Source organism: Peribacillus sp. NPDC097264 (genome assembly GCF_050277925.1).
GTDB lineage: Bacteria > Bacillota > Bacilli > Bacillales > DSM-1321 > Peribacillus.
Genome location: NZ_JBNNSR010000003.1, coordinates 173,014 through 288,356 on the forward strand (window position 1 = coordinate 173,014; position 115,343 = coordinate 288,356).

The window sequence follows — 115,343 nt, forward strand, 5'->3', positions numbered from 1 at the left end:
GATATTCGAATCGAACGGGTACCGATATAAGCTCACATGGGGGATACCTAATTGAAATTCCAATACTTCAATCAACTGTTGCTCCGTGATATACCCTTTTTGCAGCAATACATCACCAAGCTTTTGTGACTTACTTTTTTCTTCCAAGGCAATTTGCAGCTGGTCCTCAGAGATCAAACCAGCTTCCACCAATAAGTCTCCAAGCCTTTTTCGGGTTTGAGCCATATTTATCCCTGCTTTACCTTATTTTTGGGGAACGTTGGGATCTTCCACATATTTGGGGTATCCACCCGCTTCCTGGATACTATCACCCTTAACTTGATCACCATCTTGTTTACCTTTTTCGATGTCCTTATTGTTTTCTTTCCTATCGCTATTCCCACTGGCATCTTCGGGCGATTCATTCTCTGTTTCCCCCTGATCCTGCTCAGTGTCTTCGTCAATCCCTTGATTGTCTTTTTCCGTGCTCTCATCCTCCGCATCAGAGGCATCTTCATTATTAGAATCAGAAGGAGGTGGAATGACTTTGAGTTCCAATCCATATACTTCAATTCGATGAATCGGTGCATAGAAATCTTCAGATACGGTTTCCGTCTCCAGAAGATCTCCCGCAGAGGACTCGATGCGACGAAGAACCTTGACTGTTATACCGTCTTTGCCATCCTTTTTCACCTGCATGGCAGCAGGGGCCAACTCATCACTATATTGTTTAATCGTTTTCGGCGTGTACCTTTTTTCATCGGTCGTCTTTACCTCATAGGAATTCAGGAAGGATTGCCCCTTTAATGTCGCCTTTAATTTCTTTCCTTCTACCTGAAGTTCAACCCGGTATGCATGATTATTCGTATTGGCAAAAACCAGATCATGGCCCATTTCAGAATCGATGTGTGCCTCAAATCCCAATTTGGCATAACCAGGAAGTTGATCACTGATATTCCGCTCAAGAATCGTAAAGTTAGTCGGCAGGACCACACCATAAATCGCTGTCGCCAACCGGCTCAATGTGTCTGAGTTATATTTCTTTCCTTCAAGCTCCGACATTTTCTGCAAAAGAGAAAATTGAGTTTCCCCTTTCACTTCCAACGGCTGTATCAAGGGAATCAATTCCTTAATGGCAGTTGCAGCGTCTCCTACATTCACCGTAGCCTCAGCAATTACCTCGTCCTCGCCCACATCTCCATCGATGTAGTTTTCCAGCTCAAGGGTTTTGGTCCCTTCCGTTAAGAACTCCGCACTTACCGCCAGGTCATTGGCAAGCCTATCTATGTCCAACGTAGTAGATGCAAGTGATAAGGACATGTCATATAAATCTTCTAGCAAAGAATCTTTGTCAACCGAGACGACTGCTTTATTTTTCTTGCCTGAAAGCAAAGAAACAATCGTCTTTTCCCTTTGAAAATTGAAAATCCCATTATCTACGGTCATTTGACCTTCCTTATAAGTGATGCCCAAGACCGTATTCTGCGTCCACTTTTCAGTTGCCTCGCTCAGTAGCGTACTTACTTCCCGCTTACTTTGACCCTCTATATCCAGGCTCCCAATCGTCGTGTTCTCACCAAATTGTGCTGAATCTTTGAAAATCTGATTGTAAGCCGACGCTCCAAAATGCGAAAAACTAAAAATATATGCGGTTGATAAAATAAAGACCAGAAAAATTTTCAGCATTTGTGGATTCTTCACATAAAGGCAACTCCTTTTTATGCTTCAACATTCATGGAAAGCCCGACCAATACACTCGGACCCGCCGATTGTGCGTTAATAATATCCTCTTTCGAAAGAACGCGACCTTCCGAGAAAAGGACTTTTCCGTCTAGGCCCGTAACATTATTCACCAATCGCTTTCCTTGAAGCAATTCAATTTGCTTATTCCTTAAATCAGCTTCCCCATTGGGGTTTTCTTCGCCAGCAGCTACTTCTGCCTCAGGGACTTGTTCACCCATCAACTGTTCCGCCTGCTCGAGGAAGCGGGATGAAGCATCTTCCGTCACGATCAAAATGTCCTTGCCAAACGTCAAAACAGTTTCAGATGGGAGAATTACTTCATGATCCCCGACTTTCACCTGCATCCCGATGACTTGACCGTTATCTTCATCCGTAAAATACTCGCGGACGCTTCCTAATAATTCACCTTTTCGGGTCATCACTTTGGCATCGGTAATCTTGATTTTTTTATTCACGAGCTGATTCGCAATCGGGATTTCATTTAAATCGATGACAGAGTTTTCGGTTTGGATCGTTAAAGCGTATTCCCCAATCCCTATTACTTTTTTGAAGGGAATGGCCCTTACACTAACCTGCCAATCTTCATGTTCGATTGTGATAAAGTCTAGTGAGCCTTTTTCAGGATTGATCACTAATGATTTCACCTTTCCAATTTCCATACCTTCTGAAATGCTGATAATGGGCAAGCCTAAAATTTCTGTACTTTTTTTCATATTTTCACCATACCTATCTTCTGATTTTTCATCTTAACAAAAACGGTTTTCCATGAATGCTAACTCTTCTAGAAGAATTGGGTGCGCGCTGAACTTTTCCTTTAACTGCACGATCAATTCACGAAGCTTTTCCGTCTTTTTCGCTGTGATATACGTTTGAATTAAAAATGATCCAAATATGTAATACTGTTGATCCGGTATTTCCGGATGCAAATGGCTCATAACCAGTTGCTCGAACTCGCTATCATTCAACTGATGCTGTGCGATTTGAATATGGGAAACCATCGTTTGAAACATCTGTTGTTGCAATTCGCTGACATGTTCTGTTGGACTCTCAAGAGTTGTTTCTTCAGGCTTAGCAATGACTGACGACGACTCTTGCTCTTCTTTTGCTTTATCTATTTCTAGGACAAGCGCTTCAGGAATCTCTAGAAGGCTTTCCGGTTCTAAAGAATCTTCTAACTGAATATCTGGTTCTTCCACATTCATTTCCTGACTATCTTCACTACCTGTTTCATCGGACGTATTTTCAAGAGTTCCAGGCTCTTCGGGATTTTCCCCTAAACCATTTGATTCTAAGTAACCATGGAAATCCAGTTTCTCTTCCGCAGTATTCACTTCGATAGTTTCTGTGTCATTTTCCGGCTCTATTACTTCCGTTACCCACTCGCGTTCTTCAGGTAATACAGCCAGTTCTTCCATCTCTTCTAGATGAATAGGGTCACTCTCTTCGTCAATCTCCAGCTCCACATACTCATCATCAAGTAGCTTTTCAATCTCGCTTAAATCGTTTTTCATCGGCATTTCTATTTCTGGGATACTTTCTGTTTCTTCAGTTACCGGCTCCATCAAGTCTTCTTCTAGTAATCTTTCAATATCACTTATTTCACCTTTTACCGGCATTTCAATTTCTGGGATACTTTGTGTTTCTTCGGTCACCGGCTCCATCAAGTCTTCTTCTAATAATTTTTCAATATCACTTATTTCCCTTTTTGCCGGTACTTCTATTTCTGGAATACTTTCTGTTTCTTCGGTCACCGGCTCCATCAAGTCTTCTTCTAGTAATCTTTCAATATCATTTATTTCACTTTTTACCGGGACTTCTATTTCTGGGATACTTTCTGTTTCTTCAGTCACCGGCTCCATGAAGTCTTCTTCTAGTAATTTTTCAATATCACTTATTTCACTTTTTACCGGGACTTCTATTTCTGAAATACTTTCAACTTCTTCTAAATCATCCGTTCTCGTATCCAAAAACTCTGCCTCAAAAACAACGATCTCATCATCAGCGAATTCTTGCTCTTCCTCCGTTTCCTGAACGCGTTCCTCAGATACCGCAACATGATGCTCGCTGCTCTCAAATCCCATTTTTTCTTTCTGTTCCGCCTCTGACTCTTCTATTTTGGATAACGAAGCACGATCTCTCGACGTTTCAATCAAAACGGCAGAATCGTTATACCGTTCATAGAAGTCCGACGCTTCTTCTTGATTCGAGAGCATTAATGGCTCGATTTTTTTACCGATAAGGAATAAAGCCAAAAATAACAGCAAAGTCAAAAGTAATAAAGCCTGCCAAAGAGGATAGTTATTTGCCACAACTAGACCCGCCAGTGAAACGGCAACAGCACCCCCGATTATGACCAGCTTTCCCTTGAAAGTAAGGGACAATGGTAAAACATAAACAATCGGAATCAATAAAACGAGGGATATTCCAGCAAATACGATTGTCTCCAATAAATCACTCCTATACTATTTTATTATATATTTTCCGTTTTTCGAAAATAGCTCCTTAATTTGGGTAATAAATCCTAAAAATATTGTATAATACTTATAGATATTTTGAAAGAAGGGAAAAGTATGGAAGAAAATATTTTTTCGAAAAATCAAAAGGGATTCACCCTCGTTGAAGTACTTGCTTCTATCGCTATATTAGGAATTATTACCATAACGGTAATGACCTTCTTTACACAATCCTATGATTATACAAAAAGGAACCAGAGTAAGACAGTCGGAATAAATGTTGCGAGAAATGTGATCAATTACTTTGACCAACTTGAGTTTAATGAACTTTATAAACAATATGGAATCGCCTCACTAGACTCAGAAGGCATCAAAATATCTCTACCAGACTGCAACACTCGCCCTTCCCTCTATACAACAAGCTGTTCCGAAATCTTGCAACCTACCATAAATAATTACAAATATGATACAGAAATTACCCTTAAAAAATATGAAAATGTAGCAGTGAAGGATACAGGCTATGATCTTAATAAGAATTTGATTAGAATCGAGGTGAAGGTGGTTTGGGAAGACAAAGAAACAGCTGTCACCGGCCTTTTGAAAAAGTAAAAAAATCTCTCTCGAACGAGAATGGCCTGAGCCTGATTGAGATATTACTTGCTGTAACCATTACAACCTTCATTACAGGCGTTATTTATTCACTATTCATCACCGGCCTTAGCCTCTATCAAAAAATCCAAATTGAAGGCCAGCTTAGAGAAGATGCGGATTATATCGCCACCATGATTATGAATGAACTGACAACCAACCAGCCTAAATATGTTACCCCTCTTAATGAAGATGGAAAAAACGGCGTTACGTTGAACGTACAAGAAGAGAAAACGGTAGATGGATTCATCATAGAAGATAGCAAGGGAACGGAACCAGTGGATATTTATTTTAAAGATAGCCAGTTCATCATTGATAATAAGGGCGTATTGAACACTCTTAATCTTTCCACTTCTTCTTTTATTGATATAAACGAAGGTACACAAACGGAAAAGAAAACGGGCATTAGACTCGATACGGATAGTTCTGACTGCACGAGGGACCCCTCAGGGACCTTATGTACGCATAGTACGATTCATGTCACGATGGTCATTGAAAATAATATTCATGCCAAAGGGTTCTTTGTTACGACTGAACCACTTGTATTAGAAAGCTCGTTTGGATTTTAAGGAGTGAAATTCATGAAATGGAATAACGAAGAAGGATATACCCTTTTATCCGTGTTGCTTTCTTTTTTGATTCTGACCACGCTTGGCATGGTACTTCTTGCTGCGAGCATTAATGGAGCAAAGAGAACGGAAATAAGGGAAACAGAAATCGTGGAGGATATCGATGATATAAGTGCCGTAAAAGAGGGGGTTTCGATTATTGAGGAACATGTGAATACAATGGAAACACCTCTCCTTTCTGGTAGTAAGTCTGAATACAATAATGATTTAGCAACATTCATAAACGAGGAAAACTTGAAAGGTATTTTCACAATAGAAGATTTAACGAAAAATTATCCAACGATTGATAACCAACATGATAACACGAGAGTATTTGAAGTAAGCAGCGGCAAATATCATCAAAAGGTCTACATTACGGCGATGCCAAGCTTTCTAAAGTATGCTCTTGGTGCCGGCAAAGATTTGACCATTAATGGTTCTCCCTATATTGATGGAAATATCTACGCAAAAGAGCAATTTAATATCAGTAATCAAGCTTTGTATATGTTTAAATCCTCCCTGCTTTCAAGGAAGACCGACTTGCCGGCCGTTGAAGATTATAGTGAACTACATGCGAATCGGCAAGGGATGAACATTTGTATATCGGCCCCCTCGTGCTATGGTGGAGCAGGACATGACAAAGAAGAGTTGAGATGGCAGCGATTGAATGTTCCCACATTGAAAGACGCTTTTCTTTCTGGAAACATCCTTTTCAATGATGTAGATGACACTTTCAATGAGATTGATATAAAAGAAACGTTTATTGATAAACTATCATCTAGTAGTATTGGTATTTCGGGTCTAGATATTGATATGTCGATTGAAGATTTGAATCAATCCATTAATCAAAAAGATTACCCTAAAAATGAAAAAGTCAGATTCGATGATTTAACGGAGTATGGTACAATATCGCCGATTATTCACTCCGGCGACGCCTATATAGACAGCTTCGATATCGAGCTTGGGGACAAGCAATGGCTAGTCATTTCCGGTAATGCAACGATTGAAAACTCCTTATTGGAATCTATGGATGTTAAAGGCAATATTTTAATTACAGGTGACTTGACGATTAAAGGGAAGGTAAGTTTTGATTCCGTCATCTATGTACTTGGTTCTACTACCCTAAATAATGCAGATATTCCTTGTTACAAAAACAAATGTGGAGATCAACCAGATGATTCGTCTTTGATCTTAATGACACAAGGTAAACTTAGCATTGCGCGGATAAATAAATTTCAAAATGAAACCAATACGATCAATGGTTATTTTTATACAGAAAGTAAGTCTTCCTGTGAATACCGCTTTGCTTCTGGATGTGATTCCAAAGAGGTTTCGAATATAGAAGACCCGACGTCTTCTGAGATTTTTGCAGTGGGATCCATTCTGAATATTAATGGTGGGGTCTTTTCTAAGAGTTATTTAACTGTCAATAGTTATCGTGGAGACGTAGAAGATGATAAGGGTGATGGCGATTTAAGCTTTCCTGCAGTAAAAGAAGACGCCGAGTCAAGGTTGACCATAAAAAACAACAAAAGGCTTTTTCTAAATAAGACGCATGCCCTTCCAAAGGTGGAAGGATTGGATGTCATACCCGATAAGTTGAATAAAGATAAATAATACAGGGAGCTCTTGGGCTCCCTGGTTTGTTATTTCAATAGTTTCATAACCCCTTTATGGTTCCATTCTTTAGCGTAATCATTTGCGGTCTTTCCATCATTGCTTTTTAATGCTTTATTAGCCTTGGCGTCGAGTAATAACTGGACTTGTTCTATCTCTCCGAACTCGCTGGCATACATAAGGGCTGTCTTACCCAGATTATTTTTGCTATTTACCGGAATCGCCCCCATACGAGTAAGCAGCTTCACTATATCCGTTCTACCACCAATCACCGCTAGAGTTAGTAGAGTATTCTTTCCCTGATCCCGTATCTTTGTTAGTTCTTTATCGCTTTCTATCAATACTTGACTAGCCTTTACATTCCCTTCCTGAACGGCAAGCATGAGCGGCGTTTCTCCTGTTTTATTTTTGGTTCCAGGGTTAGCCCCATACTTTATAAAAAGTCGTGCTAGTTCATCATCCCCTTTTAGGGACACGATATGGAGGGCCGTGTTTCCTTGTTCATCCTTCTCTTTTAGCTTCGCTTCCGCTTTTTTTAGCGCCATTTTAAACATCTCATTTTTGGCTTTCTGCTTTTCTTCGACTTGCATCTGCTGGTAATGATCTAAAGAATGAGCAAGCTGGATGAATAGAGGGTTATCCGCTTTCGTGCTCACATCTGCCCCTTGTTCTAAAAGTGTCCTAGCCAAAGAATAAAGTTGCATGTGTAAGGCGTATTCCAGTGGAGTGTATCCCTCTTCCGATTCTTTATTGATGAATGCCTTTGATTTATTATTCTTCAACACCTTTTCCGCATTCTCTTCTTCCCCTGCCTTTATGTAAGTAAGCAGCGATTCAAACTGTTCTTTCTTTTCCGCTTTGGCTGTGTTGTATTGATATACCCCACCAGCCACAATCAAGATACATAAAACTATTGAACTAATGATTAAGATTCTTTTTTTCATAGGATGTCCTTTCCTGTTTAGAAGATAAACGAAAGCCGGGTTGCCCCGGCCCTTAAAATATTAATATTTATCTTGCTTGTCATTTGAATCTTTTTCGGCCATTGGCGTAACAGTGACCTTCACGACAGCTTTGTATTCTTTACCTTTATCATCTTTTACTGTAACGATCATTTCAGTTTTTCCTACCCTCACTCCATGAACAGCTCCATTAGTTACCGTTATATAATCATTCTTTAGAGGAGAGAAATCAGTTGTATCGACGTTTGTTGCATCTGCTGGACTATGATGTACGACAATGGGTTGTGAAGTACCTTTTTGTAGCGTGATATCCGGTACGATGATTCCTTCAAGAGGTTGACCTACTTGGACCTTGACTATGGCCTTCACAACAGGGTTTGATTTAGATGTAATCTCTATATTCGTCGTCCCAGTACTGACGCCCTTGATTTTACCATTCTCCACCACTTCCACAATGTTGCTATCGGAAGATGTCCAAACTACTGTTTTATCCGTTGCGTTACTTGGTAAAATTTTAACAGTGAAATCTTTAAATTCATCGAACTTATTCATGGTAATGACGTTTGGGTACACTTCTATACCTGTTACGGGTACCTCTGTCACCGTAATCATGGAAGTGTGTTTGACTGTCTCACCATTAGAATCAATTCCCGTAACAGTCATAAGGGTTTCACCAGTCGTTAACCCTGTAATGGTGAATTCTTCTTTATTAACACGAGCTATGTCATTGTTACCCAATACAATCTCTAAGCTAGACTTGCCATCCTTTGGTGATATATTACTAACGGGTAATGGTAGTGTCTCGCCAACATGTAATGTTAGGTCAGTTAAAGTAAACGAATTGACCGGAATTCTTACTGTCACAGGAACTCTCTTTTCAAAAACATTCCCGAAATTGTCCGTAACTTTCACTTTTAAGAATGTATTTCCTTCTTTTATTACTTTAGCCGTTCCTGAAGCAGGATTTAAATCCAAAATATTTCCTCTGCTTTCTTCACTCCATGAAATACTCTTGACTCCTGCATCTGCGGGCAACTTTTTCAAGTCAATCGAAAAGTTTTTTTCTGTACCCTTACTGAGTACGTAAGAATCAGGAAAATCAATACCAGTTAAGGCGAAATCCGCATTGAACGTTAATGTATTAAACGTTAACTCCTTTTGGATATTAGTTAAATCCTTATATCTCAATATAGAATTAGCCAATATATACTGTTTTTTTGCAGTTGGCGTGACATGGACACTGAACGTCAAAGGACTAGCAACGAAGTCATTGCCCACTTTTTTGTAGACAATACTCAATGTCTTTTCTAGGGATATACCAGTTGATGCTGTCCCACTTTTCGTACCGTCACTAGTGACCTCCAAATCTGCCGGAAAACTTTCTCTCAATGCCATGGCTTCTAGAGTGACGGAATTGCCAGAAAGGGCTTGAGCTTCTATTCCAGTGATTTTTTTCGGTGTTACCGTATATTCGATTTCTACAGGTTGTCCGACTTCCACTAAGTTATTTGATTTCAAAATCCTGCTTACTTCAAGATTGGCATTTATTTTTTGTACGTTTACTTTCACTTCTTTTTCACTGACTGCGCCAGATTGGTCTGTTGCTTGGACCTTGATCGTCACAACTTTACTATCCTGTAAATTATGAGGTAGAGACATATTAATTGTCGATCCATTAATCACATCTTTTTCTTCCGATACTTCTTTCTCGTCCATAAACACTTTAGTGGATAGATTTTTATCTTTTAAATCATAATCTTGTAGTGTGTAAGATAATTCGATGTTCTGGTTTAAAGGGATGACCTGATTTTCTGTTGGAGTATGAATGGTAATTTCAGGTGCATGATTCGACCCTAGGAACGCTCTGTACATCGTGTTAACGAATAACTTTTGCTCATCATCAGGGAAGCTATCACTTCCCCCCTTATGACCTGTTCCAGAGTACGTAATGTTCCCTTTCGAGTAGGTATAATAATGATTCCAGCTATCATTTTCATCCCGACTGTTTCCAGTGATATTATACCAAGGAATTATTTCTGGATCCTCCAAGTCAAGCGTGTAATACTGATTATGGGTTAATGCCACTGATAATTCATTTTTCAAAGCATATGGATAGGTTGTCATTAAACCATCATTGATTCTTTTCGTCGTTCTCGAAGTATTGGGTGCACCATATCCAAGATTCGTCTGAGGACTGATTTGTCCTGTATCATTCATGAAATTTTTTACCCAATTGTTATTATTTTCAAAAATGGTATCGTGGGTAAACATGATGCTTTGTTTAGAAGCAATAAACCTTTTCAATGAAGCCACTGCATTTGTATTTATATTCGCCGATCTATTATAAGAATCGGCAAATCCAAAGATGACCATGTCATATTTTCCATTGATGACCTCATGCGAATAACTCGTTTCTTCTTTTTTTGACTTATTAAAAGTGTCCATGCTCGTTGCGTCAATTGAGATACTATATTCGTTACTATTTAAATAGGATTGATTCATATTATTCGGGTTGCTATTCCTTTTTAACGAACTTTTTTCATTGGTGTAGACTTGGAGCACTTTTACTTCCACTTTTTTGTCAACGAACTTAATCATCCCTTTTTCATAACTCTTTAAGTTATTACCGGAATCCACAAGCTCCATTTTCCAATAACGTACCCCTGAATAACCATTTGGTAGTTTAAAAGAAAGGTTTGTTGATTTCGAAGTAATGTTCTCTTCCAATACAATTTCGTCTGTCGTATATTTGTCGTCAAAATTGGAATCGATATATAGCTTGGCTTTTAGGCTCCTCGAGTTGATATCCGAAGGAACGACTACATTCATCGTGAATTCCATGTCCTCTTTTGGCTGATATGTCTTCTCCTTATCAGGGGCTTTAGTTAATGTAAAGCGTGGGGATTGCTTGTACTTATCTCCTTTAAGAAAATCATTAAAAGCCTTTTTCATATTATCTTTATCTGTTTGTGTACTTTCATTATTATTTTTTCCACTTCCATACCAGAATTCGTTCCAGCGATCCCAAAAGCTTCCGCTTGAATTGGTACTAGTACTATCATAGTTGATGACATTATTTTTACTTAATAGATTTTGATTGCTAAACTTCGCTTTTATTTTAGAACCAGTCGTTAGACTTTTGGTATGTAGGATGACAGGTTGTCCTTTATTAATGAAATCATTAATGATTTCATTTGCTTTTAAATTCGTTATGTCATTCATTACACCTTTTGTATTATGATTATCCCCACTTACAGGGTCAGAAGTATAATTCCCCTCCATAATCGCAATAACATCATATTTGCCATCCAGCTCTTCCCGCTGTGCGACAAACTTCTTCATCGTCATTAAGGTATACTCATAGTCATTACCCAGGATACTCTTTAATTGTGAAGATTCCCCCGTTGCAATTATCTCAAGGATTCTCAGTTTAGGACCAGACGTTTGAACAGCTGCTTCTAAAGGTTTAGGTAGAAATAAAAACGAAAATAGTAACACCAATGACAAGAAGAACCCCACTGATTTTTTCATAATTTACACATCACTCTCATTTATAATTTATCTCTCCTCTGCCTTATACGAAGCAGTTTTAGTTCCTGGTAATGTAAGTCTATATGTTTCTCTCTATCGATTGCTTATACCATTATTAGTTATATAGTCTTATTACTTAAGCATATTTTATCAAAAAATGCACAGGAATGGGCAATAAATCCATTAATTTTTAATATTGGTAAAATCACCCTTATAAAAAAAGACAAGACTCCAAGGAATCCTGCCTTTTTACCCTCCATATACTGCCACTTTATTTCTCCCAGCTTGTTTTGCGCCTGTATACATGGCACGGTCAGCGTGCCTGATTATCGATTGGGCATCTTCGGCATCGACCGGTGCTGTTGCGACCCCTATGCTTGCTGTAATGGAAATGGACTCTTCCCGTCTATTTTCATTTAAATCCGAATGGACGGTGAAGGGCTTGTTGGCTATCGAGAGTCTGATAAATTCAGCGAATTGATAGACTTCTTCTTTTCCAACATTGGGTAAGAGGATAACGAATTCCTCTCCACCGTACCTTGCTGTTACCCCTAAATGACCAACAATGCCCTCTAGACGCTCTGCCAATTCACAAAGGATTTCATTACCGCTTTGATGCCCATTTGTATCGTTTACCGATTTAAAATGGTCAATATCAAGAAGGATCAGCGACAACTGATTGATTGATTGGTTTTGTAAACGTTCGAACTCCTTATGTAACACACATTCAAAATACCGAAAGTTATATAAATGGGTTAATGCGCATCGTTCACTGCTGTATTTAGTTTCCTGATAATGGCGAGCATTTTCAAGAGCCACCCATAAGTAGGATGAGAGAATGTCCATGATCTTCGTTTGATGCGTACCATACGCCCTCTTCTTGGAAGAGGTAACGATGATTTCTCCAACTACAACAGAGTTCCGAAGAATCGGAATGGCCATGATGCTTTCCACGTCTTCGGGGAAATTCCCATAATTGGACAGATGCTTCCATTCCTTTTTAGCATGAAAGACCTTGGCCTTTTTCAATTGAAAAAGGGTTGCATAAATTCCTTCTTTTATGGAAACAGGTTGAATCCTTTTTTCTATTTGTACGCCATTTTCTGCATATCGTAATATCTGGGCGTTTTCTTTTTCATCGAATATCTCGAAGACCAGCGTGTACTTGGAAGGGATGATCGCTGAACTGCCATCAATAAATAGATCCAGTACCTCGTTCGCCTGTAGCCTTTGAGTCAACTGATGACCAAATTCACTCACCTTTTTTAAATGCCTGTTTATTTCCTTAGTAAAATAGTATTGTTTCATGATATAAGCCAAACTGATCAAAGCCGCCCCTACGAGCAAAATGGCCAAGGTCCCCATTTCGATATATAAAATAAATAAAATAATCCCGATTGGCATGGTCATGAGGCTTAAGAAACCGTCCCATAAAGCATCCTTTGTTTTCATCTCCATCTTTTTCCCATATAACAATGAATGGGAGACGGTGACAGCTAAATGATTGAATAAAAAATAAGAACACAGATAAACGAGAATCAACAGAATGTCGAAAATATCAATACCGGAAGTGAAATCATGATCTCCACCTAAGCCATAATAGACCAGTCCACTCAATAGGCAAAATATAAATGACGTGATGGAATTAAGCGGAAACCGATACCAATCCTTTTTGGCTAATCGAAGCCTGACTATAATGAACATGAAGGTAACCTGTGTGACCAGGATTTCGATAGCTAGTCCGAACACTAGAAAGACCGCGAGCGAAACTCCCTGTACGACTGTGATCGGGATATTGTTAATCATAATCGGCATCAAGGTCAATACACTTATGAGTGCGAGAAAAGCAACAATGTCTCCCGTATTCCCACTCGTGATTGGCGGAAATACATGAAAAGTCCCGACTAAACCAGCGGGTATAATAAGAAACCACATCACATAGACAGCCATTCTTTTTTTTCTAGAAATAATCATTTATTCTCCCCATCCCCATGAGTATCTTGACACATTAATCATACCAGTAATCAGTTACTTTAGCACTATACCCAAATTAAAAAACTTTAAAACTAATAGGTTAAAAGTCTTTGTTTCTTTGTTTTTGGAACCCAAAAAAACCCTTCTGTCTCAAAAGACAAAAGGGTATAAAGCTAAATAGGGTAGAAAAAATGACTGCTATAAGTGGACATGCCGATGATCATTCAGCACTGTATACAAATTTCCGGACAAGAGAAAGGAAATAAAGAGAACCCGTGATGACCAGTACTTCTCGTGCGTTTGTCCTTTGTTTGCCGGTTATGATCGCTTTCTGCCAATCCTTCTCCAATTCCCGTTTCTCCTTAGAACAATGTTCATAAAGCGCTTCCGCGTTCGCTGCCCGTTCATGCTTGAATTCAGTAACGGTTATTTGGCTTGCTTCCGTGTCGAGTAGATGAAGCATTGTAGCATAATCCTTATCACGAAACGAACTGAATATAAACCGATAACTATGATCCGGATAGCGTGTCTTTAACGTGTCAAGTAGCACCTCAATACCGGCTGGATTATGCGCCCCATCAATGATGATCAACGGTTCATCGGAAATTATCTCAAAACGGCCATTCCACTGTGCTTCCCCTATCCCCTTCCGAATACTTTGTTCATGGATGTCCTCTCTTACAATTGTAGCAGCTGCGATGGCCAGTGCCGCATTATTGATTTGATGGCGCCCTAGCATCTTTACCGCTATATTTTCGATGGTGGTATCCTTGAATGAAAAAGAGAAGCTTTGACCGAGTTCATCCTGCTTAATGGCATGTACATGAACGTCTTTATCGATTTGATAATAGGGAACGTCCATGGAACGTGCTTTATCTTCTATCACCTTTGCTGGCTCTTCGGTTGTCACTCCACTGATGATCGGTGCCCCTCTTTTAATGATCCCTGCCTTCTCAAAAGCAATTTCCCCTAGCGTATTACCGAGGATATTCGTATGCTCCAAAGAAATGGAGGTGATGATGGAAAGAAGTGGCTTGACGACATTGGTGGTATCGAGCCTTCCCCCAAGTCCCGTTTCCAGTAAAACCAAATCCGTGCCTTTTTTGCTAAAATAAGAAAAAGCCATCGCTGTCAGGATTTCAAATTGAGTGGGTCCATTTCCTTCACCATCCATCTCTTGTACGATTGGCCACAGTTCTTGAAATCCAGAGACAAAGTCCTCATTGCTGATTTCCTCCCGGTTTATCTTTACCTGCTCATTCAGTCGAATTAAGTATGGGGATGTGAAAGAAGCCACCCGTAGCCCTTCAGCCAACAGGATTTCCTTTATGAATTGGAGCGTAGAACCTTTGCCATTGGACCCTGCAATATGTATATATTTAAGCCCTACATGGGGGTTTCCTAATTTAGCTAATAATGTTTCCATTCGTGACAAGCCAAAGTTCATACCTAATTGGACCTGTCTTTCTTCAAAAAATCGGTTGATTTCATTCATGTCCGTTACCATTTATCGATAAGCCTCCTCTTTCTTTATACCGCTCTTATGCGTTAAAATTATTTTATCAATATATTAACGATTTACCTAGATGAAAGGTAGTGATTGACCATGAAATCTTCTTCACTCCATTGTTGGATTGTCGTCAACGGCTATTTGCAGCATGAAAAGTTTTCTAGCTTGGCTTTATTCATACAAGAGTCCGCTGAAAGAAAAGGGATATCGGCAACACTTGTCCGAAATTCCGACCTGGTTCCCGTTATTGAAAAGGGAACCCCATATCTAAAAGGAACTGATGGAAAATTACCAGATTTCGTCCTGTTTATGGATAAGGATATTCATTTGGCACGCCATCTGGAACTGCTCGGCCTACCCGTATATAACAGCAGCTCGGCCATCGATATGTGCGATAGCAAGGCCAAAACGCATCAAGCTTTAGCGGGTCACGGCATCCCGATGCCAAAAACCCTGTTTCCCCCGTTTACTTATGAAGGAATAGAAAGAAAGAACCTGGATGCATTCAAAAAAATCGGCAATGAGCTTGGCTACCCCCTCGTTGTAAAAGAAGCATACGGTTCATTCGGGGAACAGGTGTATTTAATTCCTACGGAGGATGAATTTATGGAAACGGTGAAAAAGCTTGGGCACCGGCCTTTTATTATGCAGGAATTCATTGAGCATAGTAAAGGCCGGGATATCCGTGTCAATGTCGTCGGTAATCAAGTCATCGCTTCCATGCAACGGAAGTCCGAGCATGATTTCCGAGCAAACATGACAGCTGGTGGAACAGCCTTCCCCTACACACCCACCAAGGCAGAAAGTGATCTTGCCATCCGTTGCGCTACTCTATTGGGTGCGGATTTTGCCGGGGTAGATTTGCTGTTCGGAGAAGATGGCCCGCTATTATGTGAAGTGAACTCGAACTCGCACTTGCTCAACATTTACGAATGTACGGGCATTAATATTGCTGACAGCATGTTTGATTATGTGGTGGATGCATTCGAAAGAAAGGGATTCCAATGAAAAAGCATACAGGCTGGCTGATTTATAACCAAGAAGATGCCGTAAAAAACAGGGGATACATAGATTGGATGCTGGAAGAGGCCAAAAATCTCGACCTAGATTTGCGTTTATATTATCGCAACCACATACAAATCGGCCACCGGTCGAATCAATTGTATGTCGAACACAAGCACGAACCGATAGATTTGCCTGATTTTGCAATAGTCCGGACTATCGATCCTTTCTTCACCAAACAATTGGAAAGGCTACATATCACATGCTTCAACTCTTCTTTCATCTCGGAAATCGTGAATGACAAAGCAAAGACGCATCAATATGTGACTTCTATCGGCATTCCAATGTCAGATACAGTTTATTGCTATGGTAATCCCTCAACAAACGATATGGAATTACCATTCATTGCGAAAGACGTTCATGGACGTGGTGGAAAACAGGTTTACTTGATTGAACATGAAAAAGACTTGAGAGAACTGCCTAACGCAAAATGGATCGTTCAAAAACCGGGTGTATTCGGAAAGGATATCCGTGTCTTTGTCATTGGGAACAGAATCATTGCAGCTGTCCTTAGAGAGTCCTCTTCTAACTTCAAGGCCAATTACACGTTAGGCGGATCTGCTTCGTTATATGAGCTGTCAGCTGCCGAACGGACACTTGTAGAACGGGTAATCGCTGCCTTTGACTTTGGCATGGTCGGGATCGATTTCATTTTCGCCGAAGATGGCAGCCTCATGCTCAATGAAATTGAAGATGTAGTGGGAAGCAGAACGTTAAGTGCGCTCAGTAATCTTAATATTGTAAAAGAGTATCTATTGTTTATAAAAGAGAAACTATCGGTTAAGTAACAAATAAAAGGATGAACCAGCTTCTTACATAGCCGGTTCATCCTTTTTTGTTTTTTTAAAGCTGTTTCAGTTCATTGATTCTATGAATGACAGAATCACGTTTCTCACTATAGTCTTTTTCTTTGGCACGTTCTTCTTCAATGACGCTTGCTGGTGCTTTTTTGACGAAGCCTTCGTTGCCTAGTTTTTTCTGTACGCGTTCTACTTCTTTATTAAGTTTGTCGAGTTCCTTTTCAAGACGTTTCACTTCTTCGTCGATATTGATCAGCCCTGTTAGTGGAAGGATCAGTTCAACACCCGTAACCACAGCTGTCATGGCTTGTGCTGGTTCTTCGACATCGATGCCGATTGTCAATTGTTCAGGATTACAGAAGCGCTCGATATAGCTGCTGTTTTTTTCTAATGTTTCTAAAATGGACTCATCTTTTGCTTTTAGAATCAAGTTGATTTTTTTGCTTAAAGGCGTGTTGACTTCAGAACGGATATTCCGGACTGAACGGATGATTTCAACAAGCAGTTTCATTTCCTCCGCTGCAGCTGTATCCGTTAACTCTTCCTTCACTTCAGGCCATGCAGCAACCGTGATTGATTCGCCTTGGTGCGGAAGGTTTTGCCAAATTTCTTCCGTTATGAACGGCATGAATGGGTGAAGCAATCTCATCGTGTTATCTAGCACGTATGCAAGAATCGAACGAGTCGTTTTCTTCGCCGCTTCGTCTTCCCCATATAGCGGAAGTTTAGCCATTTCAATATACCAGTCACAGAAATCATCCCAAATGAAATTATAAAGCACGCGACCCACTTCACCGAATTCATAACGGTCCGCAAGTCTTGTCACGTTTGAAATCGTTTCATTCAATCGAGTAAGGATCCATTTATCAGCAACGGACTTTTCACCGCTTAAATCGATTTCATCATACGTCATGCCATTCATGTTCATTAAGGCAAAACGGGAGGCATTCCAGATCTTATTGGAGAAATTCCATACCGCTTCCACTTTTTCCGTGCTGTAACGAAGATCTTGCCCTGGTGAGCTTCCTGTTGAAAGGAAGTAACGTAGCGAATCTGCACCATATTGGTCGATGACATCCATTGGATCGACACCATTGCCAAGCGATTTACTCATCTTGCGTCCCTGTTCATCACGAACAAGACCATGGATCAGAACGTCTTCGAATGGGCGCTCTCCCGTAAATTCAAGCGCTTGGAAAATCATCCGTGATACCCAGAAGAAAATGATATCATATCCTGTTACAAGTGCTCCGGTCGGATAGTAACGTTTGAAATCGATGCTTTCCTTGTCCGGCCAGTCCATAGTCGAGAACGGCCATAGTGCGGAGCTGAACCAAGTGTCCAGGACGTCTGTATCTTGTTCCCAGTTCTGTGCATCAGCAGGTGCTTCCTGTCCCACGTATACCTCGCCTGTTTCTTTGTGGTACCAGGCCGGGATGCGGTGACCCCACCAAAGTTGACGGGAAATACACCAATCGCGGATATTTTCCATCCAGTGCAGATACGTTTTCTCGAAACGATCCGGAACGAAGTTGACCTTTTCATCCTCGGATTTCTTTTGAAGGTCAACCGATGCATCAGCAAGAGGCTGCATTTTAACGAACCATTGAGTAGAAAGATATGGTTCTACAACTGCTCCGCTACGCTCTGAATGGCCGACAGAGTGAAGGTGGTCTTCAATTTTGAAGAGTACTCCAGCTTCTTGCAAGTCTTTGACGATTTGCTTACGGCATTCGAAACGGTCCATTCCTTCATATTTACCGGCCTTCTCATTCATCGAACCATCTTCATGCATGACAAGGATGCGTTCTAGATTATGACGGTTTCCGATTTCAAAGTCATTAGGGTCATGAGCCGGTGTAATTTTAACGGCACCCGAACCGAAATCCATATCCACATAATCATCGCCAACGATCGGAATTTCACGACCTGTGATTGGCAGACGAACCATTTTCCCGATTAAATGCTTGTAACGATCATCTTTAGGATGTACCGCAACTGCCGTATCACCAAGCATCGTTTCTGGACGGGTTGTCGCAATTTCAATTTCTCCCGATCCGTCAACTAGCGGGTATTTCATATGATAGAATGCACCTTGAATATCTTTGTAGATTACTTCGATATCAGAAATGGCCGTTTTCGTCGATGGGTCCCAGTTAATGATATATTCGCCACGATAAATCAATCCTTTTTTATAAAGGGTAACGAATACTTCATTGACCGCTTTAGAAAGACCTTCATCTAGCGTGAAGCGTTCGCGGGTATAGTCAAGGCCAAGACCAAGTTTTGCCCATTGTTCACGGATATGGCTTGCATATTCCTCTTTCCATTTCCATGTTTCTTCCACGAATTTCTCACGACCTAGGTCATAGCGGCTAACGCCTTCAGCACGAAGCTTTTGTTCCACTTTCGCCTGTGTTGCGATACCGGCATGGTCCATACCAGGAAGCCATAGCACGTCATATCCTTGCATACGCTTCATACGCGTCAAGATATCTTGTAGTGTTGTATCCCAAGCATGACCAAGATGTAGCTTACCTGTTACGTTTGGTGGAGGGATGACGATTGTATACGGTTCTTTTTTATCATCACCTGTTGTTTCAAAGTACTTCCCATCAAGCCACCATTTATAACGGCCTTTCTCTATCGTTTGCGGATCATATTTTGTTGGCATCGAAATTTGGTTTTCTTCCATGTTGTTTTCCTCCTTTTGGGCATAAAAAAAACTTCCATCATCATAAAAGGACGAAGGAAGTTGTTCGCGGTGCCACCTTTTTTCCGAAAAAGAAAGAAATCTTTTCTCGGCTCTCAAATCGGATAACGGCTCTTCACCGGCCTTCGCTACTAACTATTCACGAAGACTGCTCGCGGACGACTTCTGATGCTGCCTGCTTAGAAACCTCGCACCAATGGTTTCCTCTCTGAAAAGGGCATTTCATCTTACTATTTCCGGTCTTTACATTCATTTATATTCATATGTAAAATCATTAATTGCATATAGTATATAGTACAAAAAAAAGGGGGGTCGAGTCAATCATCTTTTCGTTTACTTTCGTAAGTATGGCCCTATTCACTAAGGGAGGCTCACAAGAACAGAACGATCTTCCTATTATACCATCAACGTTTCATGATGTTCCGCATTTCTCACATGTTTCGCAGCCCTCCCATACAATAAAAGAAGTCCTACAAAGGAAGGTGCAATCTTGAGACGAAAATATTCACCTTATACGTTGCCACCTTGGATGAAAAAGTTCCGCGGTGTTTGTCAGCAATTCATTGTCCCCTTTATTGTTTTTCAAGGAATACGTACGTTAATATTTCCAACTTTCTTCGATATGCTCCTGTTGGTCGCCTTTATTTTCTTAGCCATATCTTTATATTTAGAATGGATATAATTATTCCCCTACAACAAAAAAATATACATGATTGGATATTCATCCATTCATGTATATTTAGCTTGGGGGCGATTGTTCCTCTTTGGCCGCCTCGGCAGCCGCTTTTTTCTGTTTTTCGACTTCCTCGACCTTCATCACCATATATTCCACATTCTTCAAAAGCCAGAATTGTCGTTGCAGCTTCGTGACATTATCCAGTTCCGTCCTTAGACCTTTACCCTCGGAATAGTTCTTCACCACATCCAGTGCTGATCCCGGGAAAGCCAAATAACTTTGCATCAGCAGCATTTCCTCTTCTTTCAAAGGAAAGAAACGAAGATAATTATAAAGCCAATCGACGCAATCATCACATTGGACTGGATAGGTCCTCGCCGTTTTGACGAGAAAAGGTAGTAAGTCAAAATGGGGAGGGGCCGTATTCGAATTCTCGAAATTGATAAAGTAACCATATCCTCGTTCATCATATACAAAGTGCTTCAATGAAACCTTTCCGTGGGTGAGGACGGTCCTTACTTTTTCACTTTCCTTTGTCTTTTCGAACCATGTTTCAAACTTTTTGATAGAGTAGTTCAATGCCTGGGTGATATCCGTAAAAAAGGTGCAGACCGACATCTCAAATGGAGACATATACCACTTTCTTTCACAGGTGACAATGTACTCCTCCATAAAGTCCTTCTGCGTATTCCACTCACTCAGCGTTCTTTCATAATGAGCTTCCCGCTCCTCTGTATCCACCTCTGTTTCTTTCACAGACAGTGTATGCATCCGTGCAAGTTCCCTGAACATTTGCTTATGTTTCTCATCACGTTCGCCATTTTCTTCATTATTCAACCAAGGCATCAGGTAATATAATCGGCCATTATGAAGAACGGCATAGCGCTGGTCCATCGTTTGGTAAATAGGCACGATTCGGTTATATCCCCGGTGATACAATGTTTGGATATTTCGGATAAAGTCCATTCCATTGTGGGGCGTAATCGATTTCAAGGCAAAGGTTCCACGGTCGCTATACACTTTTTTCACTCGTCCAAAGTCCTCGATATATTGTACATAAAGCGCGTATTCTTTTAAGACATAGGCTGAATCACTATCCTGAATATTCTTTTGTTGATTCTCGTTTTCCCTCACGAGACTCACTCACTTTCTTTTAAAAAAAGCTCGCCAATCGTTTGAAATGCAAGATAAAGCAGGAGCAGAGCCAAGGCCCTGCTTACTGCTTGTGATTAGTTTTTGTAAGCAATGGACTTTGGAATGTAAATGACTTGCCCTTCGCTAACGCTCTGGTTGCCTTCTAGTTCATTACTAAGAAGCAAGGATTGTACCGTGACGCCATAACGCTGGGCCAGATCATCTATCGTTTCCCCCTGCTGTACAATACAGACCTTCATCCTGACCAATTCTTCTTCCTGCTTTCTTCCGAAAAGATCCATGATGGTGTGTTGCTTATCCGCATTATCCTGGTTTTCTTTTTCACCTTGTTCGGCATTTTTCTTTTTTCTACCTTTATAATTTTTCATTTCTTTTGCCTGTTTTTCGGGTTTTTCTCTTCTTTTGAATAGATCGGTCAAAGATGAAAGGGATTCCGGATCCTTTTCGAGGCTTGAGGATTCATTCTCATCACTAAGATTGTCATCTTGCCTATTGACGATGACATCCTGTTCTTGATGGGGCGAACCCGGAATTTTAACCACTGGCACATTTTCCACATCGGTCAAATAAACGGAGCCTTCCTTTTCTTCTTCTATTTCAGCGACTTTTCTTTTCACTTCGGTTTCAATACGTTTTCCTTTTTTATCTTCTATCTCAGCCACTCTTCTTTTGACCTGTTCCTCGATGTTCCCTTTGTTCTCTGCATCTTTTTTTGCCTCGATTTCATCCACTCGCCTATTGACCTGTTCCTCGATACTTTCTCCTTTTCCTCCCTCTATCTCATCCACCCTTCTTTTAACCTGCTCTTCAATTCTTCCTCCTTTTTCTGTCTCAAACGATGCTGGCCACTTTTCCTTGGAAACAGGAGTCTCATTTTTCTCTTCCTCAATTTCAATTACTCTTCTTTTCACTTGCGTCTCTATGTCGTTATCCTGTCTGTTGACCTCGGCTTCCCACTGCATCTCCTCAGGAAATGGGGATACAGGAATTTCAAAAACAGGGGCGTTATGTTGATGATTGCTTAGGTATACCGGTTCCTCTTCTTCATCCTCTTTTGCTTCCGCGACTCGTTTTGCTTCTGCGGAAAATGGCGTGTATAGATCACTTTGCTCGTCATTGCGGAAGACATGATGGAAATCAGGGACGGGTGGTTCTGCAGCCGCATATGGAACGTATGATTCATTTTCTTCATCTGATTCCTCAAGAAACTCAGTCTCCTCGGTCTCTTGATCTACTTCCATGCGCTCTTCCACATAGGAATCATTGTAAATACCGGTTATCAACAAATCCGCATGTAATTTTAGGCAGTTATGTTCAGGCAGGGCATAGTCAAAACTCTGAATCGTGATATCGATTTCCTCCAATGAGGAGATACGGTTATTCGGTATCGTTATATCAACCGGAAATCGGTGTGTGAATTCATTGAGACCATCTGGATGCCTCTCAACCTTTTGAACGGCTTTCGGCAAAAAGCTTTGAGGAAATTCCTCATAATCACCGTTTTGCGAGTCTTTGTATTCACCACTTAAATCTAATGAACCCCGGATAAACACATATTGATCGCTTTCCTGGATCGTCACATTTGGATCGAGGGATATGGAATAGAGCTCAGCCACTTCCTGTCCCTTATGAAACCAAACGGACTCTTCCAAAGAAAATCGCAAATACGATTCGTTTTCTTGCGACAAGACAACTCCTCCTTTCAGCTTCAGAAAAACAGTACCTATACCAATAACAATCTATGAGGAAAGGGAAATGATTATTCCTTTAATCAATGGGAAAAATGGATGAATGAATCGAACAAACGGTTGAATGGAGGGGAGAAATCATCACAAATAAAAAAGGGCTTCCCCGGAATGGGGAAGCCCTTACGATTATTTTTTCAATGAAGCGAAAGCTTTTTCAGCTGCTGCGATTGTTTTTTCAATGTCTTCATCGCTATGAGCCGTTGATAGGAATAAGCCTTCGTATTGAGAAGGCGGAAGATAAATCCCTTGGTTCGCCATTTCCCGGTAGTACGATGCAAAAAACTCTAAATCAGATGTTTTGGCTGTATCATAGTTCACTACATCTTCATTTGTAAAGAAAAGTCCGATCATGGAACCGGCACGGTTGAATGTATAGGGAATGCCGTATTGTTTCGCCGCTTCTCCGATTCCTTTTTCAAGCATATCGCCTTTACGGGTAAACTCATCATACGATTCAGGTGTCAATTGACTCAGGGTTTCAAGTCCTGCTGTCATCGCAAGCGGATTACCAGATAATGTACCTGCTTGATAAATATTACCACTTGGCGCTACTTGCTCCATGATTTTACGTTTGCCGCCGAAAGCTCCGACAGGTAAACCGCCGCCGATCACTTTACCTAGGCAAGTCAAGTCCGGATCAACGCCGAAATAACCTTGAGCACAGTTATAACCTACTCGGAAGCCTGTCATGACTTCATCAAAGATCAATAAGGATCCGTATTGGGTCGTCAAGTCACGTAGTCCTTCAAGGAAACCAGGTTGTGGCGGTACGACTCCCATATTCCCTGCAACCGGCTCGACGATTATACAGGCGATATCTTCACCAAACTGTTCGAACGCGTATTTAGTGGCTGCAAGATCATTATATGGTACCGTGATGGTATTCTTTGCAATTCCTTCAGGCACTCCTGGACTATCAGGTAAGCCAAGCGTAGCCACACCAGAGCCGGCCTTAATCAGCAAGGAATCACCATGTCCATGATAAGACCCTTCAAATTTCAGGATTTTATCGCGGCCTGTATAGCCACGCGCCAATCTCAATGCACTCATCGTAGCTTCTGTTCCTGAAGAAACCATTCGGATCATTTCGATTGAAGGGACCCTCTCGATGACTAGCTTAGCCAGTTCATTTTCAATCAGCGTAGAAGTACCGAAGCTTGTACCTGATTCTGCTACCTTTTTCAATGCCTCAACTACACGGTCATTCGTGTGACCAAGAATAAGTGGACCCCATGAAAGAACGTAGTCAATATATTCGTTGCCATCAATATCATAGAGTTTGGATCCTTTACCCCGTTCCATGAAAATAGGATCCATATCCACTGACTTGAAGGCACGGACAGGACTATTTACGCCCCCTGGCATCAGGTCTTTAGCTTCGGCAAACGCCTTTTTTGAGTTTTCGTATGAACGCATGTATCCGTCCCCTTTTCTCTAATAAACTATATTATTTTTTCCTCACTTATTATCTTCATCGATCCAACGGGCTACATCTTTTGAAAAATAAGTAATGATCAAGTCAGAACCTGCTCGTTTGAAGCCTGTCATCATTTCCATTACGATTGATTTTTCATCGATCCAGCCGTTTTGGGCGGCAGCCTTCACCATTGAATATTCCCCACTTACGTTATAAGCCACAATCGGAAGTGTGAAGGTATTTTTCATGTCCCTGATGACATCCATGTAGGAAAGAGCTGGTTTCACGATTAAGAAGTCGGCTCCTTCTTCTACATCGGATTCTGCTTCACGGAAAGCTTCTAGACGGTTAGCCGGGTCCATTTGGTACGTTTTCCGGTCGCCGAACTGAGGAGCTCCATTGGCCGCATCACGGAAAGGACCATAAAAAGCGGACGAATATTTCACAGCATAAGACATGATCGGGATATCTTCGTAACCCGCTTCATCTAGTCCTGCACGGATGGCCGCAACAAATCCATCCATCATATTAGAAGGGGCAATGATATCTGCACCTGCTTCTGCTTGGCTGATGGCCGTTTTGGCAAGAAGGTCAAGTGACGCATCATTTAATATTTTGTCTCCCTCAACTACTCCACAGTGACCATGACTTGTGTATTCACATAAGCATGTGTCGGCAATGACCATGACTTCAGGGTATTGTTTTTTGATGAGTCGGGTTGCTTGTTGGACAAGTCCATTATGATGAAAGGCTCCAGTGCCTTGTTCATCCTTATCATGTTCAAATGGAACACCGAATAAAATGACTGATTTAATGCCAAGACCCACGACCTCATCCATCTCTGCCGCTAGATTATCCATCGAAAGCTGGTAAATTCCTGGCATGGAGGCGATTTCCGTTTTTATGTTTTCACCGTCGATGATGAAAATCGGGTAGATTAAATCCTCTTTATGTACGTATGTTTCACGGACCAAAGCCCTCATGCCGGCACTTGCACGCAGGCGGCGGTGACGATTGAATAAAATATCTTTCATTTTATGGTTCCTCCTTTAGGATTCTTTTTAACAATATATCGTACTACTTCCTCAACCATCGCTTCTGTTGTATAGACATCAGGACATACAGAAACATGTAAACCATTTCTCGATGCCGTCCTGGCACAAATCGGTCCGATACAAGCAATGACAAGGTCTTTTATGTATGTATTCAATTCATATTGTTCAATGATCTGTGTAAAGTGATTCACCGTGGAAGAGCTTGTAAAGGTGATGATATCCACTTTCCCGTTCAAGATTAATTGGACCAGTTGTCTTTCGCTCTCTTGTGGAAGTATGGTGTGATAGATAATCATTTCATCACACGATGCACTCGTTTCATTAATGGCCTCCGCTATGACCGTCCTTGCGAGGTTCCCTTTCGCAAGGAGGACACGTTCACCGGGTTCGAGGTGAGTAATAAACTCCGAAACAAAACGCTCTGCAACATATTCGGATGGAACAAAATCCGCTTCATATCCATACGCGTTCAAAGCCTCTTCCGTTTTGGATCCAATGACGGCTATTTTCGGAAGCACCACATGTTGTTGCTTGCCGAGCAGCCTGAACAAAAAATCCACACCATTCTTGCTCGTTAATATGACCCAGTCATAGCTGTTCAATCGATTCAACCGTTCTTGTACCTCTTCCAGATTTTTTGGAAGGGTAAACTCAAGCAACGGCACCATCAGAGGAGTTCCCCCATTTTTTTTCACTAAAGTTTGCAAACCCTCTGCTTGCCCTTTCCCTCTGGTGATTAAAACCTGATAATCTTTAAGAGGCAAAAACGGCTTCATTACTGATCAAGCTCCTCTTTTACACGATCAATCAACTCTTTGCCACCGAATTCACTAATCAGTCTAGCAGCCTCAAGGCCAACAGCTTCAGGATTTGGGCCCTCAGCCATTTCTTTATAAATCACTTTACCATCCGGGGAAGCGACTAAAGCTGTTAAGGAAACATCTCCATTGTCTTTTGCAACTGCCAATCCTGCAATCGGCACCTGGCAGCCACCTTCCATTTTATCTAAAAAGGCACGTTCAGCTTCTACGGTCTTTTTCGTATTTTCACACGTGAATTTAGCAAGCTCAGACAATAAATCATGATCATCTGCACGGCACTCGATGGAAAGGGCTCCTTGGCCAACAGCCGGTAAACAAATGTCTTCATCTAAAAATTCCGTTACGACGTCTTTCTTCCAACCCATTCTAGCAAGACCTGCAGCAGCTAGAATGATGGCGTCATACTCTTCATTTTTTAGTTTATCCAAACGGGTATCAATATTCCCGCGAATCCATTTAATTTCAAGATCCGGTCTTCTTGACAAGATTTGGGCACTGCGACGCAAACTGCTTGTTCCGACAATAGAGCCCGGTTTCAATTCAGAAAGCTTTTCATGATTCTTTGAAATCAATGCATCACGGTGATCTTCTCTTGGTGGAATGCAGCCAATCGTCAATCCTTCTGGAAGCACCGCCGGCATATCCTTCATGCTATGTACAGCCATATCAATTTCCTTATTCAGCATGGCCTGTTCGATTTCTTTAACAAATAGTCCCTTACCGCCTACTTTCGAAAGCGTCACATCCAGGATTTGGTCACCTTTCGTGACTATTTCCTTCACTTCGAACTCGTAGGGAAGGCCAAGTTCCTTAAGTTGATTAATCACCCAATTCGTTTGGGTAATCGCTAGTTTACTACGTCTAGAACCGACAATGATTTTTCTCATAGTTTCCTCCTATGTATTCCAAACATGGAATGATGAAAGACTTCCAAAAAGGAAAAAGTTAATTAATACAATCATGAAGAATCCAATATTCAAAAAGGCCAAAGCCCTGCCATAAACCTGTTTTCGGATTTTCAAGTATAAATAAACACTATATCCTATCAATATAACAAACGAACCGATAATTTTCATATCCAACCAAGAAACACCTGGTAATTTAAGATTGGCCCACTGAATGCCCAGTATCAAAGATACCCCCAATAACGGAACGCCGATTACAGCGAGAACATACGACAGATTTTCAAGCTTCGTCAAATCACCTAGTCGAAGCAACCGCTTACCCCATTTCTTTCGCTTCAATAAGTCATATTGAATCAAGTAGAGTAAGGAAAACACGAATGAAAGAGTAAAAGCACTATAAGATAGTAAGGCAAACGTGATATGAATAAATAAAAGCTCAGAAACCAGCTGTTGTGCAAGGACTTCCGATTCTATCTGGACAGGGGCAAACGTATGGATGGCCATCACCATGAACCCAAGTAGATTAGTAAAGAATACGATAAAATCGACCCGTAACAACCGGTTAATGATCAATGATAATGAAACGAGGAGCCAAGCATAAAAATATAGCCCTTCGAAAATCGTCAAGATTGGAAATCTTCCCGTTTTCATTACATAAAGAAATAAAAAAATTGTTTGCAGTACCCAAACAATAGAAAGCAACCAGAAGGCGATTTTATTAGCCTTCTGGTTATTATTTAGAAAATCGAAGAAATATAAAAGCATACTGACGGCATATAACAATACAGTACCTTCATGTAACCTTGTCATTAGTAATTCCATATCTACCTCATTAATGGACAGGAACTGGATTTAGTAGAGAAGACTTCGCATGTGCCTTTTCAGTTTCATTGTCCTCTACCATCTTTTCTTCAACCAATTCCTCTAAATGAAAGATTTTCACAAAATTATTCAATTGTTCTTTTGCATTTGGTTCCTCTGCCAGTTCTTTGGCATATAAAATCGGATCCCTCAGCATTTGATTAATGATGCTCTTCGTATGTTTGTTCAATACTTTTATATCACGTTCACTCAAGTGTGGGAGCTTTCTTTCAATACTCTCCATCGTTTCCTTTTGAATCGATAACGATTTTTCCCGTAGGGACGAAATGACTGGAACCACACCAAGCAAATTCATCCACTGATTAAATTCAACAATCTCGAATTCAATCATTAAGCCTATCTTTTCAGCAGCTTTCTTACGTTCTTCGATATTCGCTTGTACGATTCCTTCAAGGTCATCGATGTCGTATAGGAATACGTTTTCCAGTTCAGCCAACGTTGGATCCAAGTCACGTGGAACAGCGATATCCACCATGAAGATAGGACGGCCTTTGCGAAGCTTGTTCACAAATGTCATCATTTCTTTTGTGACGAGAAGGTCTTTCGATCCAGTTGACGTGATTAAGATATCCGCTTCCACCAATGCACATTGCAGTTCCTGAAGCTGTTTTGCATCTCCATTAAATCTCTCAGCTAAATCAACCGCCTTCTGATAAGTACGATTGATGACAGTAATGCTATCCGCACCATTACTGTGAAGATTTTGAATCGCCAATTCACCCATTTTACCTGCTCCGAGAATCAGCACATTCTTGCCACTTAAGCTTCCAAAGATTTTCTTCGCCAATTCAACGGCCGCATAGCTCACGGAAACTGCATTCGTATTGATTTCCGTTTCCGAATGGGCTTTCTTGGCCAGTGTAAGGGCTTGCTTGAAAAGATGATTAGAAACCGTTCCTATTGTATCTTCCTTCTGTCCCAACATATAACTCGAGCGAACTTGTCCCAAAATCTGCGTTTCCCCAAGAATCATGGAGTTCAGGCCACATGTAACTGAAAATAAATGCTCAACAGCAGCGTCCCCTTCATAGAAAAACAGATATTTAGAAAACTCCTCTTTATCGATGTGAAACCACTCAGAAAGGAATTCCTTAATATAATATCGGCTAGTATGAAGTTGATCACCTACCGCATATATTTCCGTTCTATTGCATGTGGAAATAATGACATTCTCCAAAATACTTTTTTTATTTTTAAGAGCTTTCATTGCCTCGGCAAGTTCGGCTTCATTAAACGACAATTTTTCCCGAATTTCTACAGGGGCAGTTTTGTAATTGATACCAACCGCTAGAATATGCATCTTTTCTTTTGCACCCCCAAAATTTTTCATGTACCTTCATTATACCATGTACAAAAACTGAAACAAAAAAATATATGAACAGTTTATGAACGTATGCTACCATAATAAGAAAGCTTGTTCACCCACTAATATAGTGAATATATAAGCCGTATTTTTATATTAAATACATATTTCGACATTGTGTACAAAAGAACCATATCAAAAATACCAATAAACTTCAAGTAATCGAATTGATAGGAGGATAAAATGAAAAAGCAACGAATTTTTCCCGGAATCATTTTAATCGGTTTCGGACTTTATTTTTTTCTTGAACATTCACGAATTGAAATTTTCCCAGGTTTCTTTAGCTGGCCTACACTATTATGTATTGTCGGTATTGCCTTTTTAATCCAGGCCTACAGTGGGAGTGAGTATGAATCCATACTTCCCGGTGTCATCCTGCTCGGATTCGGCGCCCATTTCCATATCGCCAATAACCTCGAGATTTGGCCGGATAGCCTTGGTATCTTTATTTTAATCATTTCTCTAGGTTTTATTCTTAGGACACGTAAAACGAATACAGGCATGATGCACGGGATGATTTTATTCTTCATAGCGATCCTCACTTTGTTTTATGACAAAATCACCTCATCTTTCGGAATACTGGAAACAGGAACCTATAATATAGAAAAATTTTGGCCATTTGTTTTAATCGCAATTGGTGTGTATATCTTACTTCGAAGAAAATGAAAAAGGCCTCCCAGATGGGAGACCTTTTTTCATTAAGAAGAGAAGGGCATTCCACTTAGGGAATGTCCTTTATCTCTTACATGTATTTCTTCAAAACGCCCCAGACTTGTTCTTTACCTTCTCCGGTTTCACCTGAGAAAAGAAGCAATTCATCTTCTTTTTCCAGATTAAGCGTTTGGCGTGTGATTTTAAGATGTTTTTGCCATTTCCCTTTTGGGATTTTGTCCGCTTTCGTCGCTATCACGATTCTTGGCAAATCGTAATGCTTCAGGAACTCATACATGGCTATATCATCTTTAGTCGGCGGATGGCGTAAATCAACGACCAATATCGCTGCACGAAGCTGTTCACGGGAGGTGAAATATGTTTCAATCATTCTCCCCCATGCATCACGTTCGCTTTTAGAAACCTTTGCATACCCGTAACCAGGTACATCCACAAAATGCATGGCTTCATTTATGATATAGAAATTCAGCGTTTGCGTCTTTCCTGGCTTGGAAGAAGTCCGCGCTAAATTTTTTCGATTGATCAATTTATTGATGAAACTTGATTTCCCGACATTGGAACGACCAGCTAAGGCAAATTCCGGAATGGGGGTGTTAGGATATTGTTCAGGCTTAACGGCACTGATGACAATATCTGAACTTGTTACTTTCATTCGTCCACACCTACCAATGCATGTTCTAGGACTTCATCAACATGTGAAACTGGAACAAATATTAATTCTTTACGGACACTTTCCGGGATATCATCAATATCCTTTTCGTTATCTTGCGGGATGATGATTTTCGTAAGTCCTGCCCGATGAGCCGCTAAGGATTTTTCCTTAAGGCCACCAATTGGGAGAACCCGTCCGCGTAATGTAATTTCGCCTGTCATGCCTACCTCTTTTCTGATCGGCCTATTAGTTAGAGCCGATATTAACGCTGTTGCAATCGTGATGCCTGCAGATGGACCATCCTTAGGAACGGCTCCTTCTGGAACATGGATATGGATATCATACTTTTCATGGAAGTTCGTATCGATGTGGAGTTTCTCGGTCTTCGAACGTACATAACTGAAAGCAGCCTGAGCTGATTCTTTCATGACGTCGCCAAGTTTCCCAGTCAAAATGAGCTTTCCTTTTCCTGGTGATAAAGATACCTCGATCTGTAACGTATCCCCACCAACGGAAGTGTATGCCAATCCATTAGCGACACCTATTTGGTTTTCTATCTCCGCTTGTCCATAATGGAACATCGTTTTCCCTAAAAACTCCTCGACATTCTTATCAGAAATCACGACTCGTTTTTTATCACCGGAAACGATGATCTTCGCCGTTTTCCTGCAAATACTGGCAAGCTGCCGTTCTAGACTACGGACACCGGCTTCCCGAGTATAATAACGAATGATCTTAGTAAGGGCTTCTTCACGGATTTGCAGTTGTGTCTTCAATAGACCATGATTCTCCAACTGTCTAGGCAGTAGGTGATCCTTGGCGATATGAAGCTTCTCTATTTCAGTATAACCTGCAATCGAAATGATTTCCATACGATCACGAAGCGGTCCTGGAATTGTTGAAAGATTATTGGCTGTCGCAACGAACATAACTTTAGAAAGATTATACGTCTCTTCAATATAATGGTCACTGAAGTTATGGTTTTGTTCCGGGTCAAGCACTTCTAACATCGCGGCCGATGGGTCTCCCCTAAAGTCATTGGACATCTTATCCACTTCATCCAGTAAAAATACCGGATTAATCGTGCCGGCCTTTTTCATCCCTTGGATGATTCTACCTGGCATGGCCCCTACATATGTGCGGCGGTGTCCCCGGATTTCCGATTCATCACGCACGCCACCTAGGGAAATTCGAACAAACTTCCGGTTCAATGATGAGGCAATCGACTTGGCCAAGCTTGTTTTTCCGACGCCTGGAGGACCTACCAAACAAAGAATCGGTCCCTTTAACGAATTCGTCAGCTGCTGGACAGCCAAGTATTCAAGCACCCGTTCTTTGACCTTTTCCAATCCATAATGGTCACGGTTTAGGATTTTTTCCGCTTTATGAATATTAAGATCATCTTTCGTGGCATTCGACCATGGAAGCGATATTAACCATTCGATGTAATTGCGGATAACGGAGCTTTCAGCTGAACTGGATGGTACTTTTTCATACCGGTCGAGTTCTTTTAAAGCCGTTTCTTTAATATGCGTTGGCATATCGGCTTCTTCTATTTTTTCAGTAAGAACGGCGATTTCTCCTGTCTTACCTTCTTTATCCCCTAGTTCCTTCTGGATGGCCTTCATTTGTTCACGTAGATAATATTCTTTTTGGGTCCGTTCCATGGATCGCTTGACACGCTGACCGATCTTTTTCTCCAGGAAAAGGACTTCCTTTTCGTTATTGATGATTTCAATCACCCGGCTTAAGCGCTCTTTCATATCAATGGTCTCAAGCACTTCTTGCTTCTCTTTCAACTTAAGAGGCAAATGGGAGGCGATGATATCAGCCAATCTACCCGGTTCTTCAATATCTGAAGTGGAAGAGAACGTTTCACCGGTTATTTTTTTGGACATCTTTATGTATTGTTCAAAATAATCCAGCAAGGTGCGCATTAACGCTTGATGTTCCGCATCTTTTTCATCGCTGTCTTCATATATTTTAACCTTCGCACCATAGTGTGTCTCATAATCATAAAATTCACTAACCTCTGCCCGGTTTAAACCTTCCACTAAAACACGGATGGTACCATTTGGAAGTTTCAGCATCTGTTTTACTTTTGTTAATGTACCCATGGTAAATAAATCTTCTTCACCAGGTTCATCCAACGTCACATCTTTCTGTGTCGTCAAAAATATAAGATGGTCTTCCACCATTGCTTTCTCAAGGGCTTGTACCGATTTATCTCGGCCCACATCTAAATGAAGTACCATTGTTGGATATACAAGCAGTCCTCTTAGCGGCAGGAGGGGAACGATGATTTCTTGATCAGTCATTTCCTGACACCTCCAAATTTAGTATCGTCGTTGTAAACTAATTACCCAAGTTATCAACCTTTTAACAATTCTATCCTATTTATATAGAAGTGTCTATTTGTTTACCTTAACAGGTATAATTGCTTTTATTATCTCCAATTTCCGAGGAAAAAGCACGCCTGAATTCATGATTATTTTTTTCGGCCAGAAAACGCCCCGGTCTTTTTCAAACCGGGGTTCTCCTGTTATACGCTTTCTTTTTTCGAAGGGTCCAAGGAGGCTAATATCTGATCGGATATTATCTCTTTCTTCAGCGCCCTATCCAATACTTCTTTTACATTCGTAACAGGAATGATCTCGATATCTTTAATTTCCAACAGCAACGGTTGCATGTTTTCAGCTGGAATAATGACAGTCTTTGCCCCAGCCAGTTTTGCGGCCTTTATCTTCGGAATGACGCCTCCGATTGGTTTAACGCCACCATGAATACTAATTTCTCCCGTCATCGCTACCGTATGATCCACAGGCATTTTATAGATGGCCGAGTATATGCCCGTTGCCATCGCTATACCCGCTGATGGACCGTCCACAGGGCTCCCGCCTGGGAAGTTAACATGGATATCGAATTGGTCGGCTGGAACGCCCATGGAACGCAGGACCGTGATGACATTTTCAATCGACCCCTTGGCCATGCTCTTGCGACGAATGGATTTCCCATTTCCACCACCAATGCTTTCTTCTTCGACTATCCCTGTAATATTGATTGAACCTTTATCATCGTTAGCAGCCATCACAGTCACTTCGATTTCCAACAAAGCCCCACTGTTAGGACCATAAACGGCAAGACCATTAACCAGTCCTATTTTTGGACTTGACTCTATTTTCCGGTCCATCCTCTGTGTAAGTTGGCTGCTATGAGCCATCCAATCAATATCTTCTTCCCTGATGTAGCTTCTATTTTCATTAATGGAGATACCGGCCAATGTTTGAATCATATTGACAGCTTCCCTACCATTTCGGGCGTAATCCGAAATCGACTGAAGTCCCTTTTCACTAATAGTGATACCTACCTTATCGGAAGCATTTTTGGCAACGGATACGATTTCCTCACGGTCCAGTTCACGGAAAAACACTTCAATGCACCTTGAACGAATGGCTGGGGCAATTTCATTAGGCGTTCTTGTTGTAGCCCCAATCAAGCGAAAGTCGGCAGGAAGTCCATTTTTAAATATATCATGGATATGGGTCGGAATATTTTGATTTTCCTCTTGATAATAAGCACTTTCGAGAAACACTTTCCGGTCTTCCAGCACCTTTAACAACTTGTTCATTTGAATGGGATGGAGTTCCCCAATTTCATCTATAAACAGTACGCCGCCATGAGCATTACTGACAGCCCCTTGTTTGGGTTGCGGGATACCCGCCTGGCCCATGGCCCCGGCGCCTTGATATATAGGGTCGTGCACTGAACCTATTAACGGATCGGCTATTCCCCGTTCATCGAATCTAGCAGTCGTTGCATCCAGTTCGATAAAGACTGCCGACTTCTTGAAAGGAGACTTCCCATTTTTCTTGGCTTCTTCTAGAACGATCCTTGCAGCTGCCGTTTTCCCCACTCCTGGAGGGCCATAAATGATCACATGCTGAGGATTCGGACCGCATAAAGCTGCTTTTAGAGATTTGATGCCGTCCTCCTGACCAATGATATCCTTAAATGTAATCGGCCTCACCTTTTCTGACAATGGCTCTGTTAGGGAGATGGACCTCATCCTTTGTAGCTGATCCATTTCCTTTCGTGAATCACGGTTAATCGAAACTTTTTGTGTTCGTTGACCTTTTAATAAATTCAAAAAATACAAACCAATCACAATACCAAAAAACAGCTGAATAAATAACGCTATTCCTGTCCAGTTCATCGTTTTCCCTCCTGCTACTGCCTTGTCATTTCTGATAGTATCTCCTAGGGGAGGGCGAAATAATCCAATAAATATGGGATGTAAATTTTGGTGTTTTGAGATATAAACTTAGAAGCACTGAGGTAATGAAAAAGAACATAAAAAAAACTGCCAGAAGAACTGGCAGTTTTTTCACTAATCGATTAAGCAGATGTTTTCTTCCCTTGTCCCTGAATGGTTGTACCATCTTTCAGGACAAGCTTTGGTGTTTCGTTTTTCGCGATTGTGCTTCCTGTAATTACACATTTGGCAACATCATCACGTGATGGAAGATCGAACATCACTTCAAGGATAATTCCTTCAATGATGGAACGGAGTCCACGCGCACCTGTTTTACGTTCGATCGCTTTTTTAGCGATTTCACTAAGTGCTTCCTGTTCGAATTCCAATTCTACGTCGTCAAGCTCAAGCAATTTTTGATATTGCTTCACAAGAGCATTTTTCGGTTTTGTAAGGATTTCAATCAAAGCGGCTTCGTCCAATTGCTCTAATGTAGCAATGACAGGAAGACGACCGATGAATTCCGGAATTAGACCGAAACGCAGTAAATCTTCTGGAAGAACTTTAGAAAGCAATTCTTTTTCTGCGATATCATCTTTTTTAACATCAGAACCAAAGCCAATGACTTTTTGGCCTAAACGGCGTTTGATGATCGGTTCGATGCCATCAAAAGCACCACCACAGATGAATAAGATATTAGTCGTATCGATTTGAATGAATTCTTGATGAGGATGTTTACGTCCTCCTTGTGGCGGAACGCTTGCCACGGTACCTTCAAGAATTTTCAATAAGGCCTGCTGTACACCTTCACCGGATACATCGCGTGTAATCGATGGGTTTTCGGATTTACGGGCCACTTTATCGATTTCATCGATATAAATGATGCCTTTTTCCGCTTTTTCCACATCGTAATCAGCCGCTTGAATCAGCTTAAGAAGGATGTTTTCTACATCTTCCCCAACATAACCAGCTTCCGTTAATGAAGTTGCGTCAGCAATGGCAAAAGGTACATTCAATAGACGCGCCAATGTTTGGGCAAGTAGCGTTTTCCCACTTCCTGTCGGTCCAATAAGAGCGATATTACTCTTGGATAACTCGACGTCATCAACTTTGCTATTGGAATTGATGCGTTTATAATGATTATAAACAGCGACGGCCAAAGACTTTTTAGCCTGTTCTTGTCCAATTACGTATTCGTCTAGTATCGCACGAATTTCCTTAGGTTTAGGTACATCTCTAAATTCTACTTCTTCATCAGTACCTAGCTCTTCTTCAACGATTTCAGTACAAAGCTCGATACACTCGTCACAAATATATACACCTGGACCAGCTACCAGTTTGCGGACCTGTTCTTGAGTTTTTCCGCAAAAAGAACATTTTAATTGTCCTTTTTCATCATTAAATTTAAACATGAACGTTCACCCCTTTAAATACTCTTCCAACTCTAGTGATGTAAAGGTGTCAAATCCGCTATAGGAAAGACACACAAATACTTTAGCGTTCCAAAATTCCTAGTATGTTTTGCATTCTATCACGTTCTTGGAAATTTTGTAACAAAAACGCTCACCCACAAGTTGTCCAATAAGTACAAATTTTCATTTCATATGTATGTTTCCATTTACCAGTATGTCCAAACTTTGCGGTTTTTAAAATAAGGTTTTTCTGTATAAATATGTATATGCAGCATTAGAATTAATCTACACTGAAATGAAAAAAAAATCAATCAGAAACTATCCGATAGTTAAAATTACCAATAAATTCTTAATATGTATAAAACAAGGCACGATTACTCGCGCCTTGTTTCTTTGAAGAAAATATTAGTAAACACTTACTTAAAATAAATTATTTTGCTTCAACAGTTTTGCTGTTTTCCACTAAGAAGTCAATTGCTTTCTTAATTTTAAGATCGCCTTTGATGCTTTCTAAGTTTCCAAGAGCTTGTTTGATTGCTTCAACTTCCATGTTGTACATTGTAGCCATTTCTGCAAGTTCAGCTTCAACGTCTTCATCAGTTGCTTCAATTTTTTCAGCTTCAGCGATAGCTTCAAGAGTCAAGCTTGTACGAACTTGTCCTTCAGCTTCTTCTTTCATTTGTGCTTTTAATGCTTCTTCGTCTTGACCTGAGAATTGGTAGTAAAGTTCTAAGTTTAGGCCTTGAGATTGAATGCGTTGAGAGAACTCATTCATCATGCGGTCTACTTCGTTAGAAATCATAGCTTCAGGAATGTCCATTTCTGCACCTTCAACAGCTTTACCGATTACAGTGTTTTGTACGAAGTTTTCTTCTTCGTGTTTTTTGTCATGCTCTAATTTATGTTTTGTTTTTTCTTTAAGTTCAGCTAACGTTTCAACTTCTTCGTCAACGTCTTTCGCGAATTCATCATCCAACTCAGGAAGTTGTTTTGTTTTGATTTCGTGAATTTTCACTTTGAATACAGCTGGTTTACCTGCAAGTTCAGCAGCATGGTATTCTTCAGGGAATGTAACTTCGATGTCTTTTTCAGCGCCTGTTTCAAGACCAATAAGTTGCTCTTCGAAACCAGGGATGAATGAGTTAGAACCGATTTCTAGTGAATGGTTTTCTGAAGCTCCGCCTTCGAATGCTTCACCATCAACGAATCCTTCAAAATCAAGAACGACTGTATCGCCTTCTGCAGCTTGTCCTTCTTCTTTAACGACAAGTTCAGCTTGACGTTCTTGCATTGATTTCAATTCGTTATCAACGTCTTCGTCAGTTACTTCAGTATTGAATTTTTCCACTTCAACACCTTTGTAATCTCCTAATTTAACTTCAGGCTTAACTGTTACAGTAGCCGTGAAGATTAGGTTTTCGCCTTTTTCCATTTTCTCGATGTCGATTTCTGGACGATCTACAGGCTGAATTCCAGCTTCTTCGACAGCATTTGCATATGCATCAGGAAGGATGAAATCAAGAGCATCTTGATATAATGATTCTACGCCGAATTTCTTTTCGAACATTTGACGTGGCATTTTACCTTTACGGAAGCCAGGTACGTTTACTTGTTTAACTACTTTTTTGAATGCTGCGTCTAAACCTTCGTTTACTTTTACAGCTTCTACTTCGATTGTTAATACGCCTTGATTACCTTCTTGTTTTTCCCATTTTACAGACATGTGTTTCCCTCCAAAAAGATCTATATACTTCAATAATAAGCATTGGATGAATATGCTTTGCAAGTGTTAACAAGTCATCCTTCAAATATACCCAAGAAAAAAATTGGGAATTCGTCAAAATTAGACGATTATACATTACAACCACTACATTATAACACAGGTTCAAACCGTTACAACAGCAATAGGTTAAATAATGGGATAAGAAATTTCTTCGATTTCTTTTATAGTGGCTAGAATATTCGTAACCGCTTCCCCATCAACGGAATAACTATTCGCTATTTCTTGGATCCTATCTTCCCCTGTCATGTACTCTTCGGCTAACGCATGATAGGCAGCCGCCCATGCCGGTATCATATCTGATTCTGGTTCGAATGGATACAATAAAAAGGAATGCCGCTCAATTAGGCTGTGCACCATTTCAAATAAACTCGGATTTTTATGACTGATTTCCTCTTCTGTCAGGTTCATGATCGTTTTATGGAAGCTTGTTTCCTTCAAGGTCACCAGCTCTTTTGGATTGACAATCTTGGACTGCGTGAACTTCCAAACGGTTACTTCTTCATTATACTCCTGGTCTATAAGGATGTTTAATAGCATCGTTTTAAAAAATGGATGTCCATCACGGTCTTGAAGAAACTGCTCGATTTGGGGGACAAAAGGTCGAATATTAAGATTCGTAAGTTTAGAAATCACAAGTAGCATTTCTTTATCCGATTTCCCTGCGAATAACTCTTCCTTCTGTAATTCTTCTTCCCGCAGCTGTAATTCCCTTTCGGTTTCCTCTTTTTTATCTTCAAGGGCCCGCTTGCTGAAGTGAAGCATCTTTTCAAAATGCTCCTCTTTGTCGAAGGGGATCTGGTTTTCATCAAATAAAAGTTCAATTGTCGTAATCATTTCCTGATGTTCATTCAATTGGAGTAGCACCATTAAATAGATGTTAATCAATTGGAAATAGTCACCGATTCCTTTATTGAGCATCTCTTGGCACAATTCTTTGGACTCTTCATAATACTCGAGCTCAACCAGGGAAACGACAAGGCCCATACACACTTCATCATTATCCGGCTCAAATTCCCGTGCTTGACTGAAGAGCCGGGCTGCGTCTTTAAAGTTCCTTTTTCCAAGCTCGTCGAGGCCCTTTATGATTAACCGTTCCCCTAGATTAGGAAATGGGACGACCTTCGAATCCTCTGTGCTCTTGCCATGTTTCCCAACCATCATTATTCACCTCGCCGTTCGCTTTTGGAAAATAGTTTAGCATGTAATAGAATGAAATTCAAAAAACAGTCACCTTCCAAGGTATCCATTCCACTTATATGTAATTTAAAACTCCACAAAAAAGAGCTTCCTATTTTATTGGATAGGAAGCCTTTTTTTGAATTCATTACGCATTAGAAACTGCATCTTTTTGCTTTTCATAAGCTGCTATTTTCTCATCATATTGAAGAGTGATCGATATTTCGTCCCAGCCTTTGACGAGCATTTCCTTCCAATATGGATGAATATCGAAGCTTGCTTCAAACCCTTGGCCATCTTTCACCGTTTGATTCGGTAAATCGACAGTCAGTTCATAATCAGGGGAAGCAGCCCTCTCCATCAGGTACTGGACTTGCTCATGGTTTAATGCGATGGGAACCATTCCGTTCTTCATGCAGTTGCTTTTGAATATGTCGGCATAAGATGGTGCGATGACAATATCGAAACCATAATCTTTCAACGACCATGGTGCATGCTCCCTTGATGATCCACAGCCAAAGTTTTCACCCGCAATCAAAATCGAGGTATCACGATTTTGAGGCTGATTCAATTCAAAATCAGGGCGTTCATTTCCTTCTTCGTCAAAGCGCCAGTTATAGAACAGGAATTCGCCAAAGCCGCTTCGTTCAATCCGTTTTAAAAATTGCTTTGGAATGATTTGGTCGGTATCCACATTTTTCCGATTTAGTGCCGCCGCTCTTCCTTTATATATAGTAATGGGTTCCATTTCCATTGTGCACCTCCTATTATTTTGTATTTATTGGACTTTCTCAGCTTTTTTCAAGTTTCTTATATCAACAAACTTCCCGTATATGGCCGCAGCCGCTGCCATGGCTGGACTTACTAAATGGGTCCTGGCCCCTGCCCCTTGTCGTCCCTCGAAGTTCCGGTTACTCGTGGAGGCACAGTGTTCACCAGGAGGCACCGCATCCGGGTTCATGCTCAAGCACATGCTACAACCTGATTCCCGCCATTCAAAGCCTGACGATTTAAAAATTTCATCCAATCCTTCATCTTCCGCTTGCTTCTTGACACTTTGTGAGCCTGGTACCACCATTGCTCGAACACCTTTATGAACCGTCCTGCCTTCAATCATTTCAGCAGCCTGACGTAAATCTTCAATTCTGGAATTCGTACAAGAACCGATAAATACATGTTGAACCGGAATATCCGTAATCGCCATTCCTTCTTGAAGTCCCATATATTCAAGCGCGCGGCCGAGTTCCTTCGAATTAGTGATATCCTCTGCAAAAGTCGGTACCCGTTCATCCACTCCACTAGCCATGCCCGGATTTGTTCCCCAGCTGACCATTGGCGAAATCAAACTGCCATCAAGGACGATTTCCCGGTCATAAACCGCATCTGCGTCACTAACAAGTGCCTTCCAGTCCTGAACGCAACGCTCAAACTCTTCACCTTTTGATACATATTTACGACCTTTCAAATAGGAGAAGGTCGTTTCATCTGGTGCCACTAGCCCAGCACGAGCACCGCCTTCGATTGACATATTACATACGGTCATTCTTTCTTCCATTGACATGGCATCGAAAACTTCCCCACAATATTCAATGATATGTCCTGTCCCAAAGTCGACACCGAATTTGGATATAACATATAAAATGACATCTTTCGCCATGACTCCATGACCGAGTTTCCCATTAACCTCAAGCTTTAGCGTTTTTGGTTTAGTCTGCCATAGGGATTGAGTGGCCAAAACATGCTCCACTTCACTTGTTCCGATCCCGAAAGCAATCGATCCGAACGCCCCATGCGTAGATGTATGGCTGTCCCCGCAAACAATCGTCATACCAGGTTGTGTAAGACCTAATTCCGGACCGATGACATGAACGATTCCTTGTTCTGGGCTGTCTAGGTCAGCAAGACGGATACCGAATTCCTTACAGTTTTTATCGAGTGCCTCCAACTGTTTTCTTGCAATATCATCCGAAATGAAATGGCGATTTATAGTAGGCACATTATGGTCCATTGTTGCGAAAGTCCGGTCGGGCCTTCTTACTTTACGCCCTTTCAATCTCAAACCTTCGAATGCTTGAGGGGATGTTACTTCATGAATATATTGAAGATCTATATACAATAAATCCGGTTTATTTTCCTCTTCATATATAATATGGCGATCCCATATTTTTTCAATTATAGATTTACCCACTTATATCCACCTCGATCAATTTTATATTTTTTAAAAAACACGGCCTAGATTTAGGCCGTGAAAGAAGGTTATGCATAAGCTCCCATGATGTTGGAGATGGCTTCCTGGTCTAATAGAGTTGCTTTTATTTGGGCAATCATTTCTGTCGTCGTCGTGATTGATGATTGACCATTAGCAATATCACCGGTTCTTAATCCATAGTTCAGTACCGTTTCCACCGCTTGCTCGACCGCGTCGGCCTCATTTTCCAATCCGAATGATAGGCGTAACAACGATGCTGCCGATAAAATCGTCCCAATAGGATTTGCTAGGTTTTTCCCTGCAATATCAGGGGCAGATCCGTGGATCGGTTCATATAAATTGGGACCTTCCGTAGAGATCGAAGCGGAAGGCAACATGCCAAGTGAACCAGTCAAGACGGATGCTTCATCGCTTAAAATGTCACCAAACATATTTTCCGTCACGATAACGTCAAATTGTTTCGGATTCTTTATGAGCTGCATCGCAGCATTATCAACAAGCATGTGTTCAAGTTCCACTTCTGGATAATCTTTGGCGATTTCTTCAGCTGTTTCACGCCACATCCGACTGGATTCCAGGACATTGGCTTTGTCGACCGATGTCACTTTTTTCTTGCGGTCAGAGGCTAATTTAAATGCAAGTTCAATGATGCGCTTCATTTCATCTTTCTGATAAAAAAGAGTATCGACGACCGCATCCTTCCCCTCTCGTTCCACCCGCTCACTCGGCTTCCCGAAATAAAGACCACCCGTCAGCTCGCGTACAATAACGAAATCGACATCTTCAATGAATTCCTTTTTAAGAGGTGAAGACTCCGACAAGCTGGAATAATAGCTAATTGGCCGGATGTTAGCATAGAGATTCAGGTCTTTGCGGATTTTCAATAAACCACGCTCTGGCCTTAGGTGCGCAGGTTGAGTGTCCCACTTCGGTCCCCCGACCGCCCCCAATAATACCGCGTCGCTATTCTTGCAAATCTCTACTGTCCCGTCCGGTAGTGGCGATCCCGTGTTATCGATAGCGCTACCACCAATTTCGCCATATTGAAATTCAAAATCATGCCCGTACCGTTGAGCAACGGCTTCAAGAATTTCTACAGCGCCTCTAGTCACTTCTTTACCGATGCCATCTCCTTGAAGCACCGCAATATTCCTTTTCATCGAAATCTCCCCTTCCTACTGCATGACTGCTTTTTCTTCTAATTCCTTCATGATGACTACACGGTTCACCGCGTTTAAATAAGCTTTTGCCGAGGCTTCCAATACGTCCTGGTCCAGTCCACGTCCACTCGTTTCCACACCGTTGTAATCGATTTTTACGAAAACTTGTGCTAAGGCATCCATCCCAGCTCCCACAGATTGGATTCTGTAATCCTGGAGGTTGATTTGACTACCCAAACATCTTTCAAGCGTGTTATAGAGGGCCTCAACACTACCAGCACCCGTTGCCGCTTCCTGTATTTCTTCACTATCGCCTTTTTTCAACGTAACCGTTGCCGTGGCAACTTGATGCGTACCATGAGAGATTTGGAAGGAAATCAGGTCATAAAAACTGATATCCGTCGCTTTTTCTTCAAGGACAAGGGCTACGATATCTTCGTCCGTCATTGTTTTCTTGTTATCCGCCAATTCTTTGAACTGGACAAATAAAGAATTCATTTCTTCATCCGTTACAGAGAAATTCAATTCTTGTAATCTCTCTTTGAAAGCATGCCGTCCAGAATGCTTACCTAGAACAAGCGAATTGGCAGACACACCGACCAGTTCCGGTGAGATAATTTCATACGTCGTTTTTTCTTTCAACATGCCATCTTGGTGAATCCCGGATTCATGCGCATAGGCATTGGCCCCGATAATGGCTTTATTTGCAGGTACCTGCATTCCCGTTAAACGACTAACCAGATCACTAGCTCTTTTGATTTCATTCAAGACAAGACCCGTCTCCGCCTGATAGAAATCTTTTCGGATATAAAGAGCCATCGCCACTTCTTCAAGGGCCACATTGCCGGCACGTTCGCCAATTCCGTTTATCGTTCCCTCGACTTGGGTAGCCCCACCTTCAATGGCAGCCAATGAGTTAGCTGTTGCCATTCCAAGATCATCATGGCAGTGAGCCGATAGGCTTACCTTATCGATGGAAGGAACATTTTCACGTAGGTAACGGAAGATGTTTCCGTATTCAATCGGGGCAGCATATCCCACTGTATCCGGAATGTTGATAACCTTCGCACCCGCCTGAATGACCGCTTCGACTATTTCAGCCAGATAGTCAAGTTCAGTTCGACTGGCATCTTCAGCAGACCATTGTACGATTGGGAAACGCTCTGCCCCGTACTTGACCATGGCAACTGATTTTTCAATCACTTGTTCTTTTGACATTTTCAACTTGTATTGACGGTGGATCGGAGACGTGGCGATGAATGTATGCAACCTTGGTTCTGCTCCGACTTTCAATGAGTCCCACGCAGCGTCAATATCTCCCTTTACAGCGCGCGCCAGCCCTGTAACAGAGCTGTTTCTGATTTTGCGCGCGATTTCCTGTACGGAATTGAAGTCCCCTTTGGATGCTGCCGGAAAACCGGCTTCGATGATATCCACACCAAGCCTTTCAAGCTGATAAGCAATTTCCAGCTTTTCGGTAAAATTCAAGTTCACACCGGCCGATTGCTCCCCATCACGAAGTGTTGTTTCAAAAATATTAATTTTTCGCAACGGCTACCACTTCTTTCTCTGTTTGTTGAGGTTTGACGAATGGCATCATTTTTCTTAATTCACGACCTACCACTTCGATTTGGTGTTTGTTTTCACGGTTATTGATAGCATTGAAGACTGGACGATTCGCTTGGTTTTCTAGGATCCATCCTTTTGCGAATTCCCCGTCTTGGATGTCTTTTAAAATGGCTTTCATCGCTTCTTTTGTCGTCTCTGTCACAACGCGTGGTCCTGAAACGAAATCTCCCCATTGAGCCGTATCAGAGATGGAATAACGCATATTTTCCATACCGCCTTCATACATAAGGTCGATGATTAATTTCAATTCATGTAAACACTCGAAGTATGCAACTTCCGGTTGGTATCCAGCTTCCGTCAATGTTTCAAACCCAGCTTTTACAAGGGAAGTCAATCCGCCACAAAGCACTGCCTGTTCTCCAAAAAGATCTGTTTCTGTTTCTTCTTGGAATGTCGTTTCCAATCCACCCGCTCTTAGTGCTCCGATTCCTCTAGCGTAAGCAAGTGCCAATTCTCTTGCTTCACCCGTCACATCTTGGTAGATTGCGAATAATGCCGGTACCCCTGCACCTTGTTCATATGTACGGCGAACAAGATGTCCTGGACCTTTTGGAGCCACTAATAATACATCCACGTCGGCTGGTGGGACAATTTGGTTAAAGTGAACGTTGAATCCGTGTGCGAACATTAATGCTTGACCTGCATGCAACACAGGTTTGATTTCTTCTTGGTATACTTTTGGTTGCGTTTCATCTGGTAAAAGGTTCATGATTACATCTGCTTGTTCTGCCGCTTCTTTAACTGTATATACATTGAATCCATCTTCTACAGCTTTATCGAATGATTTACCTTTTCTGATTCCGATGATTACATCCACACCGCTATCACGTAAGTTTTGAGCATGTGCGTGTCCTTGTGAACCGTATCCGATTACCGCTACCTTTTTATTGTTGAAAAAATTCTCGTTTGCTTCTGCGTTATAATATACTTTTGCCATTATTAATACATCTCCCTTTTCATATCCATAGTTTTTTTTGGTTGTTTTTATACGATTGTTGCGCTTTTTGCATGTGACAACTGCATTCCGCGAGGGAAGGCCGCCGTCCCGGTTCTTGCCAACTCTTTGATGCCATACGGTTTGATCAGTTCAATGAAGGCTTCGATTTTGTCTGATTCCCCAGTGATTTGAACCGTCAGGCTATCTTTACTTACATCTATAACAGAGGCCCGGAAAGGCTCAATTACCGAATAGATTTCAGGTCGGGTCTGGCTTGTCACCAATATCTTGATGAGCGCCAGTTCCCTGGCTACAATTGATTGATTCGTGATATCAATCACTTTAAGCACTTCTATCTGCTTATTTAATTGCTTTGTGATTTGCTCAATGACCGTTTCGTCATCAACATCGACCACGAAGGTCATCCTTGAAATGCCCTCCTGCTCGGATTGCCCGACTGTCATGCTTTCGATGTTATAATTCCTTTTCGTGAACAGGTTCGTGATCCGGTTAAGGACGCCTGGTCTATTGTTCACGGTAAGGCTAAGAATTCCCCTCATTGCTTAAACTCCTTCCATTTCATCCAGCCCTTTTCCTGATGCTACCATCGGAAAGACATTTTCCATTTGTTTGACACGGAAATCGATCAAAACCGGTCCATCTATCGTGAATGCTTCATCGAGGCATGCATTGGCTTCTTCCTCGGTAGTCGCTTTAAACCCTGGAATTCCATATGCTTCAGCCAATTTAACGAAATTGGGTTGAGACTGGAAAACACTGTGTGAAAAGCGATTGTCATGGAAGAGTTCCTGCCATTGCCTTACCATTCCAAGCGCACCATTATTAATGATGATGATCTTAATCGGCAGATTCATTTCCGCAATGACTGAAAGTTCTTGAAGGCACATCTGAAAACCACCATCGCCAGATATCGAAAGAACTGTCGCTTTTGGATTGGCCATTTGTGCTCCAAGTGCGGACGGTAAGCCAAAGCCCATCGTACCCAGGCCACCGGATGTGACCCATGAATTAGGCTTGTTAAATGGATAGTACTGGGCCGCCCACATTTGATGCTGACCAACATCCGTCGTGACAATGGCTTCCCCCTTCGTTTTTTCATGGAGCATTTGAATGACACGTTGAGGTTTCAGCACCCCTTCTTCTTGGGTATAACGTAATGGGAATTCTGCATTCCACTCATTCAACTGTTCAGTCCATTCCGTAATGTCAGGCTTTTTACCACTTTGGGCAATCAACTCCGTTAAAGCTTCTTTTGCGCTGCCGACTACAGGAATCTTGGTTGGTACATTCTTTCCGATTTCCGCTGGATCAATATCGATATGGGCAACAGTTGCATATTGTGCAAATTTGGCTAAGTTTCCGGTCAAGCGATCATCGAACCTTGCCCCCACATTAATCAACAGATCACATTTCGATAACGCCATGTTTGCCGCAAAACTACCATGCATGCCACCCATTCCAATAAATTGCGGATGCTCGGCTGGGAAACCGCCAAGGCCAAGGAGGGTGTGAACTACTGGTATGCCTTGTTGTTCGGCATATTCCTTCAAGAGATGAGATGCCTTTGCATGAAGGACACCTGCTCCAGCAAGGATGACAGGCCTTTTCGCACCACTTACCGCTTCAACAAGCTTTCTTATTTGCAAGTAATTCGGCTTTGTCGTTGGCTGATAGCCTGGCAGGTCCATCACTGGATCCTCTTCCGTCGCTACCCCTTCCAAGATTGCCATGTCTTTAGGAATATCTATTAAAACAGGTCCCGGTCGTCCGCTTGAAGCGATATAAAATGCTTCTTTGATGATACGTGGGAGGTCTTCCGGCTTTCTCACTTGATAGTTATGTTTTGTAATTGGGGTTGTAATCCCGAGTACATCTGCCTCCTGAAAGGCATCCGAACCAATTACGCTAGTAGCTACCTGACCCGAAATAACAACAAGTGGAAGAGAATCAATCATTGCGTCCGCTAGGCCGGTTACAATGTTCGTTGCTCCAGGACCGGACGTGACGATGACCACTCCCGGTTTGCCAGTAATCCTGGCGTACCCTTCTGCTGCGTGGATTGCACCCTGCTCATGTCGTGTCAAGATATGAAAAAGCTTTGAACTATAAAGCTTGTCATATATCGGCAATACAGAACCACCAGGGTACCCAAAGATGACTTCAACATTTTCCTTTTTCAATGCTTCCATCAAAAATTCGGCACCACTATAATGTGTCTTTCCACTTTTTCGATCAGCCACTACTGCTTTTTGTGTCATTCGTAAAGACCTCCTCCGCTTTCTCACTTGATTAAATTCATAATATTCGGATTTTTAGGCATACAAAAAAGCCTTTTCACCCCAAATGTACTTGCACTTAGCAAGTTAAAGGGGTGAAAAGACTTAATCAGCCGCTCCACGGTACCACCCTTTTTCGCATGAACTTCCATGCGCACTTTGAATAGTATACAACTATTCTCTGTTTTGGTAACGGGTACTGGTACGCACCCGTTCAGCCCTACTAGTATAACGTTCAAGCTGAAACTCCAAGGTGAGTTCATCTTTTGGGACAATACCGGTTCTCAGCAACCCGGCTCTCTGTGAATGTCTTGAAAAAAAGACTACTTATCCTTTTCAATGTTTTCTCATTATTCATATTTTTTTGAAACGCTAATGTTTGATGTCTTGTATTTGAGATTATCTTACTCGCATTTTGGAGTGTAGTCAACAGGCATTTAATGAATTTTTAGATAATTCTAAATTATAAGTTTTATTGTATGCGCTTTCATCCCTACTATTATCCTATTTTCACATTAAAAAAAATATATTTTTTTAGTTTAAAAATAATGAAAAAAGATACAAACTAAAGCATATTGCATTCCATATTCTTACCCAACATCCAATCTGCCTGCAACCGATGTTTATTTTGAAAGGCTGTTTCTGCATTTTATTGGTAATTACAAGAAGTGGTGTCCCCTTGGCCCCCTCCCCCAGACACTTTATAAAAAACAAAGGGAAAAGGCTGAATACACAGGAAAAGGAATGGTAATCCATTCCTTTTCCTAGAGTCCAGCCCTATATCGTTACTTAGCCAATACATCTTCATATGCTTCATTTTTTTCAAATTGCTTTTGAACGAATGTACATTCCGGAACGATTTTAAGATTTTCATTACGCGCTAGTTCAATCACTTTTTCAACAAGCGCATTCCCAACCTTCTGTCCGCGTAGTTTGTCGGATACAACCGTATGATCCACCGTGATTTCGTGATCACCTGATTTAAAGAACGTAATTTCAGCCAGCTTTTCACCAGAGTCCTTGACAAAAAATGACCCTTCACCTTTTTGGATATCTACCATCTTGATGACCTCCTTTTATATCCCTTATCATATATCATAATCTGGTTACTAAACAAATAATTGGAATTCACATAGACTTTATAAATCTGAGTGAGCCCTCCCCTTACTTCTAACCTATACTAGAGGATTGTAAACAGAAAAAGTTTTCGTAAAGAAAATAACCCGCAACACCCCATAAAAAAAAGCCCTAACAAATAGGGACAAATGGTTATAGTTTGATAAAAAGAAAATATAAAATGACCATCAATAGTAAGATGAGCATAAAGACTGCAATGAGAATGACTTGGGCCAAGGAAGGCTTGAAGGTCTCCTCATTAATTTGCTTCTTCTTCTGAAGATAACTAACCGTTGCCAATATGGTGATCACTAGACCTAAAAAGCAGGTGAACATCCCAAGCACGATACTGATCAAATCGATTCGGGCATCTCGGTACACACCTATCGTAAAATGCAAACTTGTTGTTAGAAAGCCCACCCCCACAATTGCAATCACGGTTCGGATCCACGCCAAAAAGGTTCGTTCATTGGCCAAATGCTGCTGTGCATATTTCAATTGGTTCTTGTCCATTTTTCATCACCTTATTTTTTTAAAAAATCTCCCCTAAAAAAAGGCTGATATTTAGGATACTCCCCAATTGTACATAGAGACACCCCACTATATCAACCCAACCGGTCATTATTCGCTTCTCTTAAGAAGGGAAAAGGCCCTAAACATAGATCCAACGAACATAAGACCCGATCCTCCGAGCAGTAAATATATGCAAACTGTTTTACTGATAACATTCAGGGGATAAAGCAGGGCAAACAATGCGATCAAAACCCCGATTCCCGTTACAAACCAACCAAACTGTTTCATGAGCAACTCCTATAAAATGATATTTATTAAGCTCTTAGCCTCCATTTTACTATATTCAAAAGACAAATGGTCCAAAATCTTGATAAAGTCAAAGTTTCAACTTTTATTATCGAGCCAAATTAAATAAAGAAGCCAATATAGCCTCCTTAGTTACAAGTATTTATTAAAGGTCCTTATTATCTTTTTTCATATATTCTTTAATTTTTCTTTCTTCCCATTGCGACCCGAAGTTCCCGCTCGCAAACGTTGTTAAACCATGTATAAGGATTCCGATTCCCCAGCCGCCAAGGGGATAGAGAAACCACAAATAACTAGCATCGGTCAATAAGTTTATCATTATAAGCAAAAGATTCACCAAGATGTAAACGATTAAATGGATATAAAAACCCTTTAATTTCTCCACCCTTTTTTTTTGCTTTCAAATAGCTTTCATCCTTTTCCATCGCTACGCCTCCTTCATCAAAACTCAAACTCACTTTTTCATTATACTTTTAATTTACTTTATTTACCATTATCGAAATCAGATCTATATAACCGACGCCTTCCCGTTACTCACTCAAGAAAGGATTTCATCCCTTTCACACCCTCTTGATGAAATTAGCAGCTGGCCTAATAATATCCTCCTATAATATTTTATTCTGCATGAAATCCAAATTGAGTTTAATTCCCCATGAAAAAAACATGTCTTCCATGTATAATTACCATATCTCAATAATAAGCTATGTATATTCACATCAAGCTTTAGAGGAGGATATATTATTGAACTCTGATTCCGGAAAGGTTGTTTCTTCTATCCAGAACCCTGAAATACATAAAGCCCTACAAGGCGTTTCGGAAAAATTCAATATATCAATGCTTCAGTTACGCGATACCATTGATATATTATTGAAAGATCAATCTAATCTCACACCATTTGAAAATGAACAAGATGTCATCCGAACACCGCTTGAAGAAATAAATACCGCCATAATCAAAAACCGTGAAATCATCAATAAAAACCGCGAAACGTTAAATAAGAATTGAATGAATCAGACACAGAAAAAAGCATCCAACTCGTTGGATGCTTTTTTCCTCTTCCTAACTGAACCGATGGTATTAACTAGGAATGAATTTAAGAATGCCTTCAAGGTAAACGCCTTGATTTTGCGACTTACACTCTCTTAGTTTGATTCTGCCTTCTTGTTCTAACTCCTTGGCCATTTGAACTACTTTGGTTCCATCTTGGGCTATCTCTACTGAAAAGAAATTCCCCCGCGTGGAAGTTTGAATGAATTTAAATAAGCTATCTTTATTCATCTAAACATCTCCCTTATTCTTATACAGTTCGACATAAAAGAGAATCCACCTTCTCTAAAAATAGAAATATAAACAAGTTAGAAAAGAAACTAAAAGGCAATAGATCTATGGCCTCAAATCATTGTCTCCATGATCAACAGTATTCTTCATCCATATCCTCTAGTGAAATGTTCCCCTCTTGAATCCTATGGGAATAATGATAGGGGAAACAAACATATCATTATAAAATGCCATGACAAACCTTTATATAACGAAAAAACAGCCAAACCCTTCAAAAGGTCTTGGCTGTTTTTGATAGTGTCCCAGGAGAGATTCGAACTCCCGACCGACGCCTTAGAAGGGCGTTGCTCTATCCAGCTGAGCTACTGAGACATTGTACACGTATGTAAGAAAATATTAGTCGTTTAAGACAACTCTTATTATAGTGAAATATAATAAGAAAGTCAACATTTTTTTATTTTCACCAGAAGATTTATATTCAATAAAAAAACAGCCAAACCCTAAATGGATTTGACTGTTTGGTAGTGTCCCAGGAGAGATTCGAACTCCCGACCGACGCCTTAGAAGGGCGTTGCTCTATCCAGCTGAGCTACTGAGACATTTTATGATATAAGTTGCGGTAACACTTATGTATTAACCTTACTTAAGATCCCTTAGGACAATTCTTATTATATTAGCATATTAAAAGAAAGTCAATGGTTTTAATAATTTTTTTTGCAGACAGGAAGCACAGAATGCTTCCTGTTCATTATACCTTAAGTCAGTTGGTTTTATAAGCTTTATTTAGTTCCTCGACCGTGTTTCCTTCAAGATCGTAATACGTGATTTCAAGTACGTTTTCTTCTATAGACAAAATTACATATGTTTTTTCTTTTCGCCCCCGAGGCTGGCGAATACTGCCAGGATTGATGAATAACCTTCCATCGATACGTTCAGATCCCGCTGCGTGAGAATGCCCAAAACAAACGATATCAGCACCGGATTCTTCACTTTTATATGATAAGTTCATCAGTGTCATCTTAATATTATACAGATGTCCATGGGTAATGAAGAAGCGTTTGCCAGCAATGTCTTGAATGAGATCGTTAGGAAAGGCATGATCATGGTCACAGTTCCCACGTACCGCTAAATACCCTCCCAAAAGTGGATCCTTGCTTTCAAGTTCCGAATCTCCACAATGTATCATCGCTGTGACTTCTTGTTTATGACGAGCGGTGATCATGCTTATTTCATGAGTAAGCCCGTGGCTATCACTCATTATCAGGACCTTCATGATCACATTCCTTCTTCCCGTTTAAGGAATTCTTCCAATTTCTCATCCAACGCTTTCAATGCGTTTGCACGGTGACTGATATTATTTTTTTCTTCTTTTGTCAATTCAGCATTTGTTTTGCCCTGTTCTTTCACAAAAAAGATTGGGTCATAGCCAAATCCATTGGTTCCTATCGGTTGCTTCGTAATGAAACCTTCCATCGTACCTGAAACCGTTATCGTTTCTTGATTGGGAGAGGCCAATGCCAATGCGCAATAGAACCTAGCCGTTCTTTCCTCCTCTGGTACACCCTCTAGTTCCCTCAATACTTTTTCCGTGTTCGCTTCATCAACCTTATCTTCACCGGCATAACGGGCAGAATATACGCCAGGTCGGCCGTCTAACGCATCTACGATCAGCCCCGAGTCGTCTGCGAGGACAAAGAGGCCTACCTTATGGGCAATCGCTTCCGCTTTAAGAATTGCATTCTCTTCGAACGTCGTTCCAGTTTCCTCGACATCCGGTGAATCCGGCAGGTCGAGGAGAGTCTTGACTTCATAACCTTTTGCCGCAAACATGTTCTTGAATTCGTTGGCCTTTCCTTTATTCTTCGTCGCAATAATCACGGTTTTCATCAATTCATCTCATCCTTTTCGTTTATCTTCACTGAGTTCCCTCTTGCCCCTTTGACTTCCGAATACGATATGGACCTATTCATCGTTCGAACAAGTAAATTGGGTGCTTGTCCTATGTAAATATTAAGTATGTTCCTCACTCGTAGTTCACTTCGTTCTCCGCTTCCTGTCGGGACAGCTTGATGACCACAAGGAAGATCGAACTTTATTTGATAAGTTAATTTTATCACAAATTTAGCTTCTTCAATAATCCGGAAACTTATGAGGTTGCTTTTTAGAAATAAATCCTCTCTATTTTGAAAAATAGAATAAGAGGCAGCTGAAAGCCTGCCTCCATTTTTTATAGGTATCAACTCGTTTCTTTAAAAACTACCTGTGTTCACCTTTTCAGGACGGATTACTGGTTCCGATAATGGCTTACCTTCTTCATTTAGAAGGTCTGCACTCCCCTTAACATGAACTTCCACGCTTTCAATTCCTTTTTGCTCCGTTAGTGATAAAACCAGGGCATCAAGTACATCCTGGGAAACCTTTTTCTCCTTGAAGCTTCCAAGTATATTTTCATTGAAGTTCAGTACAACCTTACCATCCGCAACCTTAGGCTGATCAAGCAACGCTACGTCACTCATGAAGCTTGTTTGCAAGTTAGAACCTGCCGGCCCCTTCGTTAATTCCTGAATGGCCGCTGTCACGTTATCCGACTCCGTTTCACTGACCCTGCGTGTCACTGGTACATAATAAGAATACTCCTCGTCCCCACCGATGTAATAGACCGTGACAGCTTTCGAGTTAGAGATATCGACCACATCACTTGCATCGACATTGATTCCTGAAGCACGGGAGATATTATCATCGATTGGAGTACCATTTACCGGCATTTCCGATATATCTTCCCCATTGATCCTCAATTGAATTTTATCGACCGAATCAAATTGGGTCAGAGTCCAGGTGATGGCTTGCAGGATCTTGAGTTCATCCTCCTTTTGATAGTTTTTAAACTCTGGTGAAAAATCGGCAACAGCCACACCTTCCTTTATATTTACACTTATCGACGTATCTGCCGGAATCACTGCGCGGAACCCATTTGGCAGCTTATCTGTGACAGGTCCATTATTCACTAAATAGTCCAATGCCTGTTTTGCGACCGCTTCGGATTTAGGAAGCTCCATTGTTTGCGGAACTACATATCCACTTTTATCAATTAAATAAAGCTCGGTCTTAACTGTACTTTCAGTTGACGCCTCTTCTCCTTCATCTACAGGCTGTTGCTCCCCTTTCGGCTCTTCCAATGAAGATTCATCCTCCACTAAAGAAACATCCTTAGGGGGATCGATTTCCGTTTTCTCGCCCGCTCCGAACAAGCCACAGCCAGATAGAAAAAGAGAAGAAGCCAGGATTGTCACTGCTGCTGTTACTTTTGATTTATTGGACATAAAATCACTCCTAGGACAGTTTGTACTCCTATTTATACGAGCCCTAGGCAAAAATAGACCAATTATTTTCCTTTCTCTTTAGGCAACTACTGCCACCCGCCCATTCAACCAAACCAAAAAGACCTCCATAGGGAAGTCTTATAGATGGTCGATCTTGATGGTCTCTATCGTATCAATTTCTATGCCGAGCCAACTCGATGCTATTGCACCAAATATATCTTTGGAACCCGTTGTATAGAAACGGTGCACAGGAACCCTTTTGCTTCTATTGCTTAGTCGGTAGTAATCCAAAATGACACTCGCTTCACGGGCCGTCTCTTCCCCAGAGGAAATGACTTGTACCTTATCCCCCATGAACTTCGAAATCACGGGTCCTAAGTGAGGATAGTGGGTACAACCGAGAATGAGCGTATCAATGTTGATTTTCTTTAACGGCTTCAACGTTTGCGCCACGACCCTTTCGACGATTTCCCCCTGAAACTCTCCGCTTTCCACAATTGGGACAAATTTCGGACAGGCTAAACTATCCACTTCCACACCCGAGTTTATGGAAACAAGTGCATCGTCATAGGCTTTGCTCTTCACCGTTCCCTCTGTGCCAATCACGCCAATATGTAGGGAATTAGAAACCTTTAAGGCGGCTCTTGCCCCAGGAAGGATGACCCCGAGTACGGGAATCGGAAGAATCGCCCTGATTTCATCGAGCACTGCTGCAGTGGCTGTATTACAGGCTATGATCAGCATTTTGATATCCTGTTTCATCAGGAACCGGGTCATCTGCCACGTGAAGTTTTTGACATCCCTTTTTGACCTTGGTCCATACGGGCATCTGGCCGTATCGCCTAGGTATATTATATTTTCATTCGGTAACTGGCGCATGACCTCTTTAGCCACAGTCAAACCACCGACACCCGAATCAATAATTCCAATTGGTTGTTTCAAAAATCTCGCCTCATTTTTCTTTCATTTCATGATGATATTCTCTATGAAGGAAACTATTCCAAAGCTTCTCGCTTACTTCATGAAACTTATCATACTACCATTTTGGGAGAAAGTGAAATAAATTTCAAGACAGAAGTTTTACAAGCCCAGGAAAACCCTCTCATAAAAAATAAGCAGCATTCAAGGAAGTGAAAACATGGAAATGTTTCACCCTTCCTTGAATGCTGCAAATGAACGGGAGAGTAAAGATATATAAGGCTTACGTATTAATAATACAACACATTAAAGCTTAAGTTCTCCCATACGAAGGAGCTCTATAACTGCCTGTGAACGTCCTTTGACTCCAAGCTTCTGCATCGCATTCGAAATGTGGTTTCGAACTGTTTTTTCGCTAATAAACAATTCACCTGCGATATCTTTTGTTGTTTTGTCTTGTACTAGTAACTCAAATACTTCTTTTTCTCTTTTGGTGAGTAGTGGCTTATGAGTGAATTCGTTCTCCTTCAAGTAATGTTACCCTCCTTGCCTTCACCAGCATAAAACCCGGAGTGGGTGTCTATTTAGTCAAGATATAGTATGTCGGCTAGGGCAAGGGAGTGACTCATTTACTTGTCTAATTGAAATTTTACTTTTAAAGTTGTTTGACACTTGTTTTTGACATCCACTTTTTCATTTCTTCAGCCAGTGGCACCGGCTTCCCGGTCGTTTTCGATACTTGGACGACCGTTCCTCTGCCAGTGAGGCAAATCGTCCCATCCTCTTTCGTTCCCATATAATGAATATCCACCGATGAGTTGCCCACGTGGGCCGCTTTCACATGGATCGTCAGTTGTTCGTTAAAAAACACCTGCTGAATATAATCACATTGTAAATCGGCAACAACCGGAATTTCATCACTTTCTGCCGAAGACCAGTCCACCATGAACCCCATACTATTGAAATACTCGATCCGTGCCTCTTCAAAGTAAGTGAATGGAACCGTATTATTGAGGTGTCCGAACATGTCAGTTTCTGAAAAACGGACTTTAATCTCATGTTTAAAAGAAAATCCATTGCGCCACTCTTTTATATTATCGATATATGATATTCTACTCACTGTGAGAACTCCTCCTTAATGAATGACTATTCATTCATTTTATAAGAAAAAAGAAAAAATGGGAAGATATTTCTATCCATAATTAATTTACTTCAGAAAATTAATTAAAAAGGAAGAAATAACTCCTTCCTTTTTTGACTTACTTATATATAGAGTAATAAACAATCCCACATTATCTAATACCTTATTTTTCATGAACCCTTTTTTTCTTTTTTATTTCCTTGATTGGCACGCTAAGCTCTTCAAGAAAATACTTGGCCCACTTATCTTCTTTATAAATAAATTCTCCCTTTTCATTTTTATCCGTTATATCAAGGAGTTTTCCGTTCCACATTGTCAATTTCCCCTTATCATCAAACGTAACATCCAACTGGCCAAGAAATCTCCCATACCTACCCGCTTGTACTATTAGGGTCGGTTTCTTTTTTTGATTAATGACGTCAGGTTCTTTCAGTTTATGATGTGAATGACTACCAACAATAACATCTATTCCGTCAACTGTATTAGCTAACTTTTTATCGTTGCTGTAACCAAGATGTGAAAGGACAATGATTTTATTAACTCCCTTAGCTTCAAGTGCGTTAATTGTTTCTTTCGCTTTCTTGAAAGCATCTTCAAACACGATATCCTTATTAGGATTTGATAAAAGGGTCGTCCTCTGCGTCGTAAGACCAATAATCCCCACTCTCTGCCCTTTGATTTTCTTGACTACTGAAGGATGAATAGTACCCTTCCAGCCTGTTGTATCGATTTCTATTCGAGACAGATCTTTTAATTCTTCATCTTTAGAAAAATCAATATTAGCACCAACAATAGGAAATTCTGCAGCTTTTATAAAGTCCCTTAGTATGACCGATGACTTATCAAATTCATGATTACCGAGTACCATTGCATCATATCCGATTTTATTCATAAACTGTATATCTGCTTGACCAAGATATTGCTTAAAGTAAAGAGAGCCTGTAAAAACATCTCCCGCATCGAGTAAAAGGACATTTTCTTTTACATTCCTTATTTTATTGATTGCTGTAAACCTTCGTGGAATATCTTTTAGGTGAGCGTGAGTATCGTTCGTGTATAAAACTGTCAAGTCGAGTTCCTTATTTTCAGATTTAGAAGAAGCATCTACTCCACTACCTCCTTTTGGATCTTCCACCATTTCCAACAAGACCGTAGCTTTTGCATTGCCTAAAAGGAGAAAAGCACTTATAAACACCAAGCTAAATATAACTAAAAAGAAAGAAATTTTTTGAACAGAGCCGTTTTTCATACTTCTGACCCTCCTATAAAGGTAGAATCTCCTTGAAAACGGAAAAAATACTGCTTATTATTTGAAACTTATAAGACAGAGCTATTATATTGAAATGTAATCTTCAGGTAAGATACCCCAGCGGAAAATTTACTTAACCCCACTTCACCTATATTCATCTTCCGCTTCTAATAAATACAGGCTTATTCTTTAAAATTGATGAGTATTTTTTGTAGAGCTAATATAAAAAAACCCCCTATCCAAAGGATAGGGGGTTACTACTTATTAAACTTCGTCACTTCCGAAGAAGTTACGGAATTGTTGAATCGCAGTATCACGGTTTAACGCTGCAATCGATGTTGTCAATGGAATACCTTTAGGGCAAGACTGCACACAGTTTTGTGAGTTACCGCAGTTTGCAAGGCCGCCATCTGACATGATTGTGTTTAAACGTTCTGCTTTGTTCATTGCACCAGTTGGATGTGCATTGAATAAACGAACTTGTGATAATGGTTGTGGTCCCATGAAGTTGGAGTTGTCATTTACGTTCGGACAAGCTTCCAAACATACGCCACAAGTCATACATTTAGATAATTCATATGCCCATTGACGTTTCTTTTCTGGCATACGTGGTCCTGGTCCAAGATTATACGTACCATCAATTGGAATCCAAGCTTTTACCTTTTTCAATGAATCGAACATACGGCTACGATCGACTTGAAGGTCACGCACAACCGGGAAAGTACGCATTGGAGCTAGACGTACAGGCTGTTCTAACTGGTCAATAAGGGCTGTACAAGATTGTCTTGGCTTACCATTGATGACCATTGAACAAGCACCACAAACTTCTTCAAGACAGTTCATGTCCCATGCGATTGCAGTTGTATGTTTACCTTCTACCGTTACCGGATTACGACGAATTTCCATCAAAGCGGAAATGACGTTCATATTCGGACGGTATGCTAATTCAAATTCCTCATCATAAGGAGCTGAATCCGGTGTATCTTGGCGAGTAATAATAAAACGAACTGTTTTAGTCTCAGATTTAGTTTCAACCATTTTTATGCTCCCCCTCTTTAATGTGTAGTCGTGTAATCACGTTTACGTGGTGCAATCAGTGATACATCAACATCTTCATAATGGAATGCAGGAGCTTTGTCTGCTCCTTGGAATGTAGCCATTGTTGTTTTCATGAACTTTTCATCATTACGTTCTGGGAAGTCAGGTTTGTAATGCGCTCCACGGCTTTCATCACGGTTAAGAGCACCGATTGTGATTACACGGGCCAATTGCATCATGTTTTGAAGTTGTCTAGTAAAGGCAGCACCTTGATTGCTCCATTTAGCCGTGTCGTTGATGTTGATTTTTTTGTAACGTTCCATCAACTCAAGAATTTTATTGTCTGTTTCTTTAAGCTTGTCATTGTAACGAACTACAGTTACATTGTTTGTCATCCATTCACCAAGTTCTTTGTGAAGGATATATGCGTTTTCATTACCATTAAGAGACATGATAGAATTCCATTTCTCTTGTTCTTGTTTTTGGTAGCCTTCATATAATGAAGAAGGAAGAGAATCTGATGTTTTATCAAGTCCTTGAATGTATTTAACAGCATTCGGACCAGCCACAGAACCACCATAAATGGCTGAAAGAAGTGAGTTCGCACCTAAACGGTTACCACCATGTTGTGAATAATCACACTCACCAGCAGCGAATAGACCTTTGATGTTTGTCATTTGGTCATAATCTACCCAAAGTCCACCCATAGAATAGTGAACCGCAGGGAAAATTTTCATTGGCACTTTATGAGGATCTTCACCGACGAATTTCTCATAGATTTCAATGATTCCGCCTAATTTAACATCTAGTTCATGTGAATCTTTATGTGAAAGGTCAAGGTAGACCATGTTTTCTCCGTTAATACCCAATTTCATATTAATACATACGTCGAAAATTTCACGTGTTGCAATATCACGAGGTACTAGATTACCATAAGCCGGGTATTTCTCTTCTAGGAAGTACCATGGTTTTCCGTCTTTATATGTCCAGATACGTCCACCTTCACCACGAGCGGATTCACTCATTAAGCGAAGTTTATCATCACCAGGGATTGCTGTCGGGTGAATTTGGATGAACTCACCGTTCGCATAATGTGCACCTTGTTGATAGACGATAGATGCTGCTGAACCTGTATTGATCATAGAGTTAGTAGATTTACCGAAAATGATTCCAGGGCCACCGCTCGCCATGATGACTGCGTCGCCAGGGAATGATTGAATTTCCATTGAAGTCAAGTTCTGAGCTACGATACCACGTGCTGTTTGATCATCATCGATAACAGCTCCAAGGAATTCCCAGCCTTCATATTTCGTTACAAGGCCTTGTACTTCGTAACGACGAACTTGCTCGTCCAATGCATAAAGTAATTGCTGACCAGTTGTTGCACCAGCAAATGCAGTACGGTGAAATTGTGTTCCACCAAAACGGCGGAAATCAAGTAGACCTTCCGGCGTACGGCTAAACATAACACCCATACGGTCAAACATATGGATAATAGATGGTGCTGCATCGCACATTGCTTTAACTGGAGGTTGATTTGCTAAGAAATCCCCACCATATACTGTATCATCAAAGTGAAGCCATGGAGAATCGCCTTCACCTTTCGTATTTACTGCCCCGTTGATTCCGCCTTGCGCACAAACAGAGTGAGATCGTTTTACTGGAACTAATGAGAATAAATCAACATGTTGTCCTAACTCTGCTGCTTTGATCGTAGCCATTAAACCAGCTAGACCTCCACCGACGATAATAATTTTACCTTTACCCAATTGTGTCACTCCCTTATTCCATTAGAAAAGCTATGTTTTTCCTAGTACGTATAATTAATTTCTTCTGCTACTTATACGAAAGCGAAAACTGCACTAATTCCTATATAAGAAAGAAGAACGAAAATGATCAAAGTAACATATGTCATAACTCTTTGCGATTTAGGTGAAACTGTTAGTCCCCAACTTACTGCGAATGACCATAATCCATTGGCAAAATGGAAAATAGCAGAAACAATACCAACAATGTAGAACGCGATCATGAATGGATTAGAGAAAATCTCAGCCATCATATCAAAATCTACTGTTGCCCCAAATGCTGCTTGAACCCTTGTTTCCCAGATGTGCCAAACAAGGAAAATCAAAGTTATGATTCCTGATAAACGTTGTAGCATGAACATCCAGTTACGGAAGAAACTGAATCTTCCTAAGTTGTTCTTTGCCGTAAAGGCGATATAAATCCCATAAATAGCATGGAAAATTAATGGTAGATAGATGATTACACATTCCACCACGATTTTCAATGGAGTAAATTCGATTAAATGAACTGCCCCGTTGAATGTCTCTGCTCCCTTTGTTGCCATAAAGTTAACCGATAAATGGAAAATTAGGAATAGACCGATTGGTAATACCCCTAGAAGTGAATGAAGCCTACGATTCCCAAACTCACGATTCTTTGCCACTAAGTGCCCCCCCTTAATTTGTCAAAACTCATACGAAGATGGTTATCTTTTATCTCCGCGTGAAAATAAAGTATAGAGTTAAACCGCTCTCTATACTTTCTTACAATTATGTGACAAGTCCATTTTACTCCTGACTTCAATGTGCGTCAAGAAAACGGATACAAGATTTCTCTTTTTTAGAATAAATATTATCAATAAATTAATAAGGTTTTGGGTGTTCATTTACAAGTAATATGAAAAAACTAACTATTTTTTTAATATATTGAGATAATTTAACATTTTTTTACATTTTTCTGTTGAAATATTAAAAAAAACTGTATAAATCGCAAAAGGAAAACGTTTATAATAGATTTACAGAAAGAGGCGATAATACATGAAAAAAAATATTGCTGCAGCTATAGAAGAAGAAATCCAAACAGATGAATTCCAAGTTCCAGCTTTCGGGTATGAACTGATCAGGGAAACTTTATTGAACGATATCCTGGGGAAAGATTCTTATCAAATCTTATATTGGGCGGGTAAACAACTAGCAAGGAAATTCCCTTTGAATGGCGATCAGGAATTGGTTGCATTTTTCCATAGTGCAGGCTGGGGCCATCTTGAAATCATAAAGCTTTCCAAATCCGAGATGGAGTTATCCTTGTCAGGAGAAATGGTCGCCCGTCGTCTGGATCTATATCCCGACAGTCATTTTCAACTTGAAGCCGGATTTCTTGCCGAGCAATTCACCTTACAAAAAAGGTTCCTCAGTGAAGCTACGGAAGAAATCAAACGTCGTGCAAAAAAAGTCGAATTCACCATCTGCTGGGACCCGAAAGATCCAATTTAACGGCTTCTTTAAAATGGGTTGAAATGTAGGAAGCCTGCGTCAAGTTTGACTATTTCCAAGTGGTCTTCTTCCAAGAGTGATTCTTTAGCTAGTACTTACACCCATTACACAAAACAGCATATACGATACATAAAATAGAAGTTATAGGTGTGTAATTCCAATTCTTCTTTTCCTAATGGCTATATAATAAGAAGAAAGTAATCTTTTTTTGGATAGATTCTACCCTGATTTAAACAAAAGGAGTCAAATAACCTGAGTCCCCCTCACTCTCGGACTCAGGTTATCGGACTCCTTTTTTTCATAATTGTTAATCATTTAACACCCTTACTTTGAAATTGAAGGAATTCTCGTTCTGAACATAACACGAAGTGTCCTGGTTTCACTTCTCGCATTTTGACTTCTTCATCCGCCGTATAAGCATGTGTAGCGGGATTATACCCCTTCCGTTGCCTAGTCCGTTCCAATTCTGGATCCGGATGCGGAATCGCAGATAACAGGGATTGTGTATACGGATGTATTGGGTTGTTATAAAGCTCTTCACTAGGTGCAAGCTCCACTAACTTACCAAAGTACATGACGCCGATTCTGTCACTGATATACTTGACCATCGATAAATCATGGGCAATGAATAAATAGGTTAAGTTTTTTTCTTTTTGAAGCTTTTTCAACAGATTGACTACCTGTGCCTGAATGGACACGTCCAGTGCTGAAATTGGTTCATCCGCGATGATGAATTCCGGTTCCACGGCAAGTGCCCGTGCAATTCCAATTCGCTGACGCTGTCCCCCCGAGAATTCGTGCGGATACCGATTTGCATGTTCGCGATTTAGCCCGACTGTTTCGAGTAAATGGTAAACCCGTTCCATGCGCTCTTCTTTTGTCTTGGCCAGCCCATGGTTATCGATGCCTTCTGCGATAATATCCGCAATCTTCATTTTAGGATTCAAGGATGCATATGGATCTTGAAAAATCATTTGCATCTTTCTGTTCATATCTTTCAGTTTTTTCCTCGATTTCTTTCCATGGACACTTTCCCCTTTGAAAAGTACCTCGCCATCGGTTGCATCATACAGGCGAATGATTGTACGTCCTGTTGTCGATTTACCGCAACCTGACTCTCCAACAAACCCAAGCGTTTCCCCTTGATAAATATCAAAAGAAATATCATCGATTGCTTTCACCATATTAGGCTTTCCGTTATTGAAGTATTGTTTTAAATGTTTGACTTCCACGAGTTTTTCACGTTGTTCCATTATTTAGCGACCCCCTGAACGAACTGCTTCATGCGTTTTTGTACAGCTAGAGGTGGTGTCACCTCAGGTGCATCTGGATGTAAAAGCCATGTGGCTGCATAATGCGTCTCGGATACTTTGAATACGGGTGGCTGTTGTTCTAAATCAATCTGCATTGCATATTCATTCCTCGGCGCAAACGCGTCACCTTTTGGCGGGTTCAGCAAATTGGGTGGCGTGCCCGGGATCGTGTACAAATCATGTTCCCCCGTATCTTCGAGGCTAGGCATGGAACTGATAAGTCCCCATGTATAAGGGTGCTGCGGATTATAAAAGATTTCATCCGCCGTACCTATTTCAACGATTTTCCCTGCATACATCACAGCTACACGATCCGCTATGTTCGCAACCACTCCCAGATCATGGGTGATGAAGATAATCGATGTTTCTATTTTCTTTTGTAAATCCTTCATCAATTCAAGAATTTGAGCTTGAATGGTCACATCCAATGCAGTCGTAGGCTCATCCGCAATCAATACTTTGGGATTACACGCCAAAGCTATCGCGATGACCACACGTTGTCTCATTCCTCCCGAAAATTGGTGGGGATATTGTTCGAAACGCTGCTTAGCATTAGGAATGCCCACAAGTTCCAATAGTTCGATCGAACGTAACTTCGCCGCCGCCTTACTGACGTTTTGATGTTTTAAAATGGGCTCCATTATCTGTTTGCCCACCTTGATCGTTGGGTTCAACGAAGTCATTGGATCTTGGAAAATCATCGAAATATCTTTACCTCTGACCTTTTGCATATCCTTATTAGAAAGTTTGGCCAGATCCTTTCCTTCAAAAAGGATTTCACCACTTTTAATTTCTGAATTATTTGCTGGCAACAATCTCATGATTGATTTGGATGTCACGGACTTACCCGATCCGGATTCTCCTACAATCGCCAAGGTTTCCCCTTTTTTCAGTTCAAAGTTCACACCACGGATTGCCTGGACTTCACCAGAAAAGGTATGAAACGATACATGTAAATCTTTCACTTCCAATAAGTTTTCCATTTCATTTCCTCCTTCTCTTAATCTCGCATTTTTGGATCCAATGCATCTCGAAGCCCATCGGCGATCATATTGAAGCAAACCATGATCAGACTGATGAAAAATGCTGGGAATAACATCAGATGTGGGTATAGTCTAAGCGTTTTGAATCCATCGTTGATCAACGTCCCAAGGGATGCAAGTGGTGATTGTAGACCCAGTCCAATGAAACTCAAGAAAGCTTCGAAGAATATCGCACTCGGAATGGTGAACATCGTATTGATGATGATGACGCTCGCTAAGTTTGGTAGCAAATGCTTTAAAATGATCTTGAAATTTGAGCTTCCCAATGTCCGCGAAGCCAAGACGAATTCTTGTTCTTTTAATTTCATCACCTGAGCACGAACGACACGGGACATGCTTGTCCAGCTCGTAATGGCTAGGGCAATCGTGATGGACATGATCCCAGGCTCGAAAACAAGGATCATTAAAATGACCACAACTAGGTTAGGGACACCTGAAACGACTTCGACAATACGTTGCATGACATTATCAAGTTTCCCACCGTAATATCCGGAAATGGCTCCATACGCTACACCGATAAGCATATCAAGCAAAGCCGCTAAAAAGGCGATATACAAAGATATTTGAATCCCCTTGGCCACTCGGGTAAGTACATCCCGGCCAAGTCCGTCCGTTCCGAACCAGTAATGCTCTTCAATGTTTTTTTGTTCGTAAACATCCACCACATTACCATTGGCCATTGTCCTTGTACCATCAAAAGGAAGCCAACTTACATTTTCCAATCCTGGAATTTTCGCTGGTAAATTGGTTCTCTTTAAATCTTGTTCATCTAATCCATGTCCACTAATAAGGGGACCCACCCAAGCAAAAATAAAGACCAAAGCAATTAAAACCATACTGACTAGGGCTGCTTTATTTTTACGGATACGCATCCAAGAATCCTGCCAGAAACTTATACTTGGTTTATTGATCGCTTCGCTTATGGTGGCGTCCATAATGGCAGGCGCAAATTGACTTTTTGACATTCTCACTATTTTGTTTGCCATTATTTTTTCCCCCCTGCTAACCTAATACGTGGATCGATAATACCGTAGAGAATGTCAACCAATAGAACGATGACGATAAAGAGGAATGAAAACAGCAATGTCGTTCCCATGATTACCGAGTAATCATTCACCGTTATCGATTTAACGAATTGTTCCCCGATTCCAGGTATACCGAATATTTGTTCAATGACGAGTGAACCCGTCATAAGTGACACTGTTAATGGTCCGAGTACAGTTATGACAGGAATCAGAGCATTTCGCAGTCCATGTTTAAACGCCACTTCAAAATTACTTGCCCCCTTCGCTTTAGCGAGGGTGATATAATCCGAACCGAGTACATCGATCATTTCCGTCCTCATGAAACGTGCCGATGTGGCTATAGGGAACATTGCTAAGGCAAGCGTTGGCATAATGCTATACTCCCAACCCTTCCAGAACATGACGGGCAGCCATCCCATCTTCACTCCAACATAATATTGCAGCAAACCGGCAAACACGAAACTTGGTATCGATTTACCCAAGACCGCTATGAATGTTGTTCCATAATCGACCCATGTATTTTGTTTGAGGGCTCCTATCACACCCAGAATAATCCCAAAAATCGTTCCGAAAAACATTGCTTGAAATCCTAATACCAAGGAAGGCTGAATCCTTTCGCCCAGCAATTGCGTAACTGGTGTATTATTGAATTGAAACGAAACTCCTAAATCTCCCTGTACTAGGTTCAGCATGTATTTCCCATACTGGACAGGCACCGGCTCATTCAATCCATACTTGTTCTCCATGATTTGGAATTGAGCCTCCGATAACTTGCTTGCATTTGCAAATGGAGAGCCCGGGATCAACTTCATGAGGAAGAACGTCAAGCTCGCGATGATAAACAAAGTAATTAACATATATATAATCCGTTGCGTTAGATATCTGGCCATTTGTACACCTCACAAAATAAAATTCTCACTTTTTCGACAATAGTTTTATAGTGAAAAGAGAGTATATACTAGTGATATACTCTCTTTTCTAGTTTGTTTTAGAAGATGCTTATTCTACTACTGTTACGCCTTTGTAGTAATAATGTGGTCCTAAGTCACTCTTAACAATTCCTTTGACTTTAGGATTTACTAGGATGTTCTCTACTCGTTGGTAAATTGGTGCGATTCCGAAGTCTTCAGTCAAGAAAAGCTTTTCAGCATCTTGCATGGCTTTCGCATATGCTGCCGGATCGTCCGTCAATTCGTTTGTGGCTTTATTGATCAGTGCATCGTATTCTGGATTAGAATAGTCCATTTCATTATTTGTTCCACCTGTTAACCAAAGATCGGTAAATGAGATGGCATCTTTATAATCCGGTCCCCAACCTGATACGACCAAGTCATAATCGCCTTTTTTCGTACGGTCCAATCGAATCGAGAATGGAACGCTTTCGACTTTGATTGTTAAACCAGGAAGGTTTTTCTCTAATTGGTTCTTCATATACTCACCGATTTTTTTCGCAGAATCGGTTTCATCCCCCATATATCGAAGGGTAAGTTCCTTCACGCCCAACTCTTTTAATCCTTTTTCCCAAGCAGCTTTTGCTTCTTTTGCGTTAAACGTAATCAAATCTTCATTTGCCGAACGGAAGTCTTTTCCATCATAACTAACGAAATCTTTTGGCACGAAGTAGTTGGCTGCTACTGAACCATCGCCCAACACGCTTGATGCAAGATCTTCTTTATTGAAAGCTTTTGCAAGCGCTTCGCGGATATTGACATTCTTAAGTGCTTCATTTTTCTGGTTCATCTTCATCCAGAATACCGTTGGTGCCAAGTTGGTTTGTAACCGCTCGTCCCCTTCATATTGTGGGACCAGTTCAGATGTCAGTAAATCCGTAATGTCTGCTTCACCAGCTTCAAATGCATTAACTTGCGCATTGTTATCTTTTGAAACATTGACCGTGATTTTCTCTAATTTAACTGAATCTGCATCGCGGTAATTCTTGTTCTTTTGAAGTTCCCATTCTGTCGCAGTTGGGCCATTCCAAGAAGTCATGACAAAGGGACCATTGTATAAGAGCGTTTCTGCACTTGTAGCGTACTTGTCACCTTGTTCTGTAACGAACTTTTCGTTTTGCGGGAAGAATGTCGCAAACGATAAATACTCTTTCCAGTATGCAAGTGGTTTTTCAAATGTAATTTCCAATGTTTTGTCGTCAACCGCTTGCACACCAAGGCTGTCTAAATCGTATTTTTTCTTTTCAGCAGCTGCCTTCGTAATTTCTGTTGCACCTGCGATTTTGCCATTCATCATATATGGACCATATTCAGAAGCTACTTCAGGATCCATCGCCCGTTTAAAAGCAAAAACGAAATCATTTGCCGTAACTGGGTCACCGTTCGACCACTTTGAATCTATTAATTTAAACGTATATGTTTTTCCGTCTTCACTGACTTCAGGTTCTCCGTCAACAAGAGCCGGCACTGTCTCTCCGTCCTTATCAATGGTATATAAGCCTTCGTTCACATTGTTCAAATAGTTGAATCCTACTGTATCTGTTGTTTTAACGGAATCCATGACTGGGATTTCCGATTTACTCATAATACTAATCTCTTGTTTTTCAGCTAATTTCGTTCCATCTGACTTCTTCTCAGAATTATCTGAATTTCCGCCACATGCTGCTAGAATGACGCTAAGAACTAGCATAAGACCAGCAAAGATTGTGATTTTAGACTTTTTCATCTACTTTGACCTTCTTTCTATATTTTAAAATCATATTTTCATTATACTGATTTTTTTGATTTTGTATATAAGTTAGAATAATAAATTATTTCTAAAAAATTAAAAATACTCAAAAACCAAGGAAAACATAGGTTTTTACTACTTTAAGGCTTTAAAGTGCTGCTTGCGCCGTTTTATCGGATTTTTTAGAATACTATTATGTTTTTTACTATCGCTTTTTCATACTATTTCAAAAAATCATTTTTGTTTATTTAGTGTTTTTGATATACTTATAAAAAGAAAATCGAGGTAAAAAGAATGAAAAAAATACTTATAGGTACGGGATTTGGTATCGTGCTATCCATTTTGTTATCCCTTATATTCCATCAAAATCTCTCTCTATTGAATTTTATTAATATGACCTTTTACATCAGTGGAGGACTGATTCTTCTAGCATTGGTTACTTTCGTCGTCCAACGAGGATTTTTCGACGTAGTCTTTTATAGTTTCCGGAGAGTATTCCAAATACAAAATCAGCATGTAGGGGAGGAAAAAGAAGACATCCCTAAACTTTCCGATATCATCTCCCTTTCCTCTTCCTTCACCCTTGTCGTAGGTCTTATCCTATTTTGCATCATGCTACTCTCTCTAGCCGTCTATTATCTTTAATCTTAATCTTTCCATAGAGTCCGGGCACCGAAAAAGGGCAACCTTTTTTTAGGTGCCCTTTTTCTTTATAAAAGCATTAGGTACATCTTTTCATCAGTTTTAATCAATCAGGCAAGGACTTTGGCGTGCTGTCCAAGTTTGAACGCCTCGTGAAGCGCTTCGACCGCTTTGACCATTTCCTTTTCGTTTACGACGGTAGAAACTTTGATTTCCGAAGTGCTGACCATTTTCACTTGGATCCCTGTATTCGCCATGACTTCAAACATCTCTGCGGCCACTCCGGGATTGGAAACCATTCCTGAACCGACGATAGAGACTTTAGCCAACTCGCCTTCCGTTTCTATACCATCAAATTCCAACTGGCTTTTATTGTTTTCAAGAACCATTAAAGCTGCTTTTGTATCTTCGCTTTTAATAGAGAAAGAGAGATTGGTCGTATCTTCTGATGTCATGCTCTGGATGATGATATCTACATTTATGTGATTTTTCGCCAGTGTCGTGAAAATCGTGGATAATACACCAAGTGACCGAGGCAAGCCGTTCACTGTAACTCTTGTGATGCTATCCTCAAAAGCAATACCCCGTACAATTAAATTCTCTTCCATATTCGCTTCCTCCTCAATGATGGTCCCAGATTCTTTTTCTAAGCTTGAACGGACTTCAAGCGAGATTTGATAGTTTTTTGCATATTCAACGGCCCTTGGGTGCAGGACCCCAGCCCCTAAATGGGCCAGCTCCAACATTTCGTCATAAGATACGGATGTTAATTTCCTGGCGTTTTTTATGTAGCGTGGATCTGTTGTGAAAACACCGGTTACATCGGTATAAATATCGCATCGGTTTGCGTGTAGTGCTGCGGCTATGGCAACCGCCGTTGTATCGGAACCGCCCCGACCCAATGTCGTGATTTCCCCATGTTCATCCATTCCTTGAAAACCGGCAACGATGACGATCTTTTTTGCTTGCAACTGAGCTTGAATTCTGGAAGCATCGATATTTAAAATTCGCGCATTTCCGTGAACGGACTCTGTCTGCATCCCAGCCTGCCAGCCCGTAAAGGATACGGCTTCATGCCCCTTTTCCACCAATGCCATCGTTAACAAGGCAATCGTAACTTGTTCCCCGGTCGTCAATAACATATCCATTTCCCTCTTACTTGGGGATGCGGAAATATCTCTCGCCATGGAAACCAATTCATCCGTTGTCTTCCCCATTGCCGAAACAACGACAACGACGTCATTACCTTTTTCAGCTTCCTCGATTACACGATTAGCGACATGTTTGATTTTCTCGACACTCCCTACAGAAGTACCGCCAAATTTTTGTACAATCAGTGCCATTCTCATGCACCCTCTCTATCTTTTTTAGGCAATAAAAAAAGCAATGAGAATATCTCATTGCTGTGGTTACGTATCCGTTCAGTAATCACAGTGAGATAGCTCTCCAAGGTATCAACCCTGACAATCTGCCATCTTTTAAATGGTCAGACCAGAAAAACAAGGTATGAGTCTTGTTTTCCTTCGGCGTCATTCCCTTTCAAAACCCTTCATTGAAGCTCATACTTCTCTAGGTTTTTACTATTGAATTCCGCACCTCTATCAGCACTTTAAATTGTCTTGTTTAAAAATTCCTTTTAAGCATAGCATAGGAAAAAGACACTCGCAAGGTCATTCTTGTAATTTTCTAAAGATTCCATCCGCTACATTTTTAGGCATTCCCGCTTCGATTATCTGTTCGACTGAGGCCTCTTTCATTTTTTTCAATGACCCGAAATGCCGAAACAGCTGCTTTCTTCTTTTCTCACCTACACCTGGAATATCATCCAGAAGTGAATGAATGGCATTTTTCCCACGAAGCTGGCGATGGAAAGTAATCGCGAACCGATGCACTTCATCTTGGATTCTTTGTAGCAAGTAAAATTCCTGACTTCGCGAATCAAGTGGAATCAGTTCGAGCGGGTTTCCAATCATCAATTGGGATGTCCTGTGTTTTTCATCCTTAATAAGGCCAGAAAGCGGAATATCGAGACCGAGTTCATTTTCCAAAATGTCCCGAACGGCCTCCACATGTCCTTTCCCTCCATCGATGATGATCAAGTCAGGAAGTGGAAGGCCATCTTTTAAGACGCGTGAATATCTCCTTCGGACAACTTCACGCATCGATTCGTAATCATCAGGCCCTTTCACCGTTTTAATTTTATACTTTCGATACTCCCGCTTTTCCGGTTTGCCATCAATGAAAACGACCAAAGCAGATACAGGATCACTTCCTTGAATATTCGAGTTATCAAAAGCCTCGATACGATGTGGAGTGTAGATGCCTAACTTATCCCCTAAATTCTCCACTGCCTTGATCGTTCTTTCTTCATCCCGTTCAATTAATGAGAACTTCTCTTGAAGGGCGATGGAGGCGTTTTTATTTGCCAGTTGCAGCATATCCTTTTTCGCGCCCCTTTTCGGATGAAGCGTTTTTACACCAAGCAAGCTCTCCGCCAGCTCGGCATCAACAGACTCCGGCAACAATATCTCTTTTGGCTTAAAGTGATTGGCCTTTTCATAAAACTGTCCAAGATACGTAAGAAGCTCCTGTTCCGGTTCATCGTAGACCGGAAAGAGCGAAACATCTCTTTCAATCAGTTTCCCTTGACGCACAAAAAATACTTGTACGCACATCCACCCTTTATCATAGGCAAAACCGAATACGTCCCTGTCAATGAAATCAGTCGTCATCATTTTCTGTTTTTCCATTGTAATCTCGATGTGGGCAATTTTATCCCGATATTCCTTCGCCCGTTCAAAATCGAGCATTTCAGAGGCTTCAAGCATTTTTTCCGTGAGTTCTTTCTTTATCTCGGTATGACCGCCATTTAAAAATCGGTTAATATCATCGACGATTTGCTTATATTCCCGTTCCTCTACATCATAAACGCAAGGGGCCAAGCACTGGCCAAGGTGGTAATATAGGCAGACACGGTCTGGAAGCGTATTACATTTCCTTAATGGATAGATCCGATCCAGAAGTTTCTTCGTTTCATTGGCCGCAAAAGCATTGGGATAAGGACCAAAGTATTTCCCTTTATCTTTTTTGACTTTTCTCGTGATGATCAAACGCGGGTGTTTTTCAGCCGTCAACTTGATGAATGGGTAGGTCTTGTCATCCTTCAACATGACGTTATATTTTGGATCGTGTTTTTTGATTAAATTCAGTTCTAAAATAAGCGCCTCGATATTGGAGGAGGTGACGATATACTCGAAATCCTCGATTTCATTTACGAGCCTGAATGTTTTCCCATCATGTGAGCCCGTGAAATATGAGCGGACGCGGTTTTTCAATACTTTCGCCTTGCCAACATAAATGATCGTTCCCTGACGATCCTTCATTAAATAACAACCAGGCTGATCAGGGAGAAGGGCAAGTTTATTCTTTATCCGTTGATTCATGCATTCAGCCTCCTGTTCTCCCATTCTACAATCAATTATATATCAAGATACAAAAAAAAGCTTCAAGTCCGTAGACCTGAAGCTCTTCCTTCATTCAAATTAAGCGTGTTTAGCAAGAAGTTCAGCAAGAGCTTCCTTCGGTTGGAATCCAACCACTTTATCCACAACTTCACCGTCTTTAAGAACGATTAAAGTAGGGATGCTCATAACGCCGAATTTTCCAGCTGTTTCTTGGTTTTCATCAACGTCCACTTTTACGATTTTTGCTTTGTCGCCAATTTCTTCATCTAACTCGTGAAGAACAGGAGCGATCATTTTGCATGGTCCACACCATGGAGCCCAAAAGTCTACAAGAACGACACCTTCATTAGTATCTGCTGTGAATGTTTGATCAGTTGAATTTACGATAGCCATATATTTTATCCTCCTAAAATGTACTCAAATAACTATAGACAGTATAACATTGTAACAGGAACAGATGCTATTATTTTGCTTCAATGGTAGCATGTCCATAAACAGAGAAAAAATACTGCCTAGAACCTAATAGATTGTCATAAAAAGAAAAGGCGCTTGCCAGTTCATTCCCTGACAGACGCCTTTTCTTTTATATCAACTTACAAATCAAGCATTCACTTTTAACTTTTTGAATTCTTCCGTTAACAATGGGATAACTTCGAATAAGTCCCCGACGATTCCGTAATCGGCCACATTGAAAATATTGGCTTCAGGATCTTTATTGATGGCTACGATGATTTTGGAGTTGGACATCCCCGCTAAATGCTGGATGGCTCCGGAAATTCCGCAGGCAATATAAAGGTCAGGCGTGACAACTTTACCCGTTTGTCCGATTTGCAAAGAGTAATCGCAATAATCAGCATCACATGCACCACGAGAGGCTCCTACTGCTCCCCCAAGAACTTCAGCAAGCTCTTTCAAAGGTTCGAATCCATCTTCACTTTTCACACCTCGCCCACCGGCGATGACCACTTTCGCTTCTGAAAGGTCGACCCCTTCACTTGCCTTTCTTACTACATCCTTGATAATTGTACGTAAATCTTTAATATCCACATTTAATGTAGATACATCCCCAGAACGGGACTCATCTTTCGATAGAGGTTCAATGTTATTCGGACGGATGGTCGCGAATACAATACCGTCTGTGACGATTTTCTTTTCAAAGGCTTTACCTGAATATATCGGGCGAGTGAAGACGATATTTCCGCCTTCTTCTTCAATGGACGTCACATCTGAAATCAAACCTGATTCCAGCTTGCCAGCTAATTTAGGAGCCAAGTCTTTCCCTAATGCCGTATGACCGAAGAAAATGCCTTCTGGTTTTTCTTGCTCGATAATAGCTAGTAAACTTTGAGCATATCCATCTGATGTATATTGTTTTAATTGATCGTTTTCGACCACTACCACTCGGTCGGCACCATACTGAATCAATTCACTCCCAAAAGACTGAACACTGTCACCAACTAAAACACCTACGATTTCTCCGCCGTCTGCAGCAAGTTTAGCCGCTCCGATAGCTTCGAACGATACATTTCTAAGAGAACCATCGCGTACTTCGCCCAATACAAGAAACTTTCTAGCCATTTTTAAAAACCTCCTGTGCTCTATTTTATCTTTTTGTTGTGTTTTATTTTCAATAGAAATCCTTCTATTAGATTACTTTTGCTTCACTGCGTAATAATTGAACAAGTTCGCTAACTTGGTTCGGAATCTCACCATTCAATACTTTACCAGCTTCTTTTTTGGCTGGAAGGAAGATCTCAATCGTTTTTGTTTTTGCCTCGACATCGTCTTCTTCCAAATCCAAATCATCCAATTCCAACTCTTCAAGCGGTTTCTTCTTCGCTTTCATGATCCCCGGTAAAGATGGATAACGAGGCTCGTTCAAACCTTGCTGCGCCGTTACCAGCAGTGGAAGTGAGGCTTCGATTGTTTCTGAATCCCCTTCTACATCACGGATAACGCTTACATTTCCACCTGAAATGCTTAATTTCGTAATGGTTGTGATATAAGGGATATCCAATATTTCTGCTACACGCGGTCCTACTTGTCCAGATCCACCATCAATGGCCACGTTACCTGCAATGATCAGATCAGCTTCTTTATCTTTTAAGTACTCTCCAATAATTTTGGCAGTCGTGAATTGATCGCCATTTTCTATGTCGTCTTCGATATTTATTAGAACAGCTTTGTCAGCACCCATAGCAAGCGCTGTACGCAATTGTTTTTCAGCCTCTTCAGAACCGACGGAAATAACCGTTACTTCTCCACCTTGAGCATCACGCACTTGGATGGCTTCTTCTACGGCATACTCATCGTATGGATTGATGATGAATTCTGCTCCATCCTCATTAATTTTCCCGTTGGAAAGCGTAATTTTTTCTTCTGTATCAAATGTTCTTTTCAGTAGCACATAAATGTTCACGATAATACCTCCCGAATAATTTGAGTTTTGAAGATTGTGTTTTTTAGGCATACTTATAATGGTATTCTTCAGAATTCCTTAAAATCCTGCATTTTTTTTAAATATAAGTAATAAATTTACTAATCAAAAGGATGGCTTAAGGATCATTCTCCTTTAAATACCGGTTCCCTTTTATTTATAAAAGCATCGATTCCCTCTTTTGCATCAGCGCTGTCAAAGGCTTCTCCGAATAGGACGGTTTCCTTTTCTACACCTTTATAGTAGGAATCACCCTTCGAATAATTCAATAGTTCGATAGCGGACTTCAAGGCTAGCGGGCTTTTCTTGACAATCTTAGCGGCTAATTCCTTAGCTTTAGGCAATAATTCTTCATCAGTGTAAGCGTGGTTTGCCAAACCCCACTGTACAGCTTGTTGACCCGTTATTGGCTCACTCGTAAATAGCATTTCAGCAGCTTTTGCCGTTCCAACATACCGTGGTAGGCGCTGTGAACCAGCATATCCAGGAATCAATCCAAGTTGCAACTCAGGCAAACCTAATTTTGCACGTTCAGTTACTAACCGAATGTGACAGGCCATGGCCAGTTCCAGTCCTCCGCCAAGAGCAGCTCCGTGAATAGCTGCAATTACCGGCTTTGGAAACGATTCGATTCTCTCAAACACAGATTGACCATTTTGGGCTAGTTTCACAAAGGCTTTACCGTTTTTCACACTAGTGAATTCTTTAATATCCGCTCCAGCAGAGAAGAACCTTCCCTCACCATGGAGTAACACCACACGCACTTCTTCATTGCTTTCGATTTGATCGAAAGCCTGTGATAATTCTTCCACAATAGCGGAAGAAAGAGCGTTAGCAGGTGCATGGTTTATCGATATAATAGCAACGCGATCTTCGATTGCGAGTGTAAGGTATTCCATATTGATCTCCCCCATCATAGTCAAACTTTTTTGAAAATTCGTTATGTACTTCGGTAAAAGGCAGGTAGCCAAATGGCTAGAGGATGGTTCTGGCCATCCTCTATTTTATCTTTACCGTTTCGTGCCACAACCACCGAGTAGAAGGCGATGAACATCTGACGCAAGGTCAGCAAGTGAATATTTTTGTTCATTCATCACCCAAGTTGTTGCTGTTTCATCAATCGTTCCAAAAATCATTTGCCTTGCGAGTAAGTTATTTAAATCAGGCAGGAATTCACCATTTTCTTTCCCATCGGTAATGATTTGATCAATTACATTTAAATATCCTTTTAATACTTCATTAATCCTAAGTCGTAATTCTTTGTTTGACTGTCTTAATTCCAATTGAGTGACAATTGCTAAATTCACGTCTTCTGAAAGGATTTGAAAATGTTTTTGAATTAATAGGAACAGTTTTTCTGAAACTGATGTCTTACCCTTTAATTCTTCTTCAATTTGTTCTACAAAGTAGCCCATTTTTTCATGAAATAATGATATTAAAATATCTTCTTTATTCTTAAAATAAAGATATATAGTACCATCTGCCACGCCTGCTTGCTTGGCAATTTTTGATACTTGCGCTTGGTAATAACCATTTTGTGCGATGACGATAACAGCTGCATCAATAATTTGGTTATACTTTGGTTTGTTGCGTTTCACTGGATGTCCCCTTTCAGAAAATGAATGAATCATCATTCATATTTCTATCATAAAATGATGACTCTCTACTGTCAAGCAAAAACTTCCATAGAGTCATAACATCCTTTTTCCATTCTACCCCTCATTACTTAAGGTTGTCCAGTTGTTCCGCAAACGGAGCTCACTATTACAGCTCCGTAAGATGTTTACGCCTCCTTTTTTTCTGGTGGGATTTTTTTCTTTTCCTCATCAATTAGGACTCTCCTCAAGATCTTACCAATGGTCGTTTTAGGAAGTTCCTCTCTAAATTCATAAAGACGTGGTACCTTATAGGAAGCTAAGCTCTTTCTCACAAACTGATTCAATTCCTCTTCCGTTACTCTTGCCCCGTTCTTCAATACAACATAGGCTTTGACGGTTTCCCCACGATATGGATCAGGAATTCCTGCCACTACTACTTCCTGTACGGCCTCATGTTCATACAGAACCTCTTCCACCTCACGTGGATAAATATTAAATCCACCTGCAATTATTGTATCCTTCTTGCGTTCCACTACATAAAAGAACCCTTTTTCATCCATATAACCTAAATCACCCGTAAGAAGCCAGCCGTTTTTAAATGTGTTTTCCGTGTCTTCAGGACGATTCCAATAGCCCTTCATAACCTGGGGCCCCTTAATCGCTATTTCACCGATTTCATTTGGCGGAAGTTCTTCACCCGTTTCCAACGAAAGGATTACTGAGTCTGTATCCGGCCAAGGCAAACCGATGCTTCCTTTGACCCGAGGTTGATCCCAAATGAAATTGGCATGGGTAACTGGAGATGTCTCCGAAAGACCAAAACCTTCAACTAGCTTTCCACCCGTCACTTTCTCAAATTGCTCCTGAACTTCTAATGGTAGGGGTGCCGATCCACTCATGCACGCTTCAATGGAGGACAGGTCATACTTGGAGACGTCAGGATGATTCAATAGACCGATATACATCGTAGGTGCCCCTGGAAACAATGTCGGTCTCTGCTTTTGAATGGTTTTCAATGTAGACTCGACATCAAACTTCGGCATGATGATCATCGTATTTCCTTCCATAACGGAAAGAATCAAAACTGTCGTCAATCCGTACACATGAAAGAATGGTAGGATAGCCAGAATCCGCTCTTCGCCTCGTTTACATCTATAAAGCCAAGCATTGCACATTTTCGTATTCGCAAGTACATTTTTGTGGGTAAGCATGACACCTTTAGGGAAACCGGTTGTCCCCCCGGTATATTGCAAGAGCGCCAAGTCATTCTCCACATCGATTGGCTCTGCTATTTCTTCTGACATTTTCCGCTTCATGATCTCCGTGAATAAATGATGATTTCCTTCATGCTCCACTTTGACCACTATGCCATATTCCTTCTTTTGAATGAACGGATAGATAAGATTCTTCGGGAAAGGCAAGTACTCCTTGATAGCGGTTACAATAATATGTTCGATTTCCGTACTCCGGGCGACTGAGGTGACGCGGGGGAATAATATGTCCATCGCTATGATGATCTTCGCTCCAGAATCCTTCATTTGATGTTCTAATTCACGTTCCGTATAGGTAGGATTCGTTTGGACGACCACTCCACCAGCCATCAAAATTCCAAAAAAGCTGATGACTCCCTGTGGGCAGTTAGGAAGCATGACCGCAACACGCTCTCCCTTTTGGAGACCGATGCTCTTTAAGTAGGATGCAAACTTCGTAGCAGATTCATAAACTTCTTTGAAAGTTAATTCCTTTCCCTGGAAATGTATGGACACCTTATCTGGAAATTCATCTGCAGCCTCCTTCAATAATGAATAAAGAGGTTTATCATCGTAGGTTAAAACAGTTGGTATTTGTTCCGGATACATGGCTTGCCATGGCTTATTGCTCATTTGCCCCCTCCTTCTGAATATTCATAATACTCATACTCATTATAATACAACCGGTATTTTCTTACAATTACTGTATTCAGAAAAAATAAGCATAAAGGAGGATAATCGGTTTTAAAGGAGTAAAAGTCCTTTCATCTTTGGTTGTTTCGTGGGAGTCACTTACTCTTTATATTTTTAAGGTAGATTGTTAGATGACTTTAAAGCGACTGTGCATTGAGCCTTGAATTCTTTTTTAGAAAGCACTACGAAACTTTTAAAACTCTGTATCGTTCGTCCATGTCGACTTCCTATTATTAATCTAAACTACATAACAAAATTGTTGAATGTGTTGATTCTTTTTTTTCTTCCTAAAAGAGATTGCTGCTGATATTGGGATGGTGTAACCCCTTCGTATTTCTTGAATACCCTGGCAAAGTAATTTGGGTCGGAGAACCCACATTTCTCGCTTACTTCCATTACATTTTCCCTACTGTAAAACAAGTATTGTTTTGCTTTTTCAATGCGACGGACTGTGATATATTGTGTGATTGTGTAACCCGTCTCTTGTTTAAAAAGTCTGCTAAGATATTGTCCACTAAGAAAGACCAACTTAGATAAAGCATCTAAATTAATTTCTAAGTGAAAATTATTCTCGATATATTCGAGAATAGTTAAAATGTCGTCATGATCACAGACTGCCCCTAAAGAGTTTGAAACCGGCCGTTTTGCCACAGGTATATATTTTATTAAGGCTTTCTTGATATCATTCGGATGAGCAGGCTTTAATAAATAATCACTTGTACCTGTATCAATAACTTTTCGAGTGAAGTTACAATCATCATACGCCGTCAGAAAGATGATTTGGCAATCTGGCACCTCATCTTTTATCATCTCCGCTGCAACCAAGCCATCCATAATGGGCATTTTAACATCCATAAGAATAACATCCATTTGATTTTGCTTTGCAAGTTCCAAGGCTTCCGCTCCATTTGTGGCCTCGAATAATTGGCTTATGCCCAGATACTCTTTTTTAATTATCATTATAAGGACTTCCCGTTCCAATGGTTCATCATCTACAATCATTACCTTCACGATAGAACACCTCCTGATACTGGAATGATTATTCGAACCATTGTGCCAAATCCAGGTTTACTTTCGATGGTTGTTATACCGTACTCTTCCCCAAAATGAAATTGAAGTCGTTTCTTTACATTATCTATCCCAATTCCTGTTGTATGACCATTCTTTTTTTTACTGGATGGTAAAAATATCGATGATAACTTTTCTTTCGTCATTCCAACTCCCGTATCAGAGACTTCAATTACTATATTCCCTTTATCTAAAAACACGTGGGTTTTTACCGTAACTGTACTATTATCTGGTTCAAATCCATGAATGATAGCGTTTTCAATAATAGGTTGAATTGAAAATATAGGTAACTTTACTAACTCAGCTTCTACGTCCACTATTTCTTCATATTGAATTAAGCTACGAAAACGAGATTGTTGAATATTTATGTAATTTTTCACATAATCTAATTCTTCCTTCAACGTTACAGGCTGATCTATATTACGTAGACTGTACCTCATGATTTTAGCCAATGAATATGTGACTTTTTGTGTTTGTTCTGCATTTTCTAAATAAGCAAGTCGGGAAATGGTATTTAAAGTGTTAAATAAAAAATGAGGATTTATCTGTGATTGAAGGATTTTTAACTGTGCTTCCTCTAATAGTTTTTCTAGTGATGCACGGGCATTCATTTCCTCTACCAACTTTTGATTCATAGTATTTAACTCTTCCTGTGCAAGAAAATTAACTGCCGTTTTTATAATATAATTCGCTACAAGTTCGAGCATTTCCATTACTGCCTTAATCCGCTTTCGACTGGTAAATTCGATCTCACCTAAATAAAGCTCTAGGAGCCCCTGATTAATTGGTAGACTTCTCAATTTTTCTCTACTCTGTTCAATACGCTTCTCATCTCTATTTTCTAGCAACAGTTGACCACATAGAACAGAACCGAGATATTCGCCATTAAGAATAATAGGTGCAGCTACATCAACTAGACCCGAATGACAATAATGCATAATGGGCTTTGCTTGTTCAGCTGCAATTAGCCCCACTTTCTGATCAGATAATAGACAGCATTTAAATCCTTCTTCGTTGGAACGTATGTGGTTACAAAAACTTGTAAAATTAGTTGGTATGGTGACAGGTATTCCTTGCTGATCCGCAATTATTACTCCAAAACCGGTAGCGTCTGAAAAGCGTTTCTGGATATCCTGAAGCATCTCTACATCCACAATATTACGTAAAGTCAACATAGTCACCTTATACCTCCACATTAATTTTCTTTCTATTCTAAAAATAATAAATTTTATATCCTTTATTATAACTAATTAGTGTCCATTAAAAAGTATAAAGTTCCAGAATCTACAAATAGTTTGTTATAGATTGAAAAATATACTTGATTTTAGTCTCAATAAACCTTTTAAAACCAATGATGCTCTACCGGCTTTCATATAATTTATACCCCTGAAACCAGGAACTCCGTAATATTACTAGGAGTTTTTTTAATAAAGTCTATATTCAAAGGATAATAAGGTGTTCGAGTACAAAAGGACCATTTAGTTCTATTCAATTAATAAAATCAGTGAAGATAAAAATCTTCACTGATTGTTAAATTGCTTTATTCAGAGAGAATCCCGATTAATTTTATATCCTTCAGTGCATTAACTGCACTCTGGGCTACCAATATATCTTCTTCAACCGAACCACCACTTACACCAACTGCTCCAATGATTCTGCTATTATTGTACAATGGAATACCACCGCCGAATACAACAACCCGTCCGTTATTAGTTGTATTAATTCCATAAAGTTCTTTTCCATTTGCAGCTACTTGCGTTAAACTCTCCGTGGTCATTTTCATGGCCACGGAGGTCCATGCTTTATTTTGTGCAAGTTCAACACTTACCAATAAAGCATCGTCCATTCGGTGAGATGCAATAAAATTCCCACCTTCATCCACAACGCTTATAACCATTGGAACATTGATTTCATTTGCTTTCTTTTCAGCACTTTCAATGAGCTCCTTAGCTACCTTTAAATTGAGCTGAGTCATTTCCCCCATCCTTTCCTCTTAAAAAAATAATGGTAACCCTTTAACTAATCGAGCTGCATTTTTTCCTGATTTCCGACCATTTTGAACGATGTCTCGTATATAAGGTTCTTCCGAATTTAATTTCTCGTGATGAACACATAAATTCCCAAACTGGTCGATGCCAATACCTACATTTAAAGGAGACATATCTGCTGCGATATTCCCTAGTTCAGTAAAGCTATTCGTTTTATCGCATTCTTCCAATAAGAACGAAACTCCTTCTTCTTCTAGTCCCGCACAGACTTCTTTAATTAGATTAGAATCAAGAACACTGTGATATAAAATAGCAATATATACTTCGTGATTATTCATTTCAATACCTCGTGCCTGACAGAAGCTAGTACCAATCCAGTTGCAACTGCATTTCTAGGACCTTCTGTGCCGCGAATATTGGCAAAGCCTGCTACAATTCCGTACTTTCCTAATTCCTCTGTTAACATTTGTGGAATTTCAAAGTCCAAAGCCGAGCCACCTACCATAACAACAAAAGATAGGTGTTTTAAATTGCCTGTTGGAACGACTCGCTTCAGGGCTCGGAGTGCATTAGTCACAAATACTCTTCGTTTTGCACTTCTGCGGATTTCTCTAATTTTGTCCATAGTTGCCTTGGTTGCTAAAGGGGTAAGTTCATCTTCTTCTCGGACCACCACTTTTCCGAAGGTATGGGGAGGATAAGGTTTCTCTGAAAATAACATCGTTCCGTCTTCTAGTTGCATATGGAATAAGCTGAGTACTTTTCCTAAAGGATTTCTTTTTATTTTTTCAGCCAATTCCTTGTCGTCTAAAGCCAATTCAGAATTGATGAGCATCGTGACCATGGCTCCTGCCCCTGCTAAGTGACACGAGTTAATTTTGCCACTTTCATACATCAGCGCAGCATCAGTAGACCCGCCTCCCATATCCAGAATCACAATTGGTTTTCTCGTTCCGGGTGTCGTTAAGGCGCCACAAATTGCCATCTCTGCTTCAACCCCACCAATTTCCACCTCGATACCAAGTTCTTTTTTCAATAAAGAAGCAACTTTTTGCACAGGAACCTTATCCGTTTTCACCATTGAGGCTAAAGCGACACCGCTTTCCATAGAAAGCTCACCCGCCATAGCTCCGGTAATTGAATTGGGGATTACAGCATCCACAGCGAGAAAGTCAGAGATTGTAATATCGTCTGGTGATTGTCCAGTCAGTTGGGCTAAATCTTGCCGTAGACCATTAAACATTCCACCAACATTGGTGCCTGTTTCCCCATATACGTCTATCAATGTTTCTACCTTTCCATAGGTATTCATTATCTCCTCAGCACCATCATTAATGGATACTTCTAGCTTTTGGGTATTCGCTCCTTTTAAAAAGATTTTACCTGCCTCTATTTTGCGTTCGACGACTTCTCCTTTTGGTGTTCGAATAACCACAGCTGAGCGGTTGCCAACTAACGCTTTGGCAATTAACGCAATTTGTATCGTTTCGTCAGGATCCAACTGAAAAATAGTAGAAAGACCATATGGATTGCTTAAAGTTCGGATTACATGGCCCGGTAAAGCAACCTCAACTGCCGCTAATTTCCAAAGTGGAATTTTTTCAATTAATGCGACTTCATCCACAATCGGTATCTTTTTCTTTAGACGGTTGTGTATTAAAACCCCATCGTCTTTTTGTACCACCGCACCAGTAATAGAAATCCCTTCACTTTCAGCTTGGTTCAAACAGTGAGCAACCCATGCATAATCGAAATATTTCGGGATTACCGCAATATAATCTTGTTCTTTTTGTTCCACTTTCCTTATTTGATCGATTAACACTGTTATTCCAACGCCTAGACCTGCTCCACCCGGTGTATCGGGGTTATGTCCAACCATAGAGGATTCTGTGATAATGGTTTCACTAATCAGATCCATGGCCAAATCGCCTATAACCGGTACCGCATCATTCAATCGGATAAGATCAATATCTTCAAACTCAATATCTGCTTTCTTGACCGCTTCCTGCAAAGCGCGTCGAATACCTTCAACATTCTCAGACGTTCCTTTTATACCCGTAGTTCTCACCAAACACTGTGAAAGAAATTTTATATCGTTTCCATCCAACCTTGCAATTGCTACTTCCGTTGATGAATTACCGATATCTACACCAGCTAAAATCCTTTTCATACCCCTTTAATCCTCATCCTTCTTCAGCCTTCCTCTTCTTTCATATACGTCTGCAGCTTCACGAATCAAATTTGCATTCTCTAATGCTCCATACTCTTCTTCTAATTCATCGGCAATTTCTAAAAGCTGTTCTCTAGTCGAACGATTAGGACGCATGGCATTATAAATTTGTAAGATACGTGCATCCGATATATTAATCATTTCAGCTGCTCGACGGAAGTTTTTGGCGAGTTGTGGTCTTCCTAGCGTTTCACTAATATCAGCGTGCATTTCAAGCGTGTTTGGGCTGATACGTAAGTCTGCTTCTGCTATGTCTCCCTTTAAAGCGGCATCTAGATTCAAATCATTGTAAGACTTTTCTGTACGTGTGTATAATAAATCTGGCCTTTTAATACCTAGCGGATAGTCATTTTTTGTTAGATTTGCCCCATCTTTCTTTATTACTCTCTCCATATTCACCCTCCTAGTCTTTTATTAAGAATTCAACTTTAACTTCAACTGGTTTCTTATCCGGTATAAGGGATTGGCATTCCTTTAAATAGAGCAGAGCTGCTGCTGCTTGATATTTAGGTCGTGTCATTTCATCATTTAATACCGGTACAGGATTTGGGCTTTCCCCTATCGCATACATTGCTGCATTTCGTCCAATCGCCCGATACATCTCTAAAGTTATTAGTGGGGATTGAGGAAATAATTCAAGATTAGTTAGGGGGTCTAAATCACGCTGATGAATCACTGCAGTTCCTCTGGATTGTAAGCCGATGCTGATACCTGAACCACTTAATTGGGCTCCTCCATGGGCCATGAAAGCCAAATCAGCAGTACGCAAGCTTCGAATTACACGAGGTACAGCCCCTTGTTCTTCAATCCCGGAAAGGATTTCACGTAAGACAGAAGCATGAGCGACTTTCACGATGGTCTTATTCATTTCTTTCCCAAAGGCCGGAGCGATAGCAACTATTACTTCTTTTGGATTTGTTCCTTTTTGGGCAGACCCAATTTCCGTTAATTTCATCTCAATTGATAAAGCTGTGGTCATATTCCATTCCTCCTTAATCAAAATCTTGCGGACTAATGGCTTGACGAATATCTTTTATTTCATCCCATCTTTCCGGACTAAGTCGATAACCAGTCCCGGGTCCCATGTAATCGTTTTCATCATTCACCGCACTTATAACCACATTGTCTTTATTAATAATGGCAGATGTATGCAAATAATCACCAGCTACCCTATGTTTCAACATATTGAAAATTCGTTCAGCTGTTTGTCGATAACCACGCTTGGCCAGGATGAGAGCCACATCGAAACCAGAAATCCCATCTCTTAAAATCCGTTCCGCAGCCTTTAAATCTTCGACTACATTTCGTTGTGGCATATCTTCACTGCTGTTAGCATATGTGGCTGCCTCTACCTCTTCATCTGTAATCACTGGGAAGCCCAGTTCTTCAAAAATAACCTGTAATGCTTTAGCAGCTTCATAACGTACTTTGATAAGGCTTTCTTCATCCACTGGTTTTAATCCACCGTCCACCATCATATCTCGTTGGATAATTAAGTAATCGTCCAAATCGCTTGAATCCATATTAGATCCTGCAAACATATCTTCGTTATTTGGTACAGCCGAGAATCCAGCAAAAATGAAATCCGTACCAGGAAGCATTTGACATAGCATTTTAGCACTACGTCGAATTTCCGAATGAGAAAAGGTTTGGTCATTTCCCGAAGCTACTTCCATATCAAATAATGTAGTAGCTAAGTTTTCTGCTAAGACGGCCCGGATTCCGCTTGGTACGGAGGCTGGTATGCCAATACAGCTGATTGATCCATTTTGCAACCCTTGAACGCCTGCCCCTTTTGCCATCATCACACATCGAATCTCTAAATAAAGCATGGATTTCCCTTCTGCTCCCGCCATTTGCACCTCAGAGCCAGTACCTGATGTAAAACGCATTTTAGCCCCACGTGAAGCATAGGCTGAAGCTAAAAATGATTTCGACCATGGCGTGTCATCTCCATCCATAAAAACAGATTCCGTACCATAAATTGAAACAGTTTCCGCATAGGAAGTCATTCCCAGCATCGCTAAGCGAAGTTCAGTTGCTTCTTCTAAGGAATCTTGCGTTAAAATTCCATTCCTTGCCGTTTGGGAACCCACTAGTAAGGCTAATGCATTAAAGGGTGCGTAACGGGCAACACCAACGGTTGTCTCTTGTTCATCAAATCCGTAGAGACCCGCTTCTGCAGCATCCGCTGCCATTAATACAGGATTATCGCGTACATTGGTCACATGGCATTGGTTAGACGGTGTTTTCCTTGCTCTCATTTTTTGTAAAGCCATCATCATTTCAACCACATTCATATGATTGAGTACTTCTAGTACTTTTGCGGGAGTGAGCCCTTTTGACAATTTGACAATCTCTGACCTTGAAACGTTTATATCTACAAGTTTCTTAGCAATCTCCAAAGAATCAAGAGCCATGACTTGTTCAGTTAAGCTTGAATCAATTGTGTAATCTGCAATAAATTGATCTAACATATCAAAATCTTCTCGTTTTTTTCCATCCAACTCTATTATTTGGCCATTTTTTATCTTAATAGACGGCTTAGGATCATTAGGGCTTGACATGGCAACAAACCCCATTTCAGGCCATTCTTTTACGAATCCATCTTTATTGACCGGTCTTTCTTCTAAAATCTCAAATCGTTTTGAGCGTTGCATAAGCGATACCCTCTTTCTATGATTATTTATATTATGCTTTCATAAACGAAAGACTTCTAAAGGCCAATCTTTTTGGATAATCATAAAGCCTCCAATATGCAACTTTAAGTAATCTACTATTCAACAACTTATTTTTGACACCATCCCCCTAAATTTTATTTCGTTTAATTTATTATAATTTTCAGAATAATAAATGTATCTAGACGCATTTTACATTCATTAGCATTTTTTATGCTTTTGGCTATTTATCAATTACCAACTAAGACTTATACTCTGGGGAGAGAGCAAACGTATCTTAGGAACGTTGACATTCATTTTTATATCTGAGTAAACAAAAAAGGAGTATCTCTACTCCTACACTCATTTAATTTCTAACCCTAAACCAATATCGATAGAGTTCTTCGAAACCTAATGTTGCATAAAGATTCCGTGCAGGTTCATTCGTTAACACCACTTGGAGATAGGCGTTATTCGCTCCATTCTCCTTTCCCCAATACAGGAGATTTGTAACGAGTTTCGTTCCATAGCCCCGGTTTCGGTAGGCCTCCTCGGTGGCGATATTAAATAGACCTATGTATTCATCCTCCAGAACACCGAGTCCACATGCTAGCGTTTTCTCCTTTTCATCCGTCAAAAAGATAAAACAGGTAGTTGGAATGATTTGTTCCAGCACCTTCCTGAAAATGGGCTGATTTCTTTTGTGTATGTTATTTAATCTACAAAAATCTGCAAACCGCGCTTCTGGCATCTCGTTATATATGAGCACATTGGTTCCACTCGGTAATTCCATATGTGCTAATGACAAAGCTTGCACACTGGTCCTACTTTCGATACTATAATTCAAGGCTTCAAGGGTATCGTCTAAATCGTCCGGACTAGCCAGTGGAGTGATTTTATAAGACATTTGGATGTTCCGTTCCAAGAAAGCTTTTTCACTAGATTCTATTTTTCTATTCACATCTTCATAAGAAGGATAAAGGGGATTTACCGAATTTGCCCTTTTGGTATACCCATCGGCAAAGCGTAAAACCCACCCATCACACAACTGCGTTTGCAATGCCGGCAAAGCGTTCATTGATAGCTCTTCAATTTTCCTTATCAGTTTAGGCTGAACCATTATTTCTTCCTCCATGTACTAGGCTTCGTAAATAATTATATAAAAAAAAGAACCCAAATAAAGAAGCGACGCAACGGCCGCTTCTTTTCAGGTCAAGAATACCATATAGATGATTCCGAGCAGAAAAAAAATTCCGCAACAAATAATTAAAACTTTTGCAAGCTTCTCCACAGTTTTCTCCCTCTCATGCAGGACATTAAGATATTCCAGCGCCGATGACAAAGGATAGGGCGATTGAAATGATCATCGCAAGAAATCCCACTGCCCGATTATCTTTTTGTATCTCTTCATCTATTTTAAATCCCGGGGTCATAAATTCAAAAATAAAATAACCGATGAGTAGCAGGATAAAACCGTATACACCCCAGCCTATCATTGTAAGTAGCGAGTTCTGATGGAGAATGGACTGTTGGAACACATAGGCGATTCCAAAAATCTTGCCCCCGGTGGCCATCGCGACAGATAAATTCCCCTGTTTGATTTCCTCCCAGTTTTTGTACTTGGTGACAAGTTCAAAAACGGCTAAAAAAACAATTATGCATAATATAACGACACTATATCTGGCTGCTATATACACATACTCATTTTCCCATATGTTCTCCATGAGACAACTCCCTAACGGTATTCGGCCATTCCTGCTAAGCAGCGTGCCTGAATGGCCACTTTCCTTTATTTAAATTCTACGACCGTCACACCAGTTCCGCCTTCTCCAGCTTCCCCGAAACGGATTTTCTTGACTGATCTGTGATTCTTCAAATATTCTTGAACCCCGGACCGGAGCGCACCCGTCCCCTTACCATGAATGATGGACACACGCGAATATCCTGCCAGCAATGCATCATCGACATACTTTTCGACTCTCGACAATGCACTTTCATATCGTTCCCCACGAAGGTCTAGCTCCAGGCTAACATGATAATCTCTACCTTTGATCGTGGTTAACGGCTTCGTTTCTTTCGCCTTTGTCGTTTTAATGAATTCAAGGTCGGACTCTTTCACCTTCATTTTCATGATGCCGATTTGTACCTGCCATTCATTATTTGAGACTTTTTCAATCAGACTACCTTTTTGTCCAAAGCTTACAACCTTCACTTCATCTCCAGGTTTCAGAGTTTTATCCAAAGGCTTAGCTGCTTTTTTGGTTGACTTCTTCACTTTTGGCGCTGCTTCTTCCAGCCGTTTTTTCGCATCGATCAGTTCGTGCTCTTTTACATCGGCATGCTTTTCAAAACGGAGTTGGCGCAAGTCAGCAATGATCGCTTCCGCTTCTTTTTTCGCTTGTTCAACGATTGCCTCTGCTTCTTTGGCCGCTTTTTCACCCATCGCATCTCGTTCTTCATTATACTGTTCCATTTGCTTTTGAAGATCCTTGTGCAGAATGTCGGCCTGTTTTAGAAGCTCGGCTGCTTCTAGTTCCTCTTCTTCTGCCTTCTTACGGCTATCTTCAAGAGAAGCTATCATATTCTCGACTTTATTCGTATCCTCGCCAATATGGCTGCGGGCATTGCTAATGACGCTCTCTTCCAAACCAAGACGCTTGGAAATTTCAAATGCATTACTCCGACCAGGAACACCGATAAGGAGCTTATAGGTTGGGCTCAAAGTCTCGACGTTGAATTCGACGCTTGCATTAATGACGCCTTCACGGTCATACCCATAGGCTTTCAACTCAGGATAGTGAGTGGTGGCAATCACGCGCGCACCACGCTTGTAGACTTCATCCAATATGGAGATCGCCAGTGCGGCACCTTCTTGAGGATCGGTTCCCGCTCCAAGTTCGTCGAACAATACAAGGCTTTCATGGTCGACATTCTTTAATATATCGACAATATTGACCATATGGGAAGAGAACGTACTCAAGCTTTGTTCGATTGACTGTTCATCCCCGATATCTGCATAGATGGAGGAGAATACGGCCGTTTCAGAACCATCAAGAGCAGGGATTTGCAGACCTGCCTGGGCCATTAACGTACAAATGCCTATTGTTTTGAGTGTTACTGTCTTACCTCCTGTATTCGGTCCGGTGATGACAATCGTCGTAAAATCTTCTCCAAGGAAGATATCATTGGCAACGACTACATCCGCTGGAATAAGCGGGTGTTTCGCCTTGAATAGTTTCACGCGGCCTTCATTGTTCAAACGTGGTTTCGACCCTTTTATCGCTTTGGCGTATTTTGCCTTTGCAACAAGGAAATCCACATGGGCAAGCACCTTGACGTTATGGAATAGTTCTGGAGTGAACTCGCCTACTTTTTCGGAAATCTCGACCAAAATGCGTTCGATTTCCTGTGTTTCCTTTACACGTGTTTCCTGAAGGACATTATTTAATTGGACAATCACCTGTGGTTCAATGAACAGCGTTTGTCCTGATGAAGATTGGTCATGGATGATTCCACCATACACACTACGGTATTCCTGTTTTACAGGAATGACAAAGCGGTCATTTCGAATCGTAATGATGGCATCTGACAACATTTTCGTTGCATTCGAAGAACGAATCATGCTTTCGAGTTTTTCACGAACCCTGCTTTCATTCGTGCGAATCTGGTTACGAAGCGTGCGCAGCTTATCACTTGCCGAATCCATCACTTCCCCATGTTCGCTAATAGCATAGGTAATTTCCTGTTGCAAATCAATCAGGGGATGAAGCGAATCGATAAACTCAGCCAATAGCGGAACTTCAATCTCCTGTTCCACGATTTCTTCGAAAAATCGAGTCAGGATCCGACCAGCACGAATGGTGCTAGCCGTTTCCATCAATTCCATCGGGGATAACATGCCACCGATTTGCGCCCTTTTAGCCTGCAGGCGGATATCGAATATCCCTCCCAATGGTAGATTACCTTTTAACCGGACAATTTTAGCCGCCTCATCCGTTTCATCCTGCCATCTCGATACTTCCTCGAAGTCGGTGGAAGGCATTAATTGCTGTGCCTTCTCCTTCCCGATTGCAGACGAAGCATGGGAAACCAATTGTTCTCTAATTTTATCAAATTCCAATGTCTTTAAAGCTTTATTATGCATGGAGTTAAGACTCCTCCTCAGTGAGTAAATAATTAGTCATTTCTCTTTAAAAACGTCAATAAACCATCCGTATCCATCGCGTTAAGAACCGTTGTTTTTTTAATCCATCCTTTTTTAGCAGAAGATACGCCAACCGGCATATGTTCAAGCATATCAATACTATGGGCATCAGTATTGATCACAACCGTCACGCCCGCTTCTTGCGCTTTACGTAGATGAGGCGGAGCCAAGTCCAAACGGTTCGGGTTAGCATTCAACTCAAGTGCCGTATTCGTCTCGCGTGCCAGTTCAATTAGCATATCCATATCGACATCATATCCTGTTCGTCTGCCGATGATTCTTCCTGTCGGATGGGCAATAATATCGACATGCGGGTTATTCAATGCCGTTTTTAATCGTTCCATGATCGTTTCCCGTGGCTGAGAAAAGCTCGAGTGGATGGAGGCGATGACCAAGTCCATCTCTGCCAGCAATTCATCATCGTAATCAAGGGTTCCATCTGGAAGGATATCCATTTCGATTCCTGATAGGACCGTAAAATCATCATACTTTTCATTAATGTCATGAATGATCTGTTTTTGTTCGCGCAACCGCTCTGCAGTCAAGCCATTCGCCACTTTCAAGTATTGTGAATGGTCAGTGATAGCCATATATTTATAGCCTTTGGCCCGACATGCTTCAACCATTTCTTCAATCGAATAAGCACCATCGCTCCAAGTGGTATGCATATGCAGGTCACCCTGAATATCTTCTACCGTTATAAGCGGTTCACTTTCATTGTACTGTTCCACTTCCGTCCCATCTTCACGTAATTCGGGTGGAATGAGCGGGATGCCGAAATGATTGTAAAATTGCTCTTCTGTTTCGAAGGTCAGAATTTCTCCCGTTTCAGCTACCTCCACGCCATATTCACTTATCTTTTCTCCCCGTTCTTTAGCCAACTGGCGCATACGTACATTATGATCCTTCGAACCGGTGAAATGGTGAAGAGTCGTGGTGAACTCTTTATCCTGCACGATCCGGAAATCGACAGAAATATCATATTCATAATCAAGGACGACCGAAACCTTTGTATCACCTGCGGCAATGACTTGCTTAATGCCAGGCAATGAAAGAAGCTGTTCCTTCACCTCTTCGGGGTGGTCCGTGGATATGATGAAATCAAGATCTTTAACCGTTTCCCTCATTCTTCGCATACTGCCGGCTCTTGATGAGCGCGTGATATGCTCCATATTGCCAATCGCCATCTCGATATCGTCAGCAATCGGTCTCATGAAAGCAAGTGGAAGACGGTCAGGCCTTGATCCAGCCTCGGCAATGGCTGATAAGATCTTTTCTTCTGTTTTTTTACCGAAACCGGTCAGAGCCGCGACACGCCCCTCCACACATGCCAGTTTAAGGTCATTCACATCATTAATATGTAATTCTTTGTGTAGCTTGGCGATTTTTTTACCGCCTAATCCCTGAAGTTGTAAAAGCGGTATCAAGCCCTTCGGCACCTGCTCCTGAAGCTCTTCAAGAACGGTCGACTTCCCTTCATTGATAAATTCTTCAATAACGGATGCCGTCCCTTTCCCGATGCCATTCAACGCCGTAAAGTCATCGATGGCCGTTAGACTCCGGTCATCGGTTTCCAATGCACCAGCCGCCTTGCGGAAAGCCGATACTTTAAACGGATTTTCTCCTTTAAGTTCCATGTATATGGCTATCTTTTCTAATAATTTTATAATATCTTTTTTATTGATTGTCATTTTTTCACCACCAAAATTAGTAGGGAAACTCCCTTGGATACTTTCTTAAAGATACCTTTCTTAACGCCAAAGTACAAGCCGTTCGATTATTACTTATACGAATCAACGATTAGGTAATTCCAGGCTGATCCACAGAAAAGGGCCCGCCCTTCCAAAGATGACGGTTTACAACTTTGAAAGGTAATGGACCCCAATTTAATGCGCTTATGAATTTACTTATTAAACCAAAGGTCTTCCACCTGTTCGGATAGGAACGGAGTATGTTTCACGATTGATTCTGCCAGGAAGGAGCCGGTAAGCGGTTCCTGGATGGAATCCATTGGCAGCAAGGCACCTATGTATAATATAATAAACATGATAAGATAGACTTCGGCAAATCCCAATATCGCGCCTCCCCAACGATTCAACTGTTTTAGGATCGGCAGGTAGGTGATGAAATTGAGCATTGATCCAAGCATTTGCCAAAGAATCTTAGTGGCAAAGAACACGATGGCAAAGGCGATGGCATTGTAATAAGCCGTCTCAAGCCCAACCGATTCGAAAAACATATTAAGCGTCGAAGAATCACCTATGGAAGGGAATGGAATCCACATTTTCAAGTTGGGGGCAAGATCCCCATAGAAGACATAGGCAATAATGAAAGCTACGATAAAACCTGTCATATGAACCAGTTGTAAAATAAAGCCACGCTTCAAACCGATTAATACACCGATTAAAAGAATGGCCAGAATTGCTAAATCAAGCATGTACTCAGTCCTTCTCTCTCTTTAATTCCAGTTGAAGCTGGTCCAGTTCATCTTTTAATTTAATATATTCGTGGATCGTGTTCACTGCGGTCAGTACCGCAAGCTTACTCGTATCCAAATGTGGGTTTTTCATACTGATTTCTCTCATTTTCTCGTCGACCATCGAAGCAACTAGGCGCATATGACTCGCGCTTTCCGTACCGACGATTGTATATGGTTGTCCGTATATGTCAACTGTCGTTTTATTTCGTTTATCGTCTGACAAAATGATGCCTCCAATCTAAACAATCCTATTTCTATCATATCATGAACTTTTTCGTCATGAAAGAGAGTACATCGTCATTTCTCGCATAAAAATTGCAATAATTTGTCAGTTATAAATTCCTTTAGTATGAATGATCCCTTAATAAATCAAATTGAGCGAGGAGTCCATTAATTATGTCCCATGTTGTATTACTTACAAGTCCTGTCCAAATCCAAGCAATGAAAGCCCATTATATGAATAGCTCAGTTGCAAAGCTTCCACCTGGGAGTATATTTTCAGCCAAGCCCCCGCTCTGTACCGTAACCGGTTATAAATCCGGAAAGGTCCTGTTTCAGGGAAAAAATGCAGAATTGGAAGCTGCAAAATGGCAAAAGGATGCAGTAGCACCGAAGAAGAAGCCGGACTCTTCTTCCACTACCACAGTCAAAGTTCATCGTTATTTGCCACCGGCCAACATTGCCACGATGTCGGTTATTGGTTCTGATGAAGTCGGGACCGGCGATTATTTTGGCCCCATTACCGTCGTTGCTGCCTATGCAAAAAAAGAACAGCTACTTTTATTGAAAGAACTCGGTGTTCAAGATTCAAAAAACCTGAAAGATCCACAAATCATCGAAATTGCTAAACAAATCAAGGATGTTGTCCCATTTAGCCTGTTGACGTGTGATAATCCGAAATACAATATGCTTCAGGCAAAAGGGATGTCTCAAGGAAAGATTAAAGCACTCCTCCATAATCAAGCCATCAAGCACCTTATTCAAAAAATACAGCCAGAGCAAGCGGAGGCGGTCCTGATAGACCAATTCGCCCAGCCAAATGTATTTTTCAATTATTTGAAAGGCCAGGAGCCCTTTCAGGCTAACGCTACCTATTTATGCACGAAAGCGGAAGGCATTCATCTTTCCGTTGCGGCCGCTTCGATTCTGGCTCGTTACGCATTTGTGAAACGCTTTGACCTATTGAGCGAAAAGGCCGGTTTTAGAATCCCCAAAGGAGCAGGCTTTGCCGTCGACGAGGCAGCGGCACGCTTAATCCATGAAAAAGGGATCGACGCCTTGAATGACTTTACGAAAACACATTTTGCCAATACGGAAAAAGCAAAAAAAATATATCACAAGAAATACGGGAAATGAGAACGGGAATTGGAAACGTAAATGCCTTTGGGCTTGCTTCTTATGATAGTAAGATGAATGTATTCAGAAGATCTTGTCGACTATAAGAAAGTACATATTATTAGGAGGCGGTCTTCATGCAATTATCAGCAAGAAACCAATTAAGTGGAAGAATCACTGAAGTTAAAACAGGACCTATTTCAACTGAAATAACCATGAGTATCAATGGTGTAGACATCGTATCCAGCATTACAACGGCTTCTGCAGAATCAATGGATCTAAAAGTGGATGATCAGGCGACAGCAATCATCAAAGCAAGTTCCATCATGATTGCCAAGTAACTGATACATATCCTAATAGAAGACTCTCACCCACCTTTCTAATTCTAGAGAAGTGAGTGAGAGTCTTCTTTTAAATTTGCATGCTGTCAATCGAAGGCGTTACACCCAGAAAAACAGCCTCCTGAAATGTCAGGAGGCTGCCTTTTTTGATGCGATCTTATCCTCGTAATTCTGCTCCGGCTTTTTCTTTAACCGCTGCAAGCACTTTTTCATGCGCTTTGGTGATATCCTCGTCCGTCAATGTACGTTCCGGATCGAAGTATTTCAATGAGAAAGCGATAGATTTCTTGCCTTCTTCCATTTTTTCACCTTCGTATAAGTCAAAGATACTGACTTCTTTCAATAACTTGCCACCCGCTTCCAAAATAATATTTTGGATGTCGCCGGCTTTCGCTGCTTGCTCGACTACTAACGCGATATCGCGTGTGGTCGATGGATAGCGTGGGATCGTTTGATACGCAATCGGCGCCACTTCCGCTTCAGCCATAGCTTTGAATGAAAGTTCGAAGATGTATGTTTCCTTAATATCCAAATCCTTTTGAACGGTTGGATGCACTTGGCCGATGAAGCCGATTACTTCACCATGTAATAGTACTTCCGCTGTCCGTCCTGGATGCATATCTTTGATTTCCGCTTGGCGATAGCTGATTTGATCAGTTAACCCCAGCGTATCGAAAATTGCTTCGATCACGCCTTTTGCTACATAGAAATCAACCGATTTCTTTTCCCCTTGCCAAGGTTGAGATTCCCATAACCCTGTAATAACTCCAGCTACATGCTCTTTCTCTTCAGGAAGCTCTTGATTGTCTTTTTTGAAGAAGACAGAACCAATTTCATATAGAGCAAGTGAGTCAAGCTGGCGAGCATTATTATATTTCACGACTTCTAATAATTGTGGAACGATGCTTAAACGCAACTGGCTCCGTTCTTCACTCATCGGCATGGCCAAACGGATGGAATCACGGGCGTTCAATGCAAATTGAGCCGCTTTGTCCTCGCTTGTCAACGAATACGTAACCGCTTGATACAGTCCTGCTCCTTCAAGGGTACGGCGGACTTTACGACGTTTCATTTGATAATCCGTCAATTGGCCAGGAGTCGCGGCACCAACCGGCAATGTTGCTGGAATGTTGTCATATCCGTAAAGACGGGCAGCTTCTTCCACTAAATCCGCTTCAATCGTAATATCTCCACGGCGTGTAGGAACGGTGATCGTGAACGTTTCATTGTCCAGAGCCACTCCAAATTGAAGACGTTTGAAAATGGATTCCACTTCAGAAACAGACATATCCGTGCCAAGAAGCGTATTGATTTTTTCAAGGGTAATGCTAATGACAGCCGGCTCCATTGTCAGTTCATCAACCTCTGCCGTTCCTTGTAGAATCGTTCCGCCTGCATATTGTGCAATCAATTGAGCTGCACGTTCTCCAGCTTCACGCACGCGAGCTGGATCGACACCCTTTTCAAAACGGGCACTTGCTTCACTACGTAACCCATGATCTTTCGAAGCTTTACGTACAACCGTCCCGGCAAAATAAGCACTTTCGATAATGACGGTCGTTGTATCATTCTTCACTTCTGAGTTTACCCCGCCCATTACTCCTGCAATCGCAACTGGCTCGGTGCCGTTCGTGATGACCAGATGATCTGGCGATAATGTACGTTCCGTTTCATCCAAAGTAACGATCTTTTCTGCTTCGTTCGCTTTACGGATGACAATTTCCTTTGAACCCAAACGATCATAATCAAAGGCATGTAGTGGCTGACCATATTCAAGTAAAATGTAATTCGTAATATCGACCACGTTGTTATGCGGACGAATGCCTGCTGACATAAGGCGGGTCTGCATCCAGAGTGGAGATGGACCTACTTTTACGTCCTTGATGATTTTAGCGATGTATAATGGATTATCTTCTTTTGCTTCCACTTTGATGTTAATATAATCAGTGGCTTTTTCCGTTGCTTCTTCTTTTTCGATGACTGGCCATTTCACATCACGACCAAGAATGGCCCCGACTTCATAAGCAACACCCAGCATGCTTAAAGCATCTGATCGGTTTGGCGTTAAACCAAGTTCCAGCACTTCATCGCTTAAACCAAGTTCTTCTAGTGCATCTTTGCCAACTTCCACATCATTAGGGAATACAAAAATGCCTGTTGCATAATCTTTAGATACAATCTTGGATTCGAAACCTAATTCTTGAAGCGAGCAAATCATTCCGTGAGATTCTTCTCCACGAAGCTTGGCTTTCTTGATTTTAAAGTTACCTGGAAGTACAGCGCCAACAGTCGCTACGGCTACTTTTTGGCCTTTATCCACGTTCGGGGCTCCACAGACGATTTGTACAGGGGCCTCCGCTCCAATATCAACCAGGCATTTATTCAGTTTATCGGCATTCGGATGCTGTTCGCGTTCTAGTACGTGTCCGATGACAATCCCTTTAAGCCCTTCACTTTTCTTTTCTACCCCTTCAACCTCAATGCCGCTCTTCGTGATTTTATCCGCAAGCTCAGTTGCATTGATGCCGGAAAGGTCTACATATTCCTGCAACCATTTATATGATACAAACATGGTAGGTCCTCCTCTTTCAAATTAAAATTTATGCTTCATGATGATGGAATTGTTTTAAGAAACGAACATCGTTTGTATAGAAGTGACGGATATCATCCACGCCGTATTTTAGCATCGCGATCCGTTCTACACCGATTCCAAAAGCGAATCCGGAGTATTTCTTCGAATCGAATCCAGCCATTTCAAGGACATTCGGATGAACGATTCCTCCACCCAGCACTTCAATCCATCCTGTTTGTTTACATACATTACAACCTTTACCGCCACAGATTTTACATGAGATATCCACCTCTACTGATGGCTCCGTGAAAGGGAAGAAACTTGGACGAAGACGGATTTCCCGGTCTTGGCCGAATACTTTCTTAGCAAATACATCAAGTGTTCCTTTCAGGTCGCTCATGCTGATGTTTTCATCGATGACCAAGCCTTCAATTTGCTGGAATTGATGCGAGTGCGTTGCGTCATCATTATCACGACGATACACTTTACCTGGACAAATGATTTTAACCGGACCTTGGCCTTTATGTTTTTCCATCGTTCTTGCTTGTACTGGAGACGTGTGGGTACGCATCAAAATCTCATCCGTTATGTAGAATGAATCTTGCATATCACGTGCTGGATGGCTCTTCGGCAAGTTCAATGCCTCAAAGTTGTAATAGTCCGTTTCGACTTCAGGACCTTCAGCCACTGTGTATCCCATACCGATGAATAGGTCTTCAATTTCCTCGACGACCCGTGTTAATGGATGAAGATTTCCTTTCTTAACCGGACGGCCTGGTAATGTCACGTCAATCGTTTCTGTTGCAAGCTTCTTATTAACGGCAGCTGTTTCTAATGCCGCTTGTTTTTCCTCGATTTTCGACGCGATGGCTCCACGGACCTCATTAGCTAGCGCTCCGATTTTCGGACGTTCCTCAGCTGATAATTTCCCCATTCCGCGTAATACCTCTGTAATCGGCCCTTTTTTCCCTAAATAAGCAACACGGACTTCATTCAGTTCTTTTAGTTCGGAAGCTGCGGCAACTTTTTGCAACGCTTCTTCCTGCAGTTCTAGTAAACGTTCCTGCATCATGTCTTCCTCCTTTAGTTTTCCTTTTGTAAAAATGAACACAAAAAAACCCCACTCCCAGAAAGGGACGAGGTTTATGTATCGCGGTACCACCCTTATTAGTGCTATCTGCTAAAAAGCATGAAGCACTCACTCATAAAAAATAACGGCTCTTCACCGGAACATTTTTCAGACACTCTGTCTTCCCAATGCCAACTCGAAAGGTGAATTCCCTTAAGCAGTGCCATAAAAATGCTTTCAGTCACGGCATTTTTTCCCTGGTTATGGATGTCTTAAGTTACTACTCTTTGTCATTGTTGTTTTCATTATAAAATTCTGTTTCATTATATTATAAATGAACGGCCGTTTCAAATTGATTTTCTTAAATAGTACATTAAAATACCGGCCGCGATCCCGACATTCAGTGATTCACTTTTCCCGTAAATCGGAATATAAAGGTTTTTCGTCGTTTTCGCCAATAATTCCTTGGAAACTCCTTGGCCTTCATTACCGACGAGCAGTGCAAATCGCGAAGACCTTTCCACCTCTTCAAAGGGCGAGCCACCTTCTAAGGCCGTGCCATAAACCGGCATGCCTTGTTGCTTCAGTTCATCAATGATCTCGGAAAGATTCCCTTTAACCACCGGCATATGAAACAGGCTTCCCTGCGTGGAACGGACCACTTTCGGATTATACAAATCGGCACACCCTTCTCCTAGAATGACAGCATCGATTCCGGCTGCATCAGCTGTCCGGATCATCGTGCCGATATTGCCTGGATCTTGCACCGCATCGATCAACAGTAGTTTGTCCGGATTGATGGAAGACATGCTCATGGTTTTCTGTTCACAGACAGCGGCTATTCCTTGTGGGCTCTCCGTATCGCAAATCGCCTTCATGATATCAGTTTTCACATAGATGACATCCGTGCCTTCAAGCGAAAAATGGGCCGGCATTTCTGTTTCTTCATTTACGATTACTTCCATGACGATTTCTGCCTTCAATGCTTCTTCAACAAGATGAAAACCTTCTACTAAATATGTACCGGTTTTATCCCGTTCTTTTTTGGTTAATAATTTTTTCCACTGCTTCACCTGAGGGTTTTTTACAGACTCAATATATTTCAAGGTAAACGCTCCTTTAATATTTCACGCTAATTATCCTATTATAACGTAATTCGTATACATATTGAATGCCTGTTTGTGAAATGCTAGTGATGTGAGTCATTATGTGTTAGAGGAGGAAAAATCATGAATTTAAATTTACGCAATGCCATTATTCAGAATGTATCCGGAAATACGCAAGAACAGCTAGAGGATACGATAGTCGATGCGATTCAAAATGGTGAGGAAAAAATGCTACCAGGTCTTGGCGTATTATTCGAAGTCATCTGGGAAAATTCATCCGAACAGGAAAAGCAGGAAATGATTACGGCTCTTGAATCTGGATTAAAAAAATAACAGCCATCCACGGCTGTTATTTTTTCGGCTCATAAGTGATCCGTATTAATGCGATTTTTGATGTATGGGTCCGTTAAGTCAGGGTTCTCATCGCTATCTTGTGGCACCTTTCCGTCCCCGGGAGCCGTGGTCCGATTCAGTGCGTCTCCTACATCCAGTGAATGTTTGGTGTCAGCGGAAAACGGATCTGCATGGGGATCGCTCGCTATCGTTCCCTCATAATCCTCTGGTCTTGGCTTCTTATACTGCTCCGTGGAATTCGACTTCATCTCCTTCTCCTGTGCCCGATTCGATCCCATCTCTTGATTATCATAGATGTTGGTTGAATTTCCATGAAGCTCTTCGCCTTTACCTGGCTGTGCCTCTACTTCACTTGCTTGATAGGCATTCGCCGTCGTTTCCGGGAAAAGATTCGGATCCGGATTATTCACGATACCGGTTTTAAGTGGGTTATTCTCTTGGGAGGTAATATGATCTTCGGTCTCTATTGGGGTCTCGTCGTCAAGAAGAATCAAGAACTTCCCGGCTTCAACTTCATTTATATAAGCCGTGGCTTCACTATCGGCTAAACCCAGATTCCCTAAACGATTTCTGATATCACCGGATCCTTCATTCAAGAAGAAGTGTTTCACTTTTTCTACGAATGAATCATCATCCTGGTTCGTGATAATATCGACGTCCTCATTCTGGCTATTGTTCACAAAAGCCACATCTTCTTTTTTATTCGCGATTACGGTGATTTTCTCACTATCCCATCCTTTTAAATGAAGCGCCTGGATTTCCTTGTTTGCTTCGGAACTAGAATCATAAACACCATGCAATGTTTTTCCCATGAATTATTCCTCCTTTTGTAGCATTACTATTTAATCTTGTTATACCCTTACCACCCAAAATTAAACAAAAATCAAGCTCTAGCCAGTCGATAAGGATTTAATTCCACTCGTCATGCACCTAAAAAAAGACCTGCCGTCTCGTAAACGGCAGATCATTCTCTATTAATCCCTTAACGAAGTTTTTGTTGTTCTTCAAGGGTTTTCACATTTCTCTTTTCTTCTAATGGGTCATGCCCTACTCCGGTATTGACCCCAGTATTGACTCTTCCGGTATTGAGAGAATCGCGATTCTTCACTGAATCCGTTTTATTTAAAGCATCTCTCTTGGTCGTTTCACCTAGATTTTTTTCACGTACGATGGATGAATCACTACTATCAAGCTGGATATCTTCTTTTTTAAGAGTATCCTGAACTTGTTCAGTATCTTGTACCACTTGTTTCTTGATGACAATTTCATCAGTGACCACCGGTTTTTTGGTCACTTCCAATTTTTCCTCAACAACTGGAATTCTTACAGTTTCCCCATCTTTAATGCTTCCTGCTTCCAGTCCGCTTTCTCTACCTGTAACAGGCCGACGTTCAATCGTTACTTCTTCGTGCTCAACCGGAACATTAATGGTTTTTTGCTGTTCCTTCACTTCTTTATCGATGACGACTTCGCCTGCCTGAACTCTTTCTTTATCAATATTCAACTGTTCTTCACGTAGTCGAATCGTTTTTTCATCTTCTGTCGTTCCACGACCACGGCCATTCATGACAGAAGTATCCTTATCGTTCAACAAACCATTCTGTTCAGTTCCGTTGAAACGTGGGTTTTCCGAGTTGCTATCCAACGTCTTTCCAACCGGACGGGTGCTTCCTTCTGTTCCAGCCTTGAATGAATCTCTTGGTGCAGTTAGATGACCTTTGCCTTCTTCAACTAAAACCAACACTTTTCCTCGTTCTACATCATACACGTATTCAGCTGCTTCACTATTAGAAAGCCCTGCATCCGCTAGTTTCGTTGAAAGGTTCGCATGCTCATCTGGCATGAAGAAGCGTGCCACCTTGTCCATAAAGCTATCATCATGTGATGCATTCGTAATGGTATGGACATCCGTTTCCCTTTGTTGATTCGTAAAGTCCAGTGTTTCTTCTTTGTCTGCTACAACCGTTATATCTTCCCCTTCATAGCCTTTCGCTTTAAGTGCATTGATTGCTTGGATCACTTCTGCATTAGATTCATATACTCCATAAACTGTCTTATTCATATTAAATTCCTCCTCGTATTTTATCGATGTATTTGGTAGTTGGTATATTTAGAATGTACCCGTTAGTATGCGAACTAAACGAATAAGCCATATTACATTTGTGTTATAACATTACATTACGTTCTCAAAAAACGAATGCCTTTTCCCTCCAGACCCCATCTGGACTAGGGATGCAAGCATTATATAAATGTAATGTTTAGAATCAATACCCCCATTTTACTAGTTTTCATAAACTCAATAGATTCGCTTTCTTCTATATATAGGCGTCCTACCTACTAAAGAAGTGTCTCCAAATCTCCCCAACTAGAATTTTAGAAACAAAAAAACCCCCCTCCTGTTTAAGGTTATCCTTAAAGCAGGAGGGGGTTTTACTCTCATTATGGAATCATCCAAGAAAGGATGCCATTTTGCAAGAACGTGATAATACATACAAGAAGCAATAAGAACAAACTATGCTTGAGGGTGAATCTCAATAATTCGGACTCCCTACCAGCCAGTCCGACAGCCGCACAAGCGATGGCAATCGACTGAGGGGAAATCATCTTTCCGGTTACACCCCCGGAGGAATTCGCCGCGAGCGCCAATACCGGCTCCATTCCAATCTTTAAAGCGGTAACTTTTTGCAGACCGCCAAATAATAGATTGGCAGATGTATCCGAACCTGTAATGAACACACCTAACCAGCCAAGGACCGGTGCGAAAAACGGGAAGAAGTCTCCGGTCTTTGCAAGTGTCATGCCCAAGGTCGTCGACATCCCCGAAGAATTCGTCACATAAGCGAAAGCAACGACAGAGGAGATCATCAAGATTGGCTTGGCTAATTCTTTCATGGCTTCCACAAATGTATCCAAGAATACTTTTGAAGACATATGTACGATGAACTTTGTCACAATGGCCGCCAGTAAAATGGCCGTTCCTGCTGTACCGAGCAGTTCGATTTTATAAAAAGCTGCAATGGGCAGGCCATTGCTACCAATAATTTCATTATGCAAACCAGGCACTTCAATTTGGAAAGTTAATAGTTTACCAATTTCATTGATTCCTTTTAAAATGGCATTCGTTCCCTCATAATGACCGGATAATGCCGGCTTTATTGGATTCAATCCCCAAATGGAAATAAAACCCGTCAACAGAAGGAATGGAGACCACGCATGGAATATCTGCCATTTCGTATACTTTTTCTCTGTTTCTTGTTCGGAAGCGAATTCTTCAACAGCTGCTGCCGTTTCTTCCGACTTGAATCGAAAAATCGTTTTTGGCTTCCAGAATTTCAGGAAGATGGCTAAGGCAAACAATGATACTAATGCAGAAAGAATATCCGGTAATTCAGGTCCAAGGAAATTCGAACTTACATATTGGGTAATGGCAAAAGATAGACCGGAAACGATGACAGCCGGCAGCACTTCAATCGTCCGTTTCCATCCAGACATGATCATGATGAGATATAGTGGGATGAAAGCCGACAAGAAAGGTAACTGACGACCGACCATTTTGGATATTTCCATAGCCGCAATACCAGTAGGTCCTTCCATCGCAATAATCGGAATCCCGACCGCACCGAATGCAACAGGTGCCGTATTGGCGATTAAACAGATTCCCGCTGCATATAGCGGATTAAATCCAAGTCCCACCAGAAGAGCTGCAGAAATGGCCACTGGTGCACCAAATCCAGCCGCCCCTTCTAAAAAGGCCCCGAATGAGAATGCCACCAATAAAGCTTGAAGGCGGCGATCTTCCGTCAAGGACAGGACAGAAGATCGGATAATGTCAAATTGCCCACTTTTCACAGTCATCTTGTACAAGAATACGGATGTGATGATGATCCATCCGATAGGCAACAGTCCGTAAACGGCCCCTTGAGAAGCAGACATCACGACTTTTCCTGCCGGCATCCCATACGCGAAAACGGCAGTTACAAAAGCAACAAGCAAGGTTGTCAAACCCGCTAGGTATCCTTTCATCCGTTTGATGGTAAGAGCCCAGAAAAAGTACAAAATGGGTATAAGCGCTACTAGAGATGATAGTACCAGATTATCAAGAATCGGTGTAAAGTTCTGTGTCCATGTCATTCGTTTCGACTCCATTCACTATATTTTTCAAACTTTCAGATATTTATATTCAGTGAAAACCCTTTCATAATTATATTTCTTCATATTGCTGGAAGTCATCAGATGACTTGATGATTATTTATTTAAGGTAAATGATTAGAAATGGAAAATCAAGGTTTTTTTATTTTTTGATCATATTTCCTTATCGACAGATGAGAAACCAACAATGTGTTATATAATAAAGATAACTAGAAAAAGCAAAGAAAATCGGGGTGTTCCTACTTGGCCTACAAAAAAATCAAACCAAAGAAAATTTATGAAGAAGTCAGTGATGAACTGTATGAAATGATCCGTTCCGGTACTTTGAAACCGGGCGATAAATTAGATTCCATTCAACAGCTTGCGGAAAATTTCCAGGTCGGCCGCCCGGCCATTCGTGAAGCATTAAGTGCTCTTAGCTCGATGGGGCTCATTGAAATTAAGCAGGGCGAAGGAACATTCGTGAAAACTTTCGACCCTAGCATCATGAACTACCCATTGACTACAGCTCTGTTGATGGATAAAGAAAATATTAAAGATTTACTGGAAGTCCGAAAAATACTTGAATCTGGAACTGCCGAGTTAGCCGCTAAAAAGCGGACCGCTGAGGACATTGCCGAAATGGAGACGAAGCTTGCGGAAATGCTAAAGGTAGCCGACGATGAAGCATTGAGTGATAGAGCTGATATAGGGTTTCACGTGACCATTGCGAACGCTTCTAAAAATGAGTTGCTCATTACATTGATGAGCCAGGTGTCAGTGATGATGACCGAAAAGATGCGTGACATTCGACGTCTTGCTCTCTATTCTGAAGAAATGTCCCTTAAACGGCTTTATCAGCAACATACCCAAATTTACCAAGCAATCGTCGACAAGGACGAAGCCGGCGCCCGCCATGCCATGCTTTTCCATTTGCAAAATGTCGAGGAATCTTTTGATAAATTCATCCTCCAAACCAGTGAGAAAAATCAATAATACGCACGATTACTAAAAATGAACTATACAAATTATACAGAATTTGATATATTATTCTGAAAAAGATTCCATGTTTCTAGGGAAAATGGCAAGTTATTCAACCATTTCCTTTTTCTGTTTTAGTCATCAGATGACCTGTTAACTCATTTGAAAAAGGAGGAAAAATTATGAAAGTGACTTTATTCGCCACATGTTTAGTGGATTTATTTCAATCCAATGTCGGAAAAGCGACGGTGGAACTGCTCGAAAGGCTTGGTTGTGAAATTGACTTTCCGGAATCACAGATTTGCTGTGGACAACCGGCTTATAATAGCGGCTATACAAAGGATTCAAAAGAAGCAATGAAAAAGATGATCCATACATTTGAGGATGCACAATATATTGTCACCCCTTCTGGTTCCTGTGCAGCTATGTTCAAAGAGTACCCGGTTCTTTTTAAAGGAGATCCGGTTTGGGAAAAGAAAGCTGTTGCATTGGCAGAAAAAACATATGAACTGACTCAATTCATCGTGGATGTACTAAAGGTGACGGATGTCGGTGCTAAGCTTGAAGGTAAAGCGACCTATCATACATCATGCCATATGACTCGATTGCTCAAAGTGAAAGAAGCTCCTGCCATTTTATTGAGCCATGTTAAGGGACTGGAAATGACACCGCTTCCGGACGCCCAAAACTGTTGTGGCTTTGGGGGGACCTTTTCAGTCAAGATGGGAGACATTTCCGGACAAATGGTAGAGGAAAAGGCTTGTAATGTGGAAGATACCGGAGCCGACTTTCTTATCGGCGGAGACGCTGGTTGCTTAATGAATATCGGAGGCCGTATCCAACGTAAAGGGCAACCCATCAAGGTTTTACATATTGCGGAAGTATTAAATAGCATTTAAAGAAACCGAGGAGGCAAAACGATGTCTATGAAAACGAGTTCTGCCAAGTTTAAAGACCGGGTGGACGAAGGAATACAGAATGACTTTATGCGATTGGCCGTTTCGAGTGCCCAAGAACGTTTACATGGACGCCGCCTAACGGCCGTTGACGAATTGGGAAACTGGGAGGAATGGCGCTCCCTTGGGGAAGAAATCCGCCAACATGTACTAAGCAACCTTGATTTTTATTTACATCAGCTTGCCGAAAATGTATCCAAAAGGGGTGGTCATGTCTTTTTTGCGGAAACGGCGGAAGAAGCTAGTGGGTATGTTAAGGACGTCATCGAAAAAAAGAATGCAAAAAAAGTCGTGAAGTCGAAATCCATGGTCACGGAAGAAATTAACCTGAACGCAACACTAGAATCAGCGGGAGTCGATGTCATCGAAACGGACCTAGGAGAATATATCCTGCAGCTTGATAACAATGACCCTCCGTCACATATCGTGGCACCAGCGCTTCATAAGAACAAAGAACAAATTAGAGACGTTTTCAAAGAAAAGCTCGCCTATACGAAAACTGAAAAGCCTGAAGAGCTGACGGACCATGTCCGGGGAATCCTGCGGAAAGAGTTCCTGAGTGCCGATATTGGAATTACCGGCTGTAATTTTGCGGTTGCTGAAACGGGCTCCATCGGTTTGGTAACGAACGAAGGCAACGCAGATTTAGTGACGGCCCTTCCAAAAACCCAGATTACGGTGATGGGGATGGAACGTCTCGTGCCGACGTTCGATGAATTTGAAATCCTTGTCAGTTTATTGACGAGGAGTGCGGTCGGCCAAAGATTGACCAGTTACATTACCGCCCTTACCGGACCAAGAGATGAAGGCGATATTGATGGCCCCGAGGAATTTCACCTTGTCATCGTGGATAATGGACGTTCCAAGATTTTAGGGACTGAATTCCAATCGGTACTCCAATGCATTCGCTGTGCCGCATGTATTAATGTTTGTCCGGTCTATCGGCAGGTTGGCGGTCATTCTTACGGTTCGATTTATCCAGGCCCAATCGGGGCGGTACTTTCCCCTCTTCTTGGTGGATATGAAGATTATAAGGAATTGCCTTATGCATCGACGCTTTGTGCAGCCTGTACAGATGCCTGTCCAGTAAAGATCCCGCTTCATGATCTATTGAGGAAGCATCGTGAAGTCATTGTCGAAAAAGAAAAAATGGCTCCTTTTTCTGAAAAAATGGCGATGAAGGCATTCGGAATTGGCGCTGCCTCCCCGATGCTTTATAAATTCGGATCCAAAATGGCTCCTTCCGCCATGTCTCCTTTCAAGACTGGGGATATTATTTCAAAAGGACCAGGACCACTTAAGTCTTGGACGGAAAGCCGTGAATTTCCTGCCCCTAATAAGGAAAGCTTCCGAGATTGGTTCAAGAACCGTGACAAAGGAGGGCAATCATCATGACCGGAACCATTCAAAACGAGGATACATTTTTAGCGAAGATAGCCAAGAACTTGGGGAGGTCCCCCATTACGGAAGGCATATCCCGACCCGTATGGAAACATGCCCCACAGATGGAAGTCTTGAAACATGCAACACAAGAAGAGCTTGTCGAGGAATTACGAGAACAGTGCACCCGGATTCATACTCAGGTCCATCTTACGGATTCTAGTCAGACTGCACATGTTTTGCAACAAGTCATGGAAGAACTTGGACATGGGCCTGTCATCATCCCGAAAGATCAAAGATTCACAGACTATCAATTAATGGATGTATTGAATGATACAGGCGTCCATGTTTGGGATCATCAAATCGGCAGAAAAAATATTGAAATGGCGGAACGTGCCAACATCGGCATAACGTTCAGTGAAATCACGCTGGCCGAATCTGCTACAGTCGTTCTGTATAGTGATAAGGACCATGGCCGTTCGATTAGCTTCTTGCCCGCTTGCCATGTTTCCATCATTCCAAAGAGCAGCATCGTTCCAAGGATGACCCAGGCCGCTATGGCACTCCGCTCCAAAGTTCAGCAAGGTGAGCTTGTTCCATCCTGTATTAACTTCATTACAGGGCCAAGCAATTCCGCTGACATCGAAATGGATTTGGTCGTAGGCGTTCATGGCCCAATCAAAGCAGTCTATATCATCGTTGAGGATAAATAAAGAAAAAATGGAGAGCTCCTTTTAGTAGGAAGCTCTCCATTTTCATCTCATTGATTATTCATAGATAATCCGGTCCACCGTTTCCCGGTCGAGGCGTTTGATCACTTCAACTATGAGTTTGACGGCATTCTCATAATCGTCACGGTGTAACATCGCAGCATGGGAATGAATATAGCGCGTCGCAATCGTAATGGCTAATGCGGGTACACCATTTGCGGTTAGGTGAATGGAACCGGCATCCGTTCCACCGCCTGGAATCGATTCATATTGATAAGGAATGTTCATTTCATCAGCCGTATTCGTAACGAAATCCCGTAATCCTTTATGGGCCACCATCGATGCATCATAAATGACGATTTGCGGGCCATTCCCCATTTTACTCATCGCTTCTTTATCACTTACACCAGGTGTATCCCCTGCAATCCCTACATCAACGGCAAAACCGATATCCGGCTGGATCTTGAATGTCGATGTTTTAGATCCACGCAGACCCACTTCTTCTTGGACTGCTCCAATTCCATACACTACATTCGGATGTTCACTATCTTTCAATTGTTTCAGAACATCGATCGCGATGGCGCAACCAATTCGGTTGTCCCAAGCTTTGGCAAGAAGCATCTTATCATTATTCATGACCGTGAATTCGAAATAAGGCACCACCATGTCTCCTGGCTTGATTCCCCACCCCTGTGCTTCTTCCTTACTGGTCGCTCCGATATCAATGAACATATCCTTTATCTCAACCGGCTTCTTCCTCGCTTCTGCCGTTAAGATATGCGGCGGTTTTGACCCGATGATGCCTGTCACATCGCCTTTGCTCGTCACGATCGTCACACGCTGTGCAAGCATGACCTGTGACCACCATCCCCCTACCGGCTGGAAACGTAAAAATCCTTTATCGTCGATTCGTGTAATCATGAAACCGACCTCATCCAAATGACCCGTCACGACAATCTTCGGCCCATTTTCCTCACCTGTTTTCTTAGCAATCAAACTACCCAATCCATCCGTGGAAATTTCATCCGCATATGGAGTTATGTATTCAGTCATGACCTTTCTTACTTCACTTTCATTCCCGGCAATCCCTTTTGCATCCGTTAAGTCTTTCAACATCTTAAGCGTTCCATCTAATTGAACCATTCCCGTTCCTCCTCATTCATACACTTCAACTTTCATTATACAAAATATGGGTATAACCCACAATTAATAGCCATTCTTCTGCCGTTCATAATTCACTTCATTCTTACTGACATACGCGGCCTCTACATCCACCGCAGAAAAGCCAAGCATCTCCCCTAAGCGTAAGTACTCGGTAAATACCGCTTGAAAGGCAGGCTCCTCCTGCTGTATACGAAACTCATTGATGGATCCATAAATCTTTATAAATTGCGCAGTTACATCCTCCCCTTTCAGATGGGAAGCTGATTCCACTTTGGGCATAAACCCTTTTTCAATGCCAAGTGACAGAATAAAATGTATGCCATCCACATATTCAGCTAAAACCGTCTCCTTATCCGAAGCGCCTTTAAGACTCCAAAACTTAAAACATCTTGTTTCGTTCGCCAGCTCGCCAAGCTCTACTAATAGAGCCAGAATCTTTCTCTCAACAAGATCCTCATTATGTAATGCATGTTTCTTCTCAATATGTTTATCCAAGGCAGCCTGCATGTCCATCAATTTTTCGATATTCATTTCATCACTACTTTCATCAGTCATGCTTAAATTATATCAAATAAATGAAACTTATTAAAAACCTATACGTAAAAGAAAGGAATCACTCTGTTTAGGAGGAAACATGATGGTATTAATACTACGGATCTTGCTTTTGGCTCTTATCATCTTTTTCATATACACGACAATCAAATATTTATTTAATCCGAAACGAAAATTGGAACTTGCACACGAACAGAAAAAGTTCTTTTTGCTCGATGATACATCGAATATCCGCAAGAATTTTTTATTGACCTACAACGGGGTGATGTTTGAAGGGGAAAAATATTTAGGTACGACCGAACGTTCCTTTGAGGTGATCTCCATTTTCATCTGGCCGAAGAAAACTTCCGCTTTGAAAGGCTTAAAGCGTGATGATTTCTTAAAGATTGAAAGAGCCATAAAAAAACAATATCCAGATGCCATGATTGACTGGAAAAGTCCGGTTAAGGAGTTTTTGACCGACTAAAATGGCAATGGCCTTGAGTGACTTCCACTCAAGGCTTTTATTTTTCATGCGATTGAAAAAATTCTTTCCATGGCACGACCGTCTGCTTTTCCCTCAATAAGTACAGCAATAAGGTAAGCGATAATAAAATGATGATGATGAGTGTCGGGCTGAAATCCGCAATATAATGACCGAAAACCGTATAGACGAAGGCAACGGGGATATTTGTCATGAAGGATAAATAAAAGTAGTTCTTTAATCCTTTATTGGATTCCAAAAGACAGAGGGATAATAAATAGTAATGGATGAACGGAATGAGCCGCAATACCGCAATTTGACGGCTGTTAAGTTTCCGATTTCCGAATAGCTTATTTTTAAGACGAAACAGTTTTTCCTGCATTTTAGGAAACTTTTCAATGACGAAATAAAAAATCATATTAGCAAGGGTCAGACCGATGATGGAGTAGATGGTTCCAAAAGCTGCCCCGAATAAAATGCCCCCTGAAATGCAAACGACTATCACAGGTATGAATAAAAACTGTCGTAACAAATGGAAAGTGATGAAAATTAATGGTGCAAACACACTGCCGGATTGAACGTAACCCATTAAAAGTGTCAGTTTTTCATCCATGTTCTCCCTCCAGCTAATTCTTGCTGCTTCTACAAGCATATACGCAATTTCAGTAACATATGACTAACGAATGATGTTGGTGAGTAATAGCACAATCTGGATAACCATTAAAGCAGGTAGCCCCCATTTAAAAGTGAAGTGCTTCGTTTTATGGCGGAAATGACGCATCCCCATGAATGCTCCCGTTCCCCCGCCAATGATGGCCCAGGTCCAGAGTGTCTTTTCACTGATCCGGTATTCCCTCTTCCATGCCTTCTTTTTATCGATGCCCATCAGCACAAACCCGATGATGTTGACCATGATGAAATAGGCAAGAACGAACCATATCGCTTCCATCTTCTTTCCCTCCTTGCATATAAAAAGCCGCCCTCTTAAAAAAGAGAGCGGCTTATATCAGTCAGACTTATTTGTCTAATTGTTGTTTAGCAGCAGTTGCTAATTGAGCAAAAGCTTGTTCGTCAGCTACAGCAAGATCAGCAAGCATCTTACGGTTCACTTCGATACCAGCAAGCTTTAAGCCATGCATTAAACGGCTATAAGATAGTCCGTTGATGCGAGCAGCTGCGTTGATACGAGTGATCCAAAGTTTGCGGAAATCACGTTTTTTCTGACGACGGTCACGGAAAGCATAGTTTCCTGACTTCATTACTTGTTGGTTAGCTACTTTGAAAAGAATATGTTTCGAGCCATAGTAACCTTTAGCTAATTTTATAACCTTTTTACGACGTTTGCGAGTAACAGTACCGCCTTTTACACGTGGCATGTTATTTCCCTCCTATTTAACTCGATAAATCGAACTTATTTAATGTTATCTAACATATGACGAATACGTTTGAAGTCACCTTTGCTTACAAGGCTAGCTTTGCGAAGCTTACGCTTTTGCTTAGTAGATTTGTTAGCAAATAAATGGCTTGTGTAAGCGTTAGAACGCTTAAGTTTACCGGATCCAGTTTTTTTGAAACGTTTAGCTGAACCGCGGTGAGTTTTCATTTTAGGCATAAGGTATTCCTCCTCATTACAAAATACTTAATAATTACTTTTCGGCTTTTGGTGCTAAAATAATGAACATGCTGCGTCCATCCATTTTTGGATGTTGCTCGATTGTAGCCACTTCTTTACATGCATCTGCAAAACGAACCAATACGCGTTGACCGATTTCCTTATGCGTGATAGCACGACCTTTGAATCGGATAGAAGCTTTTACTTTATCGCCTTTTTCAAGGAATTTGATTCCGTTGCGAAGTTTCGTATTGAAATCATGTTCTTCAATCGTCGGGCTCAAGCGAACCTCTTTCAGACTGATGACCTTTTGATTCTTACGAGCTTCCTTGTCTTTCTTTTGCTGCTCGAAGCGGTGTTTTCCGTAGTCCATAATCCGGGCTACCGGAGGCTTTGCATTTGCAGCAACTAAAACTAGATCAAGATTTACACGAGCGGCTATTTCCATTGCCTCGAATTTCGTTTTAATTCCAAGTTGTTCTCCGTTTTGGTCAATAAGACGAACTTCACGGGCTCGGATGCCCTCGTTTACCATCGCGTCTTTACTAATAGTTAGCCACCTCCAAAGATATTGGCGAATACGAACGTTTGAATCAATTAGGTCACGCTCACAACTCGCTTACAGGATATAATAAAATAAAAAAAGTGTGGATGCATGCAGCACCCACACTGATAGACTAATTTAGAAAGATCCAAATAATCAAATCATGACCTGTTAACTGCATTGCTTGCGTCAACCAGGTGAGAAGCGGGTGCCTCTTCTTTCCTCAAACCGTATTCAATTCACTTTAGAAATATATCATAAACACTGATGACTTGTCAAATACTTAATTCGTTTTAATTCGTTCGTTTTTCACAACAGAATTAATCTTATCAAACATTAGGAGATTTGACAATACATTTTCCTAAAGTATTTTGAATAAATAACATTCACCATCATACGACCACGTCGAAATGGGAGTGCTTCACTACATTCTCGAATTCATAAACCCATCTTTTGATTCACCGATGTTCAGGCCTACCATAGCCTGTCACTCCATTTCCTGCATGATCATCACCTGTTAGGATTTTCTTTTGCCTTTTTCTTTTTCTCAATCGAATCCCACGAAAATAGAGCGATCCAAAACAGCAGGACTGGGAAAATGGCATATTGTCGGTAATCATCCAACATCAATAAAACGATGACTAACAAAAAAGCCGGTGCAAATAAATAGGAAAATTTCTTTTTCATGATGTCACTCCTTATTCTTCGTTGTCTTTATCATGCCTTAATTAAAAGGGAGACACAACAATATGTGCCTCCCTTTTTTTGTTAACGACTCACTTCTGCTTTAATGGCTGAAACGAAGTCTTCGAAAGATACCGTTTCGGATTTTTGTTCGCCGTATTTACGGACGTTCACACTGCCTTCGTTTACTTCATTATCACCAACGACAAGCATGTAAGGGATTTTTTGCATTTGTGCTTCACGGATTTTGTACCCGATTTTCTCATCACGAGTGTCCAAATTAACACGGATGCCTGCTGCCTTCAGTTTATCTTGGATTTCTTTTGCATATTCAAGATGCACTTCAGGTGAGACTGGAATCACTTGTGCTTGGATTGGGGATAACCAAGTTGGGAAAGCCCCTTTGTATTCTTCGATCAAGTAAGCGACAAAGCGTTCCATGGTAGAAACTACGCCACGGTGGATAACGACCGGACGGTGATGTTTACCATCTTCACCGACATAGTTTAAGTCAAAACGTTCAGGAAGCAAGAAATCAAGCTGAACAGTCGATAATGTTTCGTCTTTTCCTAAAGCCGTCCGCACTTGGACGTCCAGTTTCGGACCGTAAAATGCCGCTTCGTCTTCCGCTTCGAAGTAATCAAGGCCAAGCTCGTCCATCGCGCCTTTTAACATGCTTTGCGCTTTTTCCCACATTGCATCATCGTCGAAGTATTTCTCAGTATTGTTTGGATCGCGGTAAGATAAACGGAATGAATAATCCTTGATATCGAAATCCTTATAGACTTCTAAAATCAGGTTCACGACACGTTTTAATTCGTCTTTGATTTGATCCGGACGGACGAAAATATGAGCATCATTCAATGTCATTCCACGTACGCGCTGCAATCCTGACAATGCGCCTGACATTTCATAGCGGTGCATCATGCCAAGTTCAGCAATCCTGATCGGAAGTTCCCGGTAGCTATGGATGCTGTTTTTATACACCATCATATGATGTGGGCAGTTCATCGGACGAAGAACAAGCTGTTCATTATCCATGTCCATCGCTGGGAACATTCCGTCTTGATAGTGGTCCCAGTGTCCAGATGTTTTGTAAAGGTCGACACTACCCATGACAGGTGTGTATACGTGGTCATATCCCAGGCGTTCTTCCTTGTCCACAATATAACGCTCAATCGTACGGCGGATTGTTGCACCTTTTGGCAGCCACATAGGCAGCCCTTGGCCGACTTTTTGTGAAGTCATGAACAGATCCAATTCTTTACCGATTTTACGGTGATCACGCTCTTTTGCTTCCTCTAAGAAACGTAGGTGGTCAGCCAAGTCTTCTTTTTTGAAGAAAGCCGTACCATAAATACGTTGCAACATTTTGTTCTTGCTGTCGCCTCTCCAATAGGCCCCTGCAATGCTTAACAGCTTGAATTCTTTGATCTTTCCAGTGGAAGGTACATGAATTCCCCGGCAAAGGTCAAAAAACTCACCTTGTTCATAAATCGTTACTTGCTGTTCAGCTGGAATCGCATCGATCAATTCCAATTTATATTCGTCGCCAATCTCTTTAAAACGGGAAATGGCTTCATCACGGGTTACTTCAATACGTGAGATTTCCAGGTTTTCATTGACGATTTTCTTCATTTCTTTTTCAATCGCTGAAAGGTCATCAGGAGTCAATGATTCCTCAAGATCGATATCGTAATAAAAACCGCCTTCGATGACTGGACCGACACCGAATTTAGCGTTTTTATAAAGACGTTTGATGGCTTGTGCCATTAAATGGGCGGTACTGTGGCGAAGAACTTCAAGTGCTTCCGCAGCATCTTGTGTAACGATTTCAATGGTACCGTCTTCTTCGATTGGACGTTTCAAATCATATAGTTCACCATTGAATTTACCTGCAATGGATTTTTTTCTTAGTCCTGGGCTGATGGATGCTGCGATGTCTTCAGTTGTTGTGCCTTTAGCAAACTCCTTCACCGCTCCATCAGGAAAAGATATTTTCAGTTGTTCTGACATTGTAGCTTCACTCCTTCTTTTAGTTACCATCCGTTTCAAGTTTCAGGGGGATACCAAGCAATTGCGCGGATTAAAACACAAAAAAGCCCGCCCCTGTATAAAACAGGGACGAGCTTAGTAATTAAATTAACCCGCGGTTCCACCCTCGTTCCACTCTGCTTTTCACGGCAAAGTGACACTTGTAACTAGATAACGGCAGCTTCCCGTCAGCTCATAGTCGCAAAAAAATTGCTTTCCGAACCGAAGTTTAAAGGTGGTAAGTGTTCTATGCTAATAGGAAGCTTACAGCCTGCTGGCTTCCCTCTCTGTAAATTGGCGACTAGAATACCCGTGTCCTCATCATAACTTTTTGTTTTTAATAGTATGTAGGAAATTATAATTCGTTATGCATTGAAAATCAAGGTTAAAATTAGGTTTTACCCAAAATCCCCAAGATAATCATTCAGTGGCCTGCTTAAAGGCTGAAAGCGGCAGGACGGTCGCCCTTTCCTCGAAGATTCGTGTCATCGTTTGAATCAGGCCTTCCTCCTTATTATCCGTATAAATATATAAGCTAGCCGGTGCGATGGATAAGAGTGGTGCCCAAAGGACCGTATCAAGAAAGAATGAAATATCGGCCAGCAACTTCCTGTCAATCATGCTTGTCAG

The 115,343-nt window shown here is 41.1% G+C and carries 106 protein-coding genes, 2 tRNA genes, 1 pseudogene, 1 riboswitch and 4 other annotated features (2 of these 114 only partly in view); of the genes and pseudogenes, 18 read left to right on the forward strand and 91 right to left on the reverse strand.

Annotation, left to right across the window (positions count from 1 at the left end; translation table 11 throughout):
- The 4 genes in view from ACQKL0_RS06165 to ACQKL0_RS06180 are tightly spaced (at most 33 nt apart) and all read right to left on the reverse strand, a layout consistent with a single transcriptional unit that may run on beyond the window.
- Window positions 1–225, reverse strand: partial view of a GspE/PulE family protein gene (locus ACQKL0_RS06165; protein WP_427686673.1) — the 5' end (the start) only. It extends 1,434 nt beyond the left edge of the window; only the first 225 of its 1,659 coding nucleotides appear in the window; its start codon is at window positions 223–225; its stop codon lies off the left edge, out of view.
- A gap of 18 nt (window positions 226–243) precedes the next feature.
- The gene (locus tag ACQKL0_RS06170; protein ID WP_427686675.1) at window positions 244–1,680 is read right to left on the reverse strand and encodes a VanW family protein; all 1,437 of its coding nucleotides are present in this window, start codon (window positions 1,678–1,680) and stop codon (window positions 244–246) included.
- 17 nt (window positions 1,681–1,697) lie between these two features.
- Entirely contained in the window at window positions 1,698–2,435 is a 738-nt protein-coding gene (locus tag ACQKL0_RS06175) for a PRC-barrel domain-containing protein (protein WP_427686677.1), read from the reverse strand.
- Window positions 2,436–2,468: 33 nt separating this feature from the next.
- The gene (locus ACQKL0_RS06180; RefSeq protein WP_427686679.1) at window positions 2,469–4,169 is read right to left on the reverse strand and encodes a hypothetical protein; all 1,701 of its coding nucleotides are present in this window, start codon (window positions 4,167–4,169) and stop codon (window positions 2,469–2,471) included.
- A 123-nt stretch (window positions 4,170–4,292) separates the two neighbouring features.
- Here ACQKL0_RS06180 and ACQKL0_RS06185 point away from each other — a divergent pair, with 123 nt between their 5' ends.
- The 3 genes from ACQKL0_RS06185 to ACQKL0_RS06195 are packed head-to-tail and all read left to right on the forward strand — an operon-like array spanning window position 4,293 to window position 7,048.
- Complete coding sequence (locus ACQKL0_RS06185; protein WP_402986467.1) at window positions 4,293–4,784, forward strand: type II secretion system protein; 492 nt, start codon at window positions 4,293–4,295, stop codon at window positions 4,782–4,784.
- Window positions 4,739–5,392, forward strand: a complete 654-nt coding sequence (locus ACQKL0_RS06190) for a PilW family protein (RefSeq protein WP_427686681.1) — start codon at window positions 4,739–4,741, stop codon at window positions 5,390–5,392. Before ACQKL0_RS06185 ends, ACQKL0_RS06190 begins: the two co-directional genes overlap by 46 nt.
- A gap of 12 nt (window positions 5,393–5,404) precedes the next feature.
- Complete coding sequence (locus tag ACQKL0_RS06195) at window positions 5,405–7,048, forward strand: hypothetical protein (RefSeq protein ID WP_427686682.1); 1,644 nt, start codon at window positions 5,405–5,407, stop codon at window positions 7,046–7,048.
- A 29-nt stretch (window positions 7,049–7,077) separates the two neighbouring features.
- Here ACQKL0_RS06195 and ACQKL0_RS06200 read toward each other — a convergent pair whose 3' ends face one another.
- The 4 genes from ACQKL0_RS06200 to ACQKL0_RS06215 form a co-directional block, all read right to left on the reverse strand.
- On the reverse strand, window positions 7,078–7,992 hold the full coding sequence (locus ACQKL0_RS06200) for an ankyrin repeat domain-containing protein (RefSeq protein ID WP_427686684.1): 915 nt from the start codon (window positions 7,990–7,992) through the stop codon (window positions 7,078–7,080).
- A gap of 60 nt (window positions 7,993–8,052) precedes the next feature.
- Window positions 8,053–11,541, reverse strand: a complete 3,489-nt coding sequence (locus tag ACQKL0_RS06205) for a DUF5057 domain-containing protein (protein WP_427686685.1) — start codon at window positions 11,539–11,541, stop codon at window positions 8,053–8,055.
- A gap of 249 nt (window positions 11,542–11,790) precedes the next feature.
- On the reverse strand, window positions 11,791–13,515 hold the full coding sequence (locus ACQKL0_RS06210; protein ID WP_427686687.1) for a sensor domain-containing diguanylate cyclase: 1,725 nt from the start codon (window positions 13,513–13,515) through the stop codon (window positions 11,791–11,793).
- 220 nt (window positions 13,516–13,735) lie between these two features.
- Window positions 13,736–15,022 carry a bifunctional folylpolyglutamate synthase/dihydrofolate synthase gene (locus tag ACQKL0_RS06215; RefSeq protein ID WP_427686689.1) on the reverse strand — a complete coding sequence of 429 codons (1,287 nt, stop codon included), beginning with the start codon at window positions 15,020–15,022 and terminating at the stop codon, window positions 13,736–13,738.
- A gap of 99 nt (window positions 15,023–15,121) precedes the next feature.
- Between ACQKL0_RS06215 and ACQKL0_RS06220 the strand changes: the two genes are divergently transcribed.
- On the forward strand, window positions 15,122–16,033 hold the full coding sequence (locus ACQKL0_RS06220) for an ATP-grasp domain-containing protein (RefSeq protein WP_427686691.1): 912 nt from the start codon (window positions 15,122–15,124) through the stop codon (window positions 16,031–16,033).
- Window positions 16,030–16,875, forward strand: a complete 846-nt coding sequence (locus ACQKL0_RS06225; protein WP_427686693.1) for an ATP-grasp domain-containing protein — start codon at window positions 16,030–16,032, stop codon at window positions 16,873–16,875. Before ACQKL0_RS06220 ends, ACQKL0_RS06225 begins: the two co-directional genes overlap by 4 nt.
- 55 nt (window positions 16,876–16,930) lie before the next feature.
- On the opposite strand, the gene ACQKL0_RS06230 is transcribed toward ACQKL0_RS06225, so the two are convergent.
- A complete protein-coding gene (locus ACQKL0_RS06230; protein ID WP_427686695.1) occupies window positions 16,931–19,582 on the reverse strand; it encodes a valine--tRNA ligase in 2,652 nt (883 codons plus the stop codon).
- Between the two features lie 43 nt (window positions 19,583–19,625).
- Window positions 19,626–19,853 (reverse strand) — a binding site (T-box leader).
- A gap of 276 nt (window positions 19,854–20,129) precedes the next feature.
- Here ACQKL0_RS06230 and ACQKL0_RS06235 point away from each other — a divergent pair.
- Complete coding sequence (locus ACQKL0_RS06235) at window positions 20,130–20,282, forward strand: hypothetical protein (protein WP_427686802.1); 153 nt, start codon at window positions 20,130–20,132, stop codon at window positions 20,280–20,282.
- Between the two features lie 57 nt (window positions 20,283–20,339).
- On the opposite strand, the gene ysxE is transcribed toward ACQKL0_RS06235, so the two are convergent.
- The 8 genes from ysxE to hemA all read right to left on the reverse strand — a co-directional run bounded on the left by ysxE (window position 20,340) and on the right by hemA (window position 29,559).
- On the reverse strand, window positions 20,340–21,410 hold the full coding sequence (gene ysxE / locus ACQKL0_RS06240) for a spore coat protein YsxE (protein WP_402958140.1): 1,071 nt from the start codon (window positions 21,408–21,410) through the stop codon (window positions 20,340–20,342).
- A gap of 95 nt (window positions 21,411–21,505) precedes the next feature.
- Entirely contained in the window at window positions 21,506–23,119 is a 1,614-nt protein-coding gene (gene spoVID / locus ACQKL0_RS06245; protein ID WP_427686697.1) for a stage VI sporulation protein D, read from the reverse strand.
- Between the two features lie 186 nt (window positions 23,120–23,305).
- Window positions 23,306–24,595 (reverse strand): glutamate-1-semialdehyde 2,1-aminomutase, encoded by a 1,290-nt coding sequence (gene hemL / locus ACQKL0_RS06250; RefSeq protein WP_427686699.1) that lies wholly within the window; start codon window positions 24,593–24,595, stop codon window positions 23,306–23,308.
- A gap of 42 nt (window positions 24,596–24,637) precedes the next feature.
- Window positions 24,638–25,630: a porphobilinogen synthase gene (hemB, locus tag ACQKL0_RS06255; RefSeq protein ID WP_402875846.1), complete on the reverse strand. Its 993-nt coding sequence runs from the start codon at window positions 25,628–25,630 to the stop codon at window positions 24,638–24,640.
- Complete coding sequence (locus ACQKL0_RS06260; protein WP_427686701.1) at window positions 25,627–26,427, reverse strand: uroporphyrinogen-III synthase; 801 nt, start codon at window positions 26,425–26,427, stop codon at window positions 25,627–25,629. The genes hemB and ACQKL0_RS06260 overlap by 4 nt, the downstream gene beginning before the upstream one ends.
- Complete coding sequence (gene hemC, locus ACQKL0_RS06265; protein WP_402875850.1) at window positions 26,427–27,359, reverse strand: hydroxymethylbilane synthase; 933 nt, start codon at window positions 27,357–27,359, stop codon at window positions 26,427–26,429. The genes ACQKL0_RS06260 and hemC overlap by 1 nt, the downstream gene beginning before the upstream one ends.
- Window positions 27,360–27,368: 9 nt before the next feature.
- Window positions 27,369–28,199, reverse strand: coding sequence for a cytochrome C assembly family protein (locus tag ACQKL0_RS06270; protein WP_402986494.1), 831 nt, complete (start codon window positions 28,197–28,199; stop codon window positions 27,369–27,371).
- Window positions 28,200–28,209: 10 nt separating this feature from the next.
- A complete protein-coding gene (gene hemA, locus ACQKL0_RS06275; protein WP_402875855.1) occupies window positions 28,210–29,559 on the reverse strand; it encodes a glutamyl-tRNA reductase in 1,350 nt (449 codons plus the stop codon).
- Window positions 29,560–29,805: 246 nt separating this feature from the next.
- On the opposite strand from hemA, the gene ACQKL0_RS06280 reads away from it, so the two are divergent.
- A complete protein-coding gene (locus ACQKL0_RS06280; RefSeq protein ID WP_402875857.1) occupies window positions 29,806–30,288 on the forward strand; it encodes a LiaI-LiaF-like domain-containing protein in 483 nt (160 codons plus the stop codon).
- A 76-nt stretch (window positions 30,289–30,364) separates the two neighbouring features.
- On the opposite strand, the gene yihA is transcribed toward ACQKL0_RS06280, so the two are convergent.
- The 17 genes and pseudogenes from yihA to ACQKL0_RS06365 all read right to left on the reverse strand — a co-directional run bounded on the left by yihA (window position 30,365) and on the right by ACQKL0_RS06365 (window position 50,161).
- A complete protein-coding gene (yihA, locus tag ACQKL0_RS06285) occupies window positions 30,365–30,946 on the reverse strand; it encodes a ribosome biogenesis GTP-binding protein YihA/YsxC (RefSeq protein WP_402874633.1) in 582 nt (193 codons plus the stop codon).
- Window positions 30,943–33,264: an endopeptidase La gene (lon, locus tag ACQKL0_RS06290; protein ID WP_402958130.1), complete on the reverse strand. Its 2,322-nt coding sequence runs from the start codon at window positions 33,262–33,264 to the stop codon at window positions 30,943–30,945. Before lon ends, yihA begins: the two co-directional genes overlap by 4 nt.
- Window positions 33,265–33,488: 224 nt before the next feature.
- Window positions 33,489–35,159, reverse strand: coding sequence for an ATP-dependent protease LonB (gene lonB, locus ACQKL0_RS06295; protein ID WP_402874629.1), 1,671 nt, complete (start codon window positions 35,157–35,159; stop codon window positions 33,489–33,491).
- A gap of 182 nt (window positions 35,160–35,341) precedes the next feature.
- On the reverse strand, window positions 35,342–36,610 hold the full coding sequence (gene clpX, locus ACQKL0_RS06300) for an ATP-dependent protease ATP-binding subunit ClpX (RefSeq protein WP_402874628.1): 1,269 nt from the start codon (window positions 36,608–36,610) through the stop codon (window positions 35,342–35,344).
- Window positions 36,611–37,040: 430 nt separating this feature from the next.
- Window positions 37,041–38,333, reverse strand: a complete 1,293-nt coding sequence (tig, locus tag ACQKL0_RS06305) for a trigger factor (RefSeq protein WP_402874625.1) — start codon at window positions 38,331–38,333, stop codon at window positions 37,041–37,043.
- A gap of 186 nt (window positions 38,334–38,519) precedes the next feature.
- Entirely contained in the window at window positions 38,520–39,551 is a 1,032-nt protein-coding gene (locus ACQKL0_RS06310) for a tetratricopeptide repeat protein (RefSeq protein ID WP_427686704.1), read from the reverse strand.
- Between the two features lie 166 nt (window positions 39,552–39,717).
- On the reverse strand, window positions 39,718–40,317 hold the full coding sequence (gene leuD / locus ACQKL0_RS06315) for a 3-isopropylmalate dehydratase small subunit (RefSeq protein ID WP_427686804.1): 600 nt from the start codon (window positions 40,315–40,317) through the stop codon (window positions 39,718–39,720).
- Between the two features lie 30 nt (window positions 40,318–40,347).
- Complete coding sequence (leuC, locus tag ACQKL0_RS06320) at window positions 40,348–41,757, reverse strand: 3-isopropylmalate dehydratase large subunit (RefSeq protein ID WP_427686706.1); 1,410 nt, start codon at window positions 41,755–41,757, stop codon at window positions 40,348–40,350.
- Window positions 41,758–41,825: 68 nt separating this feature from the next.
- Window positions 41,826–42,938 (reverse strand): 3-isopropylmalate dehydrogenase, encoded by a 1,113-nt coding sequence (gene leuB, locus ACQKL0_RS06325; protein ID WP_402874616.1) that lies wholly within the window; start codon window positions 42,936–42,938, stop codon window positions 41,826–41,828.
- Window positions 42,939–42,953: 15 nt separating this feature from the next.
- Window positions 42,954–44,489: a 2-isopropylmalate synthase gene (locus tag ACQKL0_RS06330; protein ID WP_402986505.1), complete on the reverse strand. Its 1,536-nt coding sequence runs from the start codon at window positions 44,487–44,489 to the stop codon at window positions 42,954–42,956.
- Entirely contained in the window at window positions 44,476–45,504 is a 1,029-nt protein-coding gene (gene ilvC / locus ACQKL0_RS06335; RefSeq protein WP_402874610.1) for a ketol-acid reductoisomerase, read from the reverse strand. Before ilvC ends, ACQKL0_RS06330 begins: the two co-directional genes overlap by 14 nt.
- A gap of 47 nt (window positions 45,505–45,551) precedes the next feature.
- Window positions 45,552–46,064 carry an acetolactate synthase small subunit gene (gene ilvN / locus ACQKL0_RS06340; protein WP_402874607.1) on the reverse strand — a complete coding sequence of 171 codons (513 nt, stop codon included), beginning with the start codon at window positions 46,062–46,064 and terminating at the stop codon, window positions 45,552–45,554.
- Between the two features lie 3 nt (window positions 46,065–46,067).
- A complete protein-coding gene (ilvB, locus tag ACQKL0_RS06345) occupies window positions 46,068–47,783 on the reverse strand; it encodes an acetolactate synthase large subunit (RefSeq protein WP_402874605.1) in 1,716 nt (571 codons plus the stop codon).
- Between the two features lie 106 nt (window positions 47,784–47,889).
- Window positions 47,890–48,150: a binding site (T-box leader), on the reverse strand.
- A gap of 436 nt (window positions 48,151–48,586) precedes the next feature.
- Window positions 48,587–48,862 (reverse strand): GNAT family N-acetyltransferase, encoded by a 276-nt coding sequence (locus tag ACQKL0_RS06350; RefSeq protein WP_402874602.1) that lies wholly within the window; start codon window positions 48,860–48,862, stop codon window positions 48,587–48,589.
- Window positions 48,863–49,070: 208 nt separating this feature from the next.
- On the reverse strand, window positions 49,071–49,430 hold the full coding sequence (locus ACQKL0_RS06355) for a YidH family protein (protein ID WP_427686709.1): 360 nt from the start codon (window positions 49,428–49,430) through the stop codon (window positions 49,071–49,073).
- A gap of 108 nt (window positions 49,431–49,538) precedes the next feature.
- Window positions 49,539–49,718: a hypothetical protein gene (locus ACQKL0_RS06360; RefSeq protein ID WP_402874596.1), complete on the reverse strand. Its 180-nt coding sequence runs from the start codon at window positions 49,716–49,718 to the stop codon at window positions 49,539–49,541.
- Between the two features lie 163 nt (window positions 49,719–49,881).
- A pseudogene (locus ACQKL0_RS06365) lies at window positions 49,882–50,161 on the reverse strand (2TM domain-containing protein).
- A 316-nt stretch (window positions 50,162–50,477) separates the two neighbouring features.
- On the opposite strand from ACQKL0_RS06365, the gene ACQKL0_RS06370 reads away from it, so the two are divergent.
- Window positions 50,478–50,741 (forward strand): hypothetical protein, encoded by a 264-nt coding sequence (locus ACQKL0_RS06370; protein ID WP_402874590.1) that lies wholly within the window; start codon window positions 50,478–50,480, stop codon window positions 50,739–50,741.
- 72 nt (window positions 50,742–50,813) lie between these two features.
- On the opposite strand, the gene ACQKL0_RS06375 is transcribed toward ACQKL0_RS06370, so the two are convergent.
- The 14 genes from ACQKL0_RS06375 to ACQKL0_RS06440 all read right to left on the reverse strand — a co-directional run bounded on the left by ACQKL0_RS06375 (window position 50,814) and on the right by ACQKL0_RS06440 (window position 61,129).
- Window positions 50,814–51,014: a hypothetical protein gene (locus tag ACQKL0_RS06375; RefSeq protein ID WP_402874587.1), complete on the reverse strand. Its 201-nt coding sequence runs from the start codon at window positions 51,012–51,014 to the stop codon at window positions 50,814–50,816.
- Window positions 51,015–51,312: 298 nt separating this feature from the next.
- Window positions 51,313–51,386: transfer RNA gene (locus ACQKL0_RS06380), tRNA-Arg, on the reverse strand.
- 153 nt (window positions 51,387–51,539) lie between these two features.
- Window positions 51,540–51,613: transfer RNA gene (locus ACQKL0_RS06385), tRNA-Arg, on the reverse strand.
- A gap of 161 nt (window positions 51,614–51,774) precedes the next feature.
- A complete protein-coding gene (locus ACQKL0_RS06390; protein ID WP_427686711.1) occupies window positions 51,775–52,287 on the reverse strand; it encodes a metallophosphoesterase family protein in 513 nt (170 codons plus the stop codon).
- Between the two features lie 2 nt (window positions 52,288–52,289).
- Window positions 52,290–52,901, reverse strand: coding sequence for an XTP/dITP diphosphatase (locus tag ACQKL0_RS06395; RefSeq protein WP_427686713.1), 612 nt, complete (start codon window positions 52,899–52,901; stop codon window positions 52,290–52,292).
- Window positions 52,901–53,131 carry a hypothetical protein gene (locus ACQKL0_RS06400; protein ID WP_427686715.1) on the reverse strand — a complete coding sequence of 77 codons (231 nt, stop codon included), beginning with the start codon at window positions 53,129–53,131 and terminating at the stop codon, window positions 52,901–52,903. The genes ACQKL0_RS06395 and ACQKL0_RS06400 overlap by 1 nt, the downstream gene beginning before the upstream one ends.
- A 132-nt stretch (window positions 53,132–53,263) precedes the next feature.
- Window positions 53,264–54,334, reverse strand: coding sequence for a GerMN domain-containing protein (locus ACQKL0_RS06405; protein WP_402958110.1), 1,071 nt, complete (start codon window positions 54,332–54,334; stop codon window positions 53,264–53,266).
- A 138-nt stretch (window positions 54,335–54,472) separates the two neighbouring features.
- The gene (gene racE / locus ACQKL0_RS06410; RefSeq protein ID WP_427686717.1) at window positions 54,473–55,276 is read right to left on the reverse strand and encodes a glutamate racemase; all 804 of its coding nucleotides are present in this window, start codon (window positions 55,274–55,276) and stop codon (window positions 54,473–54,475) included.
- A gap of 282 nt (window positions 55,277–55,558) precedes the next feature.
- Window positions 55,559–55,783 (reverse strand): helix-turn-helix domain-containing protein, encoded by a 225-nt coding sequence (locus tag ACQKL0_RS06415; RefSeq protein ID WP_402874572.1) that lies wholly within the window; start codon window positions 55,781–55,783, stop codon window positions 55,559–55,561.
- A 124-nt stretch (window positions 55,784–55,907) separates the two neighbouring features.
- Window positions 55,908–56,372 (reverse strand): acyl-CoA thioesterase, encoded by a 465-nt coding sequence (locus ACQKL0_RS06420; RefSeq protein ID WP_427686719.1) that lies wholly within the window; start codon window positions 56,370–56,372, stop codon window positions 55,908–55,910.
- 184 nt (window positions 56,373–56,556) lie between these two features.
- Window positions 56,557–57,642, reverse strand: a complete 1,086-nt coding sequence (locus ACQKL0_RS06425; protein WP_402958105.1) for a metallophosphoesterase — start codon at window positions 57,640–57,642, stop codon at window positions 56,557–56,559.
- Window positions 57,643–57,906: 264 nt separating this feature from the next.
- Window positions 57,907–58,680 (reverse strand): succinate dehydrogenase iron-sulfur subunit, encoded by a 774-nt coding sequence (gene sdhB, locus ACQKL0_RS06430; protein ID WP_402874562.1) that lies wholly within the window; start codon window positions 58,678–58,680, stop codon window positions 57,907–57,909.
- A 17-nt stretch (window positions 58,681–58,697) separates the two neighbouring features.
- Window positions 58,698–60,449: a succinate dehydrogenase flavoprotein subunit gene (sdhA, locus tag ACQKL0_RS06435; RefSeq protein WP_402874559.1), complete on the reverse strand. Its 1,752-nt coding sequence runs from the start codon at window positions 60,447–60,449 to the stop codon at window positions 58,698–58,700.
- A gap of 71 nt (window positions 60,450–60,520) precedes the next feature.
- The gene (locus ACQKL0_RS06440) at window positions 60,521–61,129 is read right to left on the reverse strand and encodes a succinate dehydrogenase cytochrome b558 subunit (RefSeq protein WP_402986521.1); all 609 of its coding nucleotides are present in this window, start codon (window positions 61,127–61,129) and stop codon (window positions 60,521–60,523) included.
- A 373-nt stretch (window positions 61,130–61,502) separates the two neighbouring features.
- On the opposite strand from ACQKL0_RS06440, the gene ACQKL0_RS06445 reads away from it, so the two are divergent.
- The gene (locus ACQKL0_RS06445) at window positions 61,503–61,958 is read left to right on the forward strand and encodes a YslB family protein (protein ID WP_407407464.1); all 456 of its coding nucleotides are present in this window, start codon (window positions 61,503–61,505) and stop codon (window positions 61,956–61,958) included.
- Window positions 61,959–62,269: 311 nt separating this feature from the next.
- On the opposite strand, the gene ACQKL0_RS06450 is transcribed toward ACQKL0_RS06445, so the two are convergent.
- The 5 genes from ACQKL0_RS06450 to ACQKL0_RS06470 all read right to left on the reverse strand — a co-directional run bounded on the left by ACQKL0_RS06450 (window position 62,270) and on the right by ACQKL0_RS06470 (window position 68,015).
- The gene (locus tag ACQKL0_RS06450) at window positions 62,270–63,211 is read right to left on the reverse strand and encodes an ABC transporter ATP-binding protein (protein WP_407407462.1); all 942 of its coding nucleotides are present in this window, start codon (window positions 63,209–63,211) and stop codon (window positions 62,270–62,272) included.
- Complete coding sequence (locus ACQKL0_RS06455) at window positions 63,211–64,254, reverse strand: ABC transporter ATP-binding protein (protein ID WP_427686722.1); 1,044 nt, start codon at window positions 64,252–64,254, stop codon at window positions 63,211–63,213. The genes ACQKL0_RS06450 and ACQKL0_RS06455 overlap by 1 nt, the downstream gene beginning before the upstream one ends.
- A 17-nt stretch (window positions 64,255–64,271) precedes the next feature.
- Entirely contained in the window at window positions 64,272–65,300 is a 1,029-nt protein-coding gene (opp3C, locus tag ACQKL0_RS06460) for an oligopeptide ABC transporter permease (RefSeq protein ID WP_402874544.1), read from the reverse strand.
- Window positions 65,300–66,229 carry an oligopeptide ABC transporter permease gene (gene opp3b, locus ACQKL0_RS06465; RefSeq protein ID WP_402874541.1) on the reverse strand — a complete coding sequence of 310 codons (930 nt, stop codon included), beginning with the start codon at window positions 66,227–66,229 and terminating at the stop codon, window positions 65,300–65,302. The genes opp3C and opp3b overlap by 1 nt, the downstream gene beginning before the upstream one ends.
- 109 nt (window positions 66,230–66,338) lie before the next feature.
- The gene (locus ACQKL0_RS06470) at window positions 66,339–68,015 is read right to left on the reverse strand and encodes a peptide ABC transporter substrate-binding protein (protein ID WP_402958099.1); all 1,677 of its coding nucleotides are present in this window, start codon (window positions 68,013–68,015) and stop codon (window positions 66,339–66,341) included.
- A 297-nt stretch (window positions 68,016–68,312) separates the two neighbouring features.
- Between ACQKL0_RS06470 and ACQKL0_RS06475 the strand changes: the two genes are divergently transcribed.
- Window positions 68,313–68,663, forward strand: coding sequence for a DUF3899 domain-containing protein (locus ACQKL0_RS06475; protein ID WP_427686724.1), 351 nt, complete (start codon window positions 68,313–68,315; stop codon window positions 68,661–68,663).
- A 107-nt stretch (window positions 68,664–68,770) separates the two neighbouring features.
- Here the strand turns inward: ACQKL0_RS06475 and ACQKL0_RS06480 are convergent, their stop codons facing one another.
- From ACQKL0_RS06480 to zapA, 22 genes are all read right to left on the reverse strand, one after another.
- Entirely contained in the window at window positions 68,771–70,003 is a 1,233-nt protein-coding gene (locus ACQKL0_RS06480) for an aspartate kinase (RefSeq protein WP_402874533.1), read from the reverse strand.
- A gap of 88 nt (window positions 70,004–70,091) precedes the next feature.
- Window positions 70,092–70,269: riboswitch (Lysine riboswitch) on the reverse strand.
- 61 nt (window positions 70,270–70,330) lie between these two features.
- Window positions 70,331–72,103 carry an excinuclease ABC subunit UvrC gene (gene uvrC, locus ACQKL0_RS06485; protein WP_427686726.1) on the reverse strand — a complete coding sequence of 591 codons (1,773 nt, stop codon included), beginning with the start codon at window positions 72,101–72,103 and terminating at the stop codon, window positions 70,331–70,333.
- Between the two features lie 99 nt (window positions 72,104–72,202).
- The gene (gene trxA, locus ACQKL0_RS06490; protein WP_402874527.1) at window positions 72,203–72,517 is read right to left on the reverse strand and encodes a thioredoxin; all 315 of its coding nucleotides are present in this window, start codon (window positions 72,515–72,517) and stop codon (window positions 72,203–72,205) included.
- A 207-nt stretch (window positions 72,518–72,724) separates the two neighbouring features.
- Complete coding sequence (locus tag ACQKL0_RS06495; RefSeq protein ID WP_402874524.1) at window positions 72,725–73,702, reverse strand: electron transfer flavoprotein subunit alpha/FixB family protein; 978 nt, start codon at window positions 73,700–73,702, stop codon at window positions 72,725–72,727.
- A 67-nt stretch (window positions 73,703–73,769) separates the two neighbouring features.
- Window positions 73,770–74,543: an electron transfer flavoprotein subunit beta/FixA family protein gene (locus ACQKL0_RS06500; RefSeq protein WP_402874521.1), complete on the reverse strand. Its 774-nt coding sequence runs from the start codon at window positions 74,541–74,543 to the stop codon at window positions 73,770–73,772.
- Window positions 74,544–74,686: 143 nt separating this feature from the next.
- Window positions 74,687–75,460 carry an enoyl-CoA hydratase gene (locus ACQKL0_RS06505; RefSeq protein WP_427686728.1) on the reverse strand — a complete coding sequence of 258 codons (774 nt, stop codon included), beginning with the start codon at window positions 75,458–75,460 and terminating at the stop codon, window positions 74,687–74,689.
- Between the two features lie 111 nt (window positions 75,461–75,571).
- Window positions 75,572–76,159: a TetR/AcrR family transcriptional regulator gene (locus ACQKL0_RS06510; protein WP_402874515.1), complete on the reverse strand. Its 588-nt coding sequence runs from the start codon at window positions 76,157–76,159 to the stop codon at window positions 75,572–75,574.
- Window positions 76,160–76,344: 185 nt separating this feature from the next.
- Window positions 76,345–78,042, reverse strand: a complete 1,698-nt coding sequence (locus ACQKL0_RS06515; protein ID WP_427686730.1) for an AMP-binding protein — start codon at window positions 78,040–78,042, stop codon at window positions 76,345–76,347.
- A 303-nt stretch (window positions 78,043–78,345) separates the two neighbouring features.
- Window positions 78,346–79,104 carry a response regulator transcription factor gene (locus ACQKL0_RS06520; RefSeq protein ID WP_402987357.1) on the reverse strand — a complete coding sequence of 253 codons (759 nt, stop codon included), beginning with the start codon at window positions 79,102–79,104 and terminating at the stop codon, window positions 78,346–78,348.
- Between the two features lie 5 nt (window positions 79,105–79,109).
- A complete protein-coding gene (locus ACQKL0_RS06525; RefSeq protein ID WP_402987360.1) occupies window positions 79,110–80,345 on the reverse strand; it encodes a sensor histidine kinase in 1,236 nt (411 codons plus the stop codon).
- A gap of 365 nt (window positions 80,346–80,710) precedes the next feature.
- Window positions 80,711–81,145 (reverse strand): GlcG/HbpS family heme-binding protein, encoded by a 435-nt coding sequence (locus ACQKL0_RS06530; RefSeq protein WP_427686732.1) that lies wholly within the window; start codon window positions 81,143–81,145, stop codon window positions 80,711–80,713.
- An 18-nt stretch (window positions 81,146–81,163) separates the two neighbouring features.
- Window positions 81,164–81,496 (reverse strand): glycerol dehydratase reactivase beta/small subunit family protein, encoded by a 333-nt coding sequence (locus ACQKL0_RS06535; protein WP_407408229.1) that lies wholly within the window; start codon window positions 81,494–81,496, stop codon window positions 81,164–81,166.
- Window positions 81,493–83,328, reverse strand: a complete 1,836-nt coding sequence (locus ACQKL0_RS06540) for a diol dehydratase reactivase subunit alpha (protein ID WP_427686734.1) — start codon at window positions 83,326–83,328, stop codon at window positions 81,493–81,495. Before ACQKL0_RS06540 ends, ACQKL0_RS06535 begins: the two co-directional genes overlap by 4 nt.
- Before the next feature lie 6 nt (window positions 83,329–83,334).
- On the reverse strand, window positions 83,335–83,781 hold the full coding sequence (locus ACQKL0_RS06545; protein WP_402986541.1) for a diol dehydratase small subunit: 447 nt from the start codon (window positions 83,779–83,781) through the stop codon (window positions 83,335–83,337).
- Between the two features lie 10 nt (window positions 83,782–83,791).
- On the reverse strand, window positions 83,792–84,367 hold the full coding sequence (locus ACQKL0_RS06550) for a propanediol/glycerol family dehydratase medium subunit (protein ID WP_402986544.1): 576 nt from the start codon (window positions 84,365–84,367) through the stop codon (window positions 83,792–83,794).
- Between the two features lie 13 nt (window positions 84,368–84,380).
- Window positions 84,381–86,048: a propanediol/glycerol family dehydratase large subunit gene (locus ACQKL0_RS06555; protein WP_402986547.1), complete on the reverse strand. Its 1,668-nt coding sequence runs from the start codon at window positions 86,046–86,048 to the stop codon at window positions 84,381–84,383.
- Window positions 86,049–86,412: 364 nt separating this feature from the next.
- Window positions 86,413–87,165, reverse strand: a complete 753-nt coding sequence (locus ACQKL0_RS06560; protein WP_427686736.1) for a GNAT family N-acetyltransferase — start codon at window positions 87,163–87,165, stop codon at window positions 86,413–86,415.
- Window positions 87,166–87,361: 196 nt separating this feature from the next.
- The gene (locus ACQKL0_RS06565; protein ID WP_402874507.1) at window positions 87,362–87,769 is read right to left on the reverse strand and encodes a DUF350 domain-containing protein; all 408 of its coding nucleotides are present in this window, start codon (window positions 87,767–87,769) and stop codon (window positions 87,362–87,364) included.
- Between the two features lie 65 nt (window positions 87,770–87,834).
- A complete protein-coding gene (locus ACQKL0_RS06570; protein WP_427686738.1) occupies window positions 87,835–90,189 on the reverse strand; it encodes an endonuclease MutS2 in 2,355 nt (784 codons plus the stop codon).
- Between the two features lie 32 nt (window positions 90,190–90,221).
- Window positions 90,222–91,940 carry a DNA polymerase/3'-5' exonuclease PolX gene (polX, locus tag ACQKL0_RS06575; RefSeq protein ID WP_402986553.1) on the reverse strand — a complete coding sequence of 573 codons (1,719 nt, stop codon included), beginning with the start codon at window positions 91,938–91,940 and terminating at the stop codon, window positions 90,222–90,224.
- A 212-nt stretch (window positions 91,941–92,152) separates the two neighbouring features.
- Window positions 92,153–92,686 (reverse strand): CvpA family protein, encoded by a 534-nt coding sequence (locus tag ACQKL0_RS06580; RefSeq protein WP_402874498.1) that lies wholly within the window; start codon window positions 92,684–92,686, stop codon window positions 92,153–92,155.
- A 4-nt stretch (window positions 92,687–92,690) separates the two neighbouring features.
- Window positions 92,691–92,951: a cell division protein ZapA gene (gene zapA, locus ACQKL0_RS06585; protein ID WP_402874495.1), complete on the reverse strand. Its 261-nt coding sequence runs from the start codon at window positions 92,949–92,951 to the stop codon at window positions 92,691–92,693.
- Window positions 92,952–93,124: 173 nt separating this feature from the next.
- Here zapA and rnhC point away from each other — a divergent pair, with 173 nt between their 5' ends.
- Window positions 93,125–94,084 (forward strand): ribonuclease HIII, encoded by a 960-nt coding sequence (gene rnhC, locus ACQKL0_RS06590; protein ID WP_402986558.1) that lies wholly within the window; start codon window positions 93,125–93,127, stop codon window positions 94,082–94,084.
- Window positions 94,085–94,200: 116 nt separating this feature from the next.
- Complete coding sequence (locus ACQKL0_RS06595) at window positions 94,201–94,404, forward strand: TOBE domain-containing protein (protein ID WP_402874489.1); 204 nt, start codon at window positions 94,201–94,203, stop codon at window positions 94,402–94,404.
- 157 nt (window positions 94,405–94,561) lie between these two features.
- Here the strand turns inward: ACQKL0_RS06595 and pheT are convergent, their stop codons facing one another.
- From pheT to ACQKL0_RS06610, 3 genes are all read right to left on the reverse strand, one after another.
- Window positions 94,562–96,976, reverse strand: a complete 2,415-nt coding sequence (gene pheT / locus ACQKL0_RS06600; protein WP_427686741.1) for a phenylalanine--tRNA ligase subunit beta — start codon at window positions 96,974–96,976, stop codon at window positions 94,562–94,564.
- 28 nt (window positions 96,977–97,004) lie between these two features.
- Complete coding sequence (gene pheS, locus ACQKL0_RS06605) at window positions 97,005–98,045, reverse strand: phenylalanine--tRNA ligase subunit alpha (RefSeq protein WP_402874483.1); 1,041 nt, start codon at window positions 98,043–98,045, stop codon at window positions 97,005–97,007.
- A gap of 60 nt (window positions 98,046–98,105) precedes the next feature.
- Window positions 98,106–98,348 (reverse strand) — a binding site (T-box leader).
- A 44-nt stretch (window positions 98,349–98,392) separates the two neighbouring features.
- The gene (locus ACQKL0_RS06610) at window positions 98,393–99,151 is read right to left on the reverse strand and encodes a TrmH family RNA methyltransferase (protein WP_402986562.1); all 759 of its coding nucleotides are present in this window, start codon (window positions 99,149–99,151) and stop codon (window positions 98,393–98,395) included.
- Between the two features lie 123 nt (window positions 99,152–99,274).
- Between ACQKL0_RS06610 and sspI the strand changes: the two genes are divergently transcribed.
- The gene (gene sspI / locus ACQKL0_RS06615) at window positions 99,275–99,484 is read left to right on the forward strand and encodes a small acid-soluble spore protein SspI (protein WP_402874477.1); all 210 of its coding nucleotides are present in this window, start codon (window positions 99,275–99,277) and stop codon (window positions 99,482–99,484) included.
- A gap of 29 nt (window positions 99,485–99,513) precedes the next feature.
- Here sspI and ACQKL0_RS06620 read toward each other — a convergent pair whose 3' ends face one another.
- The 3 genes from ACQKL0_RS06620 to ACQKL0_RS06630 form a co-directional block, all read right to left on the reverse strand.
- Window positions 99,514–100,317, reverse strand: a complete 804-nt coding sequence (locus ACQKL0_RS06620; protein ID WP_407408219.1) for a general stress protein — start codon at window positions 100,315–100,317, stop codon at window positions 99,514–99,516.
- Between the two features lie 170 nt (window positions 100,318–100,487).
- Entirely contained in the window at window positions 100,488–101,567 is a 1,080-nt protein-coding gene (locus ACQKL0_RS06625; protein WP_407408217.1) for a YsnF/AvaK domain-containing protein, read from the reverse strand.
- Between the two features lie 377 nt (window positions 101,568–101,944).
- Window positions 101,945–103,636, reverse strand: a complete 1,692-nt coding sequence (locus ACQKL0_RS06630) for an L-lactate permease (protein ID WP_402874468.1) — start codon at window positions 103,634–103,636, stop codon at window positions 101,945–101,947.
- A 261-nt stretch (window positions 103,637–103,897) separates the two neighbouring features.
- Between ACQKL0_RS06630 and ACQKL0_RS06635 the strand changes: the two genes are divergently transcribed.
- From ACQKL0_RS06635 to ACQKL0_RS06650, 4 genes are all read left to right on the forward strand, one after another.
- Window positions 103,898–104,629, forward strand: coding sequence for a FadR/GntR family transcriptional regulator (locus tag ACQKL0_RS06635; protein ID WP_427590616.1), 732 nt, complete (start codon window positions 103,898–103,900; stop codon window positions 104,627–104,629).
- A gap of 167 nt (window positions 104,630–104,796) precedes the next feature.
- The gene (locus ACQKL0_RS06640) at window positions 104,797–105,513 is read left to right on the forward strand and encodes a (Fe-S)-binding protein (RefSeq protein WP_402874462.1); all 717 of its coding nucleotides are present in this window, start codon (window positions 104,797–104,799) and stop codon (window positions 105,511–105,513) included.
- Window positions 105,514–105,534: 21 nt separating this feature from the next.
- Window positions 105,535–106,965: a LutB/LldF family L-lactate oxidation iron-sulfur protein gene (locus ACQKL0_RS06645; protein WP_402874459.1), complete on the forward strand. Its 1,431-nt coding sequence runs from the start codon at window positions 105,535–105,537 to the stop codon at window positions 106,963–106,965.
- Window positions 106,962–107,663 (forward strand): LutC/YkgG family protein, encoded by a 702-nt coding sequence (locus ACQKL0_RS06650; RefSeq protein ID WP_402874456.1) that lies wholly within the window; start codon window positions 106,962–106,964, stop codon window positions 107,661–107,663. Before ACQKL0_RS06645 ends, ACQKL0_RS06650 begins: the two co-directional genes overlap by 4 nt.
- Window positions 107,664–107,717: 54 nt before the next feature.
- Here the strand turns inward: ACQKL0_RS06650 and ACQKL0_RS06655 are convergent, their stop codons facing one another.
- Window positions 107,718–108,803, reverse strand: coding sequence for a M42 family metallopeptidase (locus tag ACQKL0_RS06655; protein WP_402874454.1), 1,086 nt, complete (start codon window positions 108,801–108,803; stop codon window positions 107,718–107,720).
- Between the two features lie 63 nt (window positions 108,804–108,866).
- Window positions 108,867–109,355: a dUTP diphosphatase gene (locus ACQKL0_RS06660; protein ID WP_427686745.1), complete on the reverse strand. Its 489-nt coding sequence runs from the start codon at window positions 109,353–109,355 to the stop codon at window positions 108,867–108,869.
- 106 nt (window positions 109,356–109,461) lie between these two features.
- Here ACQKL0_RS06660 and ACQKL0_RS06665 point away from each other — a divergent pair, with 106 nt between their 5' ends.
- Window positions 109,462–109,842: a sigma-w pathway protein ysdB gene (locus ACQKL0_RS06665; protein WP_402874451.1), complete on the forward strand. Its 381-nt coding sequence runs from the start codon at window positions 109,462–109,464 to the stop codon at window positions 109,840–109,842.
- A 37-nt stretch (window positions 109,843–109,879) separates the two neighbouring features.
- On the opposite strand, the gene ACQKL0_RS06670 is transcribed toward ACQKL0_RS06665, so the two are convergent.
- The 8 genes from ACQKL0_RS06670 to ytxC form a co-directional block, all read right to left on the reverse strand.
- Window positions 109,880–110,452 carry a TVP38/TMEM64 family protein gene (locus ACQKL0_RS06670; protein ID WP_402874448.1) on the reverse strand — a complete coding sequence of 191 codons (573 nt, stop codon included), beginning with the start codon at window positions 110,450–110,452 and terminating at the stop codon, window positions 109,880–109,882.
- 63 nt (window positions 110,453–110,515) lie between these two features.
- Window positions 110,516–110,788, reverse strand: a complete 273-nt coding sequence (locus tag ACQKL0_RS06675) for a DUF1294 domain-containing protein (RefSeq protein WP_402986577.1) — start codon at window positions 110,786–110,788, stop codon at window positions 110,516–110,518.
- 67 nt (window positions 110,789–110,855) lie between these two features.
- Entirely contained in the window at window positions 110,856–111,215 is a 360-nt protein-coding gene (rplT, locus tag ACQKL0_RS06680) for a 50S ribosomal protein L20 (protein WP_402874442.1), read from the reverse strand.
- A gap of 35 nt (window positions 111,216–111,250) precedes the next feature.
- A complete protein-coding gene (rpmI, locus tag ACQKL0_RS06685) occupies window positions 111,251–111,451 on the reverse strand; it encodes a 50S ribosomal protein L35 (RefSeq protein ID WP_034309070.1) in 201 nt (66 codons plus the stop codon).
- 34 nt (window positions 111,452–111,485) lie between these two features.
- Entirely contained in the window at window positions 111,486–111,986 is a 501-nt protein-coding gene (infC, locus tag ACQKL0_RS06690; RefSeq protein WP_402874439.1) for a translation initiation factor IF-3, read from the reverse strand.
- A gap of 98 nt (window positions 111,987–112,084) precedes the next feature.
- Window positions 112,085–112,221 (reverse strand) — a sequence feature (ribosomal protein L20 leader region).
- Between the two features lie 284 nt (window positions 112,222–112,505).
- The gene (locus ACQKL0_RS06695; RefSeq protein ID WP_402874436.1) at window positions 112,506–112,682 is read right to left on the reverse strand and encodes a hypothetical protein; all 177 of its coding nucleotides are present in this window, start codon (window positions 112,680–112,682) and stop codon (window positions 112,506–112,508) included.
- Between the two features lie 81 nt (window positions 112,683–112,763).
- Window positions 112,764–114,695: a threonine--tRNA ligase gene (gene thrS, locus ACQKL0_RS06700; protein ID WP_402874433.1), complete on the reverse strand. Its 1,932-nt coding sequence runs from the start codon at window positions 114,693–114,695 to the stop codon at window positions 112,764–112,766.
- Window positions 114,696–115,133: 438 nt separating this feature from the next.
- Window positions 115,134–115,343, reverse strand: partial view of a sporulation protein YtxC gene (ytxC, locus tag ACQKL0_RS06705; protein ID WP_402874430.1) — the end only. 627 nt of this gene lie beyond the right edge of the window; only the last 210 of its 837 coding nucleotides appear in the window; the start codon falls outside the window, past its right edge; it ends in the stop codon at window positions 115,134–115,136.

Excerpts from the sequence above, each read along its gene's own strand:
- ACQKL0_RS06175 (WP_427686677.1), bottom strand. The coding sequence starts at position 2,435 with ATGAAAAAAAGTACAGAAATTTTAGGCTTGCCCATTATCAGCATTTCA.
- ACQKL0_RS06185 (WP_402986467.1), top strand. The coding sequence starts at position 4,293 with ATGGAAGAAAATATTTTTTCGAAAAATCAAAAGGGATTCACCCTCGTT.
- ACQKL0_RS06195 (WP_427686682.1), top strand. The coding sequence starts at position 5,405 with ATGAAATGGAATAACGAAGAAGGATATACCCTTTTATCCGTGTTGCTT.
- ACQKL0_RS06200 (WP_427686684.1), bottom strand. The coding sequence starts at position 7,992 with ATGAAAAAAAGAATCTTAATCATTAGTTCAATAGTTTTATGTATCTTG.
- ACQKL0_RS06205 (WP_427686685.1), bottom strand. The coding sequence starts at position 11,541 with ATGAAAAAATCAGTGGGGTTCTTCTTGTCATTGGTGTTACTATTTTCG.
- ACQKL0_RS06210 (WP_427686687.1), bottom strand. The coding sequence starts at position 13,515 with ATGATTATTTCTAGAAAAAAAAGAATGGCTGTCTATGTGATGTGGTTT.
- ACQKL0_RS06215 (WP_427686689.1), bottom strand. The coding sequence starts at position 15,022 with ATGGTAACGGACATGAATGAAATCAACCGATTTTTTGAAGAAAGACAG.
- ACQKL0_RS06220 (WP_427686691.1), top strand. The coding sequence starts at position 15,122 with ATGAAATCTTCTTCACTCCATTGTTGGATTGTCGTCAACGGCTATTTG.
- ACQKL0_RS06225 (WP_427686693.1), top strand. The coding sequence starts at position 16,030 with ATGAAAAAGCATACAGGCTGGCTGATTTATAACCAAGAAGATGCCGTA.
- ACQKL0_RS06230 (WP_427686695.1), bottom strand. The coding sequence starts at position 19,582 with ATGGAAGAAAACCAAATTTCGATGCCAACAAAATATGATCCGCAAACG.
- ACQKL0_RS06235 (WP_427686802.1), top strand. The coding sequence starts at position 20,130 with ATGAAAAAGTTCCGCGGTGTTTGTCAGCAATTCATTGTCCCCTTTATT.
- hemL (WP_427686699.1), bottom strand. The coding sequence starts at position 24,595 with ATGCGTTCATACGAAAACTCAAAAAAGGCGTTTGCCGAAGCTAAAGAC.
- hemB (WP_402875846.1), bottom strand. The coding sequence starts at position 25,630 with ATGAAAGATATTTTATTCAATCGTCACCGCCGCCTGCGTGCAAGTGCC.
- ACQKL0_RS06260 (WP_427686701.1), bottom strand. The coding sequence starts at position 26,427 with ATGAAGCCGTTTTTGCCTCTTAAAGATTATCAGGTTTTAATCACCAGA.
- hemC (WP_402875850.1), bottom strand. The coding sequence starts at position 27,359 with ATGAGAAAAATCATTGTCGGTTCTAGACGTAGTAAACTAGCGATTACC.
- ACQKL0_RS06270 (WP_402986494.1), bottom strand. The coding sequence starts at position 28,199 with ATGGAATTACTAATGACAAGGTTACATGAAGGTACTGTATTGTTATAT.
- hemA (WP_402875855.1), bottom strand. The coding sequence starts at position 29,559 with ATGCATATTCTAGCGGTTGGTATCAATTACAAAACTGCCCCTGTAGAA.
- ACQKL0_RS06280 (WP_402875857.1), top strand. The coding sequence starts at position 29,806 with ATGAAAAAGCAACGAATTTTTCCCGGAATCATTTTAATCGGTTTCGGA.
- yihA (WP_402874633.1), bottom strand. The coding sequence starts at position 30,946 with ATGAAAGTAACAAGTTCAGATATTGTCATCAGTGCCGTTAAGCCTGAA.
- lon (WP_402958130.1), bottom strand. The coding sequence starts at position 33,264 with ATGACTGATCAAGAAATCATCGTTCCCCTCCTGCCGCTAAGAGGACTG.
- lonB (WP_402874629.1), bottom strand. The coding sequence starts at position 35,159 with ATGAACTGGACAGGAATAGCGTTATTTATTCAGCTGTTTTTTGGTATT.
- clpX (WP_402874628.1), bottom strand. The coding sequence starts at position 36,610 with ATGTTTAAATTTAATGATGAAAAAGGACAATTAAAATGTTCTTTTTGC.
- tig (WP_402874625.1), bottom strand. The coding sequence starts at position 38,333 with ATGTCTGTAAAATGGGAAAAACAAGAAGGTAATCAAGGCGTATTAACA.
- ACQKL0_RS06310 (WP_427686704.1), bottom strand. The coding sequence starts at position 39,551 with ATGGTTGGGAAACATGGCAAGAGCACAGAGGATTCGAAGGTCGTCCCA.
- leuD (WP_427686804.1), bottom strand. The coding sequence starts at position 40,317 with ATGGAACCCATTACTATATATAAAGGAAGAGCGGCGGCACTAAATCGG.
- leuB (WP_402874616.1), bottom strand. The coding sequence starts at position 42,938 with ATGAAAAGGAATATTGCGGTGCTTCAAGGAGATGGCATCGGTAAAGAA.
- ilvC (WP_402874610.1), bottom strand. The coding sequence starts at position 45,504 with ATGGCAAAAGTATATTATAACGCAGAAGCAAACGAGAATTTTTTCAAC.
- ilvN (WP_402874607.1), bottom strand. The coding sequence starts at position 46,064 with ATGAGGGGAATTCTTAGCCTTACCGTGAACAATAGACCAGGCGTCCTT.
- ilvB (WP_402874605.1), bottom strand. The coding sequence starts at position 47,783 with ATGACACAAAAAGCAGTAGTGGCTGATCGAAAAAGTGGAAAGACACAT.
- ACQKL0_RS06350 (WP_402874602.1), bottom strand. The coding sequence starts at position 48,862 with ATGGTAGATATCCAAAAAGGTGAAGGGTCATTTTTTGTCAAGGACTCT.
- ACQKL0_RS06355 (WP_427686709.1), bottom strand. The coding sequence starts at position 49,430 with ATGGACAAGAACCAATTGAAATATGCACAGCAGCATTTGGCCAATGAA.
- ACQKL0_RS06360 (WP_402874596.1), bottom strand. The coding sequence starts at position 49,718 with ATGAAACAGTTTGGTTGGTTTGTAACGGGAATCGGGGTTTTGATCGCA.
- ACQKL0_RS06375 (WP_402874587.1), bottom strand. The coding sequence starts at position 51,014 with ATGAATAAAGATAGCTTATTTAAATTCATTCAAACTTCCACGCGGGGG.
- ACQKL0_RS06390 (WP_427686711.1), bottom strand. The coding sequence starts at position 52,287 with ATGAAGGTCCTGATAATGAGTGATAGCCACGGGCTTACTCATGAAATA.
- ACQKL0_RS06395 (WP_427686713.1), bottom strand. The coding sequence starts at position 52,901 with ATGAAAACCGTGATTATTGCGACGAAGAATAAAGGAAAGGCCAACGAA.
- ACQKL0_RS06405 (WP_402958110.1), bottom strand. The coding sequence starts at position 54,334 with ATGTCCAATAAATCAAAAGTAACAGCAGCAGTGACAATCCTGGCTTCT.
- ACQKL0_RS06425 (WP_402958105.1), bottom strand. The coding sequence starts at position 57,642 with ATGAAAAACGGCTCTGTTCAAAAAATTTCTTTCTTTTTAGTTATATTT.
- sdhB (WP_402874562.1), bottom strand. The coding sequence starts at position 58,680 with ATGGTTGAAACTAAATCTGAGACTAAAACAGTTCGTTTTATTATTACT.
- ACQKL0_RS06445 (WP_407407464.1), top strand. The coding sequence starts at position 61,503 with ATGAAAAAAAATATTGCTGCAGCTATAGAAGAAGAAATCCAAACAGAT.
- ACQKL0_RS06450 (WP_407407462.1), bottom strand. The coding sequence starts at position 63,211 with ATGGAACAACGTGAAAAACTCGTGGAAGTCAAACATTTAAAACAATAC.
- ACQKL0_RS06455 (WP_427686722.1), bottom strand. The coding sequence starts at position 64,254 with ATGGAAAACTTATTGGAAGTGAAAGATTTACATGTATCGTTTCATACC.
- opp3C (WP_402874544.1), bottom strand. The coding sequence starts at position 65,300 with ATGGCAAACAAAATAGTGAGAATGTCAAAAAGTCAATTTGCGCCTGCC.
- opp3b (WP_402874541.1), bottom strand. The coding sequence starts at position 66,229 with ATGGCCAGATATCTAACGCAACGGATTATATATATGTTAATTACTTTG.
- ACQKL0_RS06470 (WP_402958099.1), bottom strand. The coding sequence starts at position 68,015 with ATGAAAAAGTCTAAAATCACAATCTTTGCTGGTCTTATGCTAGTTCTT.
- ACQKL0_RS06475 (WP_427686724.1), top strand. The coding sequence starts at position 68,313 with ATGAAAAAAATACTTATAGGTACGGGATTTGGTATCGTGCTATCCATT.
- ACQKL0_RS06480 (WP_402874533.1), bottom strand. The coding sequence starts at position 70,003 with ATGGCACTGATTGTACAAAAATTTGGCGGTACTTCTGTAGGGAGTGTC.
- uvrC (WP_427686726.1), bottom strand. The coding sequence starts at position 72,103 with ATGAATCAACGGATAAAGAATAAACTTGCCCTTCTCCCTGATCAGCCT.
- trxA (WP_402874527.1), bottom strand. The coding sequence starts at position 72,517 with ATGGCTATCGTAAATTCAACTGATCAAACATTCACAGCAGATACTAAT.
- ACQKL0_RS06495 (WP_402874524.1), bottom strand. The coding sequence starts at position 73,702 with ATGGCTAGAAAGTTTCTTGTATTGGGCGAAGTACGCGATGGTTCTCTT.
- ACQKL0_RS06505 (WP_427686728.1), bottom strand. The coding sequence starts at position 75,460 with ATGGAATACCTTACACTCGCAATCGAAGATCGCGTTGCTATTATATCG.
- ACQKL0_RS06515 (WP_427686730.1), bottom strand. The coding sequence starts at position 78,042 with ATGAGCAATAAGCCATGGCAAGCCATGTATCCGGAACAAATACCAACT.
- ACQKL0_RS06520 (WP_402987357.1), bottom strand. The coding sequence starts at position 79,104 with ATGATTGTAGATGATGAACCATTGGAACGGGAAGTCCTTATAATGATA.
- ACQKL0_RS06525 (WP_402987360.1), bottom strand. The coding sequence starts at position 80,345 with ATGTTGACTTTACGTAATATTGTGGATGTAGAGATGCTTCAGGATATC.
- ACQKL0_RS06530 (WP_427686732.1), bottom strand. The coding sequence starts at position 81,145 with ATGACTCAGCTCAATTTAAAGGTAGCTAAGGAGCTCATTGAAAGTGCT.
- ACQKL0_RS06535 (WP_407408229.1), bottom strand. The coding sequence starts at position 81,496 with ATGAATAATCACGAAGTATATATTGCTATTTTATATCACAGTGTTCTT.
- ACQKL0_RS06540 (WP_427686734.1), bottom strand. The coding sequence starts at position 83,328 with ATGAAAAGGATTTTAGCTGGTGTAGATATCGGTAATTCATCAACGGAA.
- ACQKL0_RS06545 (WP_402986541.1), bottom strand. The coding sequence starts at position 83,781 with ATGGAGAGAGTAATAAAGAAAGATGGGGCAAATCTAACAAAAAATGAC.
- ACQKL0_RS06550 (WP_402986544.1), bottom strand. The coding sequence starts at position 84,367 with ATGACCACAGCTTTATCAATTGAGATGAAATTAACGGAAATTGGGTCT.
- ACQKL0_RS06555 (WP_402986547.1), bottom strand. The coding sequence starts at position 86,048 with ATGCAACGCTCAAAACGATTTGAGATTTTAGAAGAAAGACCGGTCAAT.
- ACQKL0_RS06560 (WP_427686736.1), bottom strand. The coding sequence starts at position 87,165 with ATGGTTCAGCCTAAACTGATAAGGAAAATTGAAGAGCTATCAATGAAC.
- ACQKL0_RS06565 (WP_402874507.1), bottom strand. The coding sequence starts at position 87,769 with ATGGAGAACATATGGGAAAATGAGTATGTGTATATAGCAGCCAGATAT.
- ACQKL0_RS06570 (WP_427686738.1), bottom strand. The coding sequence starts at position 90,189 with ATGCATAATAAAGCTTTAAAGACATTGGAATTTGATAAAATTAGAGAA.
- polX (WP_402986553.1), bottom strand. The coding sequence starts at position 91,940 with ATGACAATCAATAAAAAAGATATTATAAAATTATTAGAAAAGATAGCC.
- ACQKL0_RS06580 (WP_402874498.1), bottom strand. The coding sequence starts at position 92,686 with ATGCTTGATTTAGCAATTCTGGCCATTCTTTTAATCGGTGTATTAATC.
- rnhC (WP_402986558.1), top strand. The coding sequence starts at position 93,125 with ATGTCCCATGTTGTATTACTTACAAGTCCTGTCCAAATCCAAGCAATG.
- ACQKL0_RS06595 (WP_402874489.1), top strand. The coding sequence starts at position 94,201 with ATGCAATTATCAGCAAGAAACCAATTAAGTGGAAGAATCACTGAAGTT.
- pheT (WP_427686741.1), bottom strand. The coding sequence starts at position 96,976 with ATGTTTGTATCATATAAATGGTTGCAGGAATATGTAGACCTTTCCGGC.
- pheS (WP_402874483.1), bottom strand. The coding sequence starts at position 98,045 with ATGCAGGAACGTTTACTAGAACTGCAGGAAGAAGCGTTGCAAAAAGTT.
- sspI (WP_402874477.1), top strand. The coding sequence starts at position 99,275 with ATGAATTTAAATTTACGCAATGCCATTATTCAGAATGTATCCGGAAAT.
- ACQKL0_RS06620 (WP_407408219.1), bottom strand. The coding sequence starts at position 100,317 with ATGGGAAAAACATTGCATGGTGTTTATGATTCTAGTTCCGAAGCAAAC.
- ACQKL0_RS06625 (WP_407408217.1), bottom strand. The coding sequence starts at position 101,567 with ATGAATAAGACAGTTTATGGAGTATATGAATCTAATGCAGAAGTGATC.
- ACQKL0_RS06630 (WP_402874468.1), bottom strand. The coding sequence starts at position 103,636 with ATGACATGGACACAGAACTTTACACCGATTCTTGATAATCTGGTACTA.
- ACQKL0_RS06640 (WP_402874462.1), top strand. The coding sequence starts at position 104,797 with ATGAAAGTGACTTTATTCGCCACATGTTTAGTGGATTTATTTCAATCC.
- ACQKL0_RS06645 (WP_402874459.1), top strand. The coding sequence starts at position 105,535 with ATGTCTATGAAAACGAGTTCTGCCAAGTTTAAAGACCGGGTGGACGAA.
- ACQKL0_RS06650 (WP_402874456.1), top strand. The coding sequence starts at position 106,962 with ATGACCGGAACCATTCAAAACGAGGATACATTTTTAGCGAAGATAGCC.
- ACQKL0_RS06655 (WP_402874454.1), bottom strand. The coding sequence starts at position 108,803 with ATGGTTCAATTAGATGGAACGCTTAAGATGTTGAAAGACTTAACGGAT.
- ACQKL0_RS06660 (WP_427686745.1), bottom strand. The coding sequence starts at position 109,355 with ATGAATATCGAAAAATTGATGGACATGCAGGCTGCCTTGGATAAACAT.
- ACQKL0_RS06665 (WP_402874451.1), top strand. The coding sequence starts at position 109,462 with ATGGTATTAATACTACGGATCTTGCTTTTGGCTCTTATCATCTTTTTC.
- ACQKL0_RS06670 (WP_402874448.1), bottom strand. The coding sequence starts at position 110,452 with ATGGATGAAAAACTGACACTTTTAATGGGTTACGTTCAATCCGGCAGT.
- ACQKL0_RS06675 (WP_402986577.1), bottom strand. The coding sequence starts at position 110,788 with ATGGAAGCGATATGGTTCGTTCTTGCCTATTTCATCATGGTCAACATC.
- rplT (WP_402874442.1), bottom strand. The coding sequence starts at position 111,215 with ATGCCACGTGTAAAAGGCGGTACTGTTACTCGCAAACGTCGTAAAAAG.
- rpmI (WP_034309070.1), bottom strand. The coding sequence starts at position 111,451 with ATGCCTAAAATGAAAACTCACCGCGGTTCAGCTAAACGTTTCAAAAAA.
- infC (WP_402874439.1), bottom strand. The coding sequence starts at position 111,986 with ATGGTAAACGAGGGCATCCGAGCCCGTGAAGTTCGTCTTATTGACCAA.
- ACQKL0_RS06695 (WP_402874436.1), bottom strand. The coding sequence starts at position 112,682 with ATGAAAAAGAAATTTTCCTATTTATTTGCACCGGCTTTTTTGTTAGTC.
- thrS (WP_402874433.1), bottom strand. The coding sequence starts at position 114,695 with ATGTCAGAACAACTGAAAATATCTTTTCCTGATGGAGCGGTGAAGGAG.